The following is a 115,343-nucleotide window of genomic DNA, read 5'->3' on the forward strand; positions in this document are numbered from 1 at the left end:
TATTGGATAAGTCCATGAAAACAAGCGTTTCAATCATACGGCCCGCAGGCTACGCTTGGCTGCTGAGCAGATTTGAATTGACCGCACTGCCCAACTGGCACAGTTCCTTTGTTGCGGCAACCGGTGGTCGGCAGCAGAAAGTACAAGGTGGTAGAGTTGAAGATATTTATTCTCTTCAATACTGGCCTGGTGAAAAGATAGGAGACCATCTGGAATTTGCCTTGAAATATGATGGCGTAAGCCTTAGCTCCTTAAAGGTTGTTTTTGATGCCGTTGCGGAAACTGAGCTTGTCGATTACATCAAATCCAAGCCAACGGGAAAGTATGCTCGTCGCATCTGGTTTTTTTTCGAGTTTTTAACTGGTCGCAGGTTACCCATTGATGATTTGTCCAAGGGGAATTATCTGGAAGTGCTTGAACCGGACATCTATTACACTCTCTCCCGGGGTGAAAAATCTCAAAGACACCGTGTTATCAATAATTTGCTTGGACCAAGGGAATTTTGTCCTATTGTCAGGAAAACGGAGAAGCTTGGAGAAATGGATCAGACTGATTTTCGAGACAGATGCGAGAAGATAGTCGAATCGTATCCTCCGCAACTACTTAGGAGAGCATTAAGTTATCTTTACAGCAAAGAAACCAAATCTTCTTTTGAAATAGAAAACATTAAACCCGACGCGTCGCGGACCGAAAAATTCATAGCGTCCTTGGAGATGGCGCGACGGCAGGATTTCTGCGACAAGGAGTTGTTAATCGCCCTGCAGAATCGAATTGTCGATCCACGTTTCATAAACGAAGATTATCGAACGGTTCAAAATTATGTAGGTCAGACGATTTCCTATCAAAAAGAGTTAATTCATTATGTGTGTCCCAAGCCGGAAGATCTTCCCGACTTGATGCGGGGGCTCCTGACTTCTCATCGGCTTATGATGACCGGCGGTGTTTCAGCTATTGTTCACGCTGCCGTAGTAGCCTACGGGTTTGTCTTTATTCATCCGTTTGAAGATGGTAACGGTCGAATCCACCGGTTTTTGATCCACAATATTTTTTCCATTCGAGGAATGGTTCCGGAAGGTCTGATGTTTCCCGTGTCTGCTGTAATGCTTAACAATCCGGAAGGCTACGATGATTCTTTAGAGGCATTTTCACTTCCCTTGAACCAACTTGTGGAATACAGCTTGGATGGGCTTGCCCAGATGACCGTCCACAACGATACTGCGTACTGGTATCGTTACATTGATATGACGGCACAAGCGGAAGCTTTGCATGATTTTGTCGTTCAAACCGTCGAAAGCGAACTTGTAGAGGAACTGAACTTCCTCGCAAACTATGACAGCACAAAAAAGGCGATTCAGGATGTTATCGATATGCCCGACCGCCTGATAGATTTGTTTATCCGGATTTGCCTTGAAAACAAAGGCAGACTGTCTGCGAACAAAAGAAAGTCGCATTTTGATTTCTTAAGCGACGGCGAACTTTTTTTGATGGAAAGTGCCGTCAGGGAAAAATACCGTGCGTTAGCGCAATAGCTTCTGACCGCTAAGGGTGGACCGGCCTTCGAAGTCTCATTCCGTCCGGGTTCCCCGGGCTGTGGTTGTTAACGTTGCGAAAGTGGTATGCGGATGACAACGCCGCCCATGGTCTTGCCAAGCTTGAAATCGCTTCGCGGACTGTCTTTGTGATTGTTATGGCAGTTAATGCATGCGGGAGCCACGGCGACATCCGGGTAGACCGCCGTGAAGAATGTTTTTCCGCCCAGCGTCTCTTCCGCGTAAAAAGGCTTCTGTTTCTTTGCTACCGCTTCAAGCCCTTGCTTTTCCACTTCGGTTTTAGGCGCGTTCTGCTTGTTAACCGGCCAGAGCGAAAGAAGGGAATAGGTGAAAACATCGGTTTTGTCCGAAACCATCTTGGCTCCCATGCGGAACATCTGGGCCGGCAGTGGGAGCGCCTTGTCATCTTTCCAGTGCTCGCTCGCCTCGATAACTTTCTCTTCGTCCTGCAGACGATCGACCACTTTGCGGGTGTAGACGGTCCGGTCGGATTCTATGACGGCGTAAAGCGCGTCGGCCATCGTTCTGGGAGTGAAGGTAGTGCCGGATTCCTGGTTGTTCCCGCTGCCCCCGCCACTGCCGCCGCATCCTGTTGCCAGAGCGGCCAGAAGAAACCCGCCCAGTGTTAATGTGCGGACAGTTCTGTTCATGATCATCATTTCTTTTTTCTCCTCAGGTCTTCAACCGCCCGCTGCACTGCCATATCGACGCTTTCGACATGGCGGGACGGCTGTCCCTTGAAATTCCGCTCGATGAGGACCGGGTCCGCAAGAGCATCGATCGAAAAAGGAAGTCCGTGACATTTCATGCAGACGCCGCGGATCATCTTCTCGTTCGGCTGCAGGTTCATATTTTGATTATGCTGAACCAAAACCCGTTTGTCATCACTTTTTTTGTGCGTCTCCCGGGGCAGGTGACAGGTGGCGCAACTCACACCGCTTCCCGGGGCTCCGAGGCCGCTTGCCTCCGCCTGCCAGAGTTCGAAGTGTAGGGAATCCTTGTAGGAATTGCTGTGGGTATCTGTGTGACACCCGAGGCAGGAATCCACCGCGGCCTGGGCGGTATCGAATTCATGGGCACCGTGGCACGACGTGCAGCCGAGTTCGCGTTGCGCTGCCTCGGAGTCCATGGGCAGACGTGCGAGCGACGGCGACATGGGCGAGAGGCCCGAGGCAAGGCGCATGCCGTGTTTTCCCGCAAGAAACCCCGAGACTTCGTTTTCATGGCAGGACTCACACGCCTCGTGAGTCAGCGAATCGCTCCACCGTGCTCCGGGGCTCTCACCGACATGGCAGTTTGAGCAGTTGACCCCCGCGCGTGCGTGGACGGTGCCAGCCCATTCGGCAAGCAGAGCCGGGTCGACCTCCCTGTCTGTCGGTGCGTCGTGCTCCCTAGAAGAAAGAAGGGGTCCGACAGCCTCGGGTTCGTCTCTTTCAGCCACAAGCGGCGTTGCAAGCAATCCGGGCTCGTCGCTGTGCTGAAGCAGAAAGTCCTCATAGAGAGCCCTGTTATCGTGGTAGTTGTGACAACCAGCCGCGGCACAGGTGTTAAAGTCCATCTCCGTGTGGGTCGGGCGCTGCTCGGCGATATCAAAGTGGCAGTGAAAGCAGTGATCATCGGGCACCGTGACTCCCATAGTGGTTACCATTTCCGGGTGGTGTTCCACATGGCAGCTTACGCACAGGCGCGCGTTTAGCAATTCAAGCTCCGCTAGGCTGCGCGGATCGGTAAATACACTTTCGGCGTGGGAATCATTGGCTATCTCAAGTTCCTTGGCGTGACAATCAATACAGGCTTGCTGTGGAACGCCTTCAAAAGGGATGTGACACGCCTCACACGCAAGTTCGATCTGGTGGTGTCCGTGGGTTGCTTTGCCGGGCAGAAAAGCCTGCTGGTTATCAGTCTGGAGTCGCCAGATGAAGAATCCCGCCAGAAGGAGATTGAGGGAAATCAGAAATCCCCAGAAAATTCGAGCGCGTGTCACAAGTGTATCCTTAGAAGTAATAGACTGACAGGATGTGCAGGGCTATGAGGGCGGGGAGCGGCGAGAGCATCAGCACGTGTATCCAGACCATGCGTCTTCTCCATCTATGGCTCGGATGTCTTGTGAACTGATACCGCGACCATATTCCGGCTGCCGCAAGTGCGCCGCCTAGATTAGCGGCTACAAACACTATCATCAGCGCCAGGTTCAGATTCGAGCCGAACCGCATTCCCGTATGGGCCACCAGCACGATGAGTCCCGCTACGCCCAGTATTCCGTGCAAAACGCGCCAGGATGAAAACGAGCCGAACCGCAGCTGTCTCCAGTGCTTGCGGAAGTAAAGCGATAGGCCTATAAGGGAGAATCCTAGCAGCAAAAATCCCGTGACCTGCTGCCAGAAACCGCTACGCCAGAGTATATCTAAAGGTATGTCCTGGCGGACTGTCCGTGAGTACGGAATCGTCATCACAGAGATTGCTGTAACCAGTATAACGGCCGAAACGGCGGCCGTGACGAGCCCTCTGACTTCCATTCCGTGCCACGGCTTAGTGGACTGTGACATCCTCTGTGCGCTACGGGACATGCTATCAGAATATATGCTTTTCGAGGCTCTTGCCAAGCCAGCTCGGATTGGTCATCTTCTAACCGGTGATTAGTTCCCCCGAAAGCTTGGCAAAGGGTATGAAGTTCCACTCGACGCTTGCAGTTTCAGCGTGCGGATGCACCAATCCGCTTTTCTGCCCGTATCACAAGCCAAGGGTATAATCGCCCGCTGCCGGATCATGCTGGTGAGAAGCCTTGATGATCAGTCATTACACCAATTCCGGAGCTTTCGGAAGAATTCCTTCCGGGTGCGTCTTCCGGGAAAAACTACCGAGAACAAAACAGAAGCTGTCAGGAACAGGTTGAGCAGAGTTCCCTGAGGAGTATTCCCACTCCCGGCAACTGTACACGCTCCGTTGCCTTCATCAGATTCGGGATAAACTCCTGAACCAAAGATATACATGAAGCGACCGATAGGATCTTCATGGTGACCTACGTCTGCTGCTTCAATGTAACTTATCTTGTGCGAATTGCCTGGAACTAGGTTATTTTCCAGCCATTGCGGAGTTGGTTCATCACCGGGACGCAACCAATGATATTCTACAAAGTTGCCCTTTCCATCTTTGGGTGTTCCGTTTTCTGTTACCGAGTTCCTAAGCAGTTCCGCAATATTTTTGTTTTCCTCCCCGTCAATCGGATTTGGATTCGGATCCCTCAGCTTAAGATTCAGTCCGTTCAGTTGAGGACTGTTTCCGTTTAGAACCACGGTGGCATCTTCATCCAATTCCATGATGAAAACGTATATGCTGCCTTCCTTAAAACCTCCTTCTGAAAAACAAGCGATTTTCTTCTGAAATTCCGTGTACCTTATGGAAGCCATGTCGTCAAACCCTATAATCCTATCAGGGTCCGCTTTCCTCAATTCCTCCATCGCTTTTCTTCTGCCATCCACAAGCAGGTCTTGAGTGACGGAGATAACGCTTTTTACATACAGCTTAAGAAGCAGTTTCTGCGTATCCAGACTCTCTTCGTTTTCAACATCCCCGGCGGTGGTATCAAGTTCGAGATCCGTACAGTCGGGTTTGACTACAGCGGAGTCTTCTTTGTCGTGATGAAAACCCGCTATGACTACGAACTCTCCATAGATGGTATCTACTTTCTTTCCGCAAGCCTGTCTGTTTTCTCCGTCGTATCTGTACCCCGTGCAACCCTCTTCTTCGATTAATTGCCTTAAGGTATCCCCGATCTGCGAACCTTGGGCGTCCGGGTTAACCACTTTGCCATACAATTCGGGGTGTCCCGGGTGATTGTCTATGATATTAGCGGAATTTATTATGATGGAGTACATGTCATTGCCATCGTTAAAAACTCCTTGCTTTCTTAGTTCCTCGAAAAATACCACCCAGAGACTTACCAGTTCTTTTTGTTCTTCCAGAGTGGGGTTGGGGTTGTTGATTCTTAATAATGGACTGAAATGTTCAATTATGTGGGAAAGAAACTCCCCCACCTCCGCTTCGCTTGCGATATTGACATCTTCCGCCATCTTGTTGCCCTGACTTTCATTATGAGCCGAAGCTTCAATGCTGAACGAAAAAACAAGCACTAACGAGAAAAACAAGCCCAGAAGCATTCCGTGTGTTTTAACTTTCATCATCTTCCTCCTGATACCGCAATTTCCGATTTGCCGACATTACGCTTTGCCGTGCCTGCTCTGAATAATTTCACGGCCGCATGTTCGGACAGTAATTTCGCAGTCCTCCAGACAACCAGATTCTTTTTTCTTCCTTAAAATTCTAACACATCTGGAATCTTTTATGGAATCACGGGCAAGAATCCGGTAATCACCTCTGTTTTGCTTCCCTGTTGTTCACTCCCTTGGGAGATGAACAACTGCCGGGGTGTGCCAAGAGGCTCGAATTTCCCACAGCCTTTTGGCATACCACCTGCCAATCGAGGCTCTGGAGGCTAATGCCATTTGTTTCGGTTATCATTTAAATGACATTCGAGGGGATTGGGAAAACCCAAGAGAATCGGCCGCGGCGGATGCCGATTCTCTCTAATCTTGTTTTCAGTTCACGGAAAGGGGTTCAGTGCGGGTTGGCGGCGGCAAAAAATTTTCTCCTTACCTCTGTCGTGGCCGGAGTCCGAATAACATGCAAGAATACGATCTTTTTTCTTTAGTTCTGCTTTTTTTCACGGGCGTTCTGGCGGGAGTGATAAACGTGATGGCGGGTGGAGGAAGCAGCATCGTTCTTCCCGTGCTCATATTTCTTGGGATTGATCCCACAGTCGCAAACGGAACAAACAGGGTGGCGATTTTGTTTCAGAATTTCTTTGCGGCTCTTTCCTTCAGAAAAGAGGGCGTTGCCGGCATTAAAACCAGCGTCAGGCTCGCGGCCTTCACCCTCCCCGGTGTTTTGGTGGGAGCTTTTGCGGCGGTGCGGGTGGGAGATGAGCTTTTCGAAAAAATCCTGGCCGTCGTGCTTATCTTCGTCTGCGCATCCTTTTTCCTTAAAGTTGATTCTTTCGGCAAGCTGCTCGGCGGCGGCGAAACAGGGCGGGGATGGGTTCTTTACCCGGCACTTGTGCTTATAGGTTTTTACGGAGGTTTTATCCAGGTCGGCGTGGGACTTTTCATAATGGCGGCTCTTTATCATCTTATGGGAGCATCCCTAGCTAAGGTAAACGCGCACAAGGTGATTGTGGTGCTTATCTACACGATTCCAGCGATCCTCATATTTTTTCTAAGCGGCAACATAAGCTGGTTCATAGGCATCTGTCTCGCCGCGGGAAATTCGGTCGGCGGATGGTTCGGCGCCACGTTTTCCGTAAGGGGCGGCGAAAAATACATAAGGATGGCTCTTGTCGTTGCCGTCGGGATTATGGCTCTTAAGCTTCTCCGGGTATTTTAGGCGCCGGGCAGGTGTTATGCGCCGGAGCCCGGGAGGGGACCCGCCGCGGTTTTTCTCAGAAATTCGTACAGAGTGTGGTAGATGTTTTTGTTCTGAATCAGCTTCTCGTGAGTTCCCTGCTCCACTACTTCCCCCTTATGGATCACTATTACGTTATCAACGTCCTTTAGGGTTGAGAGCTTGTGGGTTATGACCAACCTTGTCTGAGAGCCGGCGGTGCTTCTTATCACTTCCTGTATTCTTTTTTCAGTTTCCGCGTCCAGATGGGAAGTTGCCTCGTCCATTATAAGAAGTTTCGAATTTTTCCTGACCGCTTTTTCGATCGACCGGGCCTGGGTTTCTCCCGAAGAAAGCTTTACGGGTTCGGCTGCCGGACCATCCCGCTCGTCCCTTTCGTCGGATATGTCCTTTTCGAACAGAAACAGGTCTTGGAAGATGGCGGTTATGTTAGAGCGCAGGTACCTGTTTGACAGTTCCTCGATATCTGTGCCGTTAAAGAGAATCTGGCCCCTCTGGGGTTTATAGAATTTAAGGAGCAGGTTCACGATGGTCGTCTTCCCCGCTCCCGTGATTCCCACAAGGGCGGCACTCTCTCCAGATCTTACTGTAAAGGATGCGTTCTTGAGCACCCATTCCCGCTCGTTATACGAAAACCATACGCCCCGGAACTCAAGAAGAGATCCCTCGGTTGTCGCGGGCACCAGAGATCCGCTTCCCTCAGATTTTTCCGCCAGAGTGTCGTAGAGGTTCTCGGAGGCTGCAACGGCGGACTGGAAGACATTGAATTTTTCTGAAAGTTCCTGGATGGGCTTGAATATCATCCTTACGTAGTAAAGAAACGCGAGCAGGGCTCCCAGGGACAGGTCAAGGTTCATGACCCCGATCGCCCCGTACCACAGGATTATCCCGGTTGCCGCTATGCCCACGTACTCTATGGAAGGGCGGAAAATCACGTAGACCCAGAGCTGCTGTATATTGGCCCTGTAGTTTTCCGTGTTTACCTCCCAGAATTTCTCGAAGTTTCTTTTCTCCTTTCCGTAAAGCTTAAGGAGCACTATTCCCCTCATGCTTTCTGCGACAAAGGCGTTAAGCTTGCCTATGGTTCTTCGGATTTCCCTGTACACCAGTCGAAGCTTCATTCGGAAGATGGATACCGTGAAAGTAAGGAACGCCGTAAGCGCGACGATTATAAGCGTGAGCCCGACGTTCATCTTGAACATGATCACCAGAGTGCCGATTATGATTATGATGTCCTTTATGAAGTGTATGAGAACGGAGGTGTACATCTCGTTTATGGCGTTAACGTCGTTTGTGACGCGTGTGGTTATCCTGCCCACGGGATTTCGGTCGAAGTACTGCTGGGGAAGTGAGAGTATATGGGAGAGGGTGTGGTTTCGCATGTCGTGCATTATTTTCTGGCCCGAGTAGTGAAGAATGTAGGTAAAAGAAGAGGTGAAGAGGAAAATTCCAACCACCGATAAAACCACGTATAAAGCGAGGGTCTTGAGCCTTTTTGTCTGTTTTGAGCGAAGAAGCGACACTTCCTCTTTGGCGAGTGATCCAAGGTCTGAGTGAGCCAGAAACGCAACCCCTTCGGTTTCTTCAAACAGGGAAGCGTTTCGGGCTATTATTCCCAAAACCTCCTGCTTTTCATCTTCCTCAAATTCCCCGGGGTTGACCACGATATATTTTGTCTCGGAGAACTCGACGCCCGAGCGTTCGATTCTGTCTTTCTCCGAGGAGGAGAGCTTTGAGAAATCGACCAGAAATCCTCCGTCCGCAAGGGCAAGCGTGGATTCCACCCCGAGTCCCGAGAGCGCCCGCTCCGCTTCTTCCCCTCTCTCGGCCTTGCTCCATGTAGGATAAATATAGTCATCGACCGCGACTTTGATGAGGTAGGGAACCGTGATTTCAAGCGCCGCGGTGGCCATCATCAGAAGAAGGGACAGGGCAAAGTAACCTCTGTACTTTCCCAGAAAGCCCAGAATCCACCCCATGATCTTAAGATCGTAAGTTGATTTCCTGTTTCTCTCCAAGTCGCTCATTTATACACCTTAGACAGACTGCAGTCTTTCAAGCGCGTAGTAAACTCCGCGTCGCTCCACCAGTTCCCTTCGCTCCCCGCTTTCAATTATCTCTCCGTTTTTCATGACCGCGATCCGCGAGAGCCCGACTACGGAGGATATTCTGTTTGAAATTATCACCACCGTGCGCCCGCGCATTGCCTCTATTACGTTTGTTATCACGGTGTTTTCCGTCTGCGGATCAAGGGACGAGAGCACATCATCAAGTATCAGGACTTCGGGATTGAGCACCAAGGCCCTTGCTATGGCTAGGCGTTGTCGCTGTCCTCCCGAGAGGCTGAGTCCCCGCTCTCCCACCACGGTGTCGAATCCCTGCTGAAACTCCATTATCTGTTCGTATATCCCCGCCGTTTTGGCTGCCTGCTCCACCTGCTCGCGGGTTATGCTTGGGTTTATGAAGGTTATGTTGTCATAAACCGTTCCGCTGAACACGGTTATTTCCTGCGGCACATAGACGATGGTCTCCTGAAGGCTTTTTCTTGATATTCCCCTTATGTCGATCCCGTCGACCGTTATTGCGCCCGGTTCGGTCTCGTGGATTTTCATGAGCAGCTTCATCAACGTGGTCTTCCCGGAGCCCACGAGCCCCGTTATTCCCAGAGTCGTCCCGCAGGGTATGTGGAGGTTGACTTCGCGCAGAGCCGGATTGGAGCCGTAGGAGAAGGAAACCCCGGAGAACCTTATGTCTCCCTTGAGTTCGTAGTCTTTCTCCCCTGCCTGGGTGTCGTCTTTTTGTTCAACCGCGAAAATGTCGTTCAGCCTGTTTATCGAGGCGTTCCCCCTTTTTAGAAGATCGATCGCCCATCCCATGGCCATCATCGGCCAGGCGAGCATCATTAGGTAGATGAGTATGGCGGAGAACTCTCCGAGGGTTATTTCGGTACCGATTGCGCCCGCTCCGCCGAAGAAAAGAAACAGGGCCATCGCTAATGAGGGCACGAAATATATAAACGGCTGGAAGCCTGCGCGGATTTTCACTAGGCGTACGTTTTTTTCGAGGTAGTCTTCGCTTGCACGTTCAAAATCCCGCCCCTCGGCCCGCTCAAGTCCGAACGCTTTTACTACCTTGATTCCCGAGACCGGCTTCCTTGCGCTTTCGGTGAGCTCTGAGAAGGAATCTTGGGAGCGCTGGAACCTCTTCTCTATCATGTTTCCGAACTTGTATACGAAGACGGCGAGTGCGGGGAACGGCAAAAACGCGTAGAAGGCCATCTCGGGAGAGATGTAGACCATCGCGGCGAAGATGAAAAAAAACAGGAATACCCCGTCATACGCTATGAGCAGACCCAGGCCACAGGAGAACTTGAGAGTCTCTATGTCGTTTACCGTGTGCGCCATCAAGTCACCGACCTTTCTTGCCGAGAAGAAATCGAAGTTAAGCTTCTGGAGGTGGTCGAAGAAATCGTTTCTGAGCGAGTACTCTATTTTCCTCGCCCCGCCCATTATGAAGTACCGCCAGCCAAAGCGGAAAAACGCCATTAGCAGCCCGAGACCGAGGATGTAGAGGGAGTACTTGGTTATGAGGGAGAAATCTGCGCTCTCCAAGGTGAGCTCATCTATTATCCACTGGATTATTATGGGAACCGATAGCTGCGCCATATCCACCAGCGTGAGAGAGACAAGACCGGTTAGAAACGAGTATCTGTACCGTAAAATAAGGGAGGAAATGCTTGTTTTTTTGACCAATGGTATACGAGCAAATATTTTACGGGACCGAAAAACCAAGCGGCTGCCAAGCCTTGGTCCCATCGGATAAAAAGCAAATTTCCGGCGGCGCGCGACCGCTAAATCATTATACAGTGAAAAACCCGCAGAAGATAATCCGCTGTATCTGCAGGAGCGGTTTTTGCCCGGACGGTCGAGAATAGGGTATTTTTTTCGACCGGAGGCAGATAGCGTGGAGGATGTTTCCTACCAGGTTCCTGCGGGAGTTTCGACGGCGCAGCGGATTATAAAGAAAAGCAGGTTCATAGCTACTGTCGGGCGTGCGGGCACTAGAGGTGAGGCCGAAGATTTCATAGGGAGCGTAAGGGCTCTTCACCCCACGGCAAGCCATAACTGCTATGCGTTTTTGGCCTGCGCCCCGGGGGGAACGGATATCGGTTTCGGCGATGACGGGGAGGTCTCGGGAACCGCCGGGCGGCCCATGATGACTCTTCTGGAACACAGCGGCATAGGGGAGATAGCGGTCGTGGTAACCCGGTATTTCGGAGGGATAAAACTCGGTCCCGGCGGGCTTCTGAGGGCATACACGGAGTCCCTGAGGGCAACCTTGGGGGAGCTTGAGCTTGAAGACCATGTCCCGGTGCGGGCGGGGCACCTTGTTTTTTCCTACGCCCATGAAAATTCCATACGGATTCTGTTTGAGAAGTCAGGCGTTACAATAACGAGCGTCGAGCGCGGGGAGGATGTTCACTTCGACCTCACAGCACCTCTCGGTGTCGCTGCGAGCCTTGAAGAGAAGGTTGCTTCCTTGACTAGGGGGAAATCCAGGCTTGTCTGGAAACAGGCAGACTGAGGGCTCATCGAGAGTGGATATTCCCTGTTCTGCCGTAAGGTCAAAGCCGGTATACTAACCTTCAACCAATTTCGCAGGTGGAGGGGTTATGAACGTCTACGAGTGCGTAAGATCGCTTAGTTCCGTAAGAAGTTACCTCGACGGGGAAGTTCCGGACGAAGTCATCATGGAGGTCATGGAATCGGGGAGGCTCTCGCCGAGTGCCCACAACAATCAACCGTGGGAATTCGTGCTTATAAAGGACCGCGCAATGCTCCGGGAAATGGGAAAGTACTGCACAAGCGGCAGCTTCATTGTGCAGGTGGCTTTTGCGGTGGTGCTTTTGGTGGATCCGCAAAGCAAGTGGCACCAGATCGACGGCACTAGGGCTGCGCAGAACATGGTTTTAGTGGCGTGGAGCCACGGACTCGGGTCTTGCTGGATAGGAAGAATAGAGAAGGAAGAGCTTAAAAGGTATCTTGGAGTGCCGGAAGAGCTCGATGTTCTTACCGTGCTTCCGTTCGGTTACTTCGACAAAAGGCGGGTCGCTACCGGGAAGTTGAGGAAAAGTCCGGACGAGGTCTTTCATCTCGACGGTTACGGAAAAAGAATTTCGAGATAAGAGGCTTGCGGGACTTTTTCGCGCCGGCCGTCTACAAACTCATCCACTCGGACGAGCGACTTAGCGGCACAAAGCATAAGAACTGCGCAGGATGAATTTTAAGAAGCTTGGAAACACGGAAGTTCTCGTTCCCGAGATCGGACTCGGCACGTGGAACTACAAGGGGGGAGTGGAACCTCTGAGGGCAGGCATCAAGCTAGGGGCTTCGCTTATAGACACCGCCGAGGGGTACTACACGGAAGATATAGTCGGAGAGGCCGTGCGTCCCTTTAGGGACGAGGTCATCATAGCGACAAAGGTTTCGGGAAGGAACCTTGCCCACGACAGTGTGCTTAGGTCCTGCGAGGCGAGTCTCGAGAAGCTTGGCACGGACTGGATAGATCTTTACCAGATACACTGGCCGAACCCCCTCTATCCGATAGAGGGGACAATGAGAGCGCTTGAGAAGCTGGTTGACCGCGGATGCGTGAGCTACGTCGGGGTGAGCAATTTTTCCGCGAGGCAGATACGCGAGGCCCAGAACTATTTCCCTAACTATCCGATAGTCTCAAACCAGGTGCTCTACAACCTTAGATCAAGGAACATACAAAAAGAGCTGCTTCCCTACTGCCTGGATAACGACGTAACCGTAATGGCCTACACCCCGCTTGACGCCGGAAGACTCTGCCGCCCCCGTCATGGCAGTGTTTTGTCCCAGATAGCGGCCGAGACCGGGAAGACGGAGGCACAGGTTGCCCTTAACTGGTGTGTTTGCCAGGAGAACGTCATCGTGATTCCGAAGGCGGATTCGGTGGCGAGAACGGTCGAGAACTGCGGGGCCTCGGGATGGAGGCTTTCCCAGGAGCAGTTGCGCATGCTCGATGAGACATTCTGAAGTTTCGTTCTACGGTCCCATTATGTGATATACTTAGCGGGTTGAATATGGAATAAGAGGAGGAGAGTGTGCGATGAGTTTAAAAAAAACGCTTTCACTTTTGGTTTTCTTTTTTGTTTTAGCTTTCTTTTCTTTAACCGACCCCGCTTCGGCGAGCGAGCTTGATACGGGCGATACAGCTTGGATACTGACTTCAACCGCGCTTGTTCTTTTCATGACGATTCCCGGGCTTGCGCTTTTCTACGGGGGGCTAGTCGGCAAAAAAAACGTTCTTTCGCTGCTGATGCAGTGCTTTTCCATTACCGCAGTCGTAACGGTTATATGGACGTTTTTCGGTTACAGCATGGCTTTTGACACTACCGGCATGGTAGCGGGAGAAGTCGGGATGAACGCCTTCGTGGGAGGCTTCTCAAAGGCGTTCCTAAACGGTGTGGGTATCGATACTCTTTCGGGGACGATCCCCGAAGTTCTGTTCTTCGCCTTCCAGCTTACCTTCGCGATTATCACTCCGGCACTTATAATCGGGGCGTTTGCCGAGAGAATGAAGTTCTCGGCTATGCTTCTGTTCACCGCCCTTTGGGTGATATTCTGTTACTTCCCGATCGCGCACATGGTCTGGGGAGGGGAGGGTTCCTACCTTGGAGACAAGGGAGTGATTGACTTTGCAGGCGGAATAGTAGTCCATATCACGGCGGGTACCGCGGCCCTTGTGGCGGCGATACTGGTCGGGCCCAGGAGAGGCTACCCCAGACAACTTGCGCTTCCGCACAATCTCACTCTTACGATGATAGGTACCGCGATGCTCTGGGTCGGATGGTTCGGATTTAACGGAGGAAGCGCCCTTGCGGCCGGTGGGCAGGCGGCCATGGCGGTCGTCGTGACCCAGATTTCTCCATGCGTTGCCGCTCTCACCTGGATATTTCTTGAAAGCGTAAGATCGGGCAAGCCCAGCGCTCTTGGTTTCGCCACTGGGGCCATCGCGGGTCTCGCAGCCATAACTCCCGCCTCTGGCACTGTGGGACCGCTTGGAGCCATAGTCATAGGATGCGCATCTTCTGTGCTTGCCTACATAGCAGCCACTTACATCAAGTTCCGTTTCAATTATGACGACGCGCTTGACGTCGTGGGAGTTCACGGAGTCGGAGGTCTGGTAGGAATCATCTTGGTAGGAGTGTTTGCCTCGAACTCTTTCGGCGGTTCGATCGTGGATCTCGATATAGGCGCGCAGTTAGGCATACAGATCTACGGGGGAATATTCGCGGTTGTATACACTGCCATAGTGAGCTATATAGTGCTCAAGGTCGTTGACATGCTCGTCGGACTCAGGGTCACCGAGGATGAAGAAACCGAAGGTCTTGACATAACGGATCACGGAGAGTCGGGTTACTACGGCATCTAGAGTGGGGGCGGAAACCAGCGCACACATGGTTTACGAATGAGTACTCAGGCGCGGGACGCAAGGACCTGCGCCTGCGGGTACTCCGTTGGGGACCCGTGGGTGGTTCCGAAGCAGAGGTACTCTCTTTTCGGCTGGTTCGTGATGAGTTGCGGGATAAGCTACCCGCCGAAGCGGATCAGCATAGAGTGTGACCGTTGCGGGGAAGTTTTTGACGTGATCGAGGGAGACGGAAAATTCCTTGATGAGTATATGCTCCGCAACCGCTGATCACATCTTGTACTTGCCGAAATCCTCATCCGGTATGTCTTCGAGGACATCGCCCGCGCTTTGGCCCTTATCCCCGACTTTTACACTGAGAGCGGCCTTTAGCACCTCTTCGTCGACCATGATGCGGCACCCGGTCCTGAGCGCTATCGCTATGGCGTCGCTCGGGCGGGAATCCACCAGGAGTTCCTCTCCGTCTTTTTTTATACGAAGGCGGGCGTAAAAGGTGTTTTCCCGTAGTTCCGTGATCTCTATTTCAATGACCTCATAGCCTGTGGCGGCGATTACGTTTTTCAGAAGATCGTGGGTGAGGGGTCTTGGTCTCGGAGTTTTTTTGATCTCCATTGCTATGGCGCTTGCCTCCTCGAATCCTATCCAGAGAGGAAGACTTCTTTCCCCTTCCTCTTCATTCAGAATAACGACAGGCATATCGGTAAACGGGTCGGCGACTATGCAGGAAACCTTCATCTCAAGAAACATTTTTTCTCCCTCCCTGTGTTAATTCAGATATTGTCCTCTAAGCGAATTCGCAAGTCCTTCAGTTATCCTTACGTCCACCATTTTTCCGATAAGCTCTTTTTCTCCGGGGAAATTCACTATCCTGTTGTGTTCGGTTCTCCCAGAAAGCCACGAGGAGTCATTTCTGCTCGCATCCTCAACCAGCACCTGCTCGGATTTGCCTATCCTCTGTGCGTTCTTCGCAAGAGTAACTGCCCGCTGATATTCCTGAAGGCGCGCGAGCCTCTGGCCTGCCGTCGAGTCTTCCACCCTTTCTCCTGATCTCCAAAGCTCCTCCCCCACCGTTCCGGGGCGCGGTGAGTATTTAAATGAAAAGGAACTGTCGAACCCCACTTGTTCGACAAGGCTCATCGTCTCCTCGAAGTCATCTTCTGTTTCCCCGGGGAACCCTACTATTATATCAGAAGACACGGCTATGTCCGGCATGGCGTCCCTGAGCCTGTTAACGGAATCTATGTACCAGCTCCTTGAGTAGGTCCTGTTCATGAGCCTCAGCACCTTGTCTGAGCCCGACTGCACGGGCAGATGAATGTGGCGGCATACCTTGGGTATGTCTGCCATTGCCTCCACCATTTTTTTCGTTATGTCTCTCGGATAAGAGGTCGTAAACCTTATTCTCTCAAGACCGTCAAGCTCCCCGAGCACCCGAAGCAGGTCCCCGAACTTAAGCCCGCCGAGTTTCCACGAATTCACCGTCTGTCCTATGAGGGTTATTTCCTTCACTCCCTTTGCTATAAGGTGCCGGGCTTCGGCGATTATGTCCTCGAGGGGTCTGTTAACCTCGGAGCCCCTTACCGTGGGCACTATGCAGTAAGCGCATTTTTTGTTGCATCCCTGCTGTATGGACACAAATGCCGTGGGTTTTCCCTCCTCGTGGTAGGGGAGGATGTCGAAAGGTTCCTGCACGTCAAAGGACGTCTCGACGGGCCTCGATTTCTTCTCTTTTATCTCTTCTATAAGCTGCGGGAGTTGCGGAATTGCCCTGGGTCCGAGCACGAAATCAAGATGCGGCATCCTGCGGATGAGTTCCTCTCCGTAGAGCTGTGCCACGCACCCGGACACGCCGACTATAAGCTCCGGGTTTTTTGCCTTAAGGTGCTTGAAGCGCCCAAGGCTGCTAAGGGCCTTCTGATCGGCCTTTTCCCGTATGGCGCACGTGTTTACGATAACTATGTCGGCCTCTTTTGGGTTTTCGGTGATACTGGCGCCGAGGGCGTTCTGTATCCTGTCCGAGTCATACTCGTTCATCTGGCAACCGTAGGTTTCAAGGTAAAGGGTATTGGTCTTCATGGTTAAGGGAAATCCTAACGCATGGGAATATAAGTATCAAGAAAGGTGTGATGAGCTTTTCTAAAAGAAAATTCCAGCAGCGTCAGCCTCGATTACTTTTAACCTTGCCTGTTGCGGATATAACGAAAAGGATCAGATGGCAAAACCATTTTCTCAGTTACACCAATATCAGGAAAACGGTACTTACATATGAAAAGGTTATTGGCATGTTCAACTTGTCTATAATTGCAAAGGAATTTATAGTTAGTTTTAATTTGTTTGACACTTTTTGTAGATTTAGTAGGTTGGTTTCTTCAGAAACTAAGGTTAATAGGCAGTTGTGCTCTAGACATGAGTAATAAGAATCGATGGATATTCTTTGGGTTGGCGGTATCTATTTTGTCAGCTGTGTCTTTCACTCCTCTGGTAATCCCCTATGGAGTGGCGGAGCCATATTTCCTAGGACTTCCTAGGACTCTCTGGACTGGGTTGGGAATATCACTCTCCATATACGTGCTGCTTGTTTTGGCAATGCTTACGTCCGGTGACCAAGGGTAGTCTGCTTATATAAGAGGAAGAAATAGACATGAACAGGGGAATGGCATTTGTTGCAGTTGCACTAGTATATCTTGCAGTGTTGATATCCCTTGCTGTCATAGGAAACAGGAAAAACAAAGGGGATGAGTACCAATTCCTTCTTGCGGGCGGCAGTCTTGGAACTATAATTGGCTTCTTAACCTTTTTTGCTACCCTCTACAGTACATTCATATTGATAGGGATGCCCAACTTCTTCCGCGTGCACGGCGTGGGAACGTGGATATTCCTTGGCGTTACCGATATGGCTTTAGCCGTTTTCACGCTTTGGCTCTCACTCAAATTAAGGGAAAGGATCTCTTCAACGGATTTTCGGAGCATATCGGATCTGCTACGTGAGACTTTTAGTTCCCGTGGAGTTCTAGTGTATGTTCTGGGCCTTGTCATATTTCTCGTTCCCTACATAGCAATTCAAATAAAAGGAGCGTCGGGCATTCTAGCCCACATTGTTCCCTATGAAGTCCCCCAGTGGGGTTGGGCTGTCATTATACTGTTTCTTATGTATCTGTACTCTTCCATAGGAGGACTCAGAGGTATTATGTACTGTGATTCACTTCAGGGAATTGTACTGTTTACGGTTATATGGATAATGGCATTTATTGTTCTGGATAACTTTGGAGGTATTGGAAAGTTAGTTCAGGCCGTAGCGGAGGAGGAACCTGCGCTGCTATCTACTCCAGGCCCCAAGGGATTGTTATCGGTTCAGTGGCTTATTGCGGGATTTATATCAATTGTGTTGCTACCCGTCTCGCAACCTCAGTTGACTTCGAGGCTCAGCATTCTCAAGGGTTTGAACGAGAGACGCAAAATCCCGGTTTTGCATGCGTCTTTCACCTTCCTGCTTCTGATAGCAGGTCTTATAATCGGTTTATACGGTGCAGTTGCAATACCGGCTAAAACGGGCCCAGAGTTTATTGGCAAACTGATACTTGAGCAGAATCCCGTTATAGGTGCCGTTGCCTTAATAGGCATCCTGGCGGCAGCTATGTCCACATCTGACTCTCAGTTTTTCGCTCTTGGATCTGAGATTAACAATGCTCTTGGCAGGTTTAGCAGGAAGTTAAAGGTATCTCCCATTGTTTTTGTGAAACTAGTTATACTGGTATTCTGCATAGCCTCTTTCATTGTTGCTATGAAGAGTTCTCAGGGAATTATATCTCTTGCTGTGTCGGGATTCATGGGTACTGCTCTCATGGCACCTATGATTCTTACCGCAATTCTATGCAAAGGAAGAAGCTTCAATTCCGTAATCCCAGTTGTTACAGTTATCAGCCTAGTTGTGTTTTTAATGTCGCTTTTCGGACTCGTACCGAAGATGATAATGGGTTTACGCATAGATCTGATACTACTTGCCATCAATACGCTGGTTACGATTTTAGTGGTTTCAATCGAGCTGAAAAAAAACAAATAAAGTATTCCAGTAGATGTCTTGAGACCACGAATTATTAAAAGGCTGTCTCGCCTAATTTCCTCCTTTCAATACAGACCTCCAACAGTTTCCACGCTGACTTAGTACCATTTTTACAGCTTTATAATCTGAAAAGTATTCTCGAAATCATTTAAAATACATATAGGTGAATGAGTTGAAAAGCTTCCTGGATCTTGACATATAGTGGCTTTTGATTTTTTGTATCTTATGCGCGAAAAGATTCTTGAACTCTCCAGATCATTTCCCGCCACTACAGGGGTCTATATAATGAAGGGTCCGGGTGGTACCCCGGTCTACATAGGCAAGGCCAAGAATCTTCGTGCCCGGGTGATGTCCTATTTCCAGGGGGGAAGCGACAGGGGACAGATACCGTATCTGGTAAGGGAAGTCGACTCGATCAATTACGTGGTGACCGAGGGGGAAAGCGAAGCCCTTTTCATCGAGAACTCCCTTATAAAGCGTCACAAACCGAAGTACAACATACGTCTTAAGGACGACAAGACGTTTTCGTCTCTTCGCCTCTCGGTGGGAGAGAGGTTCCCTAGGCTTTCGCGCACAAGGAGAATACGGGACGACGGGGCGCTTTATTTCGGTCCGTTCGCCTCGGGCAAATTCCTTAAGAACACGGTGAACCTCGTCCACAGGCTTTTTCCTCTCAGGGACTGCACTCAGAGCAAGTTCGAAAGGCACAGCACTCGCCCCTGTCTTAACTATTTTATGAAGCTTTGCTCGGGTCCCTGCGCGGGCAAGATCTCGGAGGAGGATTACGGGGAGCTCGTGCATCAGGCCACGTCATTTCTTCGGGGCGAGAGAAAAAAACTGATGAGAATGATCAGGAAGATGATGGAGAGAGCCTCAGAGGAGGGAAGGTATGAAAACGCCGCCTACTACAGGGATCAACTTGTAAGCCTGAAGGAAAACGCCGAGATAGAGAAGGTTACTTCCTCGAGGTTCGAAGACATGGACATAGTGGGTTTTTACAGGGACTCCGAGAACTACGAATTTACCGTCTTGCTCTCGAGGGGCGGCTCGGTGGTCGACAAGCTCGATTTTTCTGTAAAAAGCCCCCACGGCGATGAGGCGGAATGCGTGAGGGAATTTCTCGGCAGGTTTTATTTCTCTGATCACTATATTCCAAAGAGAGTTCTCTTGCCTCTTTCCATAAGGGACCGCGAGGGGTACTCGGAGTGGCTTACTGAGAAAAAGGGAAAGCGGGTTTATGTCGAGACTCCCCAGAGGGGAGCTAAGAGCGAACTCGTCCGCTTCGCGATGAAAAACGCGCGGGAGAGTTTTGCGAGAAAAGCCGAGGAAAAGGCCAAGCAGGGCACACTTCTTCGAGGCATAAGGAAGTCGACCGGGATAAAACGGGTTCCTTATGCCATAGAGTGCTTCGACATATCAAACATCCAGGGGCACCAGACGGTTGCTTCGCTCGTGAGGTTTCGAAACGCGAAGCCTGAGCGGGACAGGTACAGGAGGTACAGGATCACGGCCACCTCGGGCCAGGATGATTTCCGGTCGATGTACGAGGTCGTTTACAGGAGGGCTCTTCGGGTAGGAGATGATAACTGGGATCTTCCGGATCTCATGCTTATAGACGGGGGGAAGGGACAGCTCAATGCCGCCTACGCGGCGCTTCGAGACTGCGGTGTGGAAAACGAGCTTGATCTCGCCTCGATAGCGAAAACCGAGGGCCGGGGCGGAATCGACAGGATTTACGTGCATGGAAAGGGCGAACCTTGCGATTTTTCGTCAAACAAAAAGGGCGTTTACTTCCTGATGAGGGTAAGGGACGAGGCACACCGCTTCGCGATCACCTATCACAGGGAATTAAGGAAAGGCAAGACCCTGGCTTCTCAGATGGACGGCGTTCCGGGCATAGGAAAAAAGAGAAAACTCCTGCTTCTTAATCACTTCGGGAGCGTGGAGAAGATAAAAGGGGCCACCACCGAGGAACTCGCCTCCATAAAGGGGATGACGAAACAGGCCGCGCGCAACGTAAAGAAGTTTCTGCGTTAACCGGACGACGAATTCATTTTCTTTCTGCTGAATGAAGGTGCCGGCGTTTTAGGATGCGAGGTAATCAAGAAGGCAGAATTCAAGTATGGCTTTTCCCGCGTGAAGCTTGTTCTCAGCCTGAGTGAAGGCGATGCAGCTAGAACTGTCCATTACTCCTGCGGTTATCTCTTCTCCCCTGTGAGCCGGAAGACAGTGCATTATCAGGGGCTTTTTGCGGCAGGAGGAAAGAAGTTTCTCGTTTAACTGAAAGGGCCTGAAAATCTCGGTGCCTTTTCCCTCTTCACCCATGCTTACCCAGACGTCGGTGTAGATCACGTCAGCGTCCCTTACCGCGGAGGCGGGGTCGTGGGTGACTTCGATTTCCGAGTTTCCTTGTTCGGAGGCTTCGCCCATAATCGCCGGGTTGGGTTCATATCCCGGGGGAACCGCAAGCGAAAGGTCAAAGCCCATTATCGCGGAGGCGGCCACGAAGGAATTGGCGATATTGTTTCCGTCGCCGAGAAAAGCAAGCTTGAACTTCTCGGGATTTATCCCCTGCTCCGAGATTGAAAAAAGATCGGAGATTATCTGCGTCGGATGTTCAAGGTCGGTAAGGGCGTTTATCACGGGGACTGTCGAGTTCTCCGCAAGCTCGAGGGCTTTTTCCTGTCCGTACGTCCTTATTATTATCCCGTCAAGGTAAGAGGAGAGAATCTTCGCCGTGTCGGCTATGGTCTCCCCCCTTCCGAGCTGGGTATCCGCCGGATTCATGTAAATCCCTTGGGCGCCCAGGTCGAAAAGACCCGCTTCGAAGGAAAGCCTCGTTCTGGTCGACTGTTTTTCAAAAAGAAGACCCACCGACATGCCCGCGAGGCTTCTTGGGCTCTCACCCTGTTTTTTCAGTTCCTTTAGTTCGCCAGAGCGGCGGATTATTTCCCTGATCTCGTTTTTTTGAAGGTCTGAGACGGCAAGAAGATTCCTACCCACTAGAAACCACCTCCTCGATGGATTTCATTATGACAGCGACGGCAAAGTCAATCTCTTCTTTGTTTGTGTTAAGCGGAGGAAGAATCCGAAACACACACTCAACGGTAAGTATAACTAGAAGCCCATTTTTAACTGAGGCCGAAAAACAGTCCCGCGCGAAAGTCCCGTCTGAGAACTCAACCCCGATTATAAGCCCCTTTCCCCGTACCTCTCTTATATGCTCGGGATATTTTTTCCGGACATCTTCAAGCTTGCCAAGAAAATAGTCTCCGAGCTCCCCCGCTCTTTCGACCAGATTTTCCCGAAGTATCGTTTCGATCGCGGCGCAGGCCGCCCCCGCGGCCAGGGGATTTCCACCGAAAGTGCTCCCGTGGGCCCCGGGAGTGAAGTGCTTCGCCACGTCCTCCCTAGCCAGGACCGCTCCACACGGCACCCCGCCGCCGAGAGCCTTTGCGAGTGCCACTATGTCGGGCCTTACGTCCTCGTGCTCGTAGGCAAACAGTCTTCCCGTCCTTCCCATCCCGACCTGAATCTCATCAAGTATGAGCAACATGTCGCTTTTCCCACATATCTCCTCTACCTGCTTTAGATACCCGGGGGGCGGAACGATGACTCCGTTTTCTCCCTGCACCGGTTCGAGAATGACCGCGCAGGGGTTTGTCTCCGAGGCCAGGCGTGCTATCGCCTCGGGGTCCGCGTAGGGAGCGAAGTGGAATCCTTCAAGGAAAGGGGAGAACCCCTCCCTGTATTTTTCAGATTCCGTGGCGCTAAGCGCCCCGAAAGTCCTTCCGTGAAAGGCTCCTTCGGTTGAAATGACCGCGAATTTTCCGCCGTTTTGCGCTCCCCATTTCCTGGCGAGCTTTATCGAGCCTTCAACGGCTTCGGTTCCGCTGTTACAGAAAAACACCTTGTCCGCAAACGAGTTTGAAACGAGCATCTCGGAGAGTGCACTCTGGTTTTCTATGTTAAAGAGGTTTGAGGTGTGAATCAGAGTGGCAGCCTGGGATGTTATGGCGTCCGTGATACTAGGGTGACAGTGCCCGAGGTTGTTAACGGCTATCCCGGCCGTGTAGTCAAGATACTTTTTCCCTTCCGTATCCCAGAGCCACGAACCGCTTCCCTTCCGCATCGTTATGGGAAGACGGCTGTAGGTCTCCATCAGGTATTTTCCCCGCGAGTCTTCCATTTTCCCTGACCTCAAAGGGTTATCTCCGTCCCTATTCCCAGATCTGTAAGAAGCTCAAGTATGAGAGCCCTTTTTACTCCCCCGTTTATTATGTGCACCTTGCTGACCCCTTCTTCCAGAGCCTCAAGCGCGCACATCACCTTGGGGATCATTCCGCTGTTTATCGTCCCGTCCCTGATAAGTTTCTCAGCCTGCTTTTTAGTCACGGAGGATATGAGTTTTCCTTTCTTGTCTAGGATGCCGTCAACGTTGGTCAGCAGTATGAGCTTTGCAGCGCGAAGCGCTCCCGCTATTTTCCCCGCCACGTGGTCCGCATTTATGTTGTAGGTGGTTCCGTCCTCCCCCAACCCTATGGGAGCTATAATCGGAATGATATCTTTGCCTTCAAGCACCCTGATTACCTCGGGATTTACTTCCTGAACTTCGCCCACGTAGCCGAGGTCTGCGTCCTCGGCAATATCTATACGGTGTTTGGCGGCGAATTTGTGAAGGTCGAACTTTTTAGCTTTTATAAGCTTTCCTTCCTTGCCTGAGAGCCCCACCGTTTCCATCTGGTGGCGGTTTATCGACGTTACGATCTGCTGGTTTATCTTTCCGACAAGCACCATCTCGACCACTTCCATTACCTCTCTGCTGGTAACGCGGAGTCCGGCTATGAAGTCGGATTTTATTCCCATAGTGTCGAGATACTCCTGAATCTGGGGTCCTCCTCCGTGCACTACTACCGGTTTTATCCCGACGTACTTCATCAGTATGAGGTCGCGCACGAAATTTGAAAGATCCGTCTTGGCTAAGCTTCCGCCGTATTTGACCACGACGGTTTTGCCGTGAAACGCCTCTATGTAGGGAAGGGCCTCAACCAGTATTTCCGCCCTCTGGGCTGAACTGTTCATGAAAAACTCCTTTCTGCGAAAAAAAACATTATATAGCAACCGGGGTTTTTATTACAACACTTCAAGGATAATCATATATGAGAATTTGGGTTTCGGGGCCGAAAAGAAAACAGCAGTATCCGGGGTCAAGAAATCTCCCGAGGACGCAAAAACGCCTCAGGGATGGAGAAGGGATTTCCGCCTGGGAATTCTCGTTTCAGCCACCGCGACTGCGACCGCTCATAATCGCCCCGGGGCGCAATTGCCGGTCCGTCAGCTCTTGTGCCGGTAGGTCAGCTGAACTCCGAAGATCCTGCCTTTTGCAAGCGGTGAGAACGTGCCGCCAAGAGGTGCCGACAGAGGTGGAAGGCCCAAGGTGCTGGGCAGCGTGCTGTCGCCCCCATGCTTGACTTCGTCAAGCAGGTTCTTGCCGTAAAGGCCGATTGAGAACCGGCCGTTTGCGGGAATGATGTCAATCCCGGCGTCAAGTATGTTCTGCTCCAGTATATAGCCCCTGTTGTCATCGGTGAAGTATGACTTGTCGCGGTAAGCGTAGCTTATTCGGGACGTCATCCGCCCCCAGCTGGCTGCTCCCGTGTCGTGTGTGAGTCCCACGCTGTAAGTCCACTTCGCGGCGCGGGGAAGCTCTAAAGCCAGATCTTTTACGTCAAGAGTCCCGTCTCGATTAAGGTCATGTTTTACTTTGGTGTACTCGGGATTGACGTACCCTACGGAGCCGATCACGAACAGGTTCTCCGCTATGGCGAACAGGCCGTCAAGCTCAAAGCCGTAGGCCTCAACATCGGCGGTGTTGTCGATCAACTGAACTATACCGAGTGCTGGATCGGGAAAGTTAATTTCCCTTTGCATGTCATCAATCATGTTGTAGAAGGCTGCTCCGTATAGACGGCCGCGGTCTTTTGTGACCTTGAATCCGGCCTCGAAGCTGTCGATTGTCTCTTCATCGTACGGTCCCGGGGAGTGGATGGGCGAAAGGTTGCGAAGGTTATAGCCTCCGGAGCGAAATCCTCTGGTCCAGTGTCCGTAAACGTTGGCTTCGCCGCTTATGTAATAAGTGGCGCCGACCTTGGGCGACCAGCTGTGCCATGTCTCCTCATCTATGAAATCAAACTCGCAGGCGGGACCTTCGACGATATTGCAAGACGGTAGCGGCGCAAGGGGACTGCTGGTGGGAATCAAAGCTATTTCGCCATCTCTTTTGTCACGCGTGTACCGGGTACCCGCGGTGAGCGTCAGCTGGCTTGTAAGATCATAGTCCAGAGAGAGGAAGAGGCCCAGAGTTTCAACGTCGTAGTTTCCGCCTCCGAACTGGGACACGTCCGTCCCTGGCGGGAAGGGAAGACCCGATGCCGCAATAGCGGCGGTAAGAAGAGATCGATGCTCGTGGTAGTTGATCTTGTTGCTGAAATAATAGACTCCTGCGGTAGCATTGAGTCTTTCAAAAAACCTGCCCGTGTAACGCAGTTCGTTACTCCACTGCCTGTAATGGCTCCATGCCTGCGCGCTCATTAATTCAAGCGGCGAGGCGTCGAGATCAACTGACGAGAAGGTTTCTGAATCGCGCCAGCCGAAAATGTTTGTTATCGTGCCGTTGCCAAAACCTACGTCCCAGTCCATCTGGGCGCTGAAAAAATGAGCTTCGTTTTCTCTTTTGCCTTCATTATTGATGCTGAAGTCGTGGCTGTCTCGGTCAAAGTTAGCCGCCGCGTTTGAGACGCCGAATCCGTTTGCGTGGTTCTGTGCCGCGGGGCCGTCGCCGTCGATGCTATCGTACTGGTATCGGAGCACCAAGCTCAGGTCGTCTGTGGGTTCCCAGACGAGCACCGGCCGTACCATTCGGACGTCTAAATCTCCGAAAGCTTTGCCGGTGTGGAGGTTCTTGAACCAGCCGTTATCCTGGTTTGTGTACGCGGTTATCCTGGCGCTAACGGTTTCGCCCAGAGGGCCTCCCACCGTGCCCATGTAGTAGCTGTTGAGACTCTCTCCTCCCCCCTCAAAAGAGGTGCGAAAGGACATCTCCAGAGTGTCTCCAGGTTTCTTCGTGTTGATGAGTATCGCGCCCCCGGTCACGTTACGCCCGAAAAGGATTCCCTGCGGACCTCTAAGCACCTCGATGCTCTCGATATCAAGCGTGTCGAACAGGGCGCCGCCGATGTTGGCCCCGAAATACACGCCGTCGACGAACACTCCCACGGTCGGGTCAACGGACGGTATGGAGCTGTTTATCCCGAGTCCGCGAATGGAGAAGTTAGCGATTCCCCCAACGGTGCCGATGTCGTCAAGCGCGACGTTGGGCATCTTTACAGCAAGACTTTCAAGGTTCCTTACCTTAAGAGCGTCGATCTGCTCGGAGCTGAAATGTGTTACCGAGAGGGGAACGTTCTGAATCGGCTCTTCCCGTTTCCGCGCCGTGACTGTGATCTTCTCAAGCAGGACGCTGCTTACGCCGAATGCGTCCTGGGCGTTTGCCGAGACGCCGCTTATAAGAGTAAGAACCGCGCCTACAGCGAAAGTGCCTAAGAGTGCTTTTAACCTGGATTTAAATTTTCTGCGAACCATTGAGATGTCTTCCCCCCTCTTTTTCGATAGCATGACCTGCATTTACCAATACTGCCCGGTGGCTTTTTTGGCCTCCCTCTAAAATCCCCATTATAGCATGAATTAAATTGTAATTGCACGACTTTTAAGGAGGACTCATCGTAGGATTTTTGTCCTCTAGAGAAGCCCTAGGGCTTTTTTCTCCCGTTTCCCCGTCTTTTTTACCCTTACACGGAACCGGAGTTCGACTTCGGCTCCGTCCCCATAGAAACTTCCTGAAACGGGAGCGATGAGGCCGTGGGTGGGACCGCTTGCGACCGCGACGTGACGGTCTGAGACTGCGAGACCCGAAGAGGGATCATAGCCTCTCCATCCTCCGCCCGGTATGTAGACCTCGGCCCAGGCGTGAAGCTCGTCTCCTTTTTTTCTTCTTGCGCTGAGCGCATAGCCGCTTACGTGCCTGCACGCAAGTCCCGTCGAGCGACAGACGGCCGCGAAAAGCTCCACGAGATCCCTGCAAGACCCCCTTTTTTCCCCGAGGGTTCTCTCTGCCGACCAAGGGCCACCCTGCTCCCTGACAACGTGGGGAAAGTTATCGTGTATGTGTTCACAGAGCGAGAGAATAAAATCCGTGGTTTTTCCCATGGTCTGCGAGAGAATCGTTTCGCGAAGTGGCGAGACCGCTAGGGCCGTTTTTTTGCTCACCGCCAGGTACGGGCGAAGAGCTGCCTTCTGCTCGCTAGGGTATTTCATCGGCAGATCAAGGAACCTTACGTCGGAAACTATGAAATCAAAAGGGTTTCCCCGAAGCGTCTCGACAACGCAACTGGTATTGATTGTAAGACTGTCGAACTCGCCCATAAACCATAGGGTAACGGTAGTGTTTCCGTCAAGATCCGAGTTCACGCTTCTTCCTGCTTCGGGGGGATCCGTCCTGAGCGAAAACATATGAGTCATTTGCCCCCCGCCGTTTCTCGGGCAAAGCCTCACGATGTGAGGGGCTAGGACCACTTTTTTTCCATAGGAATAAGTTGTGTTGTGATCTATGCTAAGCAGCACTTTTCGGGCTTTTGTTAAGAATTTTTCTTACCCATTCGGCGGGCATTTCCTCGGCCGATTTTCTGAGCCTCTCTTGCCACCAATCGGATATATCTGCCAGTTCGTTTTCGTTGAACCTGTACTGCTCGAGGGAAAATGAATTGCTTCTGTAGACTACGATGTCTATCGGAAAATCGACGTCTATGGCGTTTATGCGGCTTGAATCAAACGCAAGGTATGCGATGCGAAGCGCGACATCGAGGCTGGTGTCGTAGGTAAGGGTTCTTTTTATTATCGGTTTTCCGTATTTCGACTCGCCTATTATAACATAGGGAGAGGTGGTTCCCACGTTGATCCAGTTTCCTTGGGGATAGACGAGAAAAAGCTGGGGCTCGGGGTCGTTTTCGAACTGCCCTCCTATTATGGAGTACATGTTGAAGGTAAACCCCGATTTGGAAAGAGCCTCACCGTCTTCCTCTTTCACCCTCCGAAGCTCCCTTGAGAAAATGTTCACTGCCTTGTAGAGGCGGTCAAGGGATTCCTGGGAGTGCTCAAGGGACTCGTCAAGATAGGTAATAGTCTTGTCTCTCGCGGAGCGAAGTCCCGAGGTCATAAGGAAAAACGATTTATCCCCGGTCCTGTGGGTAGTGACTTTCTTTGCCCGTATGGCTTCGTTTCCCGTTATTATGAGGTTGTCGGCAAGACCGATTATCCCTTCTTTTAGTCTCATTCCCACGCAGAAAGTCATCTGTTTCCTCTCTCAGATATTGTCAAACTCCCGAAGGGTGCTGTCTGTTATGCTGTAGCCGAAGTAATCGTCGTATATGCGGTTTCCGACCTCGTTTATGTGGGACTGAAAACTGCTTAAGTACTCGTGCATTCCACGCTGTATTATCTCCCCGACGCTTATGAACCGAAGATCCGATAGAAGCCTTCCCATCTCTTTTTCGGTTTCGTTGTTATAGGAGCCGGCAGGACTGTTAGATATGCAGTGAAGCGACTCGTCGGCCTGCCCAACGCAGTAGATTATCGAGCGTGGAAACTGGTTATCAAGGATGAGAAAATCGAGCACGTTGCCTATGGATATCTGTTGATGCTTCGCCTTGTAGGTCTCAAGGGCACTTGTCGATTTAAGAAGGGCTATCCACTGCATGTTGTCTATCGACGTTCCCACGAGTTCAGCCTTGGGAAGCAGGGTGTAGTACTTGACGTCGAGTATCCTGGAAGTGTTGTCGGCTCGTTCCATTTGCTTTCCGAGTTCTGAGAAATGCCACGCCTCGCCGTGGGATATGCTTATGTACCCGGATCCGTGAAAAAGAAGGCTCTGCACTTTTGCCACTTCGCAGAACTTTCCGGGATTGTCGAGCAGCTTCTGCTTGGCTTCGTCGCTGTTCAGCTTGTGGTAGAAGCGGTTTATTAGAAGCCACATCTCAGAAGAGATTATCTCCCTAACGGAACTTGCGTTCTCACGGGCGCAGTTAACGCAGGAGATGATCGAGTTCGGGTTGTTGCGGTCAAGTACCATGAAGTTTATTACGTTTTCCCGGGTAGTGCTGTCATAAAGGCTTCTGAAAAGCTCCATGTCTCCCGTCACCTTTACTATGGGGTCCCATTCCTGCTCAACGGAGTCATGGGTGTCAATGGCGAGGCCTAGGTTTACGCTTATAAGCCTCGCAGTGTTCCCTGCGCGCTCGGCGTAGCGGCTCATCCAGTATATAGACTCTGCGACGCGACTTAGGATTTTCTGCCTCCTTTGCCCCCGGCGTTCTTTGCGGGAGCAAGCACCCAAGTGTCCTTGCTTCCGCCTCCCTGAGACGAATTGACTATCATCGAACCTTTGCGCAACGCTACTCTGGTAAGGCCTCCGGGCAGGACGAATATTTCTTTTCCGTAAAGAATGAAGGGTCTCAGATCGACATGGCGTCCCTCGAAGTGATCGTCCACTATCACGGGAGCACGGGAGAGGGACATAGTCTTCTGGGCTATGTAGTTTCTGGGATCCGCTTTTATATCTCTTTTGGCTTGGGCCAGCTCCTCTTTCGTCGCTTTGGGTCCGAACACTATCCCGTATCCTCCAGATTCATTCGCGGGCTTTACGACCAGCTTCTCTATATTGTCGAGTACGTATTTTCTGGCTTCATCCTCCTCGCAGATATACGTCGGCACGTTCGAGATTATGGGATCTTCTCCCAGGTAGTACTTTATTATCTTCTCAACGTAGGCGTATATTATCTTGTCGTCGGCCACTCCTCCTCCTGGGGCGTTGGCTATGGCGACGTTTCCGGCCTTGTACGCGCCGAAAAGCCCCGGAACTCCGAGCACTGAATCCGGGCGGAACACCTGAGGGTCAAGGAAGTTATCGTCTATCCTTCTGTATATGACGTCCACTTTTTCAAGCCCCTTAGTGGTCTTTAGGTAAACGAAGTTCTCTACCACGACGAGATCCCTTCCCTCGACAAGCTCTATTCCCATCTCCTTTGCCAGAAACGAGTGTTCGAAGTAGGCCGAGTTATATATCCCCGGGGTGAGAAGCACCACCTTGGGGTTAGCCGTTCTGTCAGATAGCAGATACTGGAGGGTGTCATGAAGGTGGAGCCCGTAATCGCTTATGGGCATTATCTCGACGGTGCCGAATACCTTGGGAAACGTGCGTTTCAGAAGTTCGCGGTTCTCAAGCACGTAGGAGACGCCGGAGGGGGAGCGCAGGTTGTCTTCGAGGATGTAGAAGTTTCCGTCCGAATGTCTTATAAGGTCCGTTCCCGTGATATGGCACCAGATATTCTTCGGCGGGGAAAAACCGACGCAGTCAAGGCGAAACTCCCTGCTTGAGAGAATGAGTTCCTTGGGAACCACTTTGTCCCTCAGAATCTTCCGGTCGTTGTATATGTCGTCTATGAAGAGGTTAAGCGCGTGGATTCTCTGCTTGAGGCCCCTTTCTATGAGCTCCCAGTCCTCGGCAGACACTATCCTAGGAATTATGTCGAAGGGGAAAATGTTCTCCTCGGAGCCCTTCTTTTTCTCCGAGTAGAGGGTGAAGGTGACCCCCATCTCGAAAAGGTTCATCTCGGCCGCTTTCTGCCTCTCGATCAGCTCTCCGCCTGAGAGACTCTCTATCCTGTCGGTTAAAAAGCGGGTCCACTCATGCGGGGTGGCGTTATCCTTGAATACCTCGTCGTAAAAGCCTTCCGTGTCGTAGTTTTTAAAATTCATCGCGATTCCAAGGAATTTTCCCGAAAAACCTAACTAAAAGTGAAGGTTATGCAAAAGCTTCCTAGAGTATATACCTGCTTAGGTCCCTGTCCTTGACGATGTCGGCTATTTTCTCCTCAACATAGCTTTTGTCTATGGTGAATTTCTTCTCCTTCATGTCGGGAGCGTTAAAGGAGATCTCATCAAGTAGCTTCTCGAGAACGGTGTGAAGCCTCCTTGCCCCTATGTTCTCGGTAGAGCTGTTAACTTCGGCTGCGGTTTCGGCTATTTTCTCTATTGCTTCGTCAGTGAAAGAGAGTTTTATGTCCTCGGTCCTCATAAGCTCGGTGTACTGTTTTATGAGAGCATTTTTGGGCTCGGTGAGGATCCGTATGAAGTCGTCTTTGGTGAGCGCCTCAAGCTCAACTCTTATGGGAAAGCGCCCTTGGAGCTCGGGTATGAGGTCGGACGGCTTTGAGACGTGAAACGCCCCGGCTCCTATGAAGAGTATGTGGTCGGTCCTTACCATCCCGTGCTTCGTGGTGACGCTGCTCCCTTCGATTATAGGGAGAAGATCCCTCTGCACCCCTTCCCTTGAAACATCAGGCCCCGAGACGCCGTTTTTTCCGGCGACCTTGTCTATCTCGTCTATGAAGATTATTCCCGAGTTCTCGGTTCTCTCGAGAGCTAACTGGGTAACTTTGTCCATGTCTATCAGTCTTCGGGCTTCCTCTTCGGTGAGAATGTCCATGGCCTCGGGAACCTTAACCTTTCTTACTTTCGATTTTTTGGGCATGAGGCTTCCGATCATCTCCGAGATTCCGGGGTCCATCTCCTCAACTCCCGCCTGGCTGAACACCTGTATGGGAAGGGTCCTCGCCGTTATCTCTATCTCGACTTCCCTGTCGTCAAGCTTTCCGTCCCAAAGAAGCTTTCTCATCTTTTTTTTGGTCTCGCTCATTTTTCTCTTAGCCTCGTCCATGTCTTCCTCCGTCCCAGTGACGGGACGAGTCGGAACGAGCAGGTCAATGAGCTTGTCCTCGGCAAGCTCCCTAGCCCTCGTGTTAACCGAAAGGGTCTCCTCCTCTGTTACCATGTTGACGGCTATTTCAGTTAAGTCTCGTATCATTGACTCAACATCTCTACCCACGTACCCAACTTCGGTGAACTTTGACGCCTCGACCTTTACGAAGGGGGCCTGGGCAAGTTTCGCCAGACGCCGGGCTATCTCTGTTTTTCCCACGCCGGTGGGTCCCATCATAAGTATGTTCTTTGGGGATATCTCGTCGCGAAGCTCGGGCGATACCTTCTGCCTTCTCCACCTGTTCCTGAGCGCCACGCCCACGGCCCTTTTGGCCATGTTCTGTCCGACTATGTACTTGTCTAGCTCCGATACTATTTCCCTCGGGGTGAGGTAGGATTCTTGGGACATTTAATCTATTTCCTCTATCGATATGTGACTATTTGTGTAAATGCAGATTCCGGCTGCGATCTCAAGTGAGCACTCGACTATTTCCGTGGCGGAAAGCTCCGAGTGCTTGGCAAGCGCCAAAGCTGCCGCTTGGGCGAAGGGACCTCCCGATCCTATGGCTATCACGCTCTCATCGGGTTCTATTACGTCTCCGCTTCCCGAGATTATGAGCATGGTTTCAGAGTTAGCGACTATCAGCAGGGCCTCGAGCCTTCTCAGGATTCTGTCCGATCTCCATTCCTTTGCGAGTTCGACTGCTGCACGCTCAAGGCTTCCGCTGAATTCCTCAAGCTTTCCATCGAACTTGTCAAAAAGCGTCATCGCGTCTGCCGTTGAACCCGCGAATCCGGCGCAGATTTTCCCGCCGCGCATTTTTCTTATCTTGTTCGCTTTATGCTTTACCGCGGTTGCTCCCATGGTTACTTGGCCGTCGCCTCCTAACGCCACCCGACCGTCTTTTTTAACGCAGAGTATCGTGGTTCCGTGAAATTGGCTCATAATCTTTTCCCCTTTCTCCCGTTGCCTCTAGGCGTTCGGGTGAGTCTTGTCGTACACTTCCATTATCCGCTCGACCGAGAGGTGGGTGTATCTCTGGGTCGTCGAGAGACTCGCGTGACCGAGCATCTCCTGGATTGCCCGAAGGTCTGCGCCGCCCGCAAGCAGGTGGGTGGCAAACGAGTGTCTAAGTACGTGGGGACTCACGTTTTTCGATATCCCCGATACTAGGCCGTACTTTTTTATTATCCGCGCCAGACTTCTTGTGGTTATTCCGCCTCCGCGAGAGTTCAGGAATATATGGTCGGATGCGGGTTTCAAGGTTTCTCTTATGTCAAGATACTCCCCGAGAGCGGAAAGTGCCTTTGATCCCACGGGAACGATTCTCTCTTTGTTTCCTTTCCCGCGAACCCTTATTATCGCTTCTCCCATGCTGAGGTCGGCGAGCGTGGTTCCCGCAAGTTCGCTTACACGAAGGCCGCTTGAATAAAGAAGCTCAAGAATCGCTCTATCGCGTACCCGAAGCGGATTTTTCTCAGAATCCTTTACGTCGACCAGATTGAACACCTCGTCCACGCTTAAAAACACTGGGAGGTGCTTTTCCTTTTTAGGGGTGCGCACGAGTTTTGCGGGATTCTGCGCTGCGAGGCCTTTTCTTACCAGATACGAGAAAAAAGATCTTATCGCCGATACTTTTCTCTCGACTGAGGAGGGGGAGTTTTTTCCGTAGAGCGTTGAGACGTATGCGTTTATTGTCGCAATGTCCGCGTCCTCAATTTTTTTCTTTTCCTTTAAGAGAAAATCGTGGAAATTCTCAAGATCGCCCCTGTAGGCCTTTACGGTGTGCTCCGAGTAGTTTCTTTCGTCCGAGAGGTGCTTTATGAAGCTTTCGAGCAGTTCGTTCATCTATTCTGAAATATATACGCTCATTTGCTTTGGACAAGGGATAAAAAAGTATTGTTAGCAGTGGATAAGAAATTAGAAGCGGGAAGAAAAATCAGGAACTGTAGAGTTTGGCAGGACTCTAAATAATTCCCAAAGTATATATAAATGCTGAGGGGCTCGGAACATCAGGCTGCCAAACTGTGGTGAATTGAGGCTGTATTTGAATATCCGCATCATTTTCCTACCTTTGCTTCCTTGCAGGTTGATGCAAACAACAGATCCTTTGCGGCCACCACGGCGCCTCCAGTGATCAAAACGCAGGCAAGGGCGATGCGCCAGTCGGCTTGGCCTACACCTGATGCAACAAGTATTAAGGTTGAAAGCAACGGCGCTGCATAGCTCGCAGAGCCTAGGACCCGGATATCGCCGTGTTTAACGCCAAAGTCCCAAGCGTAAAATGCTGCCCCAACCGGTAGCAGTCCAAGGCCTGCGACGGCTAGCCATTGTCCGGTTCCTTGCGGCCAGACCGTCTGTTCCAGCGCCAGATGGCAGATAAGTGAAAAAAAGGCTGTTACTGCGCAGAATCCGGTGACGACATCGGTCGGAACCGCGCCAAACCGCCGTGACAGAAGCGAGTAGGCGGACCAGGTAAAAGCGGAAAGCAGCGCCGCGCTGTAACCGAAGGCAAAGCTGTCATCGAAAGAAAGGCTGTTTTTCGAAACAATCAGTACTGTCCCCGCCAGACCAGCCAGTACGCCTGTTATGTGGTGCCAGCCGAGCCGCTCTCCGGGAAGGAACGCTGCCCCGACGACGATCAGCAGGGGCCAGAGATAACCGATCAGACTTGCTTCGACAGCCGGTGCATTCCGCAGGGCGGTGAAGTAGAAAAAATGATAGCCGAATAGCCCTCCAACACCGAGACACCATATGCGCAAGGGTTGGCGCAGATTGCGAAAGCCCGACGGCTTTGCGGCAAGCGCGATCAGTCCGATGGAAGCGGCGATCGAAAAACACATTGCGGCAAGCTGGAAGGGAGGCACTTCCCCTGATGAGGCCGTCAGAAGGGCCAGTAGCGACCACATAAGGATTGCGCTAAATCCTATAAGTGTTGCTCGCATTAAATATTTCTTCCGTTGTATGAGTGCAGGCCTGAAGGGTAGCGAAAACTGCCTTGGCTGTGATAACCCAGCTTCAACTTTGCCTTCCTTTAACCCCGCTTCGTGCTTGATGGAGATGTACAGGGTCAGGTTTACTATTACTTTACTTCTTTTATTATGCAATACGGCTTTAAAGTTGCGGAAACACTTTTGGTAAAGACGAAGAAACTATCCGGGCGACCCGTGCTGTTCTCAAAAGCAGAAAGCGAGACTGCCAAAAAGCCCGAAGCGGTGCTTAGACAATTTGTCTGTCTGCTGTATACAGATGACAGAAAGTGTTTCCATATTCCAGGAACATGAGTGAACTCAGAGCAGAAAAAAGACAATTCATGAAAAATGTGTCCTGGCTTGTTGTCGCCAAATCCGTTCCCTCCGCTGCCAATATAGTTGAAATGATCGTTCTGGCAAGAGTGCTCGGCCTCGAACTCTTCGGTCTGCTTACCCTTATCATAGCCTACGTTAAGGTAGTGAGTTCGCTTGTGGATTTCAGGGTATGGGAATCCGTCGTTAGATATGTGGGTGAGTTCCTCGAGAAAAAAGAATCGGAACATGCCCTGTCGATGATAAAGTTCTCCTACATGGTCGATGCCGCGGGGGGTCTGCTGGCCTTTGGGGTATGTTTGCTGCTTGCCGGGGTGGCAAACGACATATTCATAAAGTCTCAGGATGGTTTCGATTTAGTTCTGATCTTTTCCCTGACTCTCGTAGTCGCAAGCGTCAACACCACGTCGGAAGCGCTTTTCAGGGTGTTTGACCGGTTCAAGACGATAGTTTTCGTGCAGTCGGCAAAAGCGGTTTTCAAACTTAGTTCCGTGCTTGCGGCGCTGTATATGGGTTACGGAATAAAGGGCGTGCTAGTTGCCTATGTGGCGGTTTCCTTCTTTGAGTTTGTGCTTACCCAGATAGTTGTGAACAGAATGCTGAGGGACAAGGGACTTCACACCTGGCTTTCCTCAAAAGTAGGACTTCTCTCCGGCAGGATGAGGGAGATAACTTGGTTTCTGCTTAACACGAGCTTTAACGCCACGCTTACGATCGCTAACGAAGGAAAAGTGGCCGTTTTGATCCTAGGTTATTTCTTTGGAAGCGGTGCGGCGGGGCTTTACAAGATAGCAAGGGCCGTGATCAAGGTGGTTAACAGGATTACGGATCCCCTGCACGAGGCCATTTTCCCGAGACTCGTGAGTTTTTCAACGTCAAACCTCTACGACAGATTTGCCGAAATCTTGAAGTTCTCGGTTAGGAGCCTGCTTAAGCTTGTAATCCCAGTCCTTATTATAGTACTTCTCTTCACGGAACAACTGATAAGCCTTATTTTCGGTGACCAGTACGTGCCTGCCTCCAATACCATGAGGGTGCTCGCCGTGGCCGTTCTTTTTACGGGCGGAACGTTCTGGCTCACGCCGATGCTCCTTGCGATCGGAAGACCTGGACTTAGGACCGCGGTCAGCACGTTTAAAGTCCTCACATACTTGGTCTTGCTGCTTTTGCTGGTTCCAGAGTATTCGTATTTCGGAGCCGGCATCGCCTATCTGATCGTGGAATTCGGGCATTTTCTGGCGACCGTTTATCTTGCCCGGAAATTCAGCCGTGAGTATCTGGGGTAACTTCCTGAGACGGATCCATATTATGCCCGGTAGCCGATTACTCCGAGGTACTTATCGATCATTCCCTCCTCGGTGAAGTCTTCAAGCATTTTCTGTTTTCCCCTGGCCCCGAATTCCCTGCCTTTGTCTTCGTCAGAAAGAAGTTCTACGAGATATTGCGCGATTCTTGGAACGTTGTTTCCGTCCGTAACGTAGCCGCTCCTTCTCTGCTCGACGGCTTCCTTGCCCCCGCCGTCAACTCCCGTGACTATAGGCTTTCCCCTTGCAGCAGCCTCGATCAGGACGTTTGGGAGTCCCTCGATGTTCTCCTCGCTCGGTATCGTCCGGTTAACCATTGCGAAAATGTCGCACGCGTCATAGAAGATCCACACGTCTTCGTGGCGTACCGATCCGGCAAAAACAACCCTGTCCCCAAGCCGCTTGCTTGCCACCAGATCCCTAAGAGCTTTTTCGTAACGTCCCTCCCCGGCGATTACGTACCTGAAGTTTGTGTACTTCTCCCTTACGGCGGAGAGGGCTTCTATTACCTTGTCCTGTCCCTTTCCCCGAGTGAGCCTCGAGACGGTAAGAATCATTTTCTCTGAGGGCTCGATGCCGTATTTTTCCCTAAGCCGCCGCACGGCTGCGGGGTCGGCCTCGCGCAGGATAAGCTCCCTGGGTGTACCGTTGTGTATCACTCCCACTCTTTCGCCGGGGATTCCCGACTCGATGAACATCTGCCTTGTAGATTCACTCGGGCCTATGATCTTGTGAGCCCTCCTGTAAAGCCTGTTCATGAACCGGGCCTGAACCCTGTTTTTAAACCGCTGCCCGAGAAGAAATTTTTTGGCCTCCCGTCCCGCCACCCTCGCGATGATTCTGTACTTTCGGGGATCAAGCGGCGAGATGCCCCCGGCGAAGTGGGCTTCTCTCGTTACAAGCAGCACCGCATCCGGCGTGTTGGAAGATAGATACCTTGAAAGCGATATCCACCCGGCGATCTCCTTTACCGGGGACGGGGCTCCGTGGTTTCTGGTGAAGGCGCTCATTCTTCGAACAGCGAAGTCAGAATCTCCGTCTGCCGCGGCGTCTTCCTCGGAGTAGCCCGGGGCAAGGACCGTAGTATCTATACCGGCTTTCGCAAAGCCTTTTGCAAGCTTGTAGCTTGTCGTTGCCAGTCCGCCTTGGAAAGGCGGGAATTCATGGGTGTAGAGAAGAACTTTCATGCCCGAACGTTTTTAATGCCATCTCTCATGCCACATCTGGAACATGAGCAAGTTCCATATCCGAGGTGCCCCAGGGGATGAATGATCGTAGAATCTTTTTTTCCACCGGGAGATCTCGCCTGGGTCAAACACCCCGCTTTTTCTTATCGCCTCAGGGCTTAGGTAATTTTCGACAAGGGGCCGAAGCCTACCCCTGAGCCACGAATCAACGGGACTTGAAAATCCTTTTTTCGGGCGGTCGTAAAGCTCAGCGGGTATGTGCCTTGAAAGTATTTTCTTTAAGATATACTTGCTTTCCCCGTTCCTGTACTTGAGATCAAGGGGAATTCTTGCCGCAAGATCAACGACCCTGTGGTCAAGCAGCGGCTCCCTCGCCTCAAGGCCCGTACTCATGGACGCCCTGTCTACCTTGGTCAGTATGTCATCGGGAAGCCAGACGTTAAAATCGGCGTAAAGCATCTGTGTCCAGAGCTCCTCGCTGTGTATGGCGGCAAAATCAGACTTGAACGTCTCATCGTGAAAATCCCGGTTTTCCCTGAATATGCCCGCAAAGTCTTCAGGAGCCCATGTTCCGAGCCTCCGTCTATACATCTCGGCCATGTCGTTTTCCATTATGCCGAGCAAGGCCGCCCGGTTTCTCTCGTAGTTTCTGGTGCGCCCGGTAATCCAGGAACATCTGAGGGTTTTTCCCACGGACTCGAATTTTTCGACACTGAGGCCGCAAAGTGCGGCCTTGAGTCCCCGTCTCAGCGCTCCGGGTGTCCTTCTGACCGCCTCTGCGAGACGCACGGATTTTGAGTAGTAGTTATATCCGCAGAAAAGCTCGTCTCCCCCGTCTCCCGACATCACCACCTTTACGTGCTCCCTCGCAAGCCTAGACAGTATGCATGTCGGTATTGACGAAGTGTCGGCGAAAGGCTCGTCGTAAATCGACGGGATATCGGACACGGTCTCAAGTGCGGTGTCTTCCGATACGTAGAATTCCGTGTGCTCGGTTCCCAGATATTCTGCGAGTTTTTTCGCCCAAACGGCCTCGTTGTATTTTTCCTGCTCGAACCCTATGGTGAAGGTCTTAAGCGGCGTCGGGATGTTTTTCTGAAGGAGCGTGGCCACTGTGCTTGAATCTATGCCTCCGCTCAAGAAAAGCCCGACGGGCACATCTGAAACCAGCCTGTACTTAAGGGAATCAAGCATGGTTTCCTCAAGTATATCGCAGGCCTCTTCCTCGTCGATGTCATAAGGATGGGCGTTATAGGATTCCGTTATGTCCCAGTACCTGTGCTTTTCAAGCTGCCCGTCGTGCAGGCAGAAGTAATGGCCGGGCTCAAGCTTAAAGGTGTTCTCGAATATGGTGTAAGGGCTTCTTATGTAGTTGTATCTCAGGAAAAGCGCGAGACCGTCGGGGTTTATCCTCTTCTGAAATCCCGGATGCTCCATTACGGCCTTTAGTTCCGAACCGAAAAGAAAAAGCCCGTTTTCTCTGTAGTAGTAAAGCGGCTTTATTCCCACGCGGTCCCTCGCGAGGTAAAGCCTGCTCTCCCTCTCGTCCCAGATTGCAAGGGCGAACATGCCTATGAACTTATGTAGGCACTCTATACCCCATTCCTCGTAGGACCTGATCAGCACTTCGGTATCGGAATTGGTTCTGAAAACGTGGCCCTTTTGCCGAAGTTCTTCCCTGATTTCCTTGTAGTTGTATATCTCGCCGTTGTAGCTTACCTGTATCCCGCCGCCGTCATTTGCCATGGGCTGGTTTCCCCTCTCGGAGAGATCTATGATCGAGAGTCTCGTATGTCCGAGACCTACAGTCCTGTCCGGGTTAACGTAGGTGCCCGAGTGGTCGGGGCCCCTGTGACGTAGAGTGTTGGTCATGGCCGAGATCACGGCTGCACTGACGGTTGCTCCGGGACTGTAGATGCCTGTTATGCCGCACATTGTTTCAAGATTGTCTCGCTTTGCGCCGGGACACGCGCCCCGAAGATATCACTCATATCTCAGGGCCTCTATGGGATTTAGCTGCGCTGCCTTTCTCGCCGGGTATATGCCGAAGACAATTCCGACAAGGGCCGAGAACAGGAAAGCCACCAGTATCGCGAGTATGGATATCTGGGTCGGCCACCCGGTAAGGGCAGAAGCCAGCTTCGAGACAAGTATCCCGACCACCGTCCCTATAGCCCCGCCGACAAGGGAGAGCAGAACTGATTCTATGAGAAACTGTACCAGTATGTTTTTCTCCTTGGCTCCCACCGCGAGGCGAATTCCTATCTCTCTCGTTCTCTCCCCTAAGGAAACCAGCATTATGTTCATTGGGAATTATATTTTATTTCTAGACTTTTGCGCGGATTGTTTATCTCCGCAACGACCGTGGGAATACCAAGAATTTTCCCTGCAACTGCTCCGGGAAATTCCATAAGACGACAATATATAACATTTGGCTTTTTGCTTCTTGCCGCCCGAATAATAGCCAAAACTTGGAAAATGACGCCCCAAAAAGGCATTCTTGATGCCAACCTAAAGCATGAAACTATTTCTACTTCGGGAACTATCTTGTCTAGCATCTCTCCCTTTTTTTTCACCACCAGCAAGGAAACCTCTATATTTCTCCGGGAAAGATGGTTTGCCATATAGGCAATCTGTCTCTGCGCGCCACCCACCTCCATGCGTTCAACCACAAACATCACTTTCATTGATTATTTCCCCGTAATTCTGATGCTTTGCTCTTGTGCCCCAGCTTTTGAAGATTTCACTTGCATAAAGCACGAGTAAAAGACGAAGATAAAGAATGTTTCAGCAAGCAACTTGGAGCCTCCTTCAATTACAGGCAGGACTATAGCTAATTTTGAAACAAGTATTTCATCTGAAATTATTTTAGGAATCACATCATCTCTGTTAGTTATAAAATCAATCGAGATTCTGAGAAATAAAAACAAGAAACCCACTGCTAAGTAGGGTATGGATTTCGCAAATTTTATTAACTCATTCTTATATGAGTAAAGTACCGCGATTCCAAGCGTAGCGTAGATAAGAATTATCGCATCGTCTATTCTGTCTGTAAGACCTGTTTCCGGCATGTCGAGCACCTTATGGATCGCTTTGTCCACATTTTCATGTATTGATAACAATTCATCAAATGCTAAAAAAATAAATCCGCAAGCCACAATGAACCAGATTGAATGATCGTTATTGAAGCTAAAATTTCCACCGGGAGGTTTCCTCTCCGTGTAAATGTTCCAGCTGAGGTATGAAATTATCAAAAGCTTTATGAAGGAAATCCATGTGAATAAATTAAATTCTTTGAAATATTCTTTGGGATTATCAGAGAAAATCGAGATGGAAACAATAAGAATTAGGTCAAACAACAGCAATAACAAGAGAACGGTGAACTTGCCTTTGTTCATGCTTACTCGTATCTAAGAGCTTCTATGGGATTTAGCTGCGCTGCTTTTTTGGCGGGGTATATACCGAAGACTATACCGACAAGGGCCGAAAACAGAAAAGCTACCAGTATTGCCAGCACGGATATCTGGGTAGGCCAGCCGGTTATCGTCGAAGCCACCTTGGAGATCAGTATTCCGATCGCCGTTCCTATCGCGCCGCCTACAAGGGAAAGAAGTACGGATTCGATTAGAAACTGAACCAGTATGTTTTTCTCCTTGGCCCCCACGGCAAGCCTGATGCCTATTTCCCTTGTTCTTTCCCCTACCGAAACGAGCATTATGTTCATTATCCCGATCCCTCCCACAACAAGCGAGATCGACGCTATGCTTCCGAGAAGCACTGTAAGGATCCTCGAGACGTTTTTTATGGTTTTTATCTGCGTCTGCTGAGTTCTTACGGAAAAATCGTCTTCCATTTTATCCTTGATTCCATGCTGTCTGCGCAGAACTTTTTCCACTTCCCCCTGGGCGAGAATCAGATCGTAGGCGGGGTCTACGAAAATCGTGATTCTGTCAAGCGATCTGGTGCCGACAAGCCTCTTCTGAACGGAGGTATAGGGAAGCAGGACGATATCGTCCTGGTCTTTTCCGCTGGGAGTTGGGCCGATAGGGGACATAACCCCTATAACCCTGTAGGTGTATTTGCCGATTCTTAGGCTTTTTCCTATGGGGTTCTGGCTTCCGAACAGGTTTTCCTTCACGGTTTTCCCCAGTACGCAGACAAGGGCCGCTCCCCGTACGTCGATTTCATTAAAGAACGTCCCCCTCTCGGGAAACCAGTCGTTTATGAATATGAAGTCTTTTCCTGTTCCTATCACGGCGGTAAAAACGTTTCTGTTTCCCGAGACCACGTTGGCGGTCGTGTTGGATATTGCTGAGACGTACTTGACAGCTTCGAGGTTTCCTATTGCTTCTACATCTTTACCGGTAAGCGGTTTTACGTTTCCCGCGAGGAGGGTTTTTCCGCTTTTTGTAATTTTTCCGCTCTTTACTGCCAAGGAATTAGCTCCGAGGGAAGCGAGCTGTCCTTCTATCATTTTCTTTGCGCCACCGGTTATCGATACGAGCGAAATCACGGCCGCGACCCCTATGATTATTCCTAGGGTGGTGAGAAACGATCTTACCTTGTTGCTCTTTATCGCCCTGTATGAGATATCGATCGAGAGAAGCGGGTTCATGAGGCTAATTCTAACTGATTGGTGCAGGCGCGGTGTCGGGAACAGTTCGGATTTAAGGATGGGCGGCGTTCAAGGTAAAATAGCCTCAAGCGAGCTTCTGATCCCGAAGCATCCGCTTTTTACGCAAGCAATTCTCCCCAGGGTAGGTCGGGGTTATGAGTCAAGCTGAGGAAGAAGGAGGGTTAAACCCGCATGAAAAAATACGAAGGACTGAGGGTGCTTTACGTAGGAAGCCACCCGCTTTTTACAGAAGGGGCCAGCGCCGTTCACATGCTCAAGATGTGCCAGGCGATGACCAACCTTGGAATCGAGGTTGAGTGCGTTCTGCCGGGGCGCGTTAACAAGAAAAGACTTTTTTCGTATTACGGTATCAAGAATCCTTTTCGTGTAACCTCGATTGTGCTTTCGGGTGGGCTTGCCAGACGGCCGCTACATGGTTTTTTAAGCTCCTTTTATGCTTGCGGAGAAAAAGAAAATTTTGATCTCGTGCTCACTAGGGACCTTATCTTCGCTTGGTTCGCAACCAAAATTTTCGGGGTGCCAACGGTCTACGACGCTCACCACCCTCCGGTTAACTGGTCAGCCGAAAGAATAATAGGTTCTTTTTCCCGCTCGAAGAACCTGCTCGGGATGTCCTTTAATTCGCGGGGTCTACACGACATATACTTCTGCCTCGGGATGACTGGGCAAAATCCCATGGTGGCCCCGAACGGCTTCGAACGGGAGGCGTTCGAAGGAGAACATGACATTTCCTCGCTTCGGGAGCGCCTCGGTCTTCCGCTCGAGAGAAAAATAGTGTGCTACTGTGGAAACACTTACAGGGGAAGGGGGCTTGAGATTCTGGTGCGCGCCGCGGCGCAGATGCCCGAGGTTGAGTTTCTCATTGTCGGAGGCAGGGAACGGGATAATGCGCTTTGGCGCGAGATGGCGAGGCAGGAAGGATCGACCAATCTCAGAATAGAGGGGTTTGTGCGACAACGGGAAGTACCTTCTTACCTCCTTGCTTCAGATGTTTTGGTCATGCCCTATTCGTCCAAGGTAACTATAAGGGACGGGACGGAAGCCGGTAAGTTTACTTCTCCGCTTAAGCTTTTCGAGTATATGGCCGCTGGAAAACCCATTGTTGCAACCGGGGTTCCGTCGGTTCTTGAGATACTGCGTCCGGGGGAGAACTCGGTTGTTACTCCTCCTGATAACGAGGGGGAGTTTATTCGGGCACTTGGCCTCGTGCTTGCTGATTCAGAGCTTTGCGTGCGGATTTCAGAAGGGGCCCGCTCGGACGCGACGGAATATACGTGGGAGAAGAGAGTGGAGAGGATAATTGAGATGGCTGGAGTTTTGTAAGTTTTCACTCTGGTCTTAAAGTCTTACAAGGAGATGGTCTCCGCAATCTCCTTAAATTGACGTATGAGTTGTCAGTCAGCCTTATGTATTCGTGCGGTCGGTAGAGTATCCCCACCTAAAAATCTCCTTGCAGAAAAAAGGGGGTTCAGGTTATAGTTACAGCCTATCTTAAGACTGACTAGTCCAATTCAAGGTAATATTTCCAGAGTGCTTATCTAGGTATAAGAACTCTGGTTCTTCAAGGAAGATTTTTTCATGAGTCTTATCATCGCATTTTTAATTCTTGGGGTGCCCATTCTCCTTCTTGTGCTTCTCATCAAGGCAAGAGGTCGCGCGGCCCGAGCCGAGGATGAGAGCAAAAAACTTCGGGTCAGATTTGCCTCAGTTCTCAGCATTGAAGATGAAGCTAACAAGGCATCCCTTGAACGTAACTCTATACTCCAGGACTTGGAGAATCTGCGGAAAGACTATGCCGAGAAGCGCAACGTCTATGACCGCCTCAGGAGTGAAGTTGCCATATTCGACGAAAAGCTTGCCTTTGCTGAGATGGGAGTCTATGAACCCCATTTTGATTTTGGGGACAGCGAATCGTTCAAAGAAGCAATCAGCGAGATTCGCACAAAACAGAAGGAAATGGTAAAGGCCAAGACTGCTGTGACTTGTGAAGCTGAATGGGTTTTGGAGGGAAGCAAGTCCAAGGGCCGAACCATGACCAATCGCCAAATCCGTCTGACTCTGAGGGCTTTTAACAATGAGTGTGATGCCGCAATCGCAAACACACGATGGAATAATGTAAATGCAATGGAAAAGCGGATATTAAATGCTGCCACCCAGATCGACAAACTCAATGTTTCAAGCAAAGTGATTATTGAAGAAGACTATCTGTCTCTAAAACTTGATGAGCTTTTCCTAAACCACGAGTACCGCGAAACACTGAAGCGTGAGCGGGATGAGCGAGCCGAGGCCGCACGTCTTGCACGCGATGAAAAAAGGCTGATCCAAGAAGCCGAGGCCGCGGAAAAGGAAGAAGTAAAGTATCGCCAGATGCTTGCTCAAGCCCAAAACGAGGTTGCGGGGAAAACAGGGCAAGATGTTGAGCAGTTGCAGGAACGCATCGCAGAACTTGAAAGAAAGCTCGAAGAGGTACACGCACTTGGTGAGCGAGCACGCTCAATGGCGCAGAGAACACGTTCGGGCTATGTTTACATCGTCTCAAATATCGGTTCTTTTGGAGAAGATATCGTGAAGATTGGACTGACCCGTAGGCTAGACCCGGATGACCGAGTGCGCGAACTAGGCGACGCAAGCGTGCCGTTCATTTTTGACACCCACGCCATGATTTATAGCGAAGATGCACCCGCTTTGGAGAGTGCTTTGCACGCTGAGTTTCACAACAGGAGAGTGAATGCAGCAAATCTGCGGAAGGAGTTCTTCAGAGTTGGGTTAGATGAGGTTGAGAGTGCGGTTAAACGCTTGGCACCCAAAGCATCATTTTTCAAAGATCGCGAGGCGCAGGACTACCATGAGACAATCGCACGCCGCCGGGTGGAAGCCGAGAAAGTCTCAACTGAATTGGATAGTGGACTGCCTTTATCTATCTAATGTTCGTGGTTTCAAGCAACACGATAAAAGAAAGAATTTGTTAAAAAACAGACCCACCTTTGTTCCCCCGAACACTTTTTCTCTCTCATTCGTATAAACTTATAAACTAATTCTAAATTCATAAACCATATGGAGGTGCGTAATGAGAAAAGTATTGATGTTTTCCGTATTGGCGGTTCTGTTCTTCGGTGGAGCGACATTTGCCTCGGCCCATTGCGGAGATTGTGGTAAGAAAGCGGATTGCCCCAGAAAGTCCGCTAAAATGGACAAAATGTTCGAGAAAAAAGACACAAACTCTGACGGCGTTATTTCAAAGGCCGAGTTTATGGCCCACGTGGAGAAAAAATTCGCCAAGATGGACGCTGACGGCAACGGCAATCTTACGAAGGAAGAAGTAAAGAACTACTGGGCCGCCAAGAAAGCAAAGCACAGAGAGAAGAAAAAAGATTCCGGGCAGTGCGCCGGCAAATAGCACGGAAACAGCAATAAGATCGGTGGCGCTTTGCGGCCACGGTTAAACGGAAACAGACCGCATGGCAAAAGAGTCACCGAACGATGAAAGCTTGCTTGAACTCGTAGGGGAAGGCGACCGTGCGGCGTTAGCCGTGCTTGTAAGGAGGCATAGCGACAGGTATTACCGGCTTGCCTATCGCTACACTGCCAGGCGCGAAGAAGCAGAAGACATAGTGCAGGCGGCATTTATAAAGCTTTGGGAGACCCCGGATATATGGGATCCTCGAAGAGGAGCAAGGTTCACCACCTGGTTTTACCGGGTGGTGGTAAACCTCTGTCTTGACAGCAGGAAAAAACGCGGCGAGGCAGCGGTTCCCGAATCGTTTGAAGTGAGGGACGAGGGTACTGACTCAGAAAGCAAGGTTGCCGAGAATGAGGCGAGAGCCCTGCTTGCAAGGGAGATCAAGAGGTTGCCTCCGAGGCAGAAAACCGCTTTGATTCTCTGCTTCTATGAGGAACTGAGACATGAGGACGCCGCCGGGATAATGAAGGTAAGCGTTTCGGCGCTTCGCTCTTTGCTAATGAGGGCCAAGGCGACACTCAGACGGGAGATGGACCGCTATCTTTGAGAAGGGATATGGATAAGGACAGGAGACTTGAGGAGTTGTTGCGATCGTATGATGTTCCCCCGCCCCCCGGCGACCTGGCCGGGAGAATCATAAGCGCGGCGTCGCTTGTTCCGCAGAGACAAGCCGTCTTGAGGTGGGTTTTCAAGGTGTTCTGGTCACCCGCTCCCGCTTTCTGCCTTGTCTTGTTTCTTGCGGTCGGGTTTCTTGCGGGCGTGATGAACTACGGTGGAGCGGATTCCCATGTGGCCCCCGAGAGCGTTATCGAGCAGCTGCTTGGCGAAGAGGAAGGATTGATATGAGAGACCCGGTCAGATTATTGATACTTTTGCTGGTTGTCCTCGGGGTTATTCTCATCGGTTTTGTAGCGGGGAGAGGGTGTGACCGTCATCAAGCGAAGCGGGGAGAGCGTATAATCACCCTGCTTGACGAATGTTCCATTCCGGAATCAAGGCGCACCAAGCTTAAGGAAAAACTGCGCGCTGCGCTTCCCGATGCGGAGGGGAAAAAAGTAAGACGGCGGCTGAACGGGGAGGTAATCGCCATTCTCGAGGCGGAGCAGTTCGATGCGGAAGCTTACCGAGAGAGCCTGGATAAGATGTTCCTGGAGCGCCAGAGGCAAAAGCAGCGGGTTCTCGAAGTCATGGTCGAGATAGCATCCGAGCTTAACTGGGAGGAACGAAAAGCCCTTGCGGAGATATTTCGCCGGTCACCCAGGTTCAAATATCTCCCGCGGACAAACTGAGTCAGGCACAAAAGACCTTCCCGTCTATCGGTATTATGTGGGCGATTTTAAAAGACATCCCCAAGTCAAAAGATAGATTTCGCGTAAAGAAGCGATCGTTTGACGTGAGAGCAGCGGTGAAGTGAATGAACTTGCGGGGAGTTATCTTTACAAGAGGTCGTAAAAGAAGAAACCGTCTCTTTCCACTACCGTACCGCCCGCAAACTCAATCGGCTGGGAGAATATCGGCCCGTCGAAAACAAACGTGTGGAATTCCCCGTTCTCTCCGCAGGGGTCGACCCCGCTTGGAAGGTCATCAAGAAACGTCGTGTCGAAGCGGCGTCCGGCGAAAGACTCATCAAGCATTTTGGAGTAAATGCATACAGTTACCGCACGAAACCCCTCGTCTATAAAGGTCCGGGCTAAAGACCGAGTCGGCTTCTTCCATAGGGGGAAGAGGCAGGTTAATCCCGAGGCCGCGAGCTGCCGTTCTCTGTAATCCCTAAGGTCTTCTAGGAATATATCGCCGAAGGCAATCCGGCGAATGCCCTTGTTGCGGATATTGGAGAACGCCTTTCCCATTTCCCGTTCGTAGACAGCATTTGACGATCCCGGCGGCACCACGACTTCCACAAGCGGCAGACCCAAGGACTCCGCCTGTCTGCGAAGCAGCGTACGACGCACTCCGTGCATGCTCACCCGATCATAGACATCAGTCACCGTTGTCACAAGTTCCGCCACGTGGTATTCCCCGCGCCTTCGGATTTCCTGAAGCGCCATGGCACTGTCCTTGCCGCCGCTGAAGCAAAGGGCAATCGGTTCGCTCAATGGAATAATACTCCTTTCAGGGTGTCATAGGGGAGCGTCTGCGTAGAGGAATCAGACCGCCTTTCGCTCCTTCTCGATCCGGTCGTAGGCATCGTTAATGACTGCGAGCTTCTCGTTTGCCGCATCAACAAATTCCTGGGGAACGCCTTGGGCTATCAGACTGTCGGGATGGTGCGCGCGGACAAGTTCGCGGTACTTGCTTTTAAGTTTGTCGTCCGAGATGTCCCTTGTAACTCCCAGGACTTCGTACGGATCCGGCTTGTCAACGCCATGTGCGGCGCGGATTCGCCTGAATGCCGCTTCGCTCAGTCCGAATATCTCGGCCACGCTTTTGAGATACTCGTTTTCCTTGGGGTGGTAGACGTTATCTGCCTTGGCGATGAAAAACAGGCAGTTTAAAAGCTCCTCAAGAACTGCGGGGTTACCCCTGAACATCTCGGCAAGCTGCTGTGCGTAGGGTTCAAAGCCTTCCGAGTCTTTCTTAGCGATATTGAAAACCCGGGCAACCTCAGCTTCTTTTACCTCGTTTCTCAGGATCGGATGAAACACCTTTTGGAAAGCCTGGATCTCCTCTTCTCTCACTACCCCGTCAGCTTTAGCCATCTTGGCCGCCAGCACTATAACTCCGGCCGTGAAGGCAACCTGTTTTCTCGAGCGCGTGTCGGTTGGCCGCTCCCCGGTATCCACGAACGCGTGACCTGCCATGGCGCCGAGCAACGCACCGATAGGGCCGCCGAGAGCAAAACCCGCGGCACCGCCGATTATTTTTCCCCATACGCTCATATGATTTCCTCCTCTAAAAAATGTACCAGAAAAACTCCACTTCGAAATTTCCTCCAGAACTCTTGGACGCGAAAAAATACACTAGGGAATTGCCTGCACTCTTGCCCTAACCCTGCCTTCTGACGTGAGGACTAAACGCAGGTGTTCGGGCCCTACGTCAAGGCGGGTCAGGCGCACCCGGTTCACTTTTCCTGTAACCGAAATGTTCTCCGATGAAAGTGCCAAAATCGCGTCCTCCGCGCCATCTCGCAGTTCCTCAAGCTTAGGCTCGAGGTCAAATGGAAGACGCTTTGAGACGGCTTCGAGAAGCAGGGGCTCCGCTGCCTTTCCAGCCATTAAGAGAAGCATGTTTTGCGAATCGATATCGAGTGCTACGTTTTCCAGCGTTATGGTCTGCGTCTCGGCGTCTAGTTCCGGTTCGGCAACCACGTACAGGGTTCCCTTCGCTTCCGTGCCTGAGAGGATTTTGGCTTCCACAGCCACCTCGGTTTCAAGCAGAAGCTTTTCTCCATACGGGTGGACCCTTATTGCCTTTATGGCTATGGAGATGTTCTTGCCCAGAGACTTGCCGACTACCTCTTCGGCGAGTTTTCGCTCAAGCGTTTCGTAGTCGATTATGGTGGGCATAATGATTTCGAAGCTTCCCGGCTTTGGCTCTTCTAGGAGCAAGGTTCTCGGGAAGGGGCATTCTGGCTGCGTCTGCTCTGTCAGGATGCGCGTTTCTACTTCAATTCCAATCGTGGCACGGATGTCTTTGCGGGCGATGCGGACCTGTGCCGCGCGCGCAACTACGGGCCTTGTTTCAAGCCAGAGATCCGAGTCTTCTCCAAGCGGTGTTGAACCGCAAAGCCTCTTCCAGCCTTTTCTTGCCGCCTGCTCAAAAAAATCGCTTCTGGCCACGCTTTGATTAAATTGCGTGCGAAGCGCATCGGCTGTGATTCGAACTCCGGGAAGTATATCTCCTCTCACGTCAAGGTTTCCAATGCGTTTTATCGGTATGTCGGCCCTTTGTATATCTATTTTTACCTCGGAGAGGTTCGGGGATACGCGCCAGTTGGTTTCGAGGGTCGGACTCGCGGTGAGGGAGACGCTTGCAAGTACGTTGCCGCTTTTGCTGAAGTCGACTTTTCTTGCCAGCTGAATGGCCCCCGTCGCGCGGGTCTCTCCGCTAAGCTCGGTCGCTATGTCTAGGGCTCCGCTTCGGCCCGATACCTGAAGACGGGAACGGCTTAGATTCCAGCTGAGTTCGCTTCGGGCGAAGGGTCTTCCGAGACTGTTTTTCCTTGAACCCGATTCCTGCTTCGGCGTCTTGCGCTCAAGTGCTTCCCCTATGGCAGCTATGGGAACGGAGACCGGGATAGTTGCTCTTGAAAGATGCTTCGCAAGCGGCTCAAGCGCCGGGGTCTTGTGAGTGGGCCTTTCGGCGTCATGCCTCGACACGTTCTCCGAGAGGAAAACCCCCGCTGCGAGAATCACCCCGAGCACGAAAATGACCAGTATTATCCTTCCCATATTGAGGATATATGGTAAGGGAATTTTCGCGAATTTAAAGATTTTGGTCTCCTTGGGAGATTTCATCTGCTGTGGGACGGTCGGACCCTGATTTCAACAAGCTCAAATTTCTCCTTGACAATTTTTTAAGGACTTGTTAATCTGACTGACGAGTCAGTCAGTGGGTGAGGAGTATGGTTCAGACTAACAGCGTTCCCGAGAGAAGTACGCAGAGCACACAGACGTCCCGCAAGTTCAGGCGTCGCGATGAGATATTGAGAGCTGCGACCGACCTTTTCTCCGAGAAGGGCTACCACGAAGTCACCATGGAAGAGATAGCCGAGGAGATGGGCGTATCGAAAGGAACCCTCTACAACTACTTCTCTTCCAAGGAGAATCTCTACCTCGAAATCCTTAAGGAAAGCTTCGATGCCATAGAAGCACTCCTGCATGAAGAAGTAGAGAATTCGGACCCAGCCCCCCTGAAGCTCCGCAAGCTGCTTACGACCATATTCACTTTCTACAGACAGAACTTGAAGGTTCTTCGCATACTGAGCCGCGACGAGACGCATCTTCTTAAGGAACACTTTGAGCTTACCGAGAAGTGGAGAACGCGGCGGGTGAGGCTCTACGAAAAAATAATAGAAAAAGGCATAGACGAAGGAAGCTTCGTGAGGCAGAATCCGAGGCTTCGCGCCCTCATGCTCTACGGGGCCGTGGGTGCGGTAATGGTTCACCACGATTTCTCGATGGATGCGGGAGAGGTGGCCGACGCGGTTTTCTCGCAGCTGGCTTCCGGACTGCTGATAAACAAGGACTCTTAGCTTTTTGAAAAAAACTTAAGGAGGAGAGGAGTTATGTCATCATATGGATACAGTTCGCGCACCTCGCACTTTGTTCCGCCCAAGCAGTGGGCGAGCATGAGGGTTGCGAGGGAACTTGAGAGGAAAACGGGGAAAAAGATTATTCACTTCGAAAAGGGTGATTATCAGGGACCCGATTTCGATACGCCGGAGCATGTTCTTGACGCTACGGAGCAGGCGCTTAGAGACGGTTACGTAAGGTACGACCCAGGGCCGGGACTTCCCGAGCTTCGGGAGGCCATAGCGGAGAAGATGGGTGAGCGGGGAAGACCCACGGAACCCGACGAGGTCATAGTGACGGCGGGAGCGAAGCACTCCCTTACGATGAACCTTCTTACCTTTCTTGAGGACGGGGACGAGGTGATATTCCCGAACCCGGGATATCCTCCCGATGAGGTATGGGCCAAGTACGCAAACGCGGTGATAAAGCACACCCCGCTTACAAAGCCCGACTGGCAGTTCGACGTTGAGAAGCTGGAAGAACTCATCACCCCGAAAACCAAGCTCGTGATCATAAACACTCCCCAGAGGCCGAACGGCCACCTGGTGGAGAACCCCCAGGAGATAGCCGATATGCTTGAGCGCCATCCCCAGGTGATGATCATATCTGACGAGATATTCTCTCAGGTAACCTTCGGGAAGCCGCATCTCTCGATCTCATCGATAGAGAGCATACGCGACAGGGTGATCTGCATAGACACGTTTTCAAAGACATGGGCCATGACAGGGTGGAGAATAGGATGGACAGTGGCTCCTAGGCCCGTTATCGAGAAGCTCTCGATATTCCTTCAGGACTCGATCACAAACGTGGCTGCGTTTATACAGAAAGCTGCGCACGCGGCTCTAACCGGACCGCAGGACTGGGTGGAGAACAAGCTGGTTCTGCTCGAGCAGAAAAGGGACCGCATGGTCGCCGGGCTAAACAGCGTCGACGGCATAACATGCGATACTCCCGACGGTGCGTTCTACGCCTTTGCCGACATTTCGGGAACGGGACTTACCTCCCAGGAGTTCACCGACAGGCTGGTTGAGCGCGCGGCGGTCGCCGTAGTGGCCGGCACAGCTTTCGGTAGCCAGGGGGAAGGTTACGTGAGGGTCACCTACGCGTGTTCTGACGATGATATAGACGAGGGAATGAAAAGGATGAGGGAAGCTGATCTTTCCTGATTCCATTAGCATAGAAAGTTAGGCTTTTTACTTGACTCAGGGCCCGCAGGCTTGCGTGCCCTGAGAATTAACGGAAATTGAGGTCGATATTTAAAAGGAAAAGTCTTTTTCCGGCCGGAGTTCTGCTTTTTCTGCTCCTCCTCGTTGCGTGCGCCAAGGCCCCGATTACCAACAGAACGCAGTTTATACTACTTCCCCAAGCCTTCGAAATGCAGCTTGGCGCAAGTGCGTACGTGAACCTGCTTGAGACCGAGAAGATCTCGCGTGATGCGCATTACAACGGGGTCGTGAGGAGGGTCGGACAACGTATAGCCGCGGTTTCCCACACTCCCAACCTCAGGTGGCGGTACACCGTTTTCGATAACGACAAGTTAGTGAACGCCTTTGCGCTTCCCGGGGGGAAAATCGGGGTTTACACCGGGATGATGCCCGTTGCCAAAACCGAGGCGGGGCTCGCTACCGTGATGGCCCACGAGGTTGCCCACGCAACGGCGCGCCACGGAGGGGAGAGGCTTACTCTCGGAATTCTGCTCCAGATGGGCTCTGCGGCGCTCGCATCGGCGATGAAGAAAAAGGATAAAAAAACCACAGCCAGGGTTCTTGCCGCCTACGGGGTGGGGACAACGCTCGCGGTCGCCCTGCCGTTTTCAAGAAAGCAGGAATCAGAGGCCGACAGGATAGGCCTCATATATATGGCAAAGGCGGGCTATGATCCCCGCGAGGCCATCCCCTTCTGGGAGAGGATGGGGGCTGCGGGACGAGGTGCTCCGCCCGAGTTTCTTTCCACCCACCCTGGTTACAGGACCAGGATAAAAAACATCCGCAAGTGGATGCCCGAGGCGCTCGAATACTACGAGGCAAGCCAGAAGGCTCCCAACAGGCGCATCGTAATCGCCGAGGGGACCGGACGCTAGCACAGGAGAGCGGCTTTTTCTCCGAAGTTTTACCAGCTTTTTCCATATTCTTTTTTGTTTATCTTTTTTTAATTGCTTCTTAACACCAGCTTAACTTTTCCGGGTTTTAATTAATCCAACTTGCTTGGTTTGTTTTCCACCTTCTTAAGGAGGATTCTCGTAATGAGGAATTTGAGTGTTACATCGTGTTTTACGCTTTTTGCGATCGTTTGCGTACTTGCCTTCGGCACTGTCGCAGGGGCCCAGACGGTCAAAGTCGACCCGGCCATACCTTCCTATACGAAGGCGACAGGTGTTTCGGGAAACATAGACAGCGTGGGTTCCGACACAATGAACAATCTTATGACGTTCTGGTGCGAGGGATTTGCGAAGTTCTATCCCAACGTTAGATGCCAGATAGAGGGCAAGGGTTCAAGTACTGCCCCTCCGGCTCTCATAGCGAGGACTTCCCAGTTCGGACCTATGTCGAGAACGATGAAATCAAAAGAGATCGACGCTTTTGAAAAGGAAACCGGCTACAAACCGACTGCGGTTCCGACGTCAATCGACGCTCTCGTGGTTTACGTCAACAAGGATAACCCGATCGGGTGTCTTTCGATAAAACAGGTAGACGCCATTTTCTCAAAGAACAGAAAGTGCGGCGGCGGTTCCGATATCTCCATCTGGGGGGCGGCAGGGCTCGGAGGGGATTGGGCCGGCAAGCCGATAAGCGTCTATGGGCGAAATTCGGCTTCGGGGACCTACGGTTACTTTAAAAAGAAGGCACTTTGCAAGGGCGACTACAAGGACACTGTCAAGGAGCAGCCGGGATCCTCCGCTGTCGTGCAGGGAATTACCGAGGATCTTCAGGGAATCGGCTACACCGGCATCGGATACAAAACTTCCGGAGTGAAGGCAATCGAGCTTGCCAAGACCCCCGAGAAAGGCTGTTTCGGACCCAGCTTCGAGAATGTCGTCGGCAAGAAGTATCCGCTCGGAAGGTATCTTTATCTTTACGTGAATAAAAAGCCGAACGAAGCGCTTGATCCACTCCGCCTTGAGTTCTTGAAATACATTCTTAGCCAGGAGGGACAGGAAATAGTAATAAAAGACGGCTATCTTCCCTTGACCGCCGGGAAAGTCTCCGAGTTAAGAGACCTTATAAGTGTGAACTAGGTATGCTATTTACGGCTTCTTACGCGGATGGATCCGCCTGCGTTTTGCCGTTTACCCCGGGGAGGTCGGACTTTAAGCCGTCTTTTTCGCACCTGATGTCCCGGGTGCAAGGTAATTTCATTGTCAAGCGATAGAACTGACGAGCTTGGAATCGAAGAAGGTTCCAAGCAAAAGCAGATACGGAGAAGAAAACTCTACGACAGGCTGGCAAGGCACGTGGTGTTTGTCGGCGGCGCGGGAATCATTTTCTGTATCATAGCGATACTTTTTTTCATAGGGATCGAGACCGTACCTCTGTGGAAAAGTCCCGGGAAAAAGCTTGAGAGCGTCTCGGAGATGAAAGATCGTTTTCTTTCCGGGACGGCTGCTGGGCAAGTGCGTATTTTCGACATAGGGGTGGATGAGTATAGGGAGCAGTTTTTCACGGTGGACTCCCTGGGGTCGGTACGCTTCTTCACTCTGGAAGAAGAACCCAAGCCTCTTAAGACCCACACCATTTCTCACAAGACAGCCGGCTATACCTCTTTTTATAATGCCATAAGCAATACTTCCTACGCGCTTGCTGACCGGGAAGGTTACGTAAAGCCTTTCGATGTGAGCTTCAGGGTCGAGTTCCGTGAAGGGACAGAAAGAACCGTAGTATCAAAAGTGACGGAGGGAGAAGCCCTTCGCGTAACGCAAGAACCGATAGAAATCTTCGCCTATCAGAGCTCGCCTGAGACGGGATCCTCAGTGGTCGCGGCCTACACGGCTTCTGGGCGCCTCATAAGCTATGTCGAGACCGAAAGTGAAGGGGGTTTTTTGGACGAAAGCGAAACCGAGGTTTTCACAACCGATCTTACCGGGCAGCTTGAAGGAGCCAGGGTTACCGGGGTGAAGGTCGATTACTCAACGGAGAACCTCTATGTCTCCACGGCAAACGGAAAGCTTTATCACTGGTCCCTTTATTCTCCATCTTCTCCTGAGTTAAAGTCGGTGCAGGATGCCACCGGGGACCCCGGTGTGGCAGTTACCGAGATAGGGTTCCTTCTCGGACAGCGCTCGCTTATAGTCGGTGATGCCGCGGGGAACGTAAGCGTGTGGTTTGAGACCACAGGCGGCGGAGAAGAAAGCAAGCTCACTAAAGTGCACGTCTTTCCCCCGCTTCCAGAGCCGGTTGATAAGTTCTTCGCATCCCAAAGAGGAAGGGGATTTCTTGCTTCCGACACCTCGGGGAACATATTCCTTTACCAAGCCACTTCCGCCACAAAGCAGCTCGATTTTCCGGGCCGGGGAAAGCCTTACGCGGGGCTTAGCTTTTCTCCCAAGGCGGACGGGGTGGTGGCCGTGGATTCCGACATGGTGCTTTCAAGCTACTATCTTGATAATCCACACCCCGAGACGAATTTCCGCTCCCTTTTCGGAAAAATATGGTACGAGGGTTACGACAGGCCCCGGTATGTGTGGCAGTCAACGGGAGGGACGGACGAGTTCGAACCCAAGTTCAGCCTGACGCCGCTTGCCTACGGAACCCTGAAGGGCGCCATATACACGATGCTACTTTCGATCCCGCTTGCGGTTCTGGCGGCAATATGCGTTTCGCAGTTTCTCCATCCCTCCATAAGGAACGTGGTAAAGCCCGTGATAGAGGTAATGGCGGCGCTTCCAAGCGTTGTGCTCGGATTTCTGGCGGGCCTCTGGCTTGCGCCGCTGCTTGAGAAGGTCTTTGTCGCGATTCTGGTGATGCCGTTTATTGTGATCGCGCTTACCCTCCTTGTGCTTTTCCTGTGGCACCGTTTTCCGTTCTCGCTTTCGGGGAGATTCCGGGTGGGAGCCGAGCTTTTCACGCTCGTGGGAGTGATAGGGATTGCCGCTGCGCTTTCCCTGTGGCTTAACAGTCCGCTTGAGAGCTTCGTTTTCGCCGGGGACTTTAGGGACTGGTTTTTCAGAATGTTCGATCTTCGCTACGATCAGAGAAACATGCTGGTCGTGGGATTCGCGATGGGCTTTACAGTGATTCCCATCATATTCACAATCTCTGAAGATGCGCTCTCGAGTGTTCCAAGGACTCTTTCTGCGGGATCTCTGGCCCTCGGGGCCAACAGGTGGCAGACGGCTACAAGAATAGTTCTGCCCTCGGCGAGCGCCGGCATATTCTCGGCCATCATGATAGGTTTCGGAAGGGCCGTGGGAGAGACGATGATCGTGCTCATGGCCACGGGCAACACCCCGGTCATGGACTGGAGCTTCTTTAACGGCTTCCGGGCTCTTTCGGCCAACATCGCGGTCGAGCTTCCCGAAGCCCCGCACGGGGGAACCCTCTACAGGGTCCTTTTCCTGACGGCGATCCTGCTGTTTGCGGTCACCTTTCTGCTTAACACTCTGGCGGAGATTCTAAGCCAGAGACTGAGGAGGAAATACGCTCAATCCGATGCCTAAACTCTGGAAAGCAGGCGACGCCTACATTTGGATATCGGGCCTTGCCCTCATGATCACGCTCGTGATGATAGGAGGACTTCTGTTTCTCATAGCCGCAAAGGGCCTGGGCTCTATGTGGCCGGCGGACATCGGGCGCTACACGCTTAGAGACGGCTCTGTCTACCTAGGGCAGTTTCAAGCCAAGGAGTCCGTGCGGGATAGCGACGGAGTAAGAAGTTCTGAGTCCCGGATTAAGCTCAAGATAGGAAACAGGGACCTCTACGGTCTTGACTTCAAATGGATAAACGAGGCGGACATAGCGTCGCGCGACTATCCTCGCGGCGCCGTGATTTTGGAACGGCACGAGTGGGGTAATTACCACGGCTACCTAAAGGAGATAAGGAAGAACGGGGTGGTGATCCCGGGCGGGGACCCTGAGGCTTTCTCCGTGCTTCGGGATCTCATACGCGACTCAAACGAGATACACGCCAAGATACTTAAGATAGAAAAGGGTGAGATAGGAGACATAAACTACGGGATTGAAAAACGGCGTCTTAAGCTCCGTGGCCTTGCGATGCGCGGCGAAGGCGATCCTGTTAAGGAGGCCGAGCATCGCCTGAAAATAAAAGAATATGAAGAGCGCTACAAGGAAAGCGAGGCGAAACTCGAAGCGCTCTACTCGGAGCTTAACAGAAACGAGGCGGTGATGATCTCCGCCGGGGGAGACGAGAAGGTGATCCCGCTTGGGAAGATCGTGCTTGCCTTTCGTCCAAACGACATGGGATTTGCGGAAAAAGCCGGTTTTTACGTCAAGAGATTCTGGGGATTTGTCTCCGATGATCCGAGAGAGGCGAACACCGAGGGCGGAATCTTTCCCGCGATATTCGGTACGGTGCTCATGGTGTTTATCATGAGCATAGTGGTCATGCCTTTCGGAGTCATAGCGGCGCTTTATCTCCGGGAGTATGCCAGACAGGGAGTGATGGTGAGAATTGTTCGGATATGCGTTAACAACCTGGCCGGGGTCCCCTCGATAGTGTTCGGAGTTTTCGGAGTGGGATTCTTTCTCTACGGCGTAGGGGGCATAATTGACTCCGTGTTTTTCAAGGAGGCCCTCCCAAGCCCGACTTTCGGCACGGGAGGAATACTGTGGGCATCGCTTACCCTCGCTCTTCTCACTGTTCCGGTGGTAATAGTCGCGACCGAAGAGGGACTCGCTGCAGTTCCGAGAAACATAAGGGAGGGATCGCTTGCGCTCGGGGCAACGAAGTTCGAGACCACCTGGAAGGTGGTTATCCCGAGCGCGCTTCCGGCCATACTTACGGGCCTTATCCTCGCGGTTGCCCGGGCCACCGGAGAGGTGGCGCCGCTCATGATAACGGGGGTTGTGAAGCTTGCGCCTGATCTTCCCATAGACGGGAACTTCCCCTTCCTTCACCTCGAGAGAAAGTTCATGCATCTTGGGTTCCACATATACGATCTCGGCTTTCAGTCTCCAAACGCCGAGGCGGCAAAACCCATGGTGTTCATGACCGCGTTTTTGCTCATATTGATAGTTGTTGTGCTTAACATAACGGCGATAATAATAAGAAACAGGCTAAGGAAGAAATACGCGACTTCCGCGGTGTAGTTTAATAGGGTATAAGTAGTGGAGGAAGATTAATGCTGTCTGGAAAACCGATGGAAAAACAGGAGTTCAGAACCCCGGATACAAACGGCGTTTCCCCGGCTCCCAAGGCCAAGAAACCGAAGAAGGCAAAGCCCGTTCCCGATCCCTTGGTCGAAGTCGAAAGTTTGAGCCTTTTTTACGGCGCGAAGCAGGCTCTTCGGGACATCAACATGAATATCCCGAGAAAACAGGTCACGGCGTTTATAGGTCCTTCGGGCTGCGGTAAATCCACCTTGCTTCGCTGTTTTAACCGCTTAAACGATCTCATTGATGACTGCAGGACCGAAGGGGACATATCGATTAGCGGCAAAAGCATATTCGATTCCGATGTCGACATTACCGATCTTAGAAAAAGAGTCGGTATGGTATTTCAGAAATCAAACCCGTTTCCCAAATCGATCTACGAGAACGTCGCCTACGGGGCCAGGATAGCGGGGATCAAGAAGAAATCTGTTCTTGACGATATCGTGGAGAAGAACCTCAAGCGCGCCGCCCTCTGGGAAGAGGTAAACGACAGGCTTAATGACAGCGCCGTGAGTCTTTCGGGAGGTCAGCAGCAAAGACTCTGCATCGCGAGGGCAATAGCGGTTGAACCGGATGTGCTTTTGATGGATGAGCCCTGCTCCGCGCTTGATCCTATAGCTACGGCCAAGATAGAGGATCTTGTCACGGAACTTAAAAGCAAGTTCACCATAGTGATCGTGACCCACAATATGCAGCAGGCCGCCCGGGTCTCGGATTACACGGCCTTTATGTACATAGGAGACATAGTGGAGTTTGACACCACGGAGAAGATATTCCTTAACCCTGCTAAAAAACATACTGAAGACTACGTCTCGGGCAAGTTTGGCTAGGCATCTCCGAAGGAGCAATTACAGATGATAAAGTACCAAGGGGAACTCGTGCTTCTTAACAAGAAACTGCTTGAAATGGCATCCCTTGTCGAAACCATGATTGCCAAGAGCATAAAGGCCCTTCGCGAAGGCAACATGATTCTTGCTCAGGAGGTTATCAGCACGGACGACCAAGTAAACTCGATGGAGATCGAGATAGACAACCTCTGCATCAAGATACTGGCTCTTTACCAGCCGGAGGCTACGGATCTGCGGACTGTTACCATGATAATGAAGGTCAACAACGATCTTGAGAGGATAGGGGACCATGCCTCGAGTATCTCAAGACTGGCTCTTTTCATGGCCGACTACCCGCCTATAAAGCCGCTTATTGACATTCCCAAGATGGCCGACAAGGCGATGGAGATGCTCCGCGAGGCTTTGGACGCGTTTATAAGAAGTGATGAACGACTCGCTGTTGAGGTCTGTCGCAAAGACGACGAAGTCGATAACTACGAACCCCAGATAGTAAGGGAGCTTATAACCTTTGTGATATCGGACCCCTCAACGCTTAACCGGGCGCTTCGCTACATTTACGTTGCGAGGCATCTCGAAAGGGTGGCGGATCTTGCGACCAACATAGCCGAGAACGCCTACTACATAGCCACCGGAGAGATGCTTAAGCATCAGCACACTTCGGAGATGAACTGACCGTCACGCTTACTTCCCAGGTCGCGGGAGCTCGATTGTGAACGTGCTTCCCTCACCTTCCGTGCTTCTCACATCTATGGTCCCCCCGTGCTGTATGACTATGTGCTTCACTATGCTGAGTCCGAGTCCCGTTCCGCCTATGTCCCTCGAGCGGTTCTTATCCACTCTGTAGAACCTCTCGAATATTCTTTCTTGATGCTCCGGAGGGATTCCGATCCCGTTATCTTCAATCTCTATGCGCAAGGTGCCGTTTAGGGCCGAGGCGCGGACCGCAACAGAGCCGTTCTCCGGGGTGTACTTGGCCGAGTTCTCAACGAGATTAATGAGCATGCGTTCCACGAGGAACCTGTTTGCCCTGTAGGGAGGCATGCCGTCCTCAATTTCAAGGGAGAGATTGACTCCTTTTTTCGAAAAAAGCGAGTCAAGAGAACCCACGGAGCGGAGGATCGTTTCCCTGATGTCTATCTCTTCGTCTCCTTTCCTTGAATCTTGAGAGTCGGCTTCCCCGCTTTCAAGTTCCGAGAGCACCAGAAGATCGGAAGCTATTGCTATAAGCCTGTCGGTGTTTTCCTCCATTATCTCGAGAAAATGCTTTTTCTCCTCATCCGTGTCATAGCTTCTGTCAAGAAGGGTTTCGATGTATCCCTTTATGGATGTAAGCGGGGTTCTGAGTTCATGGGAAACGTTCGCTACAAAATCGGCCTTTATCCTTTCAAGCTTCTTAAATTCCGTTATGTCAAAAATGACAACCACGATTTCCCTGTAGCGTGGACTTACGCGGACGCTTACGAGACACGATCTTTCCTGGGGGTAAAGTACGGAGATTTCTTGGGTGGCCGATTTTTTCTTCTGCTTCATGCGGGAGATAAGCCTCTGGAGATCGGGGTTTCGTATGGTTTCCATGTAAGGGTGGCCAATTGCCGCGTCGTCTATTGCGAACATTTCCTTCGCAGCGTCGTTTACGAGCAACAGGTCCTCCTCTCTGGATATCACTATGACTCCTTCCTTCATAGACTCGATTATACTTTTAAGCTGGTTCCCCTCCCTCTCGGTTGACTGCATCTGAAGGGAGATTCTCTCCGAGAGTTCGCTTATGGAGATCGATACCCCCGTGTCGAAATCGCTTACCTTGCGGCCTGTTTTGCGGGCTTTCTTCTGCTTCTCCGGCAGAAGCTCAAGTGCCTTCGATATTCTTGAGAAGTCCTTCAGGATGTCTCTTTCGACTATCCACAACAGCACGAATCCGAATGCCGTAAACGCGGCTACGCACACTATGTAACCCAAAGCTCCGCGCCCGGGGGGAAGCAGCATGGCAAGCAGAGCCGCCGCGGCGGCCAGGCAGAGCAGGTAAAGGAAATGTTTTCTGAATATCTTCAAACCGTTTGGATCTCTTCTAGCTTGTAACCGATTCCTCTCACGGTCTTTATCATCTTGCCGGCGGAACCAAGTTTTTCTCTCAGGTTTTTTATGTGAACGTCTATCGTTCTGTCAAAAACCACCCGTTCGTCTCCCCAGAGGGTTTTTCTTTTAAGCAATTGATCGCGGGTGAACACCTTTCCTTCCGCTTCTGCGAGGGCCTCAAGTATTTTGAACTCCGTGGTGGTTAGGTCGATTTTCTGTGAATCGACCGAGACCTCGTAGCTTGGGGGGTTTATGCTGAGGGGGCCGATCCGAAGTGTTTCGTCTCCGGGGTTTTTCATCGCGTATCTTCTCAAGATGCTTTTCACTCTGGCGACAAGTTCACGAACCCGGAAAGGCTTGACTATATAGTCATCAGCGCCGAGTTCGAGGCCCACGACGATATCGGCCTCGGTGGATTTCGCGGTGATCATGATTATGGGTATTGAGTGCGTTTGAGGCTTGCTTTTTAGGATCCTGCAGAGCTCAAGGCCGTCCATGCCGGGCAGCATGATGTCAAGCAGCACTAGATCCGGCGGAACGGAATTTATGTAGAGCAGAAAGTCCTTTCCGCTCTGAAAAGGCTTTACCTGGTACCCCTCGCGCTTAAGGTGGTGGGTTATCAGGTTGAGTATGTCTTTTTCGTCATCTACTACCGCTATGAGCTTTTCCATATGCTTTCCCTGATAATTTACAGAATACGAAAGTGTACATCAATTGCGTGGTGCGGACTCTTAACCTAGAATTAACAGCTTATTTATTCTGAATTAACCATTCAAACATATCATTAGGCCAGAACTGTTCAGAGCAGAGCAATAACCACACCAAGGAGGATATGAGATGAGGGCTTTAGCAGTTTTAGCCATGTCTTTTATGACGCTGCTTCCCTTTATGTCACTTCCCGCCCAGGCCGGCGGCGACCAGAGCATCAGGGAACAGATCGAGGAATTGAAGAAGCAGATAGAGAGGCTCGAGGAACAGAGCCAGCAGATAAACATGAAGATGTACGAGGCCAAAGACACCGAGGCTTGGTACAACAAAATAAAGGTCAAAACCAAAAAAGGCACTGGTCTTACTTTCCAAACCGCGGACAAGAGTTACGAGCTCAGGATGAGGCTTCGCAGCCAGTTCCTGGCTAACTACGTAAATCCTGACGGGAAAGATGACGAAGGTTTCGGTTTCAGGGTAAGAAGGCTCAGGGTAATTTGGGACGGTAATGCTTTCGCTCCCTGGATGAAATATAAGGTTGAGTACGATTTCGGAAGAACTGGTGAACTTAAGGACATGAAGCTTTCGTTTGCAAAGAACAAGGCTTTTGTTCCCACGGTTGGTCAGTACAAGGTTCCGTTCAACAGGGAGGTGCTTAATTCCTCATCCGTCCTTCAGGTTGTAGGCCGTTCGATAATAACCGACTACTTTGAGTACGACAGGGATATCGGTGGTGGTGTTTACGGTTTCCTCGGCGACGGTATGATCCGCTATGAAGCGGGTGTTTTCCAAGGCGAAGGTGCGAACCAGAAGAACGACAAGGGTGACACTGGTGTGCTCTGGGCAGGAAGGGTTCAGGCGGCCATTATCGGCGGAAAAGCCAAGAGTGTAAAAGAGAATTTCGCCAGGAGGCCAACGCTCACGGTTGCAGCCGCTGTTGCGGGGATAGATGTTGAGGACGGCAATGATGGCAATATAGGAATTCCATCTGGAGAGAGAGCGCTTGAGAGCGGAACAGTCACTTCCTTTACGGCGGACATAAACTACAGGGATACAAGGTTCAACCTTACCGGTGAGTATGTAGGAAGGTGGGCCAATCCCGATGAGGGCGGAGTAGACACTGCCTATGATCAGGGTTTCAGGGTTCAGGGCGGTTTCTTCCTTCTTCCGAAAAGGGTTGAGCTTGCATCGAGGTACGCGATGGTCATCTTTGACGATGGGGCCAACGTTCTCGGGGGCAATGACCTTGACAACGTATGGACGTTCACGCAGGGGTTTAGCTACTACCTGAGCGGCAATCACAAGTGGAAAGTGCAGCTTGACTACACGTTCCAGAGGGAAGAGGATCTCGCTGGCGCAGAGTCTGATGAGTCGATGGTGAGAGCGCAGGTTCAGACCTACTTCTAGGACCCGCGCGAAGGAACAAGTTTTTTCTCCTTTCTTTTAATCTGTTAGGCCAAGACTCCTTGCTTCGGAGACGGCGCGAGGGGCTTTTTTTATTCGCGCTCGGATACGGTTAATTAATTCTGTCTCATCGGTTAGGATTAACCGCAAATGACAAGGGTAAAGGTGTGCGGAATAACCAACTCGGAGGACGCGCTCTGCGCGGTGCGACTCGGAGCCTCGGCCCTCGGTTTTGTTTTCTACGAAAAAAGTCCGAGGTTTATTAGTCCCGAAGAGGCGGGAGAAATAATAAGCCGGATCCCCCCGTTTGTAGCCAAGGTGGGAGTTTTTGTAAACGCCGAGGCGGATTACCTGAAGGAAGCAAAAGACATCGCGGGTTTTGATGTCTACCAGTTGCACGGGGATGAGACCCCAGAGTTTTGCGCCGCGTTCGCAGAGAACTACATAAAGGCCATAAGGGTTAAAAATGCGGGAAGTCTTGATGCAGTGGAACTCTACGATACGGACGCATTTCTTTTCGATGCCTACTCGCCGGATGCCTACGGAGGCACGGGAGAGAATTTTTCGTGGGACGTTCTTTCCCGCCGGAAACTTGAGGATAAATTCGTTATACTTTCCGGAGGACTTAACTCGGGCAACGTGCGCGAGGCCATACAGGCGGTGAATCCCCACGCCGTCGACGTGAGTTCCGGGGTTGAAAGCTCCCCGGGCATAAAAGATCATCTTAAGCTTAAGCTGTTTATGGAGGCCGCGGGTTATGGGCAAGACTAACCGGAAATACAGCTATCCTGACACGGAAGGTCATTTCGGAGACTTCGGAGGTCGTTACGTCTCAGAAACCCTTATGCCCGCTCTGATCGAGCTTCAGAGGGCCTACGAGGAGGCCGCGGCCGACGAGACTTTTCACGAGGAGATCGATTACTACCTCAAGCAGTACGCAGGGAGGCCCACACCGCTTTATTACGCCCGCGCGATGACGGAGAGTCTCGGCGGCGCCAAGATTTATCTTAAAAGAGAGGATCTTGCCCACACCGGAGCGCACAAGATAAACAACACGATAGGCCAGGGGGTTCTCTGCGGGAGGATGGGCAAGGACAGAATAATAGCCGAAACCGGGGCGGGGCAGCACGGGGTCGCCACGGCCACGGTTGCTGCGCTTTTGAACAAAGAGTGCGTGATATATATGGGGGAGGAGGACACGAAACGCCAAGAGCTTAATGTCTTCCGCATGAAGCTTCTGGGAGCTGAGGTAAGGCCAGTGGTCTCGGGCACGAAGACACTCAAAGACGCCATGAACGAAGCCATGAGAGACTGGGTTACGAACGTGAGAAACACCTTCTACATAATAGGAAGCGTCGCCGGTCCCCATCCTTACCCGATGATGGTAAGGGATTTTCAGTCCGTGATCGGGCATGAGGCAATGGAGCAGATACTCGCCGCCGAGGGAAAGCTTCCCGACACCTTGGTTGCCTGCGTCGGTGGAGGCTCAAACGCCATGGGCCTTTTCTTCCCTTTCATAGAGGAATCCGGGGTAAGGAAAATCGGCGTGGAGGCGGCGGGCCATGGTCTTGAGAGCGGCCTTCACTCCGCGACCATAACCGCGGGCTCAGTAGGGGTCCTTCACGGAAGCAAAACCTACCTGCTCCAGGATGAAGACGGCCAGGTACAGGGCGCCCATTCCGTCGCCGCTGGTCTTGACTACCCGGGCGTGGGTCCCGAGCATTCGTATTTCCAGGACGCGGGCGAGGTCGATTACGTTTCCGTAACGGACGAAGAAGCGCTCTCGGCGTTTTCCTATCTCTCGGAAGAAGAGGGAATAATACCCGCGCTTGAAACCGCACACGCAATAGCCCATGTGCGCAAAATCGCTCCGTCCATGTCCCCCGAGCAGATTATAGTTATCTGTCTCTCCGGCCGGGGGGATAAAGACATACATACCGCTTCCTCTCTTATATGAAGCGGCGCGGACCGGTTTTTCTTACCTTACTACTTACACGTTTCAAGGCATTGCAGAAATTGCGAACAAGTTTATAACTCTGACAAGATATTCCAATTTTCTTCGTCAAAGCCTTCGAGAAAAGGAGATGGTTGGGATTGGTTGCCAACAACCAGCAAGCGCCGCATGGCCCGGCTACATGCTACGAAGAAGGTTCTGCGCAACTTTTGATCACTTTCCGATTGATCTTCATCGCTACCACTTCTTACTTTCCAAGGCATCTCGTTTCTTTTAAGTCCTACTACGGCGACAACAGGGAACTGGAGTCCTTTCGCAGCATGCATAGTCATCACCTTTATTCCCCTATGGGTAAGATCTACCTCAGCGGGTTTCATAGCTACTGCGTTGAATTTGCTAGGAAGTGCGTCAGCTATTTTCTCACAGTATGCGTTTGTTGGGCACAGAACCGCTGCACATCCGAGGCCGACTCGTTCTTCAAGAAGAGAACGAGGGATCCATTCTTTGAGTATTTTAGATTCTTGTTCTTCGGAGGTATAGGAAAGATCGGGCATTTCTCCTTGGAGAACATGTTGTTCGTTCAGTGTTTCATCATCTATTTGTTTATCAGTATCAAGGATATGGCGTATAGCATCCATAATTTCACGTGTCGTGCGATAATTGCGTTGAAAGATCGTCGAGCGTCCCCGGAAGTCAAGATCTTCCTGAACGCGCTTCCAGGAAAATCCCGAGTTATATATAGACTGGTTGCGATCAGCAGTTACGAAAACATTTTTCGAGTTGCTAACTAGTTTAAGACACATCCGCAATGCAATGGGAAGAATGTCTTGAGCTTCGTCTATGAAAACATAGTCGTAAATCGGTTTTGAATTCTTTAACGCTGCAGCAAAGCGTTGAGACCGAGTGCAGAGATTTTTACTCGTCAATTCTTTTTGAAAAACTTCCCAGAAACTCCATACATGTTTGCGTTGATTCCTTCCAAGTCTTCGGCCCATTCCGATTCGCTCAAATGAAGCATATTGCTCAGCATCAAGGATTTCATTGCCGCCTATCAAATTATCTACTTCTTCAAACAGAAACTCTTTATCGTTTTCATCAAAGGGAAATGATTTGTCCTTGGTTTGACAGATTCTGATTGCATTACTCAGAAGATTATTGATCTCGGGATTTCTTGAGGAATAAAAAATCGGTCTTAAGGTCCAAGTTGACGGCAGATGTTTTTTTACGAGTTCGTCTACGTGTACAATCTCTACCTGCTTTCTAAATTTTTCTCCGCCCATGAAGCCAATTAACTGTTGTGACGCTCTGACAAGAGACTTAGTATAGGTAGTCAGCAGAATGCGAAGGGGTCTCCGTTCAAAGTCAAACTGGCTTCGATAATTCCATAGCAGGTTCATGATACAGTGGAGCACCACTGTTGATTTCCCAGACCCGGGTCCGCCCTTAACTATCCATGGTCCTTTGACGTCGTCAGTTTTGAATCTGTTTGCAAGCGGTTTTTGGGTTTCATCAAGAACTAGCAGAAAAGATTCAAGAGGACGGGAGCCTCCAGCTAGTTCCTCAAGCGCTTCGATCGAGCCTAGTTCTCTCTTGGGAGCATTTGCTACCTCTTCTATACGTGGTGGCCAGAGCGAATCAATGATTTTTTCGAGAAGCTTGTCTGGAATACCACAGAAAAGTAGCTCTTCTCTAGTCTTGCAATTTAATAAAGGCTGTCGATAGTTCAAAGGAATATTAAGCGAGTCAAGTAATTCATCGTTGAACTCACTTGGAAGTGGAGCCGAATCAGCATCTTCAGAGTTTACAGACGGTTGTTCATTTAGTGTTTGCTCGTAGGCTTTTGCGAACTCCTCTTGGCTGGGTATGCGTTCAAGGAGCTTCTGAGCTTGCTCATCAGCGATTATCCGGCTGGTTGGCTGATTTTTGGCTGGGTCGTGTCCCAGCAGGTCGTACACCTTACTACGATGTTCAATAAGTAGAAGCGTGACCGTTTTAGATTTCTCATCAACGTGATAGACAGCTCTATACTCATTCAGGCGCAATCGGTAAAGATTTTTCCATCCGTTCAATTTTTTTTATTGGGGAAACTGAGGTTCCAGGATTTGACCGAAGTCTGTTGCTTTCTCTAGAAAGTTTTTTTCGTATTTTCTCTGGAATTGATGAAATATGTCGTAATAAGCTATCAGTTATTTGTATGTCGTAATTCATTGAAACCTCACTCAGAACAATTTCAGATAAAACTGACTTATCAGCTCTCGGAGAATATGTATCGGAGTTCCAACCAGCTTTTTCAATTAACCCAAACTAATATTCGTGAAGAGAGTTATAGCGTCAAGTTTAGTTCAATCTAAGCTGTAAATTTAATAGGCTGCAACAAAGGAGAGAGTTGGTAATCGAAAATCGGATGATATTTTCAATTCTTGACAATAACCATACGCGCGTATATAAAGCTTCCGAAGGTTGGAGGTTCGTTTTTTATTCTGTCTGCTTGCGATTTCTGCGTTTCCAGACTGCCGGCTTCTTATAAAAGCACATGGGAAGGATAAAGGAAAAATTCCGCGAACTTCGGGAGAAAAACAAAGCGGCTTTAATCTGCTATGTTACCGCCGGGGATCCCGATATCGACTTGACCGAGCAGATCATTGACCACCTGGAGGCAAGCAGTGTCGACATGGTGGAAATCGGCATACCCTTTTCGGACCCCATGGCGGACGGGCCGGTGATCCAGGCTGCCTCGGAACGGGCTCTTGCTAACTCGACATCCCTCTCCGACGTGCTTTCGCTTGTTAAAAGGATAAGGTCCCGCTCGGATATTCCCGTGATACTTTTCGGCTACTACAACCCTTTTTTCTCCTATGGTACCGAGCGATTCGCGCGCGACGCCCGCGAGGCGGGAGCGGACGGAGTTCTGGTCGTTGATCTTCCGCCCGAGGAAGCCGGGGAACTGAACGTCCATGTCGAGCAAGAGGGGCTTGACCGCATTTTTTTGCTTGCCCCTACGAGTACCGAAGAAAGGATAGAGATGGTGTCGCAAAACGCCTCGGGTTTTATCTACGTGGTTTCGGTCACCGGGGTCACAGGAGCACGTCCTGACATGGACTACGATCTCGAGGATCTGGTGGAAAGAATAAAGCACCGCTCTGAGCTTCCCGTCGGGGTAGGTTTCGGGGTGTCCTCCGCACGCCAGGCTGCCGCGATAGCCTCTTTTTCCGATGCTGTTATCGTGGGGAGCGCCCTTGTGAGAATAATCGAGAGCGGTGGAGAGGGAAGGCAGGAAATGCTAGGCAGGATTTCAAGCTTCACAGAGGAACTTAGCGCCGCCTGCTACAGATAGATGCTCTGAATTCCAGATACTATGAGTACGAACGGGGAAAGGCGATATATGTTCATCGGAGAATTTGATATTCTCCTGATGAGCCTTTTTAAGAACAGGGGTAAGGTAACAGAACTTGATTCTCCCGATGACGCGTTCAAGCAGAAGGGAACCTTTACGCTTATAGTCGTAAACAACGAATTTGCAACCAAGGAGTTTCTGGTATCCCTTGCTCGCAGTTATTCCACGAGCCCGATAGTTGTTTCCGCCGACGGTAAGAGGCGCAAGGACGGCTATATAGCGAGATACGTGAGATTCGATGAAGTCGCAACCAACCAGATATCCTTTGAGGAGAAGCTCGCGAGGTCCGATATCTCCGTAAGACTGATAAGAGAGGTTCACCGCGACGCGAAAAAGCTTCTCATACTCGTTCATAACCACCCCGACCCGGACGCGATCGCAAGCGCCATGGCCCTTCGGACCCTTCTTAGAAGAAACAGGAAAACGGCGACCATAGGCTACCTCGGGGAGAAAATTTCAAGACCCGAGAACGTGGCCATGGTGGAGCTTATGGACATAGACTTGCAGGTGATTTCCCCCGATGACATAAAAAATTTCGATTCCATAGCGCTTGTCGATGTGCAGCCCTCTTATTTCAGAGGCGAGATTGCGGATGTCGATTCGGTGATCGACCATCATCCAATAACCCCCGAGTGCGATGCGAAATTCACAGAGATAAGTTCCGAGGAAGGAGCTACCGCGACGATCATGACCCGGCTCCTCAGGGCCGCGCAGGTTGAGATTTCCGCAAAACTCTCGACCGCGCTTCTCTACGGTATAAAAACTGACACCATGATTCTCAACAGGGGTGCGGATCTTGACGACCTTGAAGCGTTCACATATCTCTACAATCAGGCTGACTTGGGTTTGCTCAGGAGAATAGAGTCCAAAAACCTGTATTCAGAAGAGATCAAACACTACGGCCAGGCACTCTCAAGACACTGGATAAATGACGGAATAATTTTCATGAACCTGGGAAGGATAGAAAAGGAACATCTTATTGCCCAGGTGGCTGACATGGGGATGAGGGTGGAGGGGGTCAACTGGTCTGTTGCCTTCGGAATTGTTTCCGGTTCCCATGTGGTTATATCGATAAGAAACAGCGGATCCGTCAAGAGCGCCGGGCGGCTGCTTTTCGAGCTTTTTGACGAAATAGGAAGCGCCGGAGGACATAGATCCTACGCCAAAGCCGTGATTCCCATGCAAGAAGTGAGGGAACTTATAGGAAAGACCTCGCGCAAGAACATAGAGCAGTGGATCGACAGGGTATTTAGAACCGCGACCGCTCAGAAGGCCTGAGGATTGAAGCCAACCTCTTTTTTCCGCTGAACCCGGTTTTTCCCTTGCGCTTTTAAAGCTATATTAATGATAGCAAGTCCCATATTAATCAAGGTGGATTTGCGACGAACAGCTTGGTTTCCCAATAGAAGATGAAACTCAAGACGGCAATTCTGGGAGTTACGGGTTATGTCGGCCAGCAGCTTCTTTCCCTTCTGGCGCGCCATCCTAACATTGATCTGCGGGTGCTTACGTCTGAGAAGTTCTCGGGCAGGAGGGCGGATGAGGCGTTTCCGCATCTTTTGGGCTACTCGGATATTATCCTAAGTCCCGTATCGAAAATTCGTGACTCAGAACCTCTCGATCTTCTGTTCTCCTGTCTTCCCGGGGGAACCTCTTCTGTTTTCGTGCGGAAGTTCCTTGAGAAGGGCGTAAGGGTGATTGATCTCAGCTCCGACTTAAGATTCTCTGACCCTGCCGACTACTCCCAGGCTCACGGCGTAGCGCCGCGCTTTCCCGAACTTCTCTCTCAAGCGGTCTACGGACTTAGCGAACTTAACCGCGAGAGAATAAAAAACGCCCCGTTGATTGCTAACGCGGGTTGCTACTCTACCTGCGTTTCTCTCGCCATAGTGCCTTTTCTTAAAGAGTATGAAGTGGAAAACGACATTATAGTGGACATAAAGTCCTCTTTTTCGACTTCGGGACGAGCGCCGAAACCCGAGAGTCACTACACCGAGGTAAAGGAGGACGTATCCGCCCGTGGGGCTGGAGGGGATGACCAGAAACATGAGATTCTTCGCGTGCTCGACGATTTCTGCGGCGTGAAGAAGAAACTGCTTTTCTTTAATACACGTATTCCGGTTAAAAGGGGAATAATGGCCACTTCGTATCTCAGGCTCCGCTCGGAGACCTCCCCCGATGAGGTAAGGGAACTTTACGCCGGGTTCTACAGAGATGATGCTTTCGTCCGGGTCTGCGACGAGCCGCCCGGAATGGCGTCTGTTTCCGGTTCCAACTATATCTCTTTGGGTTTCTGCGAGCGGGAAGGGCACTTTGTCATCGTCTCGGTTCTTGACAATCTCATGAAGGGAGCCGCGGGCCAGGCCGTTCAGAACATGAATATAGCCTTTGGATTTTCCGAGGACACTGGACTCGGACAAGTTCCCCTTTTCCCGTGACGGGGCGATGAGAAACTACTGCGAAATACTTTATTCAAACCTGGAGCGAAATCCCCGGGGAGCGGCCGTCTGGTATCAAGGAGAAATCTACAGCTACGCGCGGCTCTGCGGCTTTGTTGACGGCTTTTCCTCGTTTCTTTCCAACCTGGGGGTGTCACGGGGGGATAAGGTATGCGTCTTCCTTCCCAATTCACTTTCCCTTGCCGTATCCGTTTTCTCGATAGCGAGACTTGGAGCTGCCTGCGTTCCAGTTGACAGCGCATGCGGAACCGAGGAGATGAGGCACTATCTTGAGTTCTTGCATCCGGCCCTGATCGTTACGGACGAATCTATTGCGCATACCGTGAACGCCGTTTCCGGAGGCATAACCACCGTTTGCGTGACCCGGGACAACTTTCTTGGCGACGCTCCCGCGGATCCGCCAGGAAACCGTCCTTCGGAGAAAGCCATCTACCTTTTTTCCACTGGCTCAACCGGAAAGCCCAAGTGTGTTGCGAGAAGCCACGCCAACATGATCGCCCTTGCCCGGAATCACACGGCTACCATAAACTGGGATAGCGGGGACAGGATTCTTTTTTCGATTCCGATATCGCATACCTATGGCTTTGGGAACTTCGTAAGCGCCGTAAGCGTCGGGGCGTGCTGCTATTTCCTTCCGAGGTTTACCAGAAAAGAGGTCCTCGGCGTGCTTGAAGAAGAACAGATAACGATCTTTCCCGCCGTTCCGTTCATGCTAGAGCCCCTCGCTCGAAGCGTGAGCCGTGGGGATTATGATTTCCCGCGGCTAAAGCACGTTATTTCCGCCGGGGCCCCCCTGCCCGAAGAAACCTTTTTTTCCTTCCACCGGGCTTTCGGCGTCTATCCCCGCCAGCTCTACGGTTCCTCCGAGACCGGGGTGATGGCAATTAATATCGCGGAGAACATGGAGGAGAAGCGTCTTTCAGTCGGAGTACCGGTTGAAAACGTCGTTATAAGGGTGGTCTCGGAAACCGGGGGCGAATTTCCGGTCGGGCAGATCGGCGAGATAATAATAAGGAGCCCTTCCATGACAGACGGCTACGTTGATTTTCCGGAAGAGACCGAGAGGGTTTTTGTCGACGGTTTTTACCACACCGGGGACCTCGGAATGTTCGACGGCGACGGGTATCTTTTCATTCGCGGAAGAAAGAAGCTTTTCATCAATATCTCTGGGAACAAGGTTGACCCGTTCGAGGTTGAAAACCTGCTTATGACTCACGGGGGAATAACGGAAGCTGCGGTGATAGGAGCCCCTGGAGCCGGGGGCAGGGAAGAGGTAAAGGCCTTTATCGTCGCGGACGGACTCACGAGGCGGGAAGTTGTCAGCTTCTGCAGGGGGAAAATTTCCGACTACAAGATTCCCGCGAAGATGGAATTCGTAGACGCACTTCCGAGAAGCCCTGCGGGCAAGGTATTGAGGGAGAGACTTAAGTGAGCGCGCGGAAAGAAATTCTGGGAGAGAAAATAAGGCGGCTTGTCATCGGCAAGTTCAATCTTGACATTGAGCCTCAGGATATATCGGCCGAGCAGTCGCTGATTGAACTCGGAGTCGGCGTTGATTCTGTGTCAACCCTTGAGTTCATTATGGAGCTTGAAGAGGAACTAGGAGTTTCCATTGACGAATCCGAAGTCAACCTCGGGGTTCTTGAGACTGTTGAGAGCCTTTCTGAATTTATAATATCAATCGGGTCTGTTGGTAAGGACAGAACTTAGAAACGAGTCGGCGTCTTTGTGAGCAGGGGGGGTAGATATAATTCCTCTATCCTCTTTGATCATTGCTACGGTCTTTTACGTATTCACGTAACCTTGAACTAGACCGGATCAACCCGAACTCCACCGGCTTTTGAGAAGGTGAAATTCGGGTTGAAGAAATACCAAACCGGTTTTGCTTTTATCCTAGAGTCGGGCGTCTTTTAAATGAAACTGCCAAAAACAGGACTGACATAACCAGAAACAGGTTGAGCAGGCTGCTTTGAGTCGTATTTCGGGTTCCCGAGATTGCGCACCCTCCGTCATCTGGAGTTTCCATCTCCGGCGTCTCCGTTTCCGGTGTCTCCATTTCTGGTGTCTCCGATCCTAAGTAAAGTCCAGAACCAAAGATGAAGATTTGACTGGGATTAAAGGGATTAGGAAAGGGTTCGACATAACCCAACTTGGGCGAGGAACCGCCGGCGCCACCGCCGGGGGCTTCGTCTCCTTCTATAGCCGGATCGTCCCAATCATAATTGACAAAGCGCTCGTCTTCCTCTGTTTTCTTTGACGCTTCTATGAGTCTTTCAATAATGTCAACCAGGGTCTGGTTCTGGCCTCGCAGCAGATTTGTCTGCTCAATATTTCTGTTTCCCCCGTTAAAGATCACGTTGCCTTCGTCATCCATGATCCAGATGTAGGTCGATACGTGTCTCCAAGGTCCATCCTCGGCCCTGAAGAGCTTCCGTGTTTTTACTAGATCGATTTCGGGATCCTCCAGAGCTCTGCCGAAGAAATCAATCGCCGCTTTCACGAACATTTTCAGTTCTTCCCTGGTATCGACCTCCTCGGCTGTTATGGAGGGGGTTATTGTCTCGGCGCCGGGCAGTTGTTCATAGGGAATTTTGTCAACCTCGGGCTGCAGGTCGAAACCGCCGATCAGGATATAACGCTGCATGGTGAAGGGATCGGTAAACGGGATCGCGTAGCTTCTCTTGTCTCCGTCGTTGTAGTAGTCGACAAACCCTCCAGTCAGGAGTGGCGCGTTTAGAAAGCCCTGTCCAACCATGTTCCCCCGGTCGTCTTCAAGCATGGACCAGTCCTCATCTTCAAGCTCCCTGTTGTCCATGTGGGCTTGTACGCCGCCGCCGCCCGTAAGAAGAACAAGGTATGTGGAACCGTCATTCCAGTCCCCAATCTTCCTGAACTCGTCAACGAGTTCGGTTGCTTCTGCAAAGGTCGTGACCCGCGCAAGATGAGCTGCCGCGTGTCCTACAAAAGTTGGTAAATTTGACCTGTCCGCGGTTACATCCGAGGCGGTTGAAGTTAGAGGTATAGGTGAAGGAGGGGAATGAGGATCATCTTGATGTGCAAAGGCCGGGAACATGTAGGAAAAAACGCCGAGCAGCCCCAGCACGGAACAGAAAAAAACCATTAGCCTTAAACTTTTCATAATATTCTCCTTTTTGCCTGAGTTAGGTGAATTTTGAATTCGCCCAAGCATTTTTCCGCATTATAAATACTGGATGATCCTGTTTCTAATAGGAGTTTCTTTAAAAGCCGGGTCAGAGTCAAGATTTTTTCTGAATCTCCCTGCTGCTTCTTTGTACCCGAACCCGCAGTAGTCTATTGGGGCTGGTTGTGATTTTCGCTCTGAAATTGACCGGTATGGCGGAAGCTGACTGTAGGGGCCGATCAATTATTGAAAAAATCGACACGGATTTACGTCATGTAGGCATATGCACTGATGTACGTCTCCTCATGAATCAAGTTGAACAGTAAACAAGCGGGCACCGAACCTCCGCAAACTCATCATGCTGGCGTCTTTATTTTTTGTAGAGGTTGGTTATCGGGAAGCGACGGTCCTTTCCGAAGGCAAGGGACGTTATTTTTATCCCTGGAGCGCTCTGCCTTCTTTTGTATTCGTTGGTGTTAACCATTCTGATTACTCTCCGCACGACGCTTCTTTTCTCCCCGAGCTTTACTATGTCGTCGACCCCGAGGCCGTCTTCCACATAGGCTTTCAGTATCCTGTCGAGCGTGTCGTATTCGGGAAGCGAGTCGATGTCTTTCTGGTCGGGGCAAAGTTCGGCTGAAGGGGGTTTTTCAATTACTGATTTTGGTATTATCTGCTTTCCCCGAAGACGGTTGTAATAATGGGAAAGTTCGTAAACCATGGTTTTGGGCACGTCCTTTATCACCGCGAATCCCCCTGACATATCGCCGTAGAGGGTAGAATAGCCGACCGCGAGTTCACTTTTGTTCGATGTGGCAAGCACGAGCCACCCGAACTTGTTTGAAAGCGCCATGAGGATATTTCCTCTTATCCTCGCCTGGATGTTCTCTTCCGTTACGTCTGACTCCATTCCGGAGAAAAACTCGGCGAACATTTCCTCGTAGCACCTGAAGACGTCTTCTATGGGAATGCTTAAAAGTTCGATTCCGAGATTGTGCGCGAGCTTTTTCGCATCAGTGACGCTTCCCTTGGAACTGTACATTGAAGGCATGGAAACTCCGACGACTTTTGAGGGTCCGACGGCTTCTGTGGCAATGACGGTTGTAAGCGAAGAATCTATCCCGCCGCTTAACCCAATCACCACCTTTTCAAAGCCGTTTTTTCTTATGTAATCCCCGGTGCCGAGGACAAGTGCCGAGAAGGCGCATTTTAAAGGATCTCCTGAAGGATCAGTCTGTTTCCCCGGGATTTTCACTTTCCGCTTTGTTTTCGTAGTCTTAAGCGTGAATGTTTCGAGCTGGTTTTCCTCGAAGGAGAGCTCGTATCTTGTCTTTCTTATGGTCGGAGTGTTAAGCCTTGATTTGTAAACCCTTTCGGTGTTAACGTCGCAGACCAGCATGTCTTCTTCGAAATGTCGTGCAGTGGCGACGATGTTGCCTTTTTCATCTATCAACATGCTGTTTCCGTCAAACACAAGCTCGTCCTGCCCGCCGACCATGTTGCAGTAGGCTATTATTGTGTTGTAGTCAACCGCCCTTGTGGCGAGCATCCTCTCCCTCGCCAGAGGCTTTCCCATGTAGTAGGGTGAAGCCGAGAGGTTGAATATGATCTGGGCGTTTCCCAGCAGAACTTGGCTTCTTATAGGTTCTCCGGGATACCATATGTCCTCGCAGATCGTAACCCCGAAAGTCATTTTTCCCATGGAGTAAACGGGAAACCGTCTTTCTGACTGGAAATAGCGGTTCTCGTCGAACACTCCGTAGTTGGGAAGGCGGAGTTTGTGGTATACGTCGATTAGTTCTCCTCTCTGGATTACGGCTGCCGAGTTGAATATGTCGTCCTTTTTATCGACAAAGCCCACTATGACGACCATGTTGTCCGGACAGTGCTTCTTTATTTCGTCAAGCGCCCGGATGTTGTCGTCGATGAACTCGGGTTTAAGAAGAAGATCCTCGGGGGGATAGCCGGTCACGGAAAGCTCGGGGAAACACAAAATGTCTATATCGAGACCTCGCGCCGCCTCGATCACTTTGGTTATTTTCTTAGTGTTTCCGGTTATATCCCCCACGCTCGGGTTGATCTGGGAGAGCCCGGTCCGCAACTGTTTCATCTGAAAACTATACTTGTAACCGCAGGATATTTCGAGAATTCTACGGCTTGCGGGCTTAAGGGAGACTCTGACTAAGCAAGTCTAAAAGACAGGTAAACGATATTTGCGGCGAAGTGAAAGAAGACGCTTGACCAGATGTTTCCGGTTCTCATGTATAGGTACCCCATGACAAGCGAAGGGAAAAAGGTAAGGGCGTTCTGCGCGCAGTAGGCCCCACCGGAGAATACGCAGATCACGAGAAGATGCGCCAAGGCGAAAAGCACACTTGCCGCAATAATCGCGCCCCATCCGTTGCCGAGAGTTCTCTGAAGGTATCCCCTGAAGAAAAACTCCTCGGGAAACGCGATAACTACAAGGTGCGTGAGCACGAAAAGCGCCGTCGGTTCAACGAATCTAACCGTTTTTCCCAAATAGGCTGAAAAAAGGTATAGGCAGATCAGGTAGGAGAAAAGCACCGCAATAGAAATTACCGCTCCCCGAACCAGTCCCCGCAGATCAAACCTCAAAACATCCACCGCGCCGCGGCCAAGCAGAAACGGAACCCAGAGCATGAACCCCGCCGAGAGTAAAAGGGCGTACTCACGGCCAATCGCGGCTCTTGAGATTATGATCGCCACTATCACCACCCCGTAGGCGGCAAACGGTATCGCAAGGTTTTTCGGAAGAAGTCGTTTCACGGAACCGGGTTTTTTTTCTTGAGCAGGAGTTCCGACTATAATACTTGAATATCTCGCAAAAGGGGTGCTTTATCTGCATGGAAATTTCGAGAATAAGAAAACATCTTCAAGCGGAAAAAGTTGGCGGGCAGCTTTTTGTTTTCAATGAGTTAGGTTCCACAAATGACGTCCTGCGTGAACTCGTAGCGGAAGGCTCAGACGCGGACGGAACGGTAGTGGTTTCCGATTCGCAGACCGGGGGCAGGGGACGGCTTGGGCGAAAGTGGGTATCTCCCGGGGGCATGAATCTTTATCTCTCCGCCTTGTTTCGCCCGGAGGTCTCTCCGAAGATATCCTCCGTCTTTACCTTCCTTGCGTCCTGCGCCCTTGTCGAGGTTTTCTCAGCCTATGGCGTGGACGCCGAGATAAAGTGGCCGAACGATATTCTTGTCGGCGGGAAGAAAATTTCGGGGGTGCTCACGGAACTTGGAACCTCCGGCGGCGCTATCGACTATCTCGTAATCGGCATCGGGGTTAATCTCAATTTGCCTGAGGAATTCATCCGCAGTGAAATGGAGGATATTTCAGAGAAAACCACCTCTCTTTCTATACTCCTCGGAGAGGAAGTTAACAGGGAGAAGTTCTGCGCGGAGCTTATTAACGCCCTTGACCGGTTCTACGGGGAGTTTCGTCGCCGCGGGACAGGGGCGATTGTGGATACGTGGATCGAGATGTGGGGATTTCTGGGAAAGGAGGTATCCGTAGACGTCTCGGGAGAGGTTGTAAGCGGAGTCGTGGAACGCGTCGATGCAAATGGATTTCTTTACCTGAGAACGGATGAAGGCGACCTTCGCAAGGTGATTACTGGAGATACTGTTTTTTAGAGAACCTCGATTATTTCATGGCGAAGCCTGCGCATCAGGTCCATCCATTCGTTTATCGTCTCCTCAGGTTCGTCGCTTACGTCTTTTTTTATGACTATTCCGTAGACCCTGGGTTCTACGGCGCATTTCCCGTATTTTTCTGCGACGATGGAGCCGAATCTGTAGAGTATATCGAGAGCCTTTCTGTCCTTTCCCTCGAACCTGCTCACGAGGACCATCTCGGAGGAAAAACCCTCGAATATCCTGTTCCACAAAGTCGCGCTTGACTCCATGTGGAAAGAGAGGATTATGCTTTCAGGGTCTTTTTTCTCTTTGATTTTCTGGGGATTAATTGCCATCTTTCCTTGTTTATTATAACCGTGAGAGGTGCGTGTGCGGAGTTTCGGATTTATGTTATAATTACACGATGGCGTCTGAAGAGGTTGCTTACGCCGGCATCAGTTCTCGCGTTGTTTTTTCATAACAACACAACAGGCGGACAGTTATATGAATTTTAAGAAACTTCCCGAAAAAAGGGGGCTTTACGACCCTGCGTTTGAACACGATTCCTGCGGAATAGGATTCGTTGTTAACGTTAAGGGCGTCAGATCAAATTCCATAATCCGCGATGCTATAACCGTCCTAAAAAACTTGGAGCACCGCGGGGCTTGCGGATGCGAGCCGAACACGGGAGACGGTGCCGGAATACTGTTCCAGAAACCCCACGCGTTTTTCGTCGACGCCTTGAAATCTGAGGGAATCATTCTCCCGTCAGAAGAGGATTACGGAGTCGGAATGATGTTTCTTTCTCCGGATCCATCTGTTGAGAAGAAAACGAAAAAGAGGCTTGAGGATATAGTCACCGAGGAAGGCCAGAGCGTTTTGGGCTGGCGAGCCGTTCCGACCGACAATTCCTCTCTGGGTGCGACCGCTCTAGGGTGTGAGCCCGGGATAAGGCAGATATTCATCGGCCGGGGAGACGGAACCCCCGCCGGGGACGATTTTGAGAGAAGGCTCTACATAATAAGAAAGCGCGCGGAGAACGAAATAAAGACCGCGGGGCGCGACGAGTCTTTCTATGTGCCTAGCCTTTCGTCGAGGACAATAGTTTACAAGGGAATGCTTGTTACCTGGCAGCTTGTGCCCTATTTCCCGGACCTTACCTCTGAGCTCATGGAAAGTGCAATAGCGCTTGTGCACTCGCGTTTCAGCACGAACACGTTTCCGAGCTGGGACAGGGCTCACCCTTACAGATACGTGATACATAACGGTGAGATAAACACGCTTCGTGGGAACATAAACTGGATGCACTCAAGGCAGGCCGTTTTGGAATCCGAGTTCTACGGCGACGACATAGAAAAAATCTTTCCGGTGATAGCTCCCGAGGGAAGCGATTCCGCCTCTTTTGATAACGCGATGGAATTTCTTTGCCTGTCGGGCTACTCGATAGAACACGCCGTGATGATGATGATTCCCGAGCCGTGGTCAAAGCACGAGAGCATGTCCGAGGAGAAAAAGGATTTCTACAGGTTTCACAGCTGCCTTATGGAACCTTGGGACGGTCCTGCTTCCATAGCTTTTACAGATGGCGAGAAAGTGGGAGCGGTGCTTGACAGAAACGGGCTTCGTCCCACGAGATATTACGTTACCAAGGACGACACCGTGGTGCTGGGTTCAGAAGTGGGAGTCCTCGACATACCGCCTGAGAGGGTGAGCTACAAGGGCCGCCTGCTCCCGGGAAGGATGCTTCTTATAGACACGCGTGAAGGCCGCATCGTTGGCGATACGGAACTCAAAAAGAGACTTTCAACGGAAAAACCCTACGGAAAGTGGCTCAGAGAAAACATGGAGAGCTTCTCCAGGATTATGGAAGGAGAGCCGGCGGAGACTCCGCCCGAGTATGACTCCGAAACGCTTCTTACGAGGCAGAGGGTCTTCGGCTACACCTTCGAGGATCTGCGCATTCTCCTGGGTCCGATGTCGAAAAACGCGGTCGAACCTGTGGGTGCCATGGGAGTCGATACCCCGCTTGCGGCGCTCTCTGACGAATCGAAGCTTCTTTACAACTATTTCAAGCAGATGTTCGCTCAGGTCACAAATCCCGCTATTGACGCCATACGCGAAGAACTTATAACCGGGACCATGGTCACGCTGGGCAAGACGGCCAACATACTCCGTCCCGAGGCGAAAAGCTCCGAGAAATTAGAACTTGCGACCCCGTTTCTTACGAACCCGGAAATCGAAAAGCTGAAAACCATTCGCGGGGAAAAGTTCCGCTGCGAAGTAATCCCCACCCTTTTTGATCCCGAAAAGGGAACCGAGGGACTCGAGGAGGCGCTCTCCGGGATATTCGCCCGCGCCGATGAACTCATAGAAAAGGGAGCCAACATCCTGGTTCTCTCGGACAGGGGTTTTGATGCTGAAAATGCCCCCATTCCTGCCTTGCTGGCGGTCTCGGGGCTTCACCACCATCTGATAAAAAACGGAAACAGGATGCGCACGGCGCTCGTTATTGAATCGGGCGAACCGAGGGAGACTCACCACATGGCGCTTCTTATAGGCTACGGCGCAAGTGCCGTTGCCCCCTACATGGCTTACGAGACTCTAAACGGCATGATCCACCAGAACATGCTTGTGGGCATATCTTACGAGGAAGCGGTCTCCGGGTACGTGAAGAGTCTCGTGAAGGGCATAGTGAAAATAATGTCCAAAATAGGTATTTCCACGGTGCAAAGCTACCATGGGGCACAGATATTCGAGGCCCTCGGGCTAAATACCGAGTTTGTCGGGAAATACTTCACCTGGACGGCTTCCCGTATACAGGGAGTAGGAATTGACGTCATAGCGGAGGAATCGATAAAACGCCACTCCAAGGCTTACGCGGAAAGGGATGTTGAGACCGCGACGCTTGAGACCGGAGGGGTTTACAGGTGGAGACCCGACGGAGAGCGTCACATGTACCACCCGCGCACAGTGCACAAGCTTCAGGAAGCCTGCCAGACGAGAAGCTACGAGAAATTCAAGGAATACACGAAGCTTGCAAACGATGAGGAAAAGGAACATTTTACGCTCCGCGGTCTGATGGAGCTTAAGTACTCGGATAACCCCGTGCCGCTTGACGAGGTGGAGTCGGTCGAGAGCATATGCAGAAGGTTCAAGACGGGGGCTATGTCCTACGGGGCGATAAGCAAGGAGGCCCACGAAAGCCTTGCGATCGCGATGAACCGGATAGGAGCCAAGAGCAACACGGGGGAAGGGGGAGAAGATTCCGACAGATATACCCCCGATCCGAACGGGGACCTCAGAAGAAGCGCCATAAAGCAGGTTGCTTCCGGCCGTTTCGGCGTCACGAGCGAATACCTGGTGAACTCGGACGAAATACAGATAAAGATAGCCCAGGGAGCGAAGCCGGGTGAAGGGGGACAGCTTCCCGGGAGAAAGGTTTACCCGTGGATAGCCAAGGTGAGGCTCTCGACTCCGGGAGTGGGGCTGATATCGCCTCCCCCGCACCACGACATCTACTCGATCGAGGACCTGGCGCAGCTCATCTACGATCTTAAAAACGCGAACAAGCACGCGAGGATAAACGTCAAGCTGGTTTCCGAGGTCGGCGTCGGTACCATAGCCGCTGGTGTGGCGAAGGGTCATGCGGACGTGATACTCATAAGCGGAACCTCTGGGGGAACGGGAGCATCCCCGCAAAGCAGCATACACCACGCGGGACTTCCCTGGGAACTGGGCATAGCCGAGACGCATCAGACGCTTGTTCTTAACAATCTTAGAAGCAGGGTGGTTCTTGAGACGGACGGTCAGATGAAAACCGGAAGGGATGTGGCCATCGCGGCCCTTCTGGGTGCCGAGGAGTACGGGTTTTCCACGGCTCCGCTCATAGTTCTCGGATGCATAATGATGAGGGTCTGCCATCTTGACACCTGTCCCGTGGGAGTTGCCACGCAAAACCCCGAGCTTCGAAAAAAATACACCGGAGATCCGGCGCACGTGGTCGATTTCATGCATTTTGTTGCCTCTGAGTTCCGCGAAATAATGGCGAAGATGGGCTTTAGGACCGTAAACGAGATGATAGGCAGAACAGACTGCCTCGAGATGAGAAAATCGCTTGATCACTGGAAGGCCAAAGGCATAGATATAAGCAGCATCCTTTTCCGTCCCGAAGTTCCCGAGGACTGGGGAACCTACTGCCAGATCGAACAGGACCACGGTATACAGAACTCTCTTGACGAAACCGTCCTGATGGATCTATGCCGTCCGACGATTGAAAAGGGAGAGAAGGTCCGTGCCGATGTCTCCATAAAGAATGTTAACAGAACTGTAGGGACCATAGTTGGAAGCGAGCTTACGAGAAGATACGGCCTTGATGGGCTTGAGGAGGATACGATAAGGCTTCATTTCTCTGGTTCGGCGGGCCAAAGCTTCGGAGCCTTCGTTCCCAAGAGCATGACACTTATTCTCGAGGGTGACTCGAACGACTACACGGGAAAGGGGTTTTCTGGAGGGAAAATGATTATTTATCCACCGAAGGAGTCCACCTTCGTTGCGGAGGAGAATATAATAATCGGGAACGTAGCGTTCTACGGTGCCACCGGAGGGGAAGCCTACGTGAGAGGTGTTGCCGGGGAGAGGTTCTGCGTGAGAAACAGCGGAGTCCGCACCGTGGTGGAGGCTGTTGGGGATCACTGCTGCGAGTACATGACCGGGGGCCGCGTCGTGGTGCTGGGTTCGACCGGGAGGAATTTTGCGGCCGGGATGTCGGGCGGCATGGCGTATGTTTACGATCCCGAGGGGGGTTTCCACGGAAGGTGCAATACCGAATCCGTGTTCCTTGAATTCGTGGAGGAGAATGACGAAGCGGAACTTCTTGGGATGATAAGGAAGCACTTTGAGTACACTGGAAGCGAGGTAGCGCAGCGGATATTGGAGAACTGGTCCGGGAGTCTTCCCAGATTCGTTAAGGTAATACCAAAAGACTACAAGAGAATGCTCGAGCACATAAACCGCGCGCAACAGAGCGGTCTTTCAGGTGACGAAGCTCTTATGGCAGCCTTTGAGGAAAACAAACGAGATCTCGCGCGCGTAAGCGGAAACTGACGCGGAAGCTCTGACGGAGGAGAAGTTTTTCAATGGGTGATCCCACAGGTTTTATGAATTACAAAAGGAAGCTCGGGCCTGACAGGGATCCTGCCCGCAGAATCGCCGACTGGGACGAGTTTCACGGCCATCTCCCCGAAAAAGAACTCGCCACTCAGGGTGCAAGGTGCATGGACTGCGGGGTCCCCTTCTGCCAGACGGGCCAGATAATCGGCGGCATGACCGCGGGATGCCCCATAAACAACCTTATACCCGAGTGGAACGACCTGATTTATTCGGGACTCTGGAGAGAGGCTCTCGAGAGACTTCACAAGACGAACAATTTCCCCGAGTTCACGGGCCGGATATGCCCCGCTCCCTGCGAGGGGTCGTGCGTTCTGGGCATTAACGAGCCCGCGGTCACCATAAAAAGCATAGAGTGCGCCATAGTCGACAGGGGTTTTGAGGAAGGATGGATAACCCCCGAGCCCCCCGAGATCAGAACCGGGAAGAAAGTCGCCGTCATAGGCTCCGGGCCCGCGGGACTTTCCTGCGCCGCGCAGCTTAACAAGGCGGGACATTTGGTCACCGTGTTTGAGAGGGACGACCGCATCGGTGGACTGCTCATGTATGGAATTCCCAATCCTCACCTCGACAAGAAGATAGTCGACCGCCGCGTCGATATACTCGCGGAAGAGGGAATCGAGTTCGTCACCAACACGGAAGTGGGAAAGGATATCGACGGAAACGAACTCGTAGAGAACTTTGACGCGGTCGTGATATGCACGGGAGCTACGAAGCCTAGGGATCTTCCGATTGAGGGAAGGGACCTTGATGGAATCCACTTTGCTATGGAGTTTCTGAGGGCCAACACGAAGAGCCTTCTTGACAGTGGGCTCGCCGACGGCTGCTACATCTCCGCTGCGGACAAAGACGTTATCATTCTCGGGGGTGGCGACACCGGAACTGACTGCGTCGCGACATCCATGAGACACGGATGCAGGAGCCTTCTTCAGTTCGAAATACTTCCCAAGCCTCCGCTCGAAAGGACTGCGGATAACCCGTGGCCGCAATGGCCTAGGGTGTACAGGCTTGATTACGGCCAACAGGAGGCCATGGCGGTTTTCGGAGAAGATCCGAGAAGGTATCAGGTTCTTACCAAAAGATTCGTAGGAGACGCAGAGGGCAGAGTGGCGGAACTTGAGACCGTACGCATTGAGTGGTACATTGGGGATGACGGAAGGATGGCTTTTCGGGAAGTTGAGGGTTCCGAGCAGAAATGGCCATGCGGGCTAGTGCTTTTGGCCCTCGGATTCTTGGGACCCGAGCAGGAACTCCTCCAGCAGATGAATATCCATACCGACGAGCGCTCAAACGCCATGGCGGAATACGGAAAGTACATGACGAACGTCGAGGGAGTCTTCGCCGCGGGGGACTCGCGCAGGGGGCAAAGCCTTGTGGTCTGGGCTATAAACGAGGGAAGAGAAGCCGCAAGAGAGTGCGACAGGTATCTTATGGGGTCAACCGATCTTCCATAAATAGGCTAAACCCGCTGCGAGGAGGAATTTCCAGATGGCCTTCGCTGATCCTAAAGAACAATTAAAGGTAATAAGACGAGGAACCGAGGCGATAATTCCCGAAGAGGAGCTTCTTTTGAAGCTTGAAGCTTCAAGAGCGAACGACCGTCCCCTGAAGGTAAAGGCAGGGTTTGACCCCACCTCCCCCGACCTGCATCTGGGTCACGGGATAATCCTCAAGAAACTCCGCGATTTTCAGACCTTGGGCCACGAAGTTCTTTTCCTGATAGGGGATTTCACTGCCTACATAGGAGATCCCTCCGGCAGGAGCGAAACCCGCCCTTCGATTTCAAAAGAGGAGATAATCAAGAATTCAAGGACCTACGAACGTCAGGTTTTCAAGGTTCTTGACAGAAAAAAGACCCAAATTCTTTCAAACTCCCGCTGGCTCAGCAATCTTGATCCAGAAGAGTTCCTCGGGCTTACCTCTCTGGTTAACGTATCGCGGATACTTGACCGGGATGATTTCTCAAAGAGGTACAGGGAGGGAGTGTCCATTTCCCTCAGGGAGTTCATATATCCCCTGGTGCAGGCGTACGACTCGGTGCAGATGCACTGCGACGTTGAACTTGGCGGTACGGATCAGACCTTCAACATACTGCTCGGCCGCGATTTCCAGAGACATTACGGACAATCTCCGCAGGTAGGAGTTTTTCTTCCAATACTTGAGGGAACAGATGGGGTAAAGAAGATGTCAAAGTCGCTTGGAAACTATATAGGTCTTGACGAATCTCCGCAGGATATATACGGGAAAATGATGTCGATTTCTGACGATCTTATGTGGAGATACTATCTTCTTTTAAGCACCTGCAATGAAAAAAAGATACGAAAATTAAGAACTGAGCATCCCATGGATGCAAAAAAAGGGCTTGCTAGGGAAGTTGTTTCCTGGCTCCACGACACCCAGAGTGCCCTTGAAGCCGAACGGGATTTTGAGACCAAGTTCTCAAAGAGATCTTTTCCAGAAGACGCAAAGGAAAAAGACTATGTTCCCGGCTCCCGAAAGATAGTTGATCTTGTTATAGGAGTGTCCGATTCCGTCAGCACTAAAGGGGAGGCTAAAAGGCTCATATCTCAGGGAGGACTTGTCATAGACGGAGAGAAGTACACCGATCCGAATTCGGAATTTCCTGACAAAATCGCTTTCGAGATTAAAATCGGGAAAAAAGAGTTCCTGAAAGTCGTTATCAAGTAATCAGGCCCGTTTTTTTTCCAGATGATTCTGACCGTATCGAACCTGTCTACGCGAGAACATGGGAAGGAAGCGAGTCAGCCTGTAAGCCGAGTTCTGTCAAGTACAGTCATCCATCTGAGATATCTGTTGCCAGGATACCTTAAGCGACTACCCGAAAACCAGGACGGGCCGCCCTGACCGGACAGTTGTCCGGATGTTTTCCTATTTGTCTTTCTTCAGGCGGGGTTTGCCTTGCCTCCTCCATCACTTTCGGAGCGGTGGTCTCTTACACCACCTTTTCACCCTTACCGGGACGCCTACGGCGCCCAGGCGGTATGCTTTCTGCTGCACTTTCCGTTGTCTCGCGACACCTGGTTGTTAACCAGCGCCCTGCCCTGCGAAGCTCGGACTTTCCTCCCGCGTACAAGCCGCGGGCGACCGCACGACTGACTCGCTAATCATTAAAATATCTATCTATCGCTTGGTTCGCAAGACTGTCAGCCTCTGCGTTATTCTCCCTAGGGATATATTCTATTTCGAGTGCCGGAAGGGATGAAGCGAGTTTTTTCGCTTCCGAGTGAAGTATTCTAAGCTTTGAATCCTTTACTTTCCAGAGCCCGTTCATCTGACTTGCGACAAGCTGGGAATCAGTGTGAATTTTCACCTTTGAGCTGTCTTTAGCCACGAGATAACCGAGCGCTTTTATGAGCGCCTTGTACTCCGCCTCGTTGTTCGTTCCGCTCCCGATATATTCCCTTATTTCCTCTCTTGTTCCGTCCGGGCGGATAACAAGAACCCCGATTCCGGATTTTCCCGGGTTTCCCCTTGACGCTCCGTCTATATAGACTTCGGTTGTTTTTTCTGGGGACATGTTTTTAATTGCATAACCGCTTGGGCGGTTACGGATTCGTGTAAAGAATTTTCTTACAGTTCGGGCACTGAACCAATTTTGTCTGTTTCAGTATTTCATTGTAGAGCTGAGGCGGGATGTTTATGTTGCAGCTTGTGCATTTCTCGTTTTCAGCAAGCGCAAGCGCCCTGCCGTTTCTTTTGAAGATTTTTTCGTAAAGGGGAAGTATTTTCGGGTCTATGGTGGATAGGATTTCGCTTTTTTCCTTCTCCGCCGGTTCGCGGGAAATCTCGAGTTCTTCGATCTTTTTTTCTTTTTCCGCGATCTGCCCCGCGTATTGCTCTTTTAGAGTCGCGTAGTTTTCCTTCTCTTCGGCAAGTGTTTCCTCGGTCTCTTCGATTTCCCCCATTACCGAGATCGTGCGGTCTTCTATCTCGAGGTTTTCTTTTCTGGTATCGGTTATTTCCTTCTGGAGCGCCTCGTATTCCTTGTGGGTCTTTATGGCAAACAGCCTTTCCTCGGATTTTTTTATGGATTCCTGATTGGAGAGAAGAGAGGATTCAAGACCGTCTCTTTGCGCCTTGAGTTCTGAGAGAGTGGTTTCCTTGAGATTTATCGATTCTTCTTTTTCAAGGAGGTCTTTTTTAAGGTTGTCGATTTCGTTTGGGTATCTTTCCAGCCCTTCAGTTAACTCTCTGATTCTTAAGTCAACTGTCTCAAGTTTCTGCAGGCTTTCAATATGCTGTTGCATAACTTTTTACTTCAGGCGAAGCAATCCCGATGTGCTTTTTAGAGGGAAAGATGGTATTTCGGGGGCTTTTGGATGGGGTTGCTTCGGCTTTCTCTTTATTGACCTTCATGGTCTCTGTTTCTCAATTCTGGGCCCACCCGGACTCGAACCAGGGACCGACGGATTATGAGTCCGCTGCTCTAACCAACTGAGCTATGGGCCCTAATAAAACTAGGAAACACAATATAGTTGATCGAATTTTTTTGTCAAATCATCGTTTCAAAAAGTGTAAAAACCGGTATTTAGGCCTACTGTTCTTACCGGAAGACAAGAAGATTTTCGTTTCTGGGGTCCCATGAACCCCTTACTTTAAATACCGACGAGAGAAGCTTTTCCGAAAGCACGCGGGACGGTCCTCCCAAGGCTGCGACTCGTCCATTCTCAAGTACAAGGATCCTTTCGCAGAACTTGCTCGCAAGATCAAGGTCGTGGAGAACGGCCACGACCCCTTTTCCTTCTTGCGCTAGCGACTCGAGCAGTTCCATGAGGGCGAACTTGTGGTGTATGTCAAGGTGGGAGGATGGCTCGTCAAGGAAAATAAAATCGGTTTCCTGTGCAAGAACCCTTGCGATCGACACTCTCTGCTGCTCTCCTCCCGAGAGTGTCGTTACTTTTCTTCGAGAAAACCCTTTCAAGTCCACAAGCGAAAGGCAATCCTCGGCGCGCTTTATATCTTCTTTGCTTTCGCTTTCGAGAATTCCTAGGTACGGATACCTTCCCGTAAGTACTACCTCAAGCACGCTCAGCGGAAAATCGAAATACGAGGTTTGAGGGAGAAACGATATTTTTTTGTAAAGTTCTTTTGCTTCGTATCCCGAGATATTCTCTCCATCAAGCAGGATGCGGCCTCTGGTGGGATTGATTATACGGGCAAGAAGGCGAAGAAGCGTGGATTTCCCCGCGCCGTTGGGGCCGACTATGCCCAGAAACTCGTTTCTTTTGATCTCGAAGCTTACGTCGTCAACTATGATTTTTCCGTTTACTCCGTAACTGAGTCCCGATGTTTTTAAGGGTTCTCCTTGCATTCTACGCAATTCCCCTCCCGCTGAAATTTCGCCTCAGCAGAAACACGAAGAAAGGAACTCCGATGAAGGAAGTGATTATCCCGAGACGAAGTTCCTCAGGGCTCATGACGGTTCTTGCTATAAGGTCTGCTACAGGCAGAAATATGGCTCCGGCGATAAAACTTGCGGGCAGGAGCCGGCGATGATCTACTCCGATTAGCAACCTTATTGAGTGCGGAATTATAAGTCCGACGAACCCCACGATGCCGCTTACCGCCACGCTTGCTCCAACTATTAGGGAACTCAGGACTATGAGATGTTTGGTTGTTTTCTCTATGTCGATACCGACGGTCTTCGCTGTCTCGTAGCCTAGGAGTCTTGCGTTTAGGTTCTTAGCGTAAAAAAGCAGCATGATCGAGGCGGCAAGCACGGGAACCGCGGCCATTGCAAAATGCATCCAGGTGCGCGAGTCGACTCCACCCATTATCCAGAAGAGCATTTCCTTCATTGACCACGCGTTTGACACCGAAAGCACGAAAGTCGTGAGAGAGACAAAAAGTGTTCCTAGAGCTACCCCGCAGAGAAGAAGCGTCGTATTCTCGACAAAACCCCTGTAACGTGATATTCCGTAGACTGCGTATGCCGTGAGAAGTGTGCCTGCAAACGCTGCGAGAGGGAGCAGAAGAAACCACTGCTGATGAATACCTGTGTAGATTGCCAGAACGGCGAAAAAAGCCCCTCCACTTGACCAGCCCAGTATTCCAGGTTCGGCCAAGGGGTTTCTGAACATCGCCTGCATTACCGCTCCCACAATTGAGAGTCCTCCTCCTATTGTGGCGGCGAGAAGAACCCTAGGGAGCCTAACGTTCCAAACGATAAGTTCCTGTGATTTTTCGATTCCCGCTCCGGTATCAAGCCAGAGCAGCTTGCCGGCTATCACGCTGATTACTTTGTCAAACGGAACGCTCACCGTCCCGAGCGATACGCACACAACGACGGTCAACAAAAGCAGTGAGGCAAGTATTGCATATAGGGAAAGCGTTTTCTTACCGGTCGGCATTGTTCTCTGCTCTGAATATCAGGTTCACCAGATCAATTACGGCCTGTGCCGCATAATGAGACGCGGCGTCCAGATGTTTTCCCGCGACGACTATGATCTTTTTGTCTCTGAAGGCGGAATTTTTGAACATCTGGCCTACAAAATCCGGGTGAGATGGATTATAACTACTTGTAAGCACTAGGTCAGGGTTGTTCTGGATTACGTATTCGGTAGATATGTTGCTGTATCCGCTTAGCCCGAGGCGTGCCGGGAGGTTTATGGCTCCGGAACTTTCTATTATGTCGTTTATGGTTGAGCGTTTGCCGACCGTGAACCCTGGAGCTCCGTAGAAAAGAACCGTCGGGACTTTTGCGTGAGGCGGAATCTTTGCCTTGGCATCCGCGATCTGGGTTTCCATTTTTTTTACGAGGTTTTTCGCCGCAGCTTCCTCGCAGACAGCTTCTCCAACTAGTTTTATATTCTTTTTTATACTCTCAAGAGAGACGATTTTGTGGAGCACCAGTACTTTTATCCCCGCTGCCTCAAGATGTGCCCGTATGTTCGGGTTGGTGTGATCCGCGACTATCACGAGATCCGGAGATTTTACAATTACCTGCTCGAGGTTTGCTTGGACCTGTGGAATTCCCCGCGCTTTTTCCACGACATTTGAGATCAGAGGGTCGGTCGAGAAATAGGTAAGCGCAGCTATTTTTTTTCTGTCGCCGATTATATCGACTAGGATTTCATCTGAAGCCAAAGTGAGCGATATTATGCTTTTTGGGCAGGGCGGTTTTGCTAGGCATACAACTGGCGCGGCGAAGAGGGCAAACAGGAACGCCGCGAACAGATTTCTGATACTCACCTTGAAAATCAGGCTTTTCCTTACGGGTTCAGGATGACTTTTCCGAACTGCTGGCGGTCTTCGAGAATTTTCTGCGCCGCAGCTGTTTCACTCAGGTGAAACCTGCTATGTATCGAAGGTTTCAGGGCACCTTCCTCAGCAAGCTGTGCGACTTTTTCGAAGTGTTCCGCCCGGGCGTTAAACACCGTTACTCCCAGTACGGAGAGGTCTTTCATAATAAGCGGGCCGAGGGCTGCTTCCGTGGCGCCACCCCCGGCAACTCCGATCAGCAGAAGTTTTCCCCCGGGGGCTAGGTACTGCGTGTTCTCTTTCCACACCGAAGCTCCCACGGGATCGAAGATCATGTTTATCTTATGCGTTTTTGTAATTTTCTTTAGTTCTTCTCCGAGGTCTGAGGAGTTATAGTTTATGGTGACGTCGGCTCCGATTTCTTTTGCCTTCTCAAGTTTTTCGTCGCTTCCCGCGGTAGCTATCACGAAGGAGTCGAAGAGCTTGGCTACCTGGATCGCCGCGCTTCCGGTTCCGCTTCCCGCCGCGTGCACAAGCACTGTTTCTCCCTTGGCGATATTCGCTCTTTCGCAGAAGCCGTACCAGGCGGTGACGTAGCAGGTTGGAAGGGTCGCCGCGTCGTCAAAGGAGAGCCCTTCGGGAATCGATACCACGTTGGATGAAGGTATCTTTACATATTCGGCGAATCCTCCGTGGAGATTGACCCCGACTATCTCAAGACCCCTTTCCGAGCGCACGGCCGGCATGATCATGACCCGATCGCCCGTTTCCACGTCAGACACGTCCTCGCTTTTCTCGCATACAATGCCCGCCACGTCTACTCCCCCCACGTGCGGCAGGGGCACTGGACGGGGTGATTTCCCGCTTCTGAGCCTCAGGTCGACGAAGTTTATGGAGGAGGATTTTACCTCTACAAGGACTTCTCCCGGTCCAAGTTCCGGCTTACTTACCTCTTCGTATTTAAGAACGTCAGTTTCTCCGAATTCGTGATAGATAATCGCTTTCATTGTTACGAACTCCTTTGGAATATTTGCTGCAATTAAGGTACTTGGCTTTGCGGGTTTGGCAATAACGGGAGCTATACTGTCGATAACCTAATAAGTTGCGAACCTTCTAGGGACCTGTGACACGATCAAAGACTTTTATAGAACAGGGGCGGGGAATAACAATCCGCCGAAAAGAATCCAGGCTATAATCAGTGTCCAGATGATGTTCATTCCCTGCGCTATGAGAAACGCATAGGCGGGACGGCCTTCCTCCATGCTGACCAGGGTGGAAAAACGGGTCTCAAGGCCTATACAGACAAATGCAAGGGCGAACCACCAGCCGCGAAGCCCTTTCATGAGCCCCTTGGTCTGCGAAACAAGATCGTCCCCAACTGCGAAGGAAAAAAGAAGAGATGCCGCCATGAAACCCAGAATGAACTTTGGGAAGCGCTCCCAGATGACCCCGATCGACGGCTTTACCCCTTCATCCGCTCCCTGGCGAAATGTCCACCAAAGAGAAAGAGCGAAAGCTGCTAGACCCAGCATGGCGTTCTGCGAAAACTTCACCACCACGGCAGCGTTCATCGCCGATTCTCCCACCAGTTCCCCCGCGGCTACCACGGCTCCTGTGGTGTCAATGGTTCCTCCGATCCATGCTCCTCCGATCACCGCAGGAATTTGGAAATGCTCTACAGCCCAAGGCATGATGAGCATCATGGGGACGGCCACTATGAGAACGAGAGAAGTTACGTAGGAGAGCTTCTTTCTGTCTCCGCCTATGGCTCCGCAGGCTGCAATGGCGGCAGAGACTCCGCAGATGGAAACGGCCGTGGAGAGCATGGCGGCAAACTCGGAATCCACGGCAAGCCTCCTGCAGATCCAGTAGCATGCGTACCAGATGACGAGCACAACGAACAGGGCTTGCAGAATTCCCGCCGACCCCGCGGAGAGTATCTTGCCGAACAGGATTCCGGAACCCAGAATTATAAGCCCAATCTTGATGTAGTACTCGGTGCGGACCGCCTCTCGGAAGCGATCGGGGAAAACATTGCCAACGAACATTCCGATTAAAAGAGCAAAGATGACATAGCTTACGCCCCATTCCTTGGCCATTGCGTTTCCGGCGAGAAACTTGGACGCCCACGCAAGTGCGAAGACTAGGGGAAAGCCCACGACGTAGCGGGTAACCGACCCGCCCATCATACGGATTCCAAAGCTTGAAAAAAACAAAAAGACCACTCCCAGCGAAAGGGAAAGAGAGATGTTCTTTGCGCTTAAGACCTCGCCCAGAGAATCCGGGGCCCACGAAAACTTGGGAAGAGAAAGATAGGGAAAAAGAAGCCCGAGGGCTATAAGGATGAAAGCCGGTCCGAAAACCACCCAGTCTTCGGAGAGTCCGTGGTTTTCCTCGGGGGAGTCTGCTGCTTCATTTTCCATGCAGGTAAGATTGACATGAACTCCTGATTTTTCAACATTTTGCTGCCGACTTACTTGCCGGGATGTAGAGAACTGTTCGTAAGCCGTTCCCCTTTTCGCCAGCTCCAAGGCACGACGAATTCCCCGGCCCACACACCGCGGCTGTTTTCGCGGGCCTCCTGCTCTGCGGAGACGTAACGGCGTGAGTAGCGCCTGTAAGCGAGTGCGTAGCCGTTTTGGACCATCCAGCTGTTTAAGTCAACCTCGTTTATGTAGCAGGTTCCGAGAAAGCGTCCGTAGCGGTCGCGCTTTGTTCCCTCGCACGTAATGGAATTGCGCCCTATTTTGTTTCTAAGAGCTGCGGTTGAAACAATGCCGCAGTCATAGCTTTTTCCGGAAGCATCTTTGCAGCGCTGGTTTCTTTCCGGTGCGTCAATTCCTTCGAGTCTGATCCGTTCCCCCGAAACTTTGACCGTATCGCCGTCTGTTACATAAGGCTTGCCGGTCAGGGTCTCGGCTTCTGCTGACGCCGGGCAAAGCAGCAGAAGAAGCGTTAAGCACAATGATTGACAGAGCAATCCGGCATTGCACTTTGAATCAGGGGTATTTTTCATTGCCCACTCGACAACTGGCGGTTTATCATTGGGTATTACCGGCGAGCTTTTTCGCCGTCTTTCTTTTTCTTCTTTTTTTCTGTTTTATTATCTTCTGCGCTTTTTTTCTTTCAGCGGAGTCTTCTCCGTGGATCTGCGTTGCGATTTTTTCGGTGAGGCTTCTCCTCGCAAAGAATCTGTTAAGCGCCTGGGAACGCTCTCTCATAACCTTCACGGTAATGCCGCTTGGACGGTGTCGCAGGTGAACGCAAGTGGCCAACTTGTTTACGTTCTGTCCGCCGGGTCCCGAAGATCTCGTGAAAGTTTCCTCGATATCTTCTTCCCTTATGCCAAGACGCTTCATTTCCCGCTCGAGTGCCGTTTGTTTCTCCTTTGAAACTCCGAAGTTTTTCATGATGGCACGGCGGGCCGAAGGCGGATTATCTTACTATCAGTTTCAGAAAATCGGATACCGAGACAAGCCCCACGGGTTTTTCCTCCTCGACCACGACAACGCTGTGGATTCCAGTTCCGGCTAATTCTTCGAATACCTCTTTTACAGATGCGTCCGGGCCGACGGATATGACAGGGCTGCTCATTACTTCCTTCACCATGATACGCCCGGCATCCTCATATATCTTCTCAATTTCTCCCTGGTCAAACCACTGTCCGAAGAGTTCGAGGATTTCGGTTCTCGAGAAGGAGACGGTGGTTTTTTTAGCGATAAAGTCGCTTGCGGCTACGAATCCTGTGAGGACTCCGTCATTGTTAACCACCGGAAGTTGGGCAATTTTGAGTTCAAGCATCTTGCGCGCGCACTGCTCAAGCGAGTCATTCTCCTTGGCGGTGACCACTGGGCTGTTCATTATCTCTTTTACTTTCATCTGTGTATTAGAACCTCTTTTTCCGGACAGATTAAGGATAAGACAGCCGGGGATTTTTGCAAGGCAGCTTGCTCTGGATCTCCTTTCTTGGAAACGCACTGATATGCGTATATAATTCCCCGCTGTGATGGAAACGCAGCGGATCCGTGAGATGATAGAGCAGGGCATTTCAACGTCGTTTGTCGAGGTTGAAGGGGACGGAACGCATTTTCAGGCAGTCGTCGTATCCGAACAGTTCAGGGGCAAGCCGCCTATTGAACGTCACAAGCTTGTTTACGCGGCGCTTGGAGACGCTATGGAATCCGAAATTCATGCCATCTCTATAAAAACCTACACGGACGATCAGTGGGAGAAACTTAAAAAGTAAGGAGCGAGGCAATGTCGGATATACAGAAAAAAATAGGGCGTCAGATCGAAGAGAACCCTATTATCCTTTACATGAAGGGGTCAAAAGAGATGCCGCAGTGTGGTTTTTCGGCGCAGGTGGTGAACATTCTCAACTACTACGGGGTGGATTACGAGACCGTCGATGTTCTTTTGGATCCGAAGATCCGCCAAGGGATAAAGGACTACTCGCAGTGGCCAACCCTTCCGCAGCTCTACGTTAACGGCAATTTCATAGGCGGATGCGATATATGTACCGACATGCATGTAAATGGGGAGCTGGGGGAAATTCTTAAGGAAGACGCCGGGGGCTGAGGAGATTTGGTGGTTGGCTGGTGGGTATTAACATTTCTCGGGGATTCGGTATAATTGCGTTTTCCTGACAATTTTTCACCACTTTGGAGGTTCCATGAAATCGAGACACACGATATCAATAACGGTAGATAATGAAGCCGGAGTACTCTCAAGAATCGCGGGGCTTTTCAGCGCCAGGGATTTTAACATAGAGAGTCTTAATGTCGCGGAAACTCAGGAACCGGGGACGTCCAGAATAACTCTGGTCACAACCGGCGACGAAGCCATAATTCAGCAGATAATAAAAAGGTTCAACAACATGGTCAATGTGATCAAGGTTGTTGACATGACCGAACTTGACCGCGTGGAAAGAGAGATGATTCTCATCAAGGTCGATGCGAAGGTCGATTCCAAGCCGGAAATTCTGCGGATTGCCGACATATTCCGGGCCAAGGTCGTCGATGTGTCTCCAAGATCCTACACGTTCGAGGTTACCGGGGATGAACAGAAGATTCAGGCGTTTGTTGAACTTCAACGACCCTTCGGGATAAAGGAAATCGCGAGAACGGGAACCGTCGCCATGTCCCGGGCGAATAAGAAGAACAAGTAAAGGAGGATATAACCGGTGAAAGTTTACTACGATGAGGATATTGACCCGTCTAAGCTTAAGAAGAAGATTGCGATCATAGGCTACGGAAGCCAGGGTCACGCCCATGCCCAGAATCTAAGAGAGAGCGGAGTCTCGGTCACGGTCGCAGATATTAAGGACAGTCCCAACTGGAAAAAGGCCAAGGAGGCTGGTTTTAACGTGAAGTCGGTTTCCGCCGCTTCCAAATCTGCGGACATAGTGGTTATGCTGGCTCCAGACACTTACCAGCCGGCGATATACCATGAGCATGTCGAAAAGAACTTGGTTGCCGGAAACGCGCTTATGTTCAGTCACGGTTTTAATATTCACTACGGACAGATCAGACCGCCTGCGGGCGTGGACGTGTTCATGGTCGCTCCCAAGGCCCCGGGGCACACGGTAAGGGACCAGTATGTTGGGGGTGCTGGTGTGCCGGGACTCATAGCTGTTCACCAGAACTCGACGGGCGACGCTAAAGATCTTGCTCTTGCTTACGCCAGAGCCATCGGATGTTCAAGGGCGGGAGTTATAGAGACGACTTTCAAGGACGAGACGGAAACCGATCTTTTCGGGGAGCAGTCAGTTCTGTGCGGAGGGCTCACGGCCCTTATCTTGGCAGGATACGAGACGCTTGTTGAAGCCGGTTATCCGCCCGAGATGGCTTATTTCGAGTGCTGCCACGAAGTCAAGCTTATAGTTGACCTCATATACGAGGGCGGGATAGCTAACATGCGTTACTCGGTGAGCGATACGGCCAAGTACGGAGACATAACTAGGGGCCCGAGGCTTATAGACGACTCCGTAAAACAGGAGATGAAAAAAATAATCGGGGAGATTCAGTCCGGACAGTTCGCCTCGGAATGGATACTTGAGAATCAGGCTGGAAGGCCTTCCTATAACGCGCTTCTCAGGCAGGGTGAAGAGCATCCGATCGAAAAAGTCGGCGCCGAGCTTAGGGGAATGATGAGCTCGCTTTTCCAGAAGAAACTGGTCGATAAAGACAAGAATTGATGGATTTCCGATTTGTGAGGGTCGCAAGCGATGGGCTCAGTATAATTTACGTTTCAGCCGCGCTTTGTATTCTCTTCGCGCTTCTGGGTTCTCTCTCTTTATTTTTAGTATTTCTTCTGCTCACCGCTTTTTTCGTCTTTTTCTTCAGGGATCCTGAAAGGGAACTTCCTACACTTGAACCCGGTTCCGTGATCTGTCCCGCAGACGGGAAAATAATAGATATTTCGGAGACGCTTGAAGACGATTATCTTAAGCGGAACGCCCGAAGAATAAGCATTTTTCTCTCTATCTTCGACTGCCATATAAACAGATTTCCCGTTTCGGGTAAGGTAGTCGGAACCACTTATTACCCCGGGGAATTCAAAATGGCTTTTAAGGGTGATTCATCCGAGGCCAACGAGCGGCTTGTCACCCTGATTGAGTGCGAGGGGGAAGTCCAGGTGGTTATAGTCCAGGTGGCTGGTTTTCTCGCGAGAAGAATTGTATCGCGTGCGAAATTCGGCGACGTATTGGAAATCGGGGAAAAATTCGGGATTATAAAGTTTGGTTCAAGGGTGGATGTTTACCTGCCCGAGGATGTGAAGGTGGGAGTTGAGGTGGGGCAGAAAGTCGTGGGCGGCAGGACGGTTATAGCGTGGCTAACTTGAGAAAAAAAAGAAGGAGAAGACATCCCCGTCCGAGGAGGGTTATCCCCCTGCTACCGAGCATGCTCACGACCGTAGGCCTTGCGTTCGGGCTTGCGTCCATAGTGACTTCGATTTCCATCCACGGGGACCGTGCCTCAGCCGTAGTTTCTGAGGAATGGCTTTTTAATCGCTTCTGGTGGGCAGCGGGATTTATCGGCATGGCGGTACTTGTCGACATGCTTGACGGCAGAATAGCAAGAGCTCTTAACTCGGAGAGCCGCTTTGGCGCGTCCTATGATTCGCTCTGCGATCTTGTATCGTTCGGGGTCGCCCCGGCAGTGCTTCTTTACGTTTGGGGGCTTTCGGAATATGGAAATCCGGGACTGATGGCGATGCTTTTCTACGTGGTCTGCGCAGCACTTAGGCTTGCGCGTTTTAACGTGCAGTTTACAACCAAGGAAAAGCGCATGTTCACGGGTCTTCCGAGTCCTATGGCTGCGGGACTTATTCTCTCTCCGATACTCCTTCTCTCTGAGTTTCAGATCGTTGCTACCCCACTTATGAAATCTTTTTATCTTTTCTTCGTTCCTGTTGTGGGACTTGTTATGGTTAGCGAGGTTCCATACAGAAAGTTCCCGCGAATTGCCAGATTTGGACCTTTCAGCACTCTTGTTGCGGGCTCCATAATAATTGCGGCGCTTATTACCAATCCCGGAGTGATCGCGGTCGTTATAACTTACTGCTATTTTATCCTCGAGCTCGGACGTTGTGCCTGGAAGCTGGCCGCGAAGGCTACATCGCGGGACAAAGAGTCAGAAGCCTTGGCCAGCGACGAGTCCTAGGGGTTTTCCCTCTGGAGGCTGGAGTCGATGAAAGGGGTTTTCAAATTACTTTTTTTATTCATTCTGATTACGGGAGCAAGTCTTATGAGTTTAAATGCCCAGACCTTTGCGGTTGTCGAAGGAGTAACGAAATATAGTCTTTCTAACGGCATGACCGTGCTTCTTGAGAGAAACGATTCTTCTCCGGTTGTCGCCGTTAACGTGTGGGTGAAGACCGGAAGCGCATGCGAGGTGGAGGGCGAGTACGGCCTCGCGCATGTGCACGAACACATGCTTTTCAAGGGGACAGAAGGAAGACGGGTCGGCGAGATAGCCGGGATGGTCGAGGCGGGAGGCGGAGACATAAATGCGTTTACTTCCTTTGATGAGACGGTTTACTACATCGTAAGCGCGCGGCGCTTTCTGCCTATGGCTCTCGATGTGCTCTCAGACGTCATGGAGAACTCGACTTTTGACCCCGCGGAGCTTGAGAAAGAGCTTGAAGTTGTCCAGGAAGAGATAAGAAGGGGAGAGGATTCTCCCTCAAGGGTAATCAGCCAGAAGCTTTTCTCCACGGCCTACAGCGTTCATCCCTACGGAAGGCCCATAATAGGAACCAAGCAGAGCGTGGGGAGCTTCACCAGAGACGGAGTACTGGATTTCTACAGAAAGTGGTATTCTCCGGACAACATGATTCTTGTTGTGGTCGGGGATTTTGATCCTGAGGGAATAAAGGACGCGGTTGCCCGGACTTTCGGAAAAATAAAGAAAAGAAAAACTCCTGAGTGCAAACTTCCCCCGGAACCCGAGCAGAAACGCACAAGAACTTTCGTTATCGGCCGCGACGTAAACACGGGCTACTTCAGCTTTGCCTTTCATACCCCCTCGGCGAGCCACGCTGACACTCCCGTTCTTGACGTTATAAGCGGCATACTCGGTACCGGGGAAAGCTCCAGGCTCTACAGAGAACTAAAGGAGCAAAACGCCACCGTAAACGACATATACGCCTACGCCTACAGCCTCAAGGAAAACGGTCTTTTCCTCGTGGGCGGAGTTTTTGATCCCGGTAAAGTGGAAAAAGCCTCAAAGGAGATAGTGGCAGAGATAGAGCTTATAAAAAACGAACCCGTCGGGGCCGAGGAGCTTGCCCGCGCCAAAACTAACATAGAGAGGGACTTCATCCGCGCCAAGGAGACCATGCAGGGACAGGCGAGAAAGCTTGGTTACTTCGAGCTTGAAACGGGAGATTACGGCTACGAACGCCTCTACCTTGAGAGGGTGAGGAATGTTACCCCAGAAGACATATTGCGGGTGGCCAGAGAATACTTCAAGCAGAAAAACCTCACCGCGGGAGTGCTGCTTCCTAAAGACAAAACCAAGGGGGTTGAGAAGGGCTTCAGGAAAGCCCTTGTTTTTCCTGGAGCGACTCAGGAAAAAGAAAAGAAAAAAGCTTCCTCAACGCAGGCGGAATTTAAGAAATACGAGCTTTCAAACGGAATCCGGGTTCTTTTGAAACGTAACCCTGCCGTTCCACTTTTCTCCGTTCACGCGGCTTTCCTGGGCGGTCTCAGATATGAGGACGAAAACACAAACGGAATTTCGAACTTCATGTCCGGGATGTTCACCCGTGGTACCTCGAGCCGCTCCGCAGAAGATATAGCCACTCAGATAGAAGGGCTGGGGGGAACGGTCGACGGCTTTTCTGGGAAAAACAGCGTTGGGGTGACTCTCTCAGCCTTAAGTGAGAACTTTGAAGGGGCAATGGATATTTTCTCAGACGTGATACTTGATCCTTCTTTTTCCGATGAGGAAATGGAGAGAGAGAGAAGGGAAATCCTGGCCGCTTTGGAAAAACAGAAGGATAACCTCACGGGAAAGGCGGTCAGGAATTTTCTCAGGACCCTTTTCCTCAAGCACCCCTACAGGTTCAACGTTCTGGGAACCGAGGAAAACGTAGACGGATTTACCTCGGCCGATGTCCGGGAGTTTTACAAAAAAGTCATAAGGCCCGAGAACATGGTTATTTCCGTTGCGGGTGATATTGATGCGGAGAAAACCCCTGCCCTTCTTGAAAAACTGTTTGGTAGCATGAAGCAGGGCGTCTTCGAAAAGATCCGGCCGCCCCGCGAATCTGCGCTTTCTGCTGCGAGGGAAATCGTCGAGTTTGAGAGAGACAAGGCCCAGACCCACATCATCGCGGGTTTTCACGCCCCGGGGTTTAAAAGTCGCGACCGCTATGCGTTCGAGGTGCTGAATTCGGTGCTCTCAGGTCAGGGGGGAAGGCTCTTCATTGAGCTTCGGGACAAGAAAAGCCTCGCCTATGCCGTTACCTCGTTCTACGTTCCTGGGATGGAAGGTGGCTATTTCGGCGTCTATATAGGAACTGCTCCGCAGAAGGAAAAAGAGGCGCTCGGAGCGATAAAGGAACAGCTCCAGCTTGCCTTGGAGGGTATCGGGGAACATGAGCTTGAGAGGGCGAAGAACTACATAGTCGGCAGCTTCGAGATAGGGCTTCAGAGGAACTCCGCCCAAGCGTCCACGGTCGGATTTGACGAACTTTACGGAATAGGTACTTACGAATACAGAAAGTTCCCGGAGAAGATCCTTTCTGTTACGGCTGATGACGTAGCTAGGGTGGCTAGGAAGTACATAAATCCTGAGACAGCTGCGGTTTCCATCCTGAAACCCGAAGGAGATTCCACTGAGAACAGGTAGCAGGGATCCTGTTTTTCCCAGTTCAGGGAGAGAGTTCTGTTTTTTAAGGACTCTCGGGCAGAGGAGTATAGAAGCGCGTCGTCGGGTAAGCGAAATCGATGTCGGAATGCTTTCCAAACTCGGTTAGTATCGCTTCCCAAATAGTTTGTTCGGAGCCTCTTTTCTGTCTCGGATTTATTATGTATCTGATTGAGAAAAGCACTCCACTGTCTCTTGTCGACATGTAAACCGCCGGGGTTAGCTTCGAGAAATGTATCATGTATCTCTCGGCGGCTAGGCGGAGCTGTTGTTCAGCCTGCCCTGAAGAAGATTCAATTTTTTCTTTTGCTATTCTCTCAAGAATTTCACGGGTCTTTTTCCAGTCGCTCTCAAACGTTACGAGGACATGTATCTCATTCCATATATAGTTAAACGCGCCGTGGTAATTCGCGGTTCTCTCCTTCAGCACATGACTGTTGGGAATATGTATGATCCTGCCCGTACTCTGTTCAGCTTCAACCCAGTTTCCGACCTCGACTATGCTGAACTGAAAAAGCCTTAAATCTATTACGTCCCCCTTGGTTTCTCCTATCTGTATGCGGTCCCCTATTACGAAGGGTTTTCTCCAGAGGATGAAGAACCAGCCTGCAATGTTGGCTATGGTCTCATGAAGTGCTATGGCGAGACCGGCGCTCGCGATACCCAGATAGGTTCCTATGGGGCCCAGGCCCTTTATCCACAAGCTGCCGACCAGTATTATGGCAAGGAAGGCGTAGATGTATCCTATAATGCGTTTTGAGTAATAGACTGTCCTGGGATCTTTCGTGTTCTTGGTTATGATCGAGATCAGGATTTTTCTTAGGAAGAACAGTATTGCCACTATCAGAATAGAAAGCACCAGGTTTTCTATCTGCGAGCTGTAAGCATTGTTGTATTCCCTGAGGTGATTTATTAGATTTTCCACAACTTCAAAAATAAACGATCTTAGCTGAGAGTTCAAAAGGGCGGGAAATTTTAGCTGCTTGAGACGACGGGCGCCTCGATTTTCATTTATTTTCTTTTCTGTTATTCTGTTTGCGGGCTGCTAGCTCAGCCTGGTAGAGCAGCTGACTCTTAATCAGTCGGTCGTGGGTTCGAATCCCTCGCAGCCCAATTCATTTTGCATCTTACGGTGCTGTCCGGAACCATGATTCCGGGTGCTTGGCGATTTTTGACTGTAAAGGGCGAGAGTGGCGGAACAGGCAGACGCGCTAGATTTAGGATCTAGTACCTTAGGGTGTGAGGGTTCGACTCCCTCCTCTCGCAGAAAAACGCTTTACGTGATTCTCAAGATATGCGCCTTCTTGTGCTTTTAGCTTTGCTTCTTTGTTCCTGCTCCCACGGTACGGAGAATCTTTACGAGAGATCTTTTTACTCGATGGGTTCAACGGTGAAACTTAAGTTTTATTCCCCGAGCGAAGAACTTTTTCACCGGGTTGTTGATGCCTGCGTGAAGAGAACCAAGGAAATAGACCGGCTTTTCAGTAACTACAGGGATGACAGTGTTCTTGCTGAGGTGAACAGGAATGCGGGAGTTGCTCCCGTTTCCGTTCCCACAGAGTTTCTACGTCTCGTGCGGACCTCGATTAAGTACTCAGAGCTTACCGAAGGGGCTTTTGACATAACTATCGGCAGTCTTTTCGAACTCTGGGGGACTGAGACCAAGGCGGGGCGGTTACCCGGCCGGTCACGGATCCGCGACGCACTTGGGTGTACGGGTTTTCGGAAAATAAAGATAGACGAAGTTAAATCCCAGGTTTTCCTTGACGGCGACTGTGTCAGACTCGACTTCGGAGCTATAGGAAAAGGCTATGCGGTTGACGAGATGGTAAATATCGCCAGGCAAAACGGGATCAAGAGGGGGCTTGTGAATTTCGGGGGAAACATATACGCAATGGACCCCCCCGCAGGCAAAAAGTTCTGGGATGTGGGAGTGAGAAAACCCGGGAGCGGAAGCGAAATCATCTCGAAGCTTGACCTTGTGGACAAGGGTGTCGCGACTTCAGGAGATTATGAGCGCTACTTTGAGCACGATGGGAAAAGATACTCCCATATAATTGATCCCAGGACGGGTTGGCCGGCTGAGGACGTGACTTCCGTTGTAGCCGTTTCCAAAACCGCTACGGAAGCCGATATCTTCTCGACTGCCGTTTCGGTTCTGGGTCCGCGTGGCGCGAAGATGTTTGCCAGGAAGGATAAATCACTGGGTTTTCTCGTCGTTTGGAAAAGCGGAAAGAAAAAGTCCTGCTTCGGGTCTTATGCGTGCCCGTAGGGTGCAGGGGAGTCACTGCTGCTTCGGATATTCTGGTTTTTTTCTGTAGAGATAAAACGTTACGAAAATGATCAGGTAAAGAAGAGATATCTGAAGGACAACAAAAGAGCCGATTTTAACATAGGCAAACTCGGGGCTTACATATCTTACTAGCCAGCCGCCGGCTATATCGAGGAAGGCCGAGCCGTAAGACGCTATTATGACGAGAAGCTTCTCAGCGGAGCTTCTGTTAGTGAAAAGAAAGAGATGATTTAGCGTTACAAGTAAAACGGCCATTGAGAAAAAGTGGAAATGGGCTTCTTCAAGCAGTCCAAGGTAGCTTCTCGGAGGCCTGAAACTCTCCTCGGAACCCCTGTAGTACTCAACAACGCTTTCATAGCTGAACCCCACCTTAAGGAAAAGCAGCAGGTTTGTTAGCCACAGAAAGAGGAAGAAAATAGTCGTGAGCAGAACGACAAGTTTTAACAGATCGTTTTTTCTTATGTCCGATGAAATGAAGAATTTCATTTTTCTCTCCTGGATAGAAGTTATTGATCAGCCGTAGTGCCGAACATAACCCTGTAGACTGCGAGGACTCTTCTCGTGGCTTGCGAAAAAGATACCGCACTTATCGTGGCTCCGGTAATATTGGGAACTCCTTTTCCTACCTTCATTCTGTCCATCTTGGTTTTTTCCAGGAACAAGTTTATCCATTTTCCGCTCGGCATGTAATCTGTGGGTTCGAAAAATGCGAGAGTTTCGGCGTGGCGAAGCGTCCCATCGGGATTTATTACGAACATTACGGTTTCGGTCAAGGTACGAAGAGTGTGGGTATCGATAACCGCGTAGCCTGTCTCTTTTGCGCCGGATTTCGCTATGTAGAAAGTGTAGAGTCTTGAATCTACCTCTACCCTGGCCATTTCACGTACGCTTTCGGCCTGGGGCTTGGTGAGAAAAACGTGTCTTTTTTCTATTTCTTCTGCTTCAGGGAAAAGGAGCTCAAGCGCCTTGCCTTTGGTAAGAAAGACCTTGGCGGAGACATCTCCGGCACCATGCAGAAAAAACAAAAGCGTTATTAAGATAAGGATTCTCATATTCATGATGAAAGAAGGGCAACATTCTATCTGAATATTGCCCTTTTGAAGAGAGAGAAAGAGAGAAAAAAAAGAAGCATAAACCCGCGCCCGTTTATCGCGGATTTAAGTTCTGCATACTAAAACACATATCCAATCCCGAAGTTGTACTGGTCCTTTGCCTGACCCGCGGCGGTATCAAGATTCTGATACTCTGCCTTTATGACCACGTTTGGAATCGGCTTGTAATTTATCCCGATAGTGTACTGGGTTCTGTCGTTCGCTGGATTTCTCTCATATCCGGCGGGAACCTTCTCCTGGGTATCAAATTGTTCATATCGGAAAAAAGGCGCTAGGTACTCCATGTATTTGCTTCCAGAGTTAAGCGCGGAGAAAATGTTATATGCTCCTAGAATATACCAGCCGGACTGTTCCTCCCCGACGGATTTGTTGCCTTCATACTCTTTAAGTTGGTTTATAAGCGCGGCGTCATCAAGACTGGTCCAGACTGCTAAAGCCTTCAGGTCTAACCCTGCATACTGAAACTGTCCGTCAACCGAGTACATCTGGAAGAGGCCGTCTATAGTCTGGCCGTTAACTTCCTCGTCCTGACCGGTGTTACCGTAGTACATGGATCCTCCGATTCTGATTCCCGGAATAGGATCGTACTCAAGCCTTCCGACAAAAGCCATGTCCTCGAATCTTGCCCTGTTTCCCTTGATTCGAAGACTTCTGTTATCCGATGCCTTGAACCCCCGAGCATCGGCGCTCGACATCACGTAGGCCCTGTAAGAAAGCTCTCCGCCGCTGCCCAGATCAAACGTTCCATGTGCCCCGGCTCCAGACTCTCTCCATGTGCTCGGAATTATCCGTCTCTCCACCTCGGGTCGCCCCACTCCGTAAAACGTTGTCGGCTCATGAATCTCGTTTACAACTCCGAAAGGAGTCAGCAGAAGCCCACCCCGAAGGTTAAGCTCATCCCTTATAAGGAAATCGACGTACGCGAACTCAACCGAGGCCGATCCTGATTGTCCATCTTTGTTGCTTCCCGTCGTACCGTGCTCGAACTCGATTTCCGAGTTGAAAATTATGTGGTCGTTGTACTTGTAGCCGTTATAGAGAACCAGTCTCAGGGTATCCACTACATCGTTCGCATCCCCCTCTTTTACGTTGCCTATAAGCACCTCACCGTATCCTCCGAACGATATTCCCTGATCAACCCTGTAGACCTTAGAAGCCGCGGGGGCCAAGCCGAATTCCGTCTCATAGACCGTAGGCTCTGTTACCGAAGCGGACTTTATGGCTTCTATCTCATCCGCTAGAACTTTTATCTGTTCCTCAAGCTTTTTTATCTTTTCGTCCGAAGCCGTACCCGCTAGAGAAATCTGCGTACCTCCGAGTGAAAAAATCAGGAAAAAGACAAAAAGCGTTTTCCACCTTTTTGTATAATTAACCATCTGTTGACATCCTCCTTTTGCGACCTGTTAGGGTTGCCTAATTAGTAGATATTATGGATATTACATATCCAGAATGTAGATTAATAACATCCTGGAGTTATGATGTCAATAATTTTTTTTAAAAATATTTGCAGATAAGAAAATCAGCGAAATTACCCGTCTGATTTTCTTCACGGAACTATGTAGATAGGCGAAAATGACGACAATGAGAATTATTGACAATAAAGGTCTAGAATGGTAAAAAATACCTTCCCTGACCCCCAAGATGGGGAGATATTCGCGGACTATGCTTAAAAAAAGTTTCTTCTATTTGTCAGTTCTCATATTTTTTCTTTTTCCCGCGCTCTCTTATGCCGCAGAGATAGACAGGATCCTCTCTCTTGTCGATTACATAGGAGGAGACTACGCAAATGCCGTAAAAGAAGGGAAGATCATAAACGAATTTGAGTATCAGGAGATGCTGGACTTTTCTTCCGTAGCGGCTGGCCTGTGGGAAAAAACGGGTGAGAAGAGAGAAGGAACAGCTGATTTTTCCGAAAAATTCGCACGTCTGCACTCAATTATAGTATCCAAGGGGCCCGTCTCAGAAGTGGAAAGCCTTGCAGGTGAACTGAAGGGGCGGATCATTTCAGTCTATGACATCAAACCCTATCCGGCGAATATACCCGATTACGAAAGCGGAAAAGAGCTTTACGTGAGGAACTGTTCCTCCTGTCATGGGCTCTCAGGAAGGCCGGACGATGCTTTCTCTAAGACCCTCAATCCTCCTCCCACGGATTTCACAGACCCTGATATAAATCTCGGGCTCTCACCTTTTAAAGTTTACAACACCACCACTTTCGGGATCGAAGGTACCGCCATGACCTCGTTCGAAAAGGTGCTTGACGAAAAACAGAAATGGGATGTGGCGTTTTACGTTCTCTCGCTCGGGTATCCAGATATTCCCTCAGGCGGAGGTGCTTCTGGACTTTCCACGGAGAATATTCCCCATGATGTAAGAAAGCTTGAAAATCTTGCCCTGGCCAGCAATGCGGAGATTCTTCTTAATGCCGGAGCCGGGGGCAGTGACGAGGAAGTTCTTTTTTACCTGAGAACCGCTTATCTTCGGGATGGAATTGCTGGAGGTGCATCCGAAGCTATAGCCCATACCCTGAGGAAGCTTGAAGAGGCCATCGATCTTTACGAGGCCGGCAGAAAGGACGAGGCTTTCAAGGAGGCTCTCGACGGGTACTTGGGAGGGTTTCAGAGAATCGAACCTGCCCTGGTATCGAAAAAAAGACCGCTTGTTCTTGAGGTTGAAAAAAAAATGGGATTTTTCAGGTCATTAGTGATGTCCGACCGGGATTCCTCCGAGCTTCATGATCTGAAAGCTAGCATAGAGGAGGATCTTCGCGAGTCGGAGCGCATCCTGCAAGGCGGCTCATCGCTCGGCAAATACCTGAGTTTTGTCAATTCTTTTGCCATAATACTCAGAGAAGCGCTTGAAGCTCTGCTGATAATCGCGGCCATTATCGCCGCTTTAGCGCATTCAGGTAACCGCGGGATGATCAGGTACGTTCACTACGGGTGGGTGCTTGCCCTCTTTGCAGGACTGGCGACGTGGGTTGCGGCAAGAACCATAATAGATATCTCGGGGGCTAGGAGGGAGATTGTGGAAGGAGTGACTTCTCTTCTGGCAGCAGTGATTCTTTTTTACGTAAGTTACTGGCTTATCTCAAAGGCGGACGTAAAAAAATGGAAGGAATACGTCCGCTCCAAAACCCAAGGCGCGCTTACCCGAAGAAGCGGCCTTACTCTTGCTTTCGTCTCGTTCCTTGCTGTCTACAGGGAAGCTTTCGAGACAATGCTTTTTTACCAGGCACTTTTCTTCCAGACAGGTTCCTCCATGCCACACGTGATCTATGGACTTATTGCGGGGGTGGCGGTTGTGTTCGTAATAGGTTTTCTTATGTACAGGTTTACCCTCAGGATTCCTCTTAAATACTTCTTTTCCTTCACGAGCGTTTTCCTCTACCTGCTCTGTTTCATACTTCTCGGCAAGGGAATACTTGAACTCCAGGAGGCGGGAATTATTTCTTCAACTACGGCGGATTTCATTCCTTACATGGATACCCTTGGGATATATCCTTCTTATGAGACCGCGATCCCCCAAGCTGTCCTTCTTCTTGCCTTTTGTTTGTTTGCACGAAATTACGTATACCGGGAAAAACATTCGTAAGCTGCGAGCGACGTTCAAGACATGACGTGCAAAAGGTGTGACGTTCGGTTTTTAACTTCGGATTTAAAAATTCACTTTGAGTTACGGAGCATACTAGAATTTTTCGAATAATGATATATTGTTACCTGAATTCTTTGCTGAGGGGTTTTAGACAAAATGAAGATAGATGTTGAGGATATCGACAGCACCAGAAAAAAGATAAGGGTTTCTCTTTCCTCAGATCAGGTTGCGGAAAAAAGAAATTCCGTGTTCCGTGACGTTATGGGGGGAGTAAGCGTCAAGGGGTTTAGGAAGGGAAAGGTCCCCCGTCACGTGGTCGAGTCAATGTACGGAAAGGAGGTCGATCAGGAAACCGCATCTAACCTTGTTTCGGAAACCTTGTCCGAAGCCCTTGCGCAGCGCTCGCTTTTGCCAGTGACACGCCCCGACATCACGGAGATGGGTGAGGTAAAGACTGGAGAGGACTTCGCCTATTCGGCTGAATTCGAGGTTGTTCCTGATTTTGAGCTTTCTGACTACAGCTCAATTCCGGTTAAGAAAACCGTCCGCCAGGTGACCGAGGAGGATATAGACGCCGAGGTGCAGAAACTCAGGGAAAGGTCTGCGCAGTCAAGGCTTATCGAGGAAGACCGTTCTGCCAAGGAGGGCGATTACCTTTTTGTCGACTACAGCGGCAAGTTTGAAGACGGGGAGACCATAGACGATCTTAACAGGCAGAATGTAAGGTTTTTGCTGGGCGAAGAACAGTTTGCCCCCGAGTTCGAAGAGAACTTGCTTGGGAAGAAAGCGGGCGAGGAAGCTCAATTCTCGGTTTCCTACCCGGAAGATTTCCTAATACCCGAGGCCGCCGGGAAAACCGTCAGTTTCACCGTCAAGATAAATGAGATTCACGACAGGATTCTGCCCGAGGCGGACGATGATTTCACTAAGGATTTTGACGTCGAGGGTATCTCTGAGCTAAAAGAGGCCATAAAAGAGCAGCTTGAGCACCTTCATGAAGACGAACAGCTCTCATCCATGAGGGAACAGATAGTCGACGACCTTCTCTCGAAAAACCAGTTCGACGTTCCTCCGTCGCTGCTTGAAAAGGAAGAGGAGAGCCTTAAAGCGAGATTCCTCTCCGACATGCAGAGAGGCGGAGTCACGGAGCCCGAGATCGGGGAGGACATGGCTCCAAAATTCACCGAGAAGGCCGCCGAGAGTGTCAGGACATCTATAATTCTCGGCCGCATCGCTCAGAAGGAGAACGTGAGAGTTACCCGTAAGCAGTTAAACGAGCACATAGACCGCCTGGCCGCTTCATATAATCTTCCCCCCGATCAGGTGCACAAGGCTTATGAACAGCCGGGGACTATGGAGCATCTGGAATCCCAGATCAAAACCCGAGGGGTTTTGGATCTTCTCTTGGAGCGGGCCCAGATTGAGGAAGTAGAGGGCGAACCCGCGCAGATTGACAAGGAATAACACGCTTAGTTATAATCGGTTCGATGATAACCGATTTCATACCCTATGTTATTGAGCGTACGAGCAGGGGCGATCAGGGCTACGATATTTTCTCAAGGCTCCTTAAGGACAGGATCGTCTTTATAGGTTCCGACATAAACGATGCGGTAGCCAACGTCGTAATCGCCCAGCTCCTTTTTCTTGAATCCGAGAACCCCGAGACGCCTATTTACCTCTACATAAATTCTCCCGGAGGGCATGTTACTTCCGGTCTTGCCATCTACGACACAATACAGTACGTGAAGCCCGAAGTCTCCACCATATGCATCGGGCAGGCGGTCAGCATGGCTGCGGTTCTTCTGGCAAGCGGCGCGGCGGGCAAAAGGTATGCGTTGCCTCACTCAAGGGTGATGATTCACCAGGTGCTCGGAGGTGTTTCCGGGCAGGCAAGCGACATAGAGATACACGCAAAGGAGATCGTCAGGGTGAAAGAGCAGCTCAACTCCATACTTGAGAAGCACACCGGGCAGACTCTTGAGAAGATAGCGAGCGATACGGACAGAGACTTTTTCATGACCGCCCAGGATTCTATTGATTACGGTATAGTGGATGCCATAATTACCGAAAGGGAGGAGGCAACCGGATGAGTCCCAGAAAAAGCAAAGAAGAAACGAAGCACTACTGTTCTTTCTGCGGGAAGAACCAGGAAGAGATCAACAAGCTCATAGCGGGCCACGGCGTCTATATCTGTGATGAGTGCATAGACCTCTGTAACCAGATTATAGCGGAAGAGAGGACCAAGGACAGCGCTTTTCCGAAACCGAAGAAATCCTTTCCGACCCCACAGCAGATGAAATCTTTCCTTGACGGATACATAATAGGTCAGGAAAACGCCAAGAAGGTACTTTCCGTCGCCGTCTACAATCACTACAAGCGGATGCAGTTTAACGAATCCGGTAGGAGAAGAAGCGACAAGGTGGAAGTGGAGAAAAGCAACATACTTCTCATAGGCCCAACGGGTTCAGGAAAAACCCTGCTTGCGCAGACGCTGGCCAAGATTCTCGACGTTCCCTTCACCATAGTGGACGCTACCTGCTATACGGAAGCTGGCTATGTGGGCGAGGACGTGGAAAACATGATAGTGAGTCTCCTTCAGGCGGCAAACTACGATGTCGAAAAGGCTTCCCGTGGAGGCATTATCTATATAGACGAGATAGACAAGCTCACGCGCAAATCAAGCGACAGTCCCTCGATCACGAGAGATGTCTCGGGAGAGGGTGTGCAGCAGGCGTTGCTCAAGATAATGGAAGGGACTCTGGCAAATGTTCCTCCCAAGGGGGGAAGGAAGCATCCGCAGCAGGAATTTACCCAGGTGGACACCACGAACATTCTTTTCATATGCGGCGGTGCTTTCTGCGGCCTTGAGGATATTATCCGCGCGAGAATCGGGGAGAAATCCATCGGCTTCGGAGCTAAATTGTCAGACAGGACTGCGGAGGACGAAAGCAACTTTCTCAACAAGGTCCAACCTGAGGACCTCGTTCAGTTCGGACTGATTCCCGAATTCGTCGGGAGGGTCCCGATTATCGCCAGTCTGAGCGAACTTACCGAAGAGCAACTGATCGAAATTCTGACCGAACCCAAAAACGCTATCGTGAAGCAGTTTGAGAGGATGATGGAAATCGAGAAGGTGCAGCTGGAGATAACGGAAGATGCGAGAAAGGCCATTGCCGGGGAAGCCGTCTTGAGAAATACCGGGGCCAGGGGGCTTCGGGCCATCATAGAAGCGATTATGCTTGAGGTCTTCTATGAAGTGCCTTCGCTGCAGGGAGTAACGCGCTGTGTGATTGACGAGAGCGTTATAGCCGGGCGCAACGATCCCAAGTTTTATTTTGAGAAGTCGGATGAGGAAGCCCAGAAGTTGCTAGGAACATAGAAAATTTCTTGCGGGCGGAAGTTTCACTGCACCCGTGCCCCAAGGGCTCCCTTCTGAAACCGCTAATCCCGAAACCGATGATTGACAAGGAACTGCTTGAAATTCTTGTGTGTCCTGAGACCGGGGAACCTCTTGAAGAGGCCGGTCGGGAGATCATTGTGCGGCTTAACGAACTTGTTGAGCTCGGAACTCTGGTTGACAGGTCGGGAGAGCGGGTTTCCGAGAAAATCGAAGGGGGTCTTATTTGCCGCGGCGGGGAATATCTCTATCCCGTAAGGGAAAATATACCGATTCTGCTAATTGAAAATTCTATTCCCGTTGCTTGATTTGTCGCTTGTCTGGCGAGGCACAATGTGCGCCTGCTGAGCCGGGCGTTTGATGTCGCGTTGTAAGTTCTGTTACGTACTAAACTGATGACTTCGATTTTTCGTGCAGTATTATGTTATAATTCCTGACAAGAGGGGGCATCGAAATGATTAAAAGGAAGTTCCAGTCCGCAATGAAGGGGTTCTTGTGCCTGTTTCTCGCAGGTTTACTCTTGGCATCGCTCGGCGGCGGCGACGCATCCGCGCAGGACGACGACACAGTCGCACAGAATGTATTCGGGGTAAGCGGCGTATTTCTCAAAAAAATCACGGTCACGGCCCGAAAACGGGAGGAGCTGATTCAGGATGTTCCCCTGTCGATTACCCATTTCAGTTCGGAACAGCTTGAAACCCTTAAGGTAAACGATCTTGAAAGTCTCACGGTGCGCATGCCCAACGTGGCGCTTGACGATGCCATCTCGGGACTGTCAATAGCCAACTTTTCCATCCGTGGCGTAGGAATAAACGAATCCATAGCGTCTGTTGATCCGACAGTGGGAGTGTTTGTCGACGGCATATATATGGGGCAGATAAGCATCGTTTTATTTGATACCTTCGATGTTGAAAGCATAGAGGTGCTGAGAGGACCTCAGGGAACGCTCTTCGGGCGGAATGTCACTGGGGGGGCCATACTGATTAACACCAAGAAGCCGGGAGATGTTTTTGAGATATCAGCCCGCACCTCGTTTGAAGGAGGGGGTGAGAGTCTTAACAGCTACTACATGGGCACGATCGGAGGCCCGATCAGCGAGACGGTAAGCGTGAAGGTAAGTGCGTATACGAATCAGGATAACGGCTGGTTTAAGAATCTCCACACGGGCGAGGCTTTCGGAGAAAACGACATACGGATGGTACGACCGATGATTGTGTGGAATCCGACGGATGACGTAAGTCTTGTTCTGCGCTACCAGTACGAAAGCACGAGGAACGACGGCACTGCTTCACAGAACCAGCGCGACTTCGACCTCAATAGTCATGATTTTAGCATTGACGAAGAAGGCTTCAGGAGGCATAAACATCACTTTTTCACCGCTCAGCTGGACTGGGATGTGGATTTCGGAGACGGCACCGTGACCAATATATTCGGTTTTTACGATGCGGAAGGTACCGCTTTGCTTGATATCGATTCTACCCCGGAAAACGTTTTCAGCATACGCGGATGGACCCCATACAGGCAGTGGAGCAACGAACTGCGCTACGCAGGCAGATTCTTCGAAAGTCTCCACGCGACGACTGGTCTTTATTACTTTACAAACGAGATAAACTACCATGATAGCCGTTATATATTGGGAGGAGCTTTGACCCAAAACTTGGGAGGGGATTATTTTGTTGATACCCTGGGCGTGTTTCTCTCGCTTGATTACGATCTTACGGATCGTGTAACGCTTATCTCGGGCACCCGTTACAGCCATGAAAAGAGGAAGGTGGAGACCGTTTCCGCTACCGCGGTGCCATGCAACGTCGCGGTCGGACCGGCATGCGAGTTTGATTTCACCGACGAGGAGACCTGGAACAGCTGGTCGCCCAAGCTCGGCGCCGTCTACCATATAAGTGGAGGAGCTAACATTTACGGACACTGGACCAGGGGATTCCGCTCCGGAGGCTATAACCTGCGGAACAGTTTCCCCCCAGATCAGGAACTCCCGGGGCCGTACGATGAGGAAAGAATCGATACCTTTGAGGCGGGATTCAAGATATCCACAAACAGGGGGATCTTAAACGGCGCGGTTTTCTATAACATGATCGACGATGTGCAGCGGATAATAACTCTTCCTAGATCGGCCAGCGTGTTCGCACAGGAGATTCGCAACACTGCGGATGTGGAAGCCTTCGGCTTTGAACTTGACGGACTGCTCGCCGTTACCGGGAACTTTTTTCTTCTGGGTTCGATCGGATACGCAGATCCCGAGTACACCAAAATAAAATATGACCTTAATGTAGATGGCGTTCTTGACAAAAAAGACCTGGCTCTTGAACTTCCTCGGGCCGCGAAGCTGACCTGGAGCGTTGGCGCGACTCATAACGCCGGATTTGCGAACTGGGGGAAGATGACTTCAAGGGTAAGCTATTCGTATCGCGACAAGTCATATCTGACGGATAACAACGTAGGATATACTCCCGAGCAGAACATTGTTGAAGCCGGAATTGACATCGCCCCGATGAACGACAGGTTTTCAGTCGGATTCTACGGAAAGAACCTCCTTAACGAAGTCAGGCACGGAAGCTATCAATCGCTTGACAATCCTCTCTTTCCACAATTGGGAGGTTCATTCGCGCCGCTTTCCAAGGGCAGGACCTTCGGCGTGCAGCTGACCTACCGGTACAGGTGACGGAAAAAAGGAGACACACGTGCCGGTGAATGTCATGTCCGTGATTCTGATGGATCTGCGTGTGCCCGGACGAGTCCAGCATCTTTTTCCAAGACAGGGACGCATTTCGAACCACGTGCGGTAAATATCTTTCAGCCCGCCAGCGGTCAGATTAACGGGTTTCTGGCGGAATCCCCCGGGGGAGCGTGGCGGGAGGAATTGCCGTCGGTCTCGCCATAATTGTTCACGGAGTCGGTGCACGGGCTCGGAGCGGGCAAGATTGACGGACGCCGGTGTCGGCGCCGCGGCGGTTGTTACTCAAAGTAAAGAGTATGCTCGACCGGGTAGATTTCCCCTGCCTGCCGGCAGATGGCGGAGGGAATGCCTGAATTTCTCCGCGTTCGTCCTGCTGCGTACTGAAACCCTGGGCCGGAAGCGTGCTCGTCACAGGCCAGACATGAGTTCAGGTTCCCCCGCTCGTCGGCATGCGCGTCGTCCATGTCATTTGTCAGCATGTTCCAGAGCCCGTAGTGCTCCACGCAGGTCTTCATGCACCAGCGTCTGGTGTGCAATACGTTGTATGTCCAAGTCTCGGCGCACGGCTCTGCAAAGCCGACTTTTTCCATGAGACACTTCTTGATGCCATCTGCCGTAAGCTTCCTCCCGCACGTTCTTGCTGGCTTCGTCAGATCCGGTTTTGCCAGGTAGACGGCGAGATCACGCAAGGAGGAGCACGTTCCGCAGTGATAGCGGTGTGTAACGACATGGCCTTGTGAAAGCGCGCTTTCTTGGTCGGGAAACGTGCGTAGCCGGTAGTCCACGCGATCCGGGTCCACGAACTGGACGGCACACACCTCGGTATTTGAGCCCAGTGACGAGTGCCACCGCAGCACCGGCTCCTGACCGTAGAATAGAAACGTTGCTCTGGTCTCATCGATCTCGTAGCTCCTCGTGTCCGGGGGCAGGGGATAGCGTAGTCCCGCAATGCCGGAGTAGGATTCACGGTACCGGGGCTCGAACGGACTGGACGTAAGAAAGCCGCCCGCGCCTCTTGAGGGTGAAGCACCGGTTTCTGTATCGCCGCTCCCGAGATCCAGATGGTCATAGACCTCGTTGCCGTTTAGAAGGTTTGTATTCCGCAGACGTTCAACCAGTGCGCCGGTTCCGGACAGACTGGGCGCACGATCGTCGGTGCAGACAGGATCATCCCGGGAAACTTCCTGGCCCGAAGATGGGGGAAGCGGCAGGAGCCACGCGATCAGCACCAGCACGGTCCCCAAGCCGGCGTACTTCCCCACCTTGGCGATGCGGGTTCCGTTTGAACCGCCCGCCGTACGCGGTCGGGGATTCCCGCTGTCGGCGCGGTGAGCTTTGATTTCCGAGTGTCCGGAACTTTTTCCCGCCGCCCGAATGTCATCAATTGCATCTCTTCCCGCTTTTTGTGTTCCACGCTCAGATTCCGGAATGTTTTTTACACCCGCGCCGGTGCTCCGGCGAGGAAGCCTCGGGCTCGGGGCAGACGCACTCAGAAAGAAACTCCTTATTTTTTCTCTCAGGTTCTTGAACCTCTTCATTTTCTCTAAAACAAGCCAAAAACAGCTTGCAGCAACGTATCTCTATCTGAACAGAAAGGGGAGCAGGCACGGGGCAATTCAGTTTTTTGCGAGAAAATCAAGCACGGTCTTGTCCGCCTCGGCTTGACACTCCCTCCAGAATCCGTGGCCAACGTCCGCAAACGCTTTTTCAACCGTATTCGGTATAAGTTCCACCAGTTTCTTCGATCTCTCGGGAGGCGTGACTATATCACGCTCCCCGTACATGATCAGGGTTTCCGCGGAGATCTTCCCGAGTCGGGCCAGTACGTCGTGGTTCTCGCATGCGTAGCTCTGGTTTCTGTATCCGGCAGCCGCATCGGGGTCAGCGGGAACTTCCCGGATTCTGCCTACCAAGGAGTCGTAGTTCTCTTCTATGTATTTCCTTCGGTATCCGAGGAAAAGCGCAAAAACCCATCCCGCCCCGGGCCCCGCTTTATCCACTATGTCCCTCGCGGTTTTGATGAGCAGATTTCCGACC

Annotated in this window: 102 protein-coding genes, 3 tRNA genes and 1 other RNA gene (1 of these 106 running past the window's edge); 52 read left to right on the forward strand and 54 right to left on the reverse strand. The window is 51.0% G+C overall.

Features of this window, described 5'->3' with window-relative positions; all coding sequences use genetic code 11:
- Positions 1–14 precede the first annotated feature (14 nt).
- On the forward strand, positions 15–1,529 hold the full coding sequence (locus F4Z13_03380; protein ID MXZ48285.1) for a Fic family protein: 1,515 nt from the start codon (positions 15–17) through the stop codon (positions 1,527–1,529).
- A 68-nt stretch (positions 1,530–1,597) separates the two neighbouring features.
- Here F4Z13_03380 and F4Z13_03385 read toward each other — a convergent pair whose 3' ends face one another.
- The 4 genes from F4Z13_03385 to F4Z13_03400 all read right to left on the reverse strand — a co-directional run bounded on the left by F4Z13_03385 (position 1,598) and on the right by F4Z13_03400 (position 5,728).
- Positions 1,598–2,200 carry a DUF3365 domain-containing protein gene (locus F4Z13_03385; GenBank protein MXZ48286.1) on the reverse strand — a complete coding sequence of 201 codons (603 nt, stop codon included), beginning with the start codon at positions 2,198–2,200 and terminating at the stop codon, positions 1,598–1,600.
- Between the two features lie 5 nt (positions 2,201–2,205).
- Positions 2,206–3,519, reverse strand: a complete 1,314-nt coding sequence (locus F4Z13_03390) for an NrfA- nitrite reduction protein (GenBank protein ID MXZ48287.1) — start codon at positions 3,517–3,519, stop codon at positions 2,206–2,208.
- A 25-nt stretch (positions 3,520–3,544) separates the two neighbouring features.
- On the reverse strand, positions 3,545–4,096 hold the full coding sequence (locus F4Z13_03395; GenBank protein ID MXZ48288.1) for a hypothetical protein: 552 nt from the start codon (positions 4,094–4,096) through the stop codon (positions 3,545–3,547).
- A gap of 243 nt (positions 4,097–4,339) precedes the next feature.
- On the reverse strand, positions 4,340–5,728 hold the full coding sequence (locus tag F4Z13_03400) for a hypothetical protein (protein ID MXZ48289.1): 1,389 nt from the start codon (positions 5,726–5,728) through the stop codon (positions 4,340–4,342).
- Between the two features lie 502 nt (positions 5,729–6,230).
- Here F4Z13_03400 and F4Z13_03405 point away from each other — a divergent pair.
- Positions 6,231–6,989: a sulfite exporter TauE/SafE family protein gene (locus tag F4Z13_03405; GenBank protein ID MXZ48290.1), complete on the forward strand. Its 759-nt coding sequence runs from the start codon at positions 6,231–6,233 to the stop codon at positions 6,987–6,989.
- A 14-nt stretch (positions 6,990–7,003) separates the two neighbouring features.
- On the opposite strand, the gene F4Z13_03410 is transcribed toward F4Z13_03405, so the two are convergent.
- Together F4Z13_03410 and F4Z13_03415 are read right to left on the reverse strand one after the other, a co-directional pair.
- Entirely contained in the window at positions 7,004–9,034 is a 2,031-nt protein-coding gene (locus tag F4Z13_03410; GenBank protein ID MXZ48291.1) for an ABC transporter ATP-binding protein, read from the reverse strand.
- Positions 9,035–9,043: 9 nt separating this feature from the next.
- Complete coding sequence (locus tag F4Z13_03415; GenBank protein MXZ48292.1) at positions 9,044–10,822, reverse strand: ABC transporter ATP-binding protein; 1,779 nt, start codon at positions 10,820–10,822, stop codon at positions 9,044–9,046.
- 148 nt (positions 10,823–10,970) lie between these two features.
- Between F4Z13_03415 and F4Z13_03420 the strand changes: the two genes are divergently transcribed.
- The 5 genes from F4Z13_03420 (at position 10,971) to F4Z13_03440 (ending at position 14,732) form a co-directional block, all read left to right on the forward strand.
- Positions 10,971–11,591: a DUF1949 domain-containing protein gene (locus F4Z13_03420; protein ID MXZ48293.1), complete on the forward strand. Its 621-nt coding sequence runs from the start codon at positions 10,971–10,973 to the stop codon at positions 11,589–11,591.
- 88 nt (positions 11,592–11,679) lie between these two features.
- Positions 11,680–12,192 (forward strand): hypothetical protein, encoded by a 513-nt coding sequence (locus F4Z13_03425; GenBank protein MXZ48294.1) that lies wholly within the window; start codon positions 11,680–11,682, stop codon positions 12,190–12,192.
- A gap of 91 nt (positions 12,193–12,283) precedes the next feature.
- Entirely contained in the window at positions 12,284–13,066 is a 783-nt protein-coding gene (locus tag F4Z13_03430) for an aldo/keto reductase (GenBank protein ID MXZ48295.1), read from the forward strand.
- 73 nt (positions 13,067–13,139) lie between these two features.
- Positions 13,140–14,465, forward strand: coding sequence for an ammonium transporter (locus F4Z13_03435; GenBank protein MXZ48296.1), 1,326 nt, complete (start codon positions 13,140–13,142; stop codon positions 14,463–14,465).
- Positions 14,466–14,501: 36 nt separating this feature from the next.
- Positions 14,502–14,732, forward strand: a complete 231-nt coding sequence (locus tag F4Z13_03440) for a hypothetical protein (GenBank protein MXZ48297.1) — start codon at positions 14,502–14,504, stop codon at positions 14,730–14,732.
- Here the strand turns inward: F4Z13_03440 and F4Z13_03445 are convergent, their stop codons facing one another.
- Entirely contained in the window at positions 14,733–15,209 is a 477-nt protein-coding gene (locus F4Z13_03445) for a bifunctional nuclease family protein (GenBank protein ID MXZ48298.1), read from the reverse strand.
- Positions 15,210–15,227: 18 nt separating this feature from the next.
- The gene (miaB, locus tag F4Z13_03450) at positions 15,228–16,538 is read right to left on the reverse strand and encodes a tRNA (N6-isopentenyl adenosine(37)-C2)-methylthiotransferase MiaB (GenBank protein ID MXZ48299.1); all 1,311 of its coding nucleotides are present in this window, start codon (positions 16,536–16,538) and stop codon (positions 15,228–15,230) included.
- 565 nt (positions 16,539–17,103) lie between these two features.
- Here miaB and F4Z13_03455 point away from each other — a divergent pair.
- Together F4Z13_03455 and uvrC are read left to right on the forward strand one after the other, a co-directional pair.
- Positions 17,104–18,522, forward strand: a complete 1,419-nt coding sequence (locus F4Z13_03455; GenBank protein ID MXZ48300.1) for a hypothetical protein — start codon at positions 17,104–17,106, stop codon at positions 18,520–18,522.
- A 225-nt stretch (positions 18,523–18,747) separates the two neighbouring features.
- Positions 18,748–20,559: an excinuclease ABC subunit UvrC gene (gene uvrC / locus F4Z13_03460; GenBank protein ID MXZ48301.1), complete on the forward strand. Its 1,812-nt coding sequence runs from the start codon at positions 18,748–18,750 to the stop codon at positions 20,557–20,559.
- Positions 20,560–20,607: 48 nt separating this feature from the next.
- Here uvrC and argF read toward each other — a convergent pair whose 3' ends face one another.
- The 12 genes from argF to F4Z13_03520 form a co-directional block, all read right to left on the reverse strand.
- The gene (gene argF / locus F4Z13_03465) at positions 20,608–21,525 is read right to left on the reverse strand and encodes an ornithine carbamoyltransferase (protein ID MXZ48302.1); all 918 of its coding nucleotides are present in this window, start codon (positions 21,523–21,525) and stop codon (positions 20,608–20,610) included.
- The gene (locus F4Z13_03470; GenBank protein MXZ48303.1) at positions 21,518–22,711 is read right to left on the reverse strand and encodes an aspartate aminotransferase family protein; all 1,194 of its coding nucleotides are present in this window, start codon (positions 22,709–22,711) and stop codon (positions 21,518–21,520) included. The genes argF and F4Z13_03470 overlap by 8 nt, the downstream gene beginning before the upstream one ends.
- A gap of 11 nt (positions 22,712–22,722) precedes the next feature.
- Complete coding sequence (gene argB, locus F4Z13_03475; protein ID MXZ48304.1) at positions 22,723–23,604, reverse strand: acetylglutamate kinase; 882 nt, start codon at positions 23,602–23,604, stop codon at positions 22,723–22,725.
- A 252-nt stretch (positions 23,605–23,856) separates the two neighbouring features.
- On the reverse strand, positions 23,857–26,163 hold the full coding sequence (locus tag F4Z13_03480; GenBank protein MXZ48305.1) for a TonB-dependent receptor: 2,307 nt from the start codon (positions 26,161–26,163) through the stop codon (positions 23,857–23,859).
- Between the two features lie 156 nt (positions 26,164–26,319).
- Entirely contained in the window at positions 26,320–27,201 is an 882-nt protein-coding gene (locus F4Z13_03485; GenBank protein MXZ48306.1) for a transglutaminase family protein, read from the reverse strand.
- Positions 27,191–27,928: a peptidase gene (locus F4Z13_03490; GenBank protein ID MXZ48307.1), complete on the reverse strand. Its 738-nt coding sequence runs from the start codon at positions 27,926–27,928 to the stop codon at positions 27,191–27,193. Before F4Z13_03490 ends, F4Z13_03485 begins: the two co-directional genes overlap by 11 nt.
- A gap of 12 nt (positions 27,929–27,940) precedes the next feature.
- On the reverse strand, positions 27,941–28,921 hold the full coding sequence (locus tag F4Z13_03495; GenBank protein MXZ48308.1) for an alpha-E domain-containing protein: 981 nt from the start codon (positions 28,919–28,921) through the stop codon (positions 27,941–27,943).
- Positions 28,915–30,390, reverse strand: a complete 1,476-nt coding sequence (locus F4Z13_03500) for a circularly permuted type 2 ATP-grasp protein (protein MXZ48309.1) — start codon at positions 30,388–30,390, stop codon at positions 28,915–28,917. Before F4Z13_03500 ends, F4Z13_03495 begins: the two co-directional genes overlap by 7 nt.
- 61 nt (positions 30,391–30,451) lie before the next feature.
- The gene (hslU, locus tag F4Z13_03505) at positions 30,452–31,801 is read right to left on the reverse strand and encodes an ATP-dependent protease ATPase subunit HslU (GenBank protein ID MXZ48310.1); all 1,350 of its coding nucleotides are present in this window, start codon (positions 31,799–31,801) and stop codon (positions 30,452–30,454) included.
- Entirely contained in the window at positions 31,802–32,338 is a 537-nt protein-coding gene (hslV, locus tag F4Z13_03510) for an ATP-dependent protease subunit HslV (GenBank protein ID MXZ48311.1), read from the reverse strand. It abuts the gene before it with no gap.
- Positions 32,339–32,365: 27 nt separating this feature from the next.
- A complete protein-coding gene (gene xerC / locus F4Z13_03515) occupies positions 32,366–33,241 on the reverse strand; it encodes a tyrosine recombinase XerC (protein MXZ48312.1) in 876 nt (291 codons plus the stop codon).
- Positions 33,242–33,453: 212 nt separating this feature from the next.
- Positions 33,454–34,338: an EamA family transporter gene (locus tag F4Z13_03520; protein MXZ48313.1), complete on the reverse strand. Its 885-nt coding sequence runs from the start codon at positions 34,336–34,338 to the stop codon at positions 33,454–33,456.
- A 335-nt stretch (positions 34,339–34,673) separates the two neighbouring features.
- Between F4Z13_03520 and F4Z13_03525 the strand changes: the two genes are divergently transcribed.
- Positions 34,674–35,984, forward strand: a complete 1,311-nt coding sequence (locus F4Z13_03525; GenBank protein MXZ48314.1) for an oligosaccharide flippase family protein — start codon at positions 34,674–34,676, stop codon at positions 35,982–35,984.
- Positions 35,985–36,004: 20 nt separating this feature from the next.
- Here F4Z13_03525 and F4Z13_03530 read toward each other — a convergent pair whose 3' ends face one another.
- The 6 genes from F4Z13_03530 to F4Z13_03555 are packed head-to-tail and all read right to left on the reverse strand — an operon-like array spanning position 36,005 to position 41,804.
- Complete coding sequence (locus F4Z13_03530) at positions 36,005–37,189, reverse strand: glycosyltransferase family 4 protein (protein MXZ48315.1); 1,185 nt, start codon at positions 37,187–37,189, stop codon at positions 36,005–36,007.
- A 12-nt stretch (positions 37,190–37,201) separates the two neighbouring features.
- A complete protein-coding gene (gene asnB, locus F4Z13_03535) occupies positions 37,202–39,124 on the reverse strand; it encodes an asparagine synthase (glutamine-hydrolyzing) (protein ID MXZ48316.1) in 1,923 nt (640 codons plus the stop codon).
- Positions 39,125–39,172: 48 nt separating this feature from the next.
- On the reverse strand, positions 39,173–39,496 hold the full coding sequence (locus F4Z13_03540) for an FtsX-like permease family protein (GenBank protein ID MXZ48317.1): 324 nt from the start codon (positions 39,494–39,496) through the stop codon (positions 39,173–39,175).
- Positions 39,493–39,876 carry a glycosyltransferase family 4 protein gene (locus F4Z13_03545; GenBank protein ID MXZ48318.1) on the reverse strand — a complete coding sequence of 128 codons (384 nt, stop codon included), beginning with the start codon at positions 39,874–39,876 and terminating at the stop codon, positions 39,493–39,495. The genes F4Z13_03540 and F4Z13_03545 overlap by 4 nt, the downstream gene beginning before the upstream one ends.
- Positions 39,877–39,879: 3 nt before the next feature.
- Complete coding sequence (locus F4Z13_03550) at positions 39,880–40,587, reverse strand: hypothetical protein (protein ID MXZ48319.1); 708 nt, start codon at positions 40,585–40,587, stop codon at positions 39,880–39,882.
- 2 nt (positions 40,588–40,589) lie between these two features.
- Positions 40,590–41,804 (reverse strand): FtsX-like permease family protein, encoded by a 1,215-nt coding sequence (locus F4Z13_03555; GenBank protein ID MXZ48320.1) that lies wholly within the window; start codon positions 41,802–41,804, stop codon positions 40,590–40,592.
- A gap of 192 nt (positions 41,805–41,996) precedes the next feature.
- Between F4Z13_03555 and F4Z13_03560 the strand changes: the two genes are divergently transcribed.
- The 6 genes from F4Z13_03560 (at position 41,997) to F4Z13_03585 (ending at position 46,574) form a co-directional block, all read left to right on the forward strand.
- Positions 41,997–43,148 (forward strand): glycosyltransferase family 4 protein, encoded by a 1,152-nt coding sequence (locus F4Z13_03560; protein ID MXZ48321.1) that lies wholly within the window; start codon positions 41,997–41,999, stop codon positions 43,146–43,148.
- Between the two features lie 255 nt (positions 43,149–43,403).
- A complete protein-coding gene (locus F4Z13_03565; GenBank protein ID MXZ48322.1) occupies positions 43,404–44,750 on the forward strand; it encodes a DUF4041 domain-containing protein in 1,347 nt (448 codons plus the stop codon).
- A gap of 142 nt (positions 44,751–44,892) precedes the next feature.
- Positions 44,893–45,222: a hypothetical protein gene (locus F4Z13_03570; GenBank protein ID MXZ48323.1), complete on the forward strand. Its 330-nt coding sequence runs from the start codon at positions 44,893–44,895 to the stop codon at positions 45,220–45,222.
- Positions 45,223–45,283: 61 nt separating this feature from the next.
- Entirely contained in the window at positions 45,284–45,832 is a 549-nt protein-coding gene (locus tag F4Z13_03575; protein MXZ48324.1) for a sigma-70 family RNA polymerase sigma factor, read from the forward strand.
- 8 nt (positions 45,833–45,840) lie between these two features.
- Positions 45,841–46,131, forward strand: coding sequence for a hypothetical protein (locus F4Z13_03580; GenBank protein MXZ48325.1), 291 nt, complete (start codon positions 45,841–45,843; stop codon positions 46,129–46,131).
- Positions 46,128–46,574, forward strand: coding sequence for a periplasmic heavy metal sensor (locus F4Z13_03585; protein ID MXZ48326.1), 447 nt, complete (start codon positions 46,128–46,130; stop codon positions 46,572–46,574). Before F4Z13_03580 ends, F4Z13_03585 begins: the two co-directional genes overlap by 4 nt.
- A gap of 147 nt (positions 46,575–46,721) precedes the next feature.
- Here the strand turns inward: F4Z13_03585 and F4Z13_03590 are convergent, their stop codons facing one another.
- The 3 genes from F4Z13_03590 to F4Z13_03600 form a co-directional block, all read right to left on the reverse strand.
- Positions 46,722–47,381: a diphthine--ammonia ligase gene (locus tag F4Z13_03590; protein ID MXZ48327.1), complete on the reverse strand. Its 660-nt coding sequence runs from the start codon at positions 47,379–47,381 to the stop codon at positions 46,722–46,724.
- Between the two features lie 51 nt (positions 47,382–47,432).
- A complete protein-coding gene (locus F4Z13_03595) occupies positions 47,433–48,164 on the reverse strand; it encodes a DnaJ domain-containing protein (GenBank protein MXZ48328.1) in 732 nt (243 codons plus the stop codon).
- 81 nt (positions 48,165–48,245) lie between these two features.
- Positions 48,246–49,742 (reverse strand): DUF4403 family protein, encoded by a 1,497-nt coding sequence (locus F4Z13_03600; GenBank protein ID MXZ48329.1) that lies wholly within the window; start codon positions 49,740–49,742, stop codon positions 48,246–48,248.
- Positions 49,743–49,849: 107 nt separating this feature from the next.
- Between F4Z13_03600 and F4Z13_03605 the strand changes: the two genes are divergently transcribed.
- The 8 genes from F4Z13_03605 (at position 49,850) to phoU (ending at position 59,364) form a co-directional block, all read left to right on the forward strand.
- Positions 49,850–50,479, forward strand: coding sequence for a TetR/AcrR family transcriptional regulator (locus F4Z13_03605; GenBank protein MXZ48330.1), 630 nt, complete (start codon positions 49,850–49,852; stop codon positions 50,477–50,479).
- Positions 50,480–50,512: 33 nt separating this feature from the next.
- Positions 50,513–51,685: an aminotransferase class I/II-fold pyridoxal phosphate-dependent enzyme gene (locus F4Z13_03610; protein MXZ48331.1), complete on the forward strand. Its 1,173-nt coding sequence runs from the start codon at positions 50,513–50,515 to the stop codon at positions 51,683–51,685.
- 209 nt (positions 51,686–51,894) lie between these two features.
- Entirely contained in the window at positions 51,895–52,599 is a 705-nt protein-coding gene (locus F4Z13_03615; protein MXZ48332.1) for a M48 family metallopeptidase, read from the forward strand.
- Positions 52,600–52,761: 162 nt separating this feature from the next.
- Positions 52,762–53,754: a phosphate ABC transporter substrate-binding protein gene (locus F4Z13_03620; GenBank protein MXZ48333.1), complete on the forward strand. Its 993-nt coding sequence runs from the start codon at positions 52,762–52,764 to the stop codon at positions 53,752–53,754.
- Positions 53,755–53,874: 120 nt separating this feature from the next.
- Positions 53,875–56,172, forward strand: a complete 2,298-nt coding sequence (locus F4Z13_03625; protein ID MXZ48334.1) for an ABC transporter permease subunit — start codon at positions 53,875–53,877, stop codon at positions 56,170–56,172.
- Positions 56,165–57,781: a phosphate ABC transporter permease PstA gene (gene pstA / locus F4Z13_03630; GenBank protein MXZ48335.1), complete on the forward strand. Its 1,617-nt coding sequence runs from the start codon at positions 56,165–56,167 to the stop codon at positions 57,779–57,781. Before F4Z13_03625 ends, pstA begins: the two co-directional genes overlap by 8 nt.
- A gap of 32 nt (positions 57,782–57,813) precedes the next feature.
- Positions 57,814–58,674 (forward strand): phosphate ABC transporter ATP-binding protein, encoded by an 861-nt coding sequence (pstB, locus tag F4Z13_03635; GenBank protein MXZ48336.1) that lies wholly within the window; start codon positions 57,814–57,816, stop codon positions 58,672–58,674.
- Between the two features lie 24 nt (positions 58,675–58,698).
- Positions 58,699–59,364, forward strand: a complete 666-nt coding sequence (gene phoU, locus F4Z13_03640) for a phosphate signaling complex protein PhoU (GenBank protein MXZ48337.1) — start codon at positions 58,699–58,701, stop codon at positions 59,362–59,364.
- Positions 59,365–59,373: 9 nt separating this feature from the next.
- Here phoU and F4Z13_03645 read toward each other — a convergent pair whose 3' ends face one another.
- Entirely contained in the window at positions 59,374–60,741 is a 1,368-nt protein-coding gene (locus F4Z13_03645; GenBank protein MXZ48338.1) for a PAS domain-containing protein, read from the reverse strand.
- Positions 60,738–61,436 (reverse strand): response regulator transcription factor, encoded by a 699-nt coding sequence (locus F4Z13_03650; GenBank protein MXZ48339.1) that lies wholly within the window; start codon positions 61,434–61,436, stop codon positions 60,738–60,740. Before F4Z13_03650 ends, F4Z13_03645 begins: the two co-directional genes overlap by 4 nt.
- Before the next feature lie 166 nt (positions 61,437–61,602).
- Between F4Z13_03650 and F4Z13_03655 the strand changes: the two genes are divergently transcribed.
- The 3 genes from F4Z13_03655 (at position 61,603) to trpB (ending at position 64,831) form a co-directional block, all read left to right on the forward strand.
- Positions 61,603–62,877: a hypothetical protein gene (locus F4Z13_03655; GenBank protein ID MXZ48340.1), complete on the forward strand. Its 1,275-nt coding sequence runs from the start codon at positions 61,603–61,605 to the stop codon at positions 62,875–62,877.
- A 147-nt stretch (positions 62,878–63,024) separates the two neighbouring features.
- Positions 63,025–63,645: a phosphoribosylanthranilate isomerase gene (locus F4Z13_03660; GenBank protein MXZ48341.1), complete on the forward strand. Its 621-nt coding sequence runs from the start codon at positions 63,025–63,027 to the stop codon at positions 63,643–63,645.
- Positions 63,632–64,831 carry a tryptophan synthase subunit beta gene (trpB, locus tag F4Z13_03665; GenBank protein MXZ48342.1) on the forward strand — a complete coding sequence of 400 codons (1,200 nt, stop codon included), beginning with the start codon at positions 63,632–63,634 and terminating at the stop codon, positions 64,829–64,831. Before F4Z13_03660 ends, trpB begins: the two co-directional genes overlap by 14 nt.
- 71 nt (positions 64,832–64,902) lie before the next feature.
- On the opposite strand, the gene F4Z13_03670 is transcribed toward trpB, so the two are convergent.
- Positions 64,903–66,897, reverse strand: coding sequence for an AAA family ATPase (locus tag F4Z13_03670; GenBank protein ID MXZ48343.1), 1,995 nt, complete (start codon positions 66,895–66,897; stop codon positions 64,903–64,905).
- A gap of 464 nt (positions 66,898–67,361) precedes the next feature.
- Here F4Z13_03670 and F4Z13_03675 point away from each other — a divergent pair, with 464 nt between their 5' ends.
- The 5 genes from F4Z13_03675 to F4Z13_03695 all read left to right on the forward strand — a co-directional run bounded on the left by F4Z13_03675 (position 67,362) and on the right by F4Z13_03695 (position 72,391).
- Positions 67,362–68,162, forward strand: a complete 801-nt coding sequence (locus tag F4Z13_03675) for a tryptophan synthase subunit alpha (GenBank protein ID MXZ48344.1) — start codon at positions 67,362–67,364, stop codon at positions 68,160–68,162.
- Positions 68,163–68,183: 21 nt separating this feature from the next.
- Positions 68,184–69,500 carry a hypothetical protein gene (locus tag F4Z13_03680; GenBank protein ID MXZ48345.1) on the forward strand — a complete coding sequence of 439 codons (1,317 nt, stop codon included), beginning with the start codon at positions 68,184–68,186 and terminating at the stop codon, positions 69,498–69,500.
- Positions 69,501–69,631: 131 nt separating this feature from the next.
- Complete coding sequence (locus F4Z13_03685; GenBank protein ID MXZ48346.1) at positions 69,632–70,660, forward strand: N-acetyl-gamma-glutamyl-phosphate reductase; 1,029 nt, start codon at positions 69,632–69,634, stop codon at positions 70,658–70,660.
- Between the two features lie 7 nt (positions 70,661–70,667).
- A complete protein-coding gene (locus tag F4Z13_03690) occupies positions 70,668–72,113 on the forward strand; it encodes an acyl--CoA ligase (GenBank protein ID MXZ48347.1) in 1,446 nt (481 codons plus the stop codon).
- A complete protein-coding gene (locus tag F4Z13_03695) occupies positions 72,110–72,391 on the forward strand; it encodes an acyl carrier protein (GenBank protein ID MXZ48348.1) in 282 nt (93 codons plus the stop codon). The genes F4Z13_03690 and F4Z13_03695 overlap by 4 nt, the downstream gene beginning before the upstream one ends.
- A 178-nt stretch (positions 72,392–72,569) precedes the next feature.
- Here F4Z13_03695 and F4Z13_03700 read toward each other — a convergent pair whose 3' ends face one another.
- The 3 genes from F4Z13_03700 to F4Z13_03710 all read right to left on the reverse strand — a co-directional run bounded on the left by F4Z13_03700 (position 72,570) and on the right by F4Z13_03710 (position 76,610).
- Entirely contained in the window at positions 72,570–73,871 is a 1,302-nt protein-coding gene (locus tag F4Z13_03700) for a hypothetical protein (protein MXZ48349.1), read from the reverse strand.
- A gap of 322 nt (positions 73,872–74,193) precedes the next feature.
- The gene (locus F4Z13_03705) at positions 74,194–75,933 is read right to left on the reverse strand and encodes an NAD+ synthase (protein ID MXZ48350.1); all 1,740 of its coding nucleotides are present in this window, start codon (positions 75,931–75,933) and stop codon (positions 74,194–74,196) included.
- 71 nt (positions 75,934–76,004) lie between these two features.
- Complete coding sequence (locus F4Z13_03710) at positions 76,005–76,610, reverse strand: CPBP family intramembrane metalloprotease (GenBank protein MXZ48351.1); 606 nt, start codon at positions 76,608–76,610, stop codon at positions 76,005–76,007.
- A 77-nt stretch (positions 76,611–76,687) separates the two neighbouring features.
- On the opposite strand from F4Z13_03710, the gene F4Z13_03715 reads away from it, so the two are divergent.
- Positions 76,688–77,473, forward strand: a complete 786-nt coding sequence (locus F4Z13_03715) for a biotin--[acetyl-CoA-carboxylase] ligase (GenBank protein MXZ48352.1) — start codon at positions 76,688–76,690, stop codon at positions 77,471–77,473.
- On the opposite strand, the gene F4Z13_03720 is transcribed toward F4Z13_03715, so the two are convergent.
- The gene (locus tag F4Z13_03720) at positions 77,470–77,811 is read right to left on the reverse strand and encodes a hypothetical protein (protein MXZ48353.1); all 342 of its coding nucleotides are present in this window, start codon (positions 77,809–77,811) and stop codon (positions 77,470–77,472) included. The two genes, F4Z13_03715 and F4Z13_03720, sit on opposite strands and share 4 nt — an antisense overlap.
- Before the next feature lie 148 nt (positions 77,812–77,959).
- Here F4Z13_03720 and gltB point away from each other — a divergent pair, with 148 nt between their 5' ends.
- Genes gltB through F4Z13_03735 form a run of 3 tightly spaced genes read left to right on the forward strand, consistent with a single transcriptional unit; the run spans position 77,960 to position 85,309 of the window.
- A complete protein-coding gene (gene gltB, locus F4Z13_03725; GenBank protein ID MXZ48354.1) occupies positions 77,960–82,558 on the forward strand; it encodes a glutamate synthase large subunit in 4,599 nt (1,532 codons plus the stop codon).
- A 32-nt stretch (positions 82,559–82,590) separates the two neighbouring features.
- The gene (locus F4Z13_03730; GenBank protein ID MXZ48355.1) at positions 82,591–84,075 is read left to right on the forward strand and encodes a glutamate synthase subunit beta; all 1,485 of its coding nucleotides are present in this window, start codon (positions 82,591–82,593) and stop codon (positions 84,073–84,075) included.
- A 34-nt stretch (positions 84,076–84,109) separates the two neighbouring features.
- Positions 84,110–85,309 carry a tyrosine--tRNA ligase gene (locus F4Z13_03735; GenBank protein ID MXZ48356.1) on the forward strand — a complete coding sequence of 400 codons (1,200 nt, stop codon included), beginning with the start codon at positions 84,110–84,112 and terminating at the stop codon, positions 85,307–85,309.
- 66 nt (positions 85,310–85,375) lie between these two features.
- On the opposite strand, the gene rnpB is transcribed toward F4Z13_03735, so the two are convergent.
- From rnpB to F4Z13_03795, 12 genes are all read right to left on the reverse strand, one after another.
- Positions 85,376–85,742, reverse strand: an RNA gene (gene rnpB, locus F4Z13_03740) — RNase P RNA component class A.
- Positions 85,743–86,159, reverse strand: a complete 417-nt coding sequence (locus F4Z13_03745; GenBank protein MXZ48357.1) for a ribonuclease HI family protein — start codon at positions 86,157–86,159, stop codon at positions 85,743–85,745.
- Positions 86,160–86,187: 28 nt separating this feature from the next.
- Positions 86,188–86,889 (reverse strand): hypothetical protein, encoded by a 702-nt coding sequence (locus F4Z13_03750; protein ID MXZ48358.1) that lies wholly within the window; start codon positions 86,887–86,889, stop codon positions 86,188–86,190.
- 128 nt (positions 86,890–87,017) lie between these two features.
- Positions 87,018–87,091 (reverse strand) — tRNA-Ile (locus tag F4Z13_03755).
- A gap of 94 nt (positions 87,092–87,185) precedes the next feature.
- Positions 87,186–87,953, reverse strand: coding sequence for an ABC transporter ATP-binding protein (locus tag F4Z13_03760; protein MXZ48359.1), 768 nt, complete (start codon positions 87,951–87,953; stop codon positions 87,186–87,188).
- Position 87,954: 1 nt separating this feature from the next.
- Positions 87,955–88,992, reverse strand: coding sequence for an iron ABC transporter permease (locus F4Z13_03765; protein MXZ48360.1), 1,038 nt, complete (start codon positions 88,990–88,992; stop codon positions 87,955–87,957).
- Positions 88,979–89,845, reverse strand: coding sequence for an ABC transporter substrate-binding protein (locus tag F4Z13_03770; protein ID MXZ48361.1), 867 nt, complete (start codon positions 89,843–89,845; stop codon positions 88,979–88,981). The genes F4Z13_03765 and F4Z13_03770 overlap by 14 nt, the downstream gene beginning before the upstream one ends.
- A gap of 8 nt (positions 89,846–89,853) precedes the next feature.
- The gene (locus F4Z13_03775; protein MXZ48362.1) at positions 89,854–90,849 is read right to left on the reverse strand and encodes a zinc-binding dehydrogenase; all 996 of its coding nucleotides are present in this window, start codon (positions 90,847–90,849) and stop codon (positions 89,854–89,856) included.
- Between the two features lie 135 nt (positions 90,850–90,984).
- A complete protein-coding gene (locus F4Z13_03780) occupies positions 90,985–92,265 on the reverse strand; it encodes a putative sulfate exporter family transporter (protein MXZ48363.1) in 1,281 nt (426 codons plus the stop codon).
- Positions 92,266–92,315: 50 nt separating this feature from the next.
- Positions 92,316–92,789 carry a thermonuclease family protein gene (locus F4Z13_03785; GenBank protein ID MXZ48364.1) on the reverse strand — a complete coding sequence of 158 codons (474 nt, stop codon included), beginning with the start codon at positions 92,787–92,789 and terminating at the stop codon, positions 92,316–92,318.
- Between the two features lie 94 nt (positions 92,790–92,883).
- Positions 92,884–93,252: a peptide chain release factor-like protein gene (locus F4Z13_03790; GenBank protein MXZ48365.1), complete on the reverse strand. Its 369-nt coding sequence runs from the start codon at positions 93,250–93,252 to the stop codon at positions 92,884–92,886.
- A 25-nt stretch (positions 93,253–93,277) separates the two neighbouring features.
- On the reverse strand, positions 93,278–93,889 hold the full coding sequence (locus F4Z13_03795; GenBank protein ID MXZ48366.1) for a CBS domain-containing protein: 612 nt from the start codon (positions 93,887–93,889) through the stop codon (positions 93,278–93,280).
- Here F4Z13_03795 and F4Z13_03800 point away from each other — a divergent pair.
- The 7 genes from F4Z13_03800 (at position 93,849) to F4Z13_03830 (ending at position 100,200) form a co-directional block, all read left to right on the forward strand.
- Positions 93,849–94,088, forward strand: a complete 240-nt coding sequence (locus F4Z13_03800; protein MXZ48367.1) for a BolA/IbaG family iron-sulfur metabolism protein — start codon at positions 93,849–93,851, stop codon at positions 94,086–94,088. The genes F4Z13_03795 and F4Z13_03800 overlap by 41 nt on opposite strands.
- Positions 94,089–94,099: 11 nt before the next feature.
- Positions 94,100–94,420 (forward strand): Grx4 family monothiol glutaredoxin, encoded by a 321-nt coding sequence (gene grxD, locus F4Z13_03805; GenBank protein ID MXZ48368.1) that lies wholly within the window; start codon positions 94,100–94,102, stop codon positions 94,418–94,420.
- A 94-nt stretch (positions 94,421–94,514) separates the two neighbouring features.
- Entirely contained in the window at positions 94,515–95,009 is a 495-nt protein-coding gene (gene ilvN, locus F4Z13_03810) for an acetolactate synthase small subunit (GenBank protein MXZ48369.1), read from the forward strand.
- Between the two features lie 15 nt (positions 95,010–95,024).
- Positions 95,025–96,038: a ketol-acid reductoisomerase gene (gene ilvC / locus F4Z13_03815; GenBank protein ID MXZ48370.1), complete on the forward strand. Its 1,014-nt coding sequence runs from the start codon at positions 95,025–95,027 to the stop codon at positions 96,036–96,038.
- A complete protein-coding gene (locus F4Z13_03820; GenBank protein MXZ48371.1) occupies positions 96,038–96,685 on the forward strand; it encodes a phosphatidylserine decarboxylase family protein in 648 nt (215 codons plus the stop codon). The genes ilvC and F4Z13_03820 overlap by 1 nt, the downstream gene beginning before the upstream one ends.
- Complete coding sequence (gene pssA, locus F4Z13_03825) at positions 96,673–97,506, forward strand: CDP-diacylglycerol--serine O-phosphatidyltransferase (GenBank protein MXZ48372.1); 834 nt, start codon at positions 96,673–96,675, stop codon at positions 97,504–97,506. The genes F4Z13_03820 and pssA overlap by 13 nt, the downstream gene beginning before the upstream one ends.
- Positions 97,507–97,533: 27 nt before the next feature.
- Positions 97,534–100,200, forward strand: coding sequence for an insulinase family protein (locus F4Z13_03830; GenBank protein MXZ48373.1), 2,667 nt, complete (start codon positions 97,534–97,536; stop codon positions 100,198–100,200).
- Positions 100,201–100,243: 43 nt separating this feature from the next.
- Here the strand turns inward: F4Z13_03830 and F4Z13_03835 are convergent, their stop codons facing one another.
- Positions 100,244–101,248: a mechanosensitive ion channel gene (locus F4Z13_03835; protein ID MXZ48374.1), complete on the reverse strand. Its 1,005-nt coding sequence runs from the start codon at positions 101,246–101,248 to the stop codon at positions 100,244–100,246.
- Positions 101,249–101,257: 9 nt separating this feature from the next.
- Here F4Z13_03835 and F4Z13_03840 point away from each other — a divergent pair.
- The 3 genes from F4Z13_03840 to F4Z13_03850 all read left to right on the forward strand — a co-directional run bounded on the left by F4Z13_03840 (position 101,258) and on the right by F4Z13_03850 (position 102,490).
- Positions 101,258–101,331, forward strand: a tRNA-Lys gene (locus F4Z13_03840).
- Between the two features lie 71 nt (positions 101,332–101,402).
- Positions 101,403–101,484 (forward strand) — tRNA-Leu (locus F4Z13_03845).
- 28 nt (positions 101,485–101,512) lie between these two features.
- Positions 101,513–102,490: an FAD:protein FMN transferase gene (locus F4Z13_03850; GenBank protein MXZ48375.1), complete on the forward strand. Its 978-nt coding sequence runs from the start codon at positions 101,513–101,515 to the stop codon at positions 102,488–102,490.
- 12 nt (positions 102,491–102,502) lie between these two features.
- Here F4Z13_03850 and F4Z13_03855 read toward each other — a convergent pair whose 3' ends face one another.
- The 3 genes from F4Z13_03855 to F4Z13_03865 all read right to left on the reverse strand — a co-directional run bounded on the left by F4Z13_03855 (position 102,503) and on the right by F4Z13_03865 (position 104,999).
- Positions 102,503–102,997 (reverse strand): hypothetical protein, encoded by a 495-nt coding sequence (locus F4Z13_03855; GenBank protein MXZ48376.1) that lies wholly within the window; start codon positions 102,995–102,997, stop codon positions 102,503–102,505.
- A 20-nt stretch (positions 102,998–103,017) separates the two neighbouring features.
- Entirely contained in the window at positions 103,018–103,569 is a 552-nt protein-coding gene (locus tag F4Z13_03860) for an FMN-binding protein (GenBank protein MXZ48377.1), read from the reverse strand.
- 113 nt (positions 103,570–103,682) lie between these two features.
- Complete coding sequence (locus tag F4Z13_03865; GenBank protein MXZ48378.1) at positions 103,683–104,999, reverse strand: hypothetical protein; 1,317 nt, start codon at positions 104,997–104,999, stop codon at positions 103,683–103,685.
- Between the two features lie 265 nt (positions 105,000–105,264).
- On the opposite strand from F4Z13_03865, the gene F4Z13_03870 reads away from it, so the two are divergent.
- From F4Z13_03870 to F4Z13_03895, 6 genes are all read left to right on the forward strand, one after another.
- Positions 105,265–107,217, forward strand: coding sequence for a c-type cytochrome (locus F4Z13_03870; GenBank protein MXZ48379.1), 1,953 nt, complete (start codon positions 105,265–105,267; stop codon positions 107,215–107,217).
- Between the two features lie 156 nt (positions 107,218–107,373).
- Positions 107,374–108,681 (forward strand): trigger factor, encoded by a 1,308-nt coding sequence (gene tig, locus F4Z13_03875; protein MXZ48380.1) that lies wholly within the window; start codon positions 107,374–107,376, stop codon positions 108,679–108,681.
- Positions 108,682–108,704: 23 nt separating this feature from the next.
- Positions 108,705–109,307, forward strand: a complete 603-nt coding sequence (gene clpP / locus F4Z13_03880; protein MXZ48381.1) for an ATP-dependent Clp endopeptidase proteolytic subunit ClpP — start codon at positions 108,705–108,707, stop codon at positions 109,305–109,307.
- Positions 109,304–110,596 carry an ATP-dependent Clp protease ATP-binding subunit ClpX gene (clpX, locus tag F4Z13_03885; protein ID MXZ48382.1) on the forward strand — a complete coding sequence of 431 codons (1,293 nt, stop codon included), beginning with the start codon at positions 109,304–109,306 and terminating at the stop codon, positions 110,594–110,596. The genes clpP and clpX overlap by 4 nt, the downstream gene beginning before the upstream one ends.
- Before the next feature lie 77 nt (positions 110,597–110,673).
- Positions 110,674–110,922, forward strand: a complete 249-nt coding sequence (locus F4Z13_03890) for a hypothetical protein (GenBank protein ID MXZ48383.1) — start codon at positions 110,674–110,676, stop codon at positions 110,920–110,922.
- Between the two features lie 146 nt (positions 110,923–111,068).
- Positions 111,069–113,291: a TonB-dependent receptor plug domain-containing protein gene (locus F4Z13_03895; GenBank protein ID MXZ48384.1), complete on the forward strand. Its 2,223-nt coding sequence runs from the start codon at positions 111,069–111,071 to the stop codon at positions 113,289–113,291.
- Between the two features lie 293 nt (positions 113,292–113,584).
- On the opposite strand, the gene F4Z13_03900 is transcribed toward F4Z13_03895, so the two are convergent.
- A complete protein-coding gene (locus F4Z13_03900; protein MXZ48385.1) occupies positions 113,585–114,844 on the reverse strand; it encodes a hypothetical protein in 1,260 nt (419 codons plus the stop codon).
- A gap of 78 nt (positions 114,845–114,922) precedes the next feature.
- A protein-coding gene (locus F4Z13_03905; GenBank protein MXZ48386.1) for an alpha/beta fold hydrolase crosses the window boundary here: on the reverse strand, positions 114,923–115,343 show its 3' portion. 371 nt of this gene lie beyond the right edge of the window; 421 of the gene's 792 nt are visible here — the last part of the coding sequence; the start codon falls outside the window, past its right edge; it ends in the stop codon at positions 114,923–114,925.

It is taken from the genome of Candidatus Dadabacteria bacterium, assembly GCA_009837205.1.
GTDB lineage: Bacteria > Desulfobacterota_D > UBA1144 > Nemesobacterales > Nemesobacteraceae > Nemesobacter.

Excerpts from the sequence above, each read along its gene's own strand:
- F4Z13_03380 (MXZ48285.1), top strand. The coding sequence starts at position 15 with ATGAAAACAAGCGTTTCAATCATACGGCCCGCAGGCTACGCTTGGCTG.
- F4Z13_03385 (MXZ48286.1), bottom strand. The coding sequence starts at position 2,200 with ATGAACAGAACTGTCCGCACATTAACACTGGGCGGGTTTCTTCTGGCC.
- F4Z13_03395 (MXZ48288.1), bottom strand. The coding sequence starts at position 4,096 with ATGTCACAGTCCACTAAGCCGTGGCACGGAATGGAAGTCAGAGGGCTC.
- F4Z13_03400 (MXZ48289.1), bottom strand. The coding sequence starts at position 5,728 with ATGAAAGTTAAAACACACGGAATGCTTCTGGGCTTGTTTTTCTCGTTA.
- F4Z13_03405 (MXZ48290.1), top strand. The coding sequence starts at position 6,231 with ATGCAAGAATACGATCTTTTTTCTTTAGTTCTGCTTTTTTTCACGGGC.
- F4Z13_03410 (MXZ48291.1), bottom strand. The coding sequence starts at position 9,034 with ATGAGCGACTTGGAGAGAAACAGGAAATCAACTTACGATCTTAAGATC.
- F4Z13_03415 (MXZ48292.1), bottom strand. The coding sequence starts at position 10,822 with ATGGGACCAAGGCTTGGCAGCCGCTTGGTTTTTCGGTCCCGTAAAATA.
- F4Z13_03425 (MXZ48294.1), top strand. The coding sequence starts at position 11,680 with ATGAACGTCTACGAGTGCGTAAGATCGCTTAGTTCCGTAAGAAGTTAC.
- F4Z13_03430 (MXZ48295.1), top strand. The coding sequence starts at position 12,284 with ATGAATTTTAAGAAGCTTGGAAACACGGAAGTTCTCGTTCCCGAGATC.
- F4Z13_03435 (MXZ48296.1), top strand. The coding sequence starts at position 13,140 with ATGAGTTTAAAAAAAACGCTTTCACTTTTGGTTTTCTTTTTTGTTTTA.
- F4Z13_03440 (MXZ48297.1), top strand. The coding sequence starts at position 14,502 with ATGAGTACTCAGGCGCGGGACGCAAGGACCTGCGCCTGCGGGTACTCC.
- F4Z13_03445 (MXZ48298.1), bottom strand. The coding sequence starts at position 15,209 with ATGTTTCTTGAGATGAAGGTTTCCTGCATAGTCGCCGACCCGTTTACC.
- miaB (MXZ48299.1), bottom strand. The coding sequence starts at position 16,538 with ATGAAGACCAATACCCTTTACCTTGAAACCTACGGTTGCCAGATGAAC.
- F4Z13_03455 (MXZ48300.1), top strand. The coding sequence starts at position 17,104 with ATGAACAGGGGAATGGCATTTGTTGCAGTTGCACTAGTATATCTTGCA.
- uvrC (MXZ48301.1), top strand. The coding sequence starts at position 18,748 with ATGCGCGAAAAGATTCTTGAACTCTCCAGATCATTTCCCGCCACTACA.
- F4Z13_03470 (MXZ48303.1), bottom strand. The coding sequence starts at position 22,711 with ATGGAAGACTCGCGGGGAAAATACCTGATGGAGACCTACAGCCGTCTT.
- argB (MXZ48304.1), bottom strand. The coding sequence starts at position 23,604 with ATGAACAGTTCAGCCCAGAGGGCGGAAATACTGGTTGAGGCCCTTCCC.
- F4Z13_03480 (MXZ48305.1), bottom strand. The coding sequence starts at position 26,163 with ATGGTTCGCAGAAAATTTAAATCCAGGTTAAAAGCACTCTTAGGCACT.
- F4Z13_03490 (MXZ48307.1), bottom strand. The coding sequence starts at position 27,928 with ATGACTTTCTGCGTGGGAATGAGACTAAAAGAAGGGATAATCGGTCTT.
- F4Z13_03500 (MXZ48309.1), bottom strand. The coding sequence starts at position 30,390 with ATGAATTTTAAAAACTACGACACGGAAGGCTTTTACGACGAGGTATTC.
- hslU (MXZ48310.1), bottom strand. The coding sequence starts at position 31,801 with ATGTCCCAAGAATCCTACCTCACCCCGAGGGAAATAGTATCGGAGCTA.
- hslV (MXZ48311.1), bottom strand. The coding sequence starts at position 32,338 with ATGAGCCAATTTCACGGAACCACGATACTCTGCGTTAAAAAAGACGGT.
- xerC (MXZ48312.1), bottom strand. The coding sequence starts at position 33,241 with ATGAACGAACTGCTCGAAAGCTTCATAAAGCACCTCTCGGACGAAAGA.
- F4Z13_03520 (MXZ48313.1), bottom strand. The coding sequence starts at position 34,338 with ATGCGAGCAACACTTATAGGATTTAGCGCAATCCTTATGTGGTCGCTA.
- F4Z13_03525 (MXZ48314.1), top strand. The coding sequence starts at position 34,674 with ATGAGTGAACTCAGAGCAGAAAAAAGACAATTCATGAAAAATGTGTCC.
- F4Z13_03530 (MXZ48315.1), bottom strand. The coding sequence starts at position 37,189 with ATGAAAGTTCTTCTCTACACCCATGAATTCCCGCCTTTCCAAGGCGGA.
- asnB (MXZ48316.1), bottom strand. The coding sequence starts at position 39,124 with ATGTGCGGCATAACAGGCATCTACAGTCCCGGAGCAACCGTCAGTGCA.
- F4Z13_03540 (MXZ48317.1), bottom strand. The coding sequence starts at position 39,496 with ATGAACATAATGCTGGTTTCCTTAGGGGAGAGAACGAGAGAGATAGGA.
- F4Z13_03545 (MXZ48318.1), bottom strand. The coding sequence starts at position 39,876 with ATGAAAGTGATGTTTGTGGTTGAACGCATGGAGGTGGGTGGCGCGCAG.
- F4Z13_03550 (MXZ48319.1), bottom strand. The coding sequence starts at position 40,587 with ATGAACAAAGGCAAGTTCACCGTTCTCTTGTTATTGCTGTTGTTTGAC.
- F4Z13_03555 (MXZ48320.1), bottom strand. The coding sequence starts at position 41,804 with ATGAACCCGCTTCTCTCGATCGATATCTCATACAGGGCGATAAAGAGC.
- F4Z13_03560 (MXZ48321.1), top strand. The coding sequence starts at position 41,997 with ATGAAAAAATACGAAGGACTGAGGGTGCTTTACGTAGGAAGCCACCCG.
- F4Z13_03565 (MXZ48322.1), top strand. The coding sequence starts at position 43,404 with ATGAGTCTTATCATCGCATTTTTAATTCTTGGGGTGCCCATTCTCCTT.
- F4Z13_03570 (MXZ48323.1), top strand. The coding sequence starts at position 44,893 with ATGAGAAAAGTATTGATGTTTTCCGTATTGGCGGTTCTGTTCTTCGGT.
- F4Z13_03575 (MXZ48324.1), top strand. The coding sequence starts at position 45,284 with ATGGCAAAAGAGTCACCGAACGATGAAAGCTTGCTTGAACTCGTAGGG.
- F4Z13_03580 (MXZ48325.1), top strand. The coding sequence starts at position 45,841 with ATGGATAAGGACAGGAGACTTGAGGAGTTGTTGCGATCGTATGATGTT.
- F4Z13_03585 (MXZ48326.1), top strand. The coding sequence starts at position 46,128 with ATGAGAGACCCGGTCAGATTATTGATACTTTTGCTGGTTGTCCTCGGG.
- F4Z13_03595 (MXZ48328.1), bottom strand. The coding sequence starts at position 48,164 with ATGAGCGTATGGGGAAAAATAATCGGCGGTGCCGCGGGTTTTGCTCTC.
- F4Z13_03600 (MXZ48329.1), bottom strand. The coding sequence starts at position 49,742 with ATGAAATCTCCCAAGGAGACCAAAATCTTTAAATTCGCGAAAATTCCC.
- F4Z13_03605 (MXZ48330.1), top strand. The coding sequence starts at position 49,850 with ATGGTTCAGACTAACAGCGTTCCCGAGAGAAGTACGCAGAGCACACAG.
- F4Z13_03610 (MXZ48331.1), top strand. The coding sequence starts at position 50,513 with ATGTCATCATATGGATACAGTTCGCGCACCTCGCACTTTGTTCCGCCC.
- F4Z13_03615 (MXZ48332.1), top strand. The coding sequence starts at position 51,895 with ATGCAGCTTGGCGCAAGTGCGTACGTGAACCTGCTTGAGACCGAGAAG.
- F4Z13_03620 (MXZ48333.1), top strand. The coding sequence starts at position 52,762 with ATGAGGAATTTGAGTGTTACATCGTGTTTTACGCTTTTTGCGATCGTT.
- pstA (MXZ48335.1), top strand. The coding sequence starts at position 56,165 with ATGCCTAAACTCTGGAAAGCAGGCGACGCCTACATTTGGATATCGGGC.
- pstB (MXZ48336.1), top strand. The coding sequence starts at position 57,814 with ATGCTGTCTGGAAAACCGATGGAAAAACAGGAGTTCAGAACCCCGGAT.
- phoU (MXZ48337.1), top strand. The coding sequence starts at position 58,699 with ATGATAAAGTACCAAGGGGAACTCGTGCTTCTTAACAAGAAACTGCTT.
- F4Z13_03650 (MXZ48339.1), bottom strand. The coding sequence starts at position 61,436 with ATGGAAAAGCTCATAGCGGTAGTAGATGACGAAAAAGACATACTCAAC.
- F4Z13_03655 (MXZ48340.1), top strand. The coding sequence starts at position 61,603 with ATGAGGGCTTTAGCAGTTTTAGCCATGTCTTTTATGACGCTGCTTCCC.
- F4Z13_03660 (MXZ48341.1), top strand. The coding sequence starts at position 63,025 with ATGACAAGGGTAAAGGTGTGCGGAATAACCAACTCGGAGGACGCGCTC.
- trpB (MXZ48342.1), top strand. The coding sequence starts at position 63,632 with ATGGGCAAGACTAACCGGAAATACAGCTATCCTGACACGGAAGGTCAT.
- F4Z13_03675 (MXZ48344.1), top strand. The coding sequence starts at position 67,362 with ATGGGAAGGATAAAGGAAAAATTCCGCGAACTTCGGGAGAAAAACAAA.
- F4Z13_03680 (MXZ48345.1), top strand. The coding sequence starts at position 68,184 with ATGAGTACGAACGGGGAAAGGCGATATATGTTCATCGGAGAATTTGAT.
- F4Z13_03685 (MXZ48346.1), top strand. The coding sequence starts at position 69,632 with ATGAAACTCAAGACGGCAATTCTGGGAGTTACGGGTTATGTCGGCCAG.
- F4Z13_03690 (MXZ48347.1), top strand. The coding sequence starts at position 70,668 with ATGAGAAACTACTGCGAAATACTTTATTCAAACCTGGAGCGAAATCCC.
- F4Z13_03700 (MXZ48349.1), bottom strand. The coding sequence starts at position 73,871 with ATGCTTGGGCGAATTCAAAATTCACCTAACTCAGGCAAAAAGGAGAAT.
- F4Z13_03705 (MXZ48350.1), bottom strand. The coding sequence starts at position 75,933 with ATGAAACAGTTGCGGACCGGGCTCTCCCAGATCAACCCGAGCGTGGGG.
- F4Z13_03715 (MXZ48352.1), top strand. The coding sequence starts at position 76,688 with ATGGAAATTTCGAGAATAAGAAAACATCTTCAAGCGGAAAAAGTTGGC.
- F4Z13_03720 (MXZ48353.1), bottom strand. The coding sequence starts at position 77,811 with ATGGCAATTAATCCCCAGAAAATCAAAGAGAAAAAAGACCCTGAAAGC.
- gltB (MXZ48354.1), top strand. The coding sequence starts at position 77,960 with ATGAATTTTAAGAAACTTCCCGAAAAAAGGGGGCTTTACGACCCTGCG.
- F4Z13_03730 (MXZ48355.1), top strand. The coding sequence starts at position 82,591 with ATGGGTGATCCCACAGGTTTTATGAATTACAAAAGGAAGCTCGGGCCT.
- F4Z13_03735 (MXZ48356.1), top strand. The coding sequence starts at position 84,110 with ATGGCCTTCGCTGATCCTAAAGAACAATTAAAGGTAATAAGACGAGGA.
- F4Z13_03745 (MXZ48357.1), bottom strand. The coding sequence starts at position 86,159 with ATGTCCCCAGAAAAAACAACCGAAGTCTATATAGACGGAGCGTCAAGG.
- F4Z13_03750 (MXZ48358.1), bottom strand. The coding sequence starts at position 86,889 with ATGCAACAGCATATTGAAAGCCTGCAGAAACTTGAGACAGTTGACTTA.
- F4Z13_03760 (MXZ48359.1), bottom strand. The coding sequence starts at position 87,953 with ATGCAAGGAGAACCCTTAAAAACATCGGGACTCAGTTACGGAGTAAAC.
- F4Z13_03765 (MXZ48360.1), bottom strand. The coding sequence starts at position 88,992 with ATGCCGACCGGTAAGAAAACGCTTTCCCTATATGCAATACTTGCCTCA.
- F4Z13_03775 (MXZ48362.1), bottom strand. The coding sequence starts at position 90,849 with ATGAAAGCGATTATCTATCACGAATTCGGAGAAACTGACGTTCTTAAA.
- F4Z13_03780 (MXZ48363.1), bottom strand. The coding sequence starts at position 92,265 with ATGGAAAATGAAGCAGCAGACTCCCCCGAGGAAAACCACGGACTCTCC.
- F4Z13_03790 (MXZ48365.1), bottom strand. The coding sequence starts at position 93,252 with ATGAAAAACTTCGGAGTTTCAAAGGAGAAACAAACGGCACTCGAGCGG.
- F4Z13_03800 (MXZ48367.1), top strand. The coding sequence starts at position 93,849 with ATGGAAACGCAGCGGATCCGTGAGATGATAGAGCAGGGCATTTCAACG.
- F4Z13_03795 (MXZ48366.1), bottom strand. The coding sequence starts at position 93,889 with ATGCCCTGCTCTATCATCTCACGGATCCGCTGCGTTTCCATCACAGCG.
- grxD (MXZ48368.1), top strand. The coding sequence starts at position 94,100 with ATGTCGGATATACAGAAAAAAATAGGGCGTCAGATCGAAGAGAACCCT.
- ilvN (MXZ48369.1), top strand. The coding sequence starts at position 94,515 with ATGAAATCGAGACACACGATATCAATAACGGTAGATAATGAAGCCGGA.
- F4Z13_03820 (MXZ48371.1), top strand. The coding sequence starts at position 96,038 with ATGGATTTCCGATTTGTGAGGGTCGCAAGCGATGGGCTCAGTATAATT.
- F4Z13_03830 (MXZ48373.1), top strand. The coding sequence starts at position 97,534 with ATGAAAGGGGTTTTCAAATTACTTTTTTTATTCATTCTGATTACGGGA.
- F4Z13_03850 (MXZ48375.1), top strand. The coding sequence starts at position 101,513 with ATGCGCCTTCTTGTGCTTTTAGCTTTGCTTCTTTGTTCCTGCTCCCAC.
- F4Z13_03855 (MXZ48376.1), bottom strand. The coding sequence starts at position 102,997 with ATGAAATTCTTCATTTCATCGGACATAAGAAAAAACGATCTGTTAAAA.
- F4Z13_03860 (MXZ48377.1), bottom strand. The coding sequence starts at position 103,569 with ATGAATATGAGAATCCTTATCTTAATAACGCTTTTGTTTTTTCTGCAT.
- F4Z13_03865 (MXZ48378.1), bottom strand. The coding sequence starts at position 104,999 with ATGGTTAATTATACAAAAAGGTGGAAAACGCTTTTTGTCTTTTTCCTG.
- F4Z13_03870 (MXZ48379.1), top strand. The coding sequence starts at position 105,265 with ATGGGGAGATATTCGCGGACTATGCTTAAAAAAAGTTTCTTCTATTTG.
- tig (MXZ48380.1), top strand. The coding sequence starts at position 107,374 with ATGAAGATAGATGTTGAGGATATCGACAGCACCAGAAAAAAGATAAGG.
- clpP (MXZ48381.1), top strand. The coding sequence starts at position 108,705 with ATGATAACCGATTTCATACCCTATGTTATTGAGCGTACGAGCAGGGGC.
- clpX (MXZ48382.1), top strand. The coding sequence starts at position 109,304 with ATGAGTCCCAGAAAAAGCAAAGAAGAAACGAAGCACTACTGTTCTTTC.
- F4Z13_03890 (MXZ48383.1), top strand. The coding sequence starts at position 110,674 with ATGATTGACAAGGAACTGCTTGAAATTCTTGTGTGTCCTGAGACCGGG.
- F4Z13_03895 (MXZ48384.1), top strand. The coding sequence starts at position 111,069 with ATGATTAAAAGGAAGTTCCAGTCCGCAATGAAGGGGTTCTTGTGCCTG.
- F4Z13_03900 (MXZ48385.1), bottom strand. The coding sequence starts at position 114,844 with ATGAAGAGGTTCAAGAACCTGAGAGAAAAAATAAGGAGTTTCTTTCTG.